The following is a 115,022-nucleotide window of genomic DNA, read 5'->3' on the forward strand; positions in this document are numbered from 1 at the left end:
CCCCCGCCGCCGCCTTCCCATCCTTCCCATACAATCCCGCGTCCCCGCCACTATGCTGGCGCAGCGCCTGGATGGCCTCGCGGGTGAAATCGAGATGCGCGCTGATGACCGCGCCGTTCAGCGTGTTGCCGTCGCGCGCGGCGCGGGCGGCGAAGATCAGCTTGCGCCAGGCGTCGGCCACCGCTGGGTCGATCTGGCGGCCGAGCAGTTGTCCTTCCGCACCGGCGCGCAGGCCGAGGGCGCCCATCTGGGCTTCGCGGGCCCGGACCTGGCGGGAGAGGGCCTGGCCCAGTTCGACCTTGCGCGTCAGCAGTCCGCTCAGGGACTGGAAGTCGCCCCGCTTGAGGGCGTCGCGTTCTTCGGCGAGGAGTTGGCCGAAGGCCTGGATGGCTTCGGTTTCGCGCTGCAGGGACTGGATCAGGCTCTGGCTCATGGTGGCTAGCTAGGGTCGGCCTGGCCGAGCTCGCGCAGGGTGGCGAGCAGGCCGTCGGCAATCTTGCCCGGGTCGATCTTGATCCGGCCCTCGGCGATGGCCTGGCGGATCTCTTCGACCTTGGCGGTATCGATATCGTCGTCCGTTTTCTGCGCCAGGCGGGCGCTGATGTCGCGCACCTGTGCGGCCAGCGGGCTGACGCTCAGGCCGGCGGACGGCGCGGCGGCGCTGGCCGGCGCGGCCTGGGGCCGGGCGGCGGCGTCGCCCGCGGGGGCGTCGGCGGGGCGGGACGAGGTGGAATGGTTGATCTTCACGGGCGTTCCTTGCTGGTTTCCTATGGCATTACGGCCGCGGCGGCGATTTCTTTAGCGATTTTGCCGGGCGGCGAGGCCGGCGGCATTTTCGCACGCCGGCTGCCATCGTTATCCAGCCTGTTGGCCACGATCTAGGCACTTGCAACGGCTATTGCAGCACCACGGTATCGCCGCTGCGCACCAGCGCGCTGACCACCTGCCCGTTGCGCAGGCGCACCTGCACGGTGTTGCCGGTGGCGGCGTCGGCCAGCACCTTGCCTTCGCTGGTGATCTGGAACGCATCGCCCTCCACCGTCACCGTGACGGTCTGTCCCTGGCGCACGGCAATGGCCTTGCGCAGCAGGTCGGTGCGCATCGGCGAGCCGGCGGCGATGCGGTTGGCGGTGACGGCGCCGGCAAGCTGCGCGGCATCGGTGATCACAGCACGCGGCAGCGCGGCCAGGTCGCCCTGGCGCACTTCGATATCGGCCTGGCCGACCGGCTCGCCCGGCCCCATCGCGCGGGCGGCGACGTAGTAGTCGGTCAGCACCGACACGCGCGCCTGCAGATAGCGCACCCACGGCCGCTCGCCGCCGCAGCGCACGCCCACCGAGACCCGGCCCCATGGCGAGGCCCCGGCGGGCAGGAAGGGATCGGGCGACACGCAATCCGGCGCGCGGCCGCCCGAGGGGGGCGCCACCTGTACGCTGACCTTGCCCGGCAGGCCGTTGGTCTGCTGCAGCAGGAAGCGTTCGACGGCGACGCGCACCGGGTCTTCGGCGAACGGGGTGGCTGCAGGATGGCTGCCCGCGTGGCCCGACGGGGCGGCCTGCATCGCGACAGGCGTGACCTGCGCCGGCGCTGCGCTGGCCGCGCCCGCGGTGCAGAGGAGGCCGGCGGCGATCAGTGCTGGCGTCATGCGGCAAGCATGGCAGCGAAGAGGATTCATTTGGAGTTCCAGGCAAGGACGGCAAGGCATGCGCTGGCATGCCGGCGCGCTGCCCCGTGACTGGCGGTGCGCCCCGCTTACTACTGTTTGACAGCTGTCATCGGGTTCCGATTGTAGGCAGCGCCTCGCGCGGGCGCGGGCCGAAATGCGCGGATTTCCCGTCCTTATTCATCCGATTGGCGTGACAAGCCCCCGCCTAAGATGGCAACCCTGAAGAAGGTCGTCCCTTCGCTATTCGCTTGTTCGCTTACGTTGGTAAGCAGGGAGATGCCAGCATGATTGACAGACTCGACGCGGCGCTACGCTTCCAGCAGGAAGCGTTGAGCCTGCGCAACCAGCGGCAGTCGGTGATTGCCTCCAATATCGCGCACGCGGACACGCCCGGCTACAAGGCGCGCGACTTCGATTTCTCGAGCACGCTGGCGCAGAGCATCGAACGCGGCCACCGCAATGAGGGGATGCACCTGTCGACCACCTCGGTGCGCCACTTGCCCGCACAGGCATCCGGCCGTGAAGCGTTCGACCTTGCCTACCGCATCCCGCTGCAATCGAGCGTCGACGGCAACACCGTGGAAATGGACACCGAGCGCGTGGCCTTCGCCGACAACGCCGTGCACTTCGAATCCGGCCTGACGGTGATGAATTCGAAGATCAAGACCATGCTGGCCGCGATCCAGCAATAAACCGCGCAGCAAGGAGAGAGAGCGCATGCCGGCAATGAACATCTTCGACGTCGCGGGCTCGGCCATGGCCGCGCAGTCGCAGCGCATGAACGTGACCGCATCGAACCTGGCCAATGCCGACAGCGTGGTCAGTCCCGACGGCCAGGCCTATCGCGCCAGGCAGGTGGTGTTCGGCATGGCGCCGACGCCGGGCCAGACCGACGTGGGCGGCGTGCAGGTGGCCGGCGTCACCGAAGACCCGTCGCCGCCGCGCATGGTGCACAACCCCACGCACCCGATGGCCAATGCGCAGGGCTACGTGGTGATGCCCAACGTCAACCCGGTGGAGGAGATGGTCAACATGATCTCGGCCTCGCGCTCCTACCAGGCCAACGTCGAAGTGCTCAATACCGCCAAGAACATGATGCTCAAGACGCTGACGATCGGTCAGTGACGGCGTCGGCAATCACAAGACAACAGGAACCGGATCGCGACATGACTACCACCTCCTCGGTCAACGGCAATACCACGAGCATCAACGACGCGCTCAAGAGCAGCAGCGCCACCGCCGCCGACCTGCAGAACAACTTCCTGAAGATGCTGGTGACGCAGCTGAACAACCAGGATCCGCTCAAGCCGCTCGACAACTCGCAGCTCACCTCGCAGCTCGCGCAGATCTCCACGGTGAGCGGCATGCAGACCATGAACACCACGCTGACCCAGCTGCTGAGCCAGGTAAGCGCCAGCCGCGCCATGGACTCCGCCGCGCTGATCGGCCGCACGGTGATGGTGCCGGGCAAGCTGGTGTCGGTGGAAGGCGGCGTGCCGGGCAAGATCGGCCTGGACCTGCCGTCCACCGCCGATGCGGTCACCGTCGACGTGCTCGACCAGAACGGCAACGTGGTGCGCACCATCGACATGAAGGGCCAGACCGCCGGCGTGCATGAAATTGCCTGGGACGGCAAGAACAACGCGGGTGTGGCCGTTGCCGATGGCGACTACACCTTCAAGGTCACCGCCACTGCCAACGGCACCTCGGTGCAGCCGGTGGCGCTGGTCTACGGCAAGGTGCAGAGTATCAGCGGCGATGCGACCGGCGTGCTGGTCGACCTGGGCGGCGGGCAGACCGCCAACGTCGACGACGTGCGGCGCATTATCTAATCGCAGGCGCCGGTTGCGCGCCAGCGCGCGGGCGGCCTCAACGACAGCTAAGTCAAAGGAAGATATCCATGGGTTTCGGTCAAGGAGTAAGCGGCATCAATGCCGCTGCAGCCAATCTGGATGTGATCGGCAACAACATTGCCAACGCCAACACGGTCGGCTTCAAGCAGTCGACCACGCAGTTCGCCGACGTGTACGCCGGCAGCAAGATCGGCCTGGGCACCACGGTCAATTCGGTGGTGCAGTCGTTCAAGCAGGGCAATATCGAAGCCACCAACCGATCCCTGGACGTGGCGATCACAAACGGCAACGGCTTCTTCCGGCTGGTCGGTACCGACGGCTCGGTCCATTTCTCGCGCAACGGGCAGTTCCTGCGCACCGATGACGGCCGCATCGTCAATGCGCAAGGCCTGCAACTGACCGGTTACCCGCCCGCCGCTGCCGGTGGCGGCGCCTTGCCGCAGCCGCTAGTGGTATCGGCCACGCAGATGCCGCCGCAGCCCACCAGCAGCATCAAGGCACAGTTCAACCTGGATTCCGGCAGTACCGTGCCGACGACCGCGTTCAGCAGCGCACCGGGCGCGCTGCCGACTTCCAGCATGTACAACTACAGCAGCAGCATGACCGTGTACGACTCGCTGGGTAATTCCCAGCAGGTCATTGCCTATTTCGGCAAGTCGGCGGCCGCGCCCACCGTCGCGGGCGGGACCGACTGGACCATGAATGCGACCGACGCGGCCGGCAATCCGCTCGGTGGCGCCCCCGTGACGCTGTCGTTCGACAGCAGCGGCAAGCTGGTCTCCACCAACCCCGCCACCATCACGCTGACGGCGCCGGCGGCCAACGGTGCCGCTGCGATGGCGATGAAGCTCGACCTGACCGGCACGACCCAGTTTGGCGTGGACAACGACGTCAAGAGCCTGGTCCAGGACGGCTTTGCCTCGGGCAGCCTGCTGGGCTTCGCGATCGAGGCCGACGGCACCATCCGCGGCAGCTATTCGAACGAGCAGACCCAGACGCTGGGCCAGGTGGTGCTGGCCAGCTTTGGCAACGCCGAGGGCCTGAAGGCCGAGGGCGGCAATACGTGGGCCGCCACCGGTGCCTCCGGCCAGCCCATCATCGGCGTGCCGGGCGGCTCGCGCGGCCAGTTGCTGTCGAACGCCGTGGAAGCCTCCAACGTCGACCTGTCCGCCGAGCTGGTCAACCTGATCATCGCGCAGCGCAACTACCAGGCCAACGCCAAGACCATCGAGACCCAGAACCAGGTCATGCAGTCGCTGGTGAACATGTAAGGCAGCGTGCGCGTTGCAGAGCAATCAAGCTGAGGCAAGTCGATGGACCGCATGATCTACACCGCCCTGTCGGGCGCCAAGCAGATACTCGACCAGCAGGCGGCGGTATCGAACAACCTGGCCAACGTGTCGACGCCGGCCTTCCGCGCGCAGGTCAACCTGTACCGCGCGGTGCCGGTGGTCGGGCCCGAGGCAGGCACGCGCGCCTTCACGCTGGCATCGACGCCGGGTGCCGACATGCGCGCCGGTCCGCTGAGCTACACCGGCCGCGCGCTCGACGTGGCGCTGCAGGGCAACGGCTGGCTGGTGGTGCAGACGCCCGACGGCGGCGAGGCCTACACCCGCGCCGGCGCGCTGCAGGTAGCGCAGGACGGGCAGGTGCAGACCATCACCGGCCTGCCGGTGATGGGCGATGGCGGACCGCTGGCGGTGCCGCCGGGCTCGCAGGTGACCATCGGCACCGACGGCACCATCACCGCGCGCGGCCCGGGCGAAACCTCGGCGGGACTGGCGCAAGTGGGCCGGCTGCGCGTGGTCAATCCGCCCAACGACGCCATTGCGCGTGGCGATGACGGGCTCTTTCGCCTGCGCGCCGGCGCGCAGCCGCTGGAGGCCGATCCGGCCGTGCGCGTGATCTCCGGCGCGCTGGAGGGCAGCAACGTCAACCCGACCGAAGCCATGGTCGAGATGATCGCCAATGCGCGCCGCTTCGAGATGCAGATGAAGATGATCCAGGGCGCGGACAGCAACGACCAACGCGCCAACCAGCTCTTGTCGACCAACTGATTCGAACGACTGACGGGCACGGCGCGCCGCAAGCAGCATCGGCCGCGCCCTGCCTGACACCAGCACCAACGCAAGGACCACCATGATCCGCTCTCTCTGGATTGCCAAGACCGGCCTCGATGCGCAGCAGACGCAGATGGACGTGATCTCGAACAACCTGGCCAACGTTTCGACCAATGGCTTCAAGCGCGGCCGCGCGGTGTTCGAGGAACTGATGTACCAGACCATCCGCCAGCCCGGCGCGCTGTCGTCGGACCAGACCACGCTGCCGTCGGGCATGCAGCTGGGCACCGGCGTGCGCCCGGTCGCGACCGAGCGCATCCACACGCAAGGCAACCCGCAGCAGACCGGCAATGCCAAGGACGTGGCCATCATCGGCCAGGGCTTCTTCCAGGTGGCCCTGCCCGACGGCACCACCGCCTACACCCGCGACGGCTCGTTCCAGGTGGACCAGAACGGCCAGCTGGTGACCTCCAGCGGCTTCGTGATCCAGCCCGCCATCACCATCCCGGCCAACACGCTGTCGATGACGATCGGCCGCGACGGCACGGTGTCGGTGACGCAGCCGGGCTCGAGCGCCAACGTGCAGGTGGGCCAGCTCCAGCTCGCCACCTTCGTGAACCCGGCCGGCCTGGAAAGCATGGGCGAGAACCTGTACGTGCAGACCGATGCGTCGGGCGCGCCCAACACCACGGTGCCGGGCCTGAACGGCGCCGGCACGGTGCAGCAGAACTATGTGGAAGCCTCCAACGTCAACGTGGTGGAAGAGCTGGTCAGCATGATCCAGACGCAGCGCGCGTACGAGATCAACAGCAAGGCCGTGCAGTCGTCTGACCAGATGCTGCAGCGCCTGGCGCAGCTCGGTTGATTGGAGTGAATATGGCCACCTTGCTTTCCCGCCTGGGCGCGCGTGCGTTGTACTGCCTGGCCGGCCTGGCAATGCTGGCCAGCAGCGGCTGCGCGCTGGTGCCGCGCGAGCCGCTGGTGCAACTGCCCACCAGCGCGCGCGCCGAGCCGCGCCCGCTGGGGCCGGCTTCCGGCTCGATCTACCAGTCCTCGTACGCCGGCAATCCGCTGTTCGAGGACCGCCGTCCGCGCAACGTGGGCGACATCCTGACGATCCTGATCACCGAGAACGTCAACGCCAGCAAGAATTCCGGCACCAACACCAGCCGCACCGGCAGCGGCGCGCTGGCGTTCGATGCGGTGCCGCGCGCGCTCGGCGGGCTGTTCGGCGCGAGCCAGAACGCCAATATGAGCGGCGCCAATACCCTCAAGGCCAGCGGCGGCGCCAGCGCGGCCAACACCTTCAACGGCACCATCACGGTGACGGTGCTGGAGGTGCTGACCAACGGCAACCTGGTGGTCTCGGGCGAGAAGCAGCTCGCCATCAACCAGGGTGCCGAGTTCATCCGCTTCTCCGGCGTGGTCAACCCGCGCACGATCACCGGCGACAACGCCGTGCTGTCCACGCAGGTGGCCGATGCGCGCATCGAATACACCGCCAAGGGCGTGATCGACGAAGCGCAGAACATGGGCTGGCTGCAGCGCTTCTTCCTCAATGTCTCACCATTCTGACCGCGCCATGTCCGCTTCGATGCTCGCCTACTTCCTGTCCCGCCTGCTGCGCCTGAGCGTGGTCAGCCTGGCCCTTGGCGTGGCGTTTGGCGCGTTTGCCACCGTCGCCAAGGCCGAGCGCCTGAAGAACCTGGCCACGTTCCAGGGCGTGCGCGAGAACCCGCTGGTGGGCTACGGCCTGGTGGTCGGCCTGGACAACACCGGCGACCAGACCATGCAGACGCCGTTCACCACGCAGAGCCTGACCAACATGCTCTCGCAGCTCGGCATCACGCTGCCGGCGGGCCGGAACATGCAGCTCAAGAACGTGGCCGCGGTGATGGTGACCGCCTCGCTGCCCGCGTTCGCGCAGCCCGGCAGCCAGCTCGACGTGGTGGTGTCGTCGATGGGCAATGCCAAGAGCCTGCGCGGCGGTACGCTGCTGATGACGCCGCTCAAGGGCGCCGACGGCCAGGTCTATGCGATCGCGCAGGGCAATATGCTGGTGGGCGGCGCGGGTGCGTCGGCCAACGGCAGCAAGGTGCAGGTCAACCAGCTCGCGGTGGGGCGCATCGCCAACGGCGCCATCGTCGAGCGCGCGGTCGCGCCGTTCCAGCCCGATGGCGGCGTGCTCAACCTTGAACTGAAGGACACCGATTTCGGCACCGCCGAGCGCGTGGTCGAAGCGATCAACCGTTCGATGGGGGGCGGCGTCGCCGCTGCGCTCGACGGTCGCGTGGTACAGGTGCGCGCGCCGGCGTCGGCGGCAGCGCGCGTGGGCTTTCTCGCCCGCATCGAGAATCTCGACGTGACCCCGGCCAGGGCCGCGGCCAAGGTGATCCTGAACGCGCGCACTGGTTCCATCGTGATGAACCAGGCGGTGACGGTGGAGGATTGTGCGGTGGCCCACGGCAACCTGTCGGTGGTGATCAATACGCAGCCGGTGATCAGCCAGCCCGCGCCGTTCAGCGGCGGGCAGACCGTGGTGGCGCCGGTGTCGCAGATCGACATGAAGCAGCAGGGAGGCTCGCTGCAGGTGGTCAAGGCGGGCGCGTCGCTGGCCGCGGTGGTCAAGGGCCTGAATGCGCTGGGCGCGACCCCGGCCGACCTGCAGACCATCCTGGAAGCGATGCGCGCGGCCGGAGCGCTGCGCGCCGAGCTGGAAGTGATCTGACATGAGTACGGCACTACCTCCGCAGGCGGAGCTGACGCAACGTTTCGCGCTCGATACGCAGGGCTTCGAGGCGCTCAAGCACAGCGCGCGCAGCGGCGCGGATGCCAGTACGCTGCGCGCCGCCGCGAAGCAGTTCGAGGCCGTGTTCACGCAGATGGTGCTCAAGAGCATGCGCGACGCCACGCCGCAGGACGGCCTGTTCGACAACGAGCAGAGCAAGCTCTACATGTCCATGATGGACCAGCAGCTCGCGCAGCAGATGTCGACGCGCGGCATCGGTCTGGCCGAGGTGATGGTGCGCCAGCTCGCGCGCGCCGCGGGTACGCCGATGCCGGCTGGCATGAACGCGATGACGCCGGCGGAGTCGGGCCGCGCGGCCAACGCCGGGATGGCGCGGCTGCTGGACAGCCGCGGCGCGGGCGCGACGCCTGCTGACAACGGCGAACTCGCTGACCTGCCCGCCATCGGCACCATCGTGCCGGGGCAGAACTGGAATCCGACTGCCGGGCTGCGCCAGTACCAGCCGCAGTCGTACGCGGACCGCGGCCAGGGTGAAGACACGCTGGGCCGGCTGCCGGACGATGCGCCGGCACATGTCAGCGCTTTCGTGGCCCGCATGGCGGGCCCGGCCGAAGCCGCATCACGCGCCAGCGGCGTGCCGGCGCGGCTGATCGTCGGCCAGGCGGCGCTGGAATCCGGATGGGGCCAGCGCGAGATCACGCATCCGGACGGCTCCACCACGTTCAACGTGTTCGGCATCAAGGCCGGATCCCACTGGAAGGGCCGCGTGGCGGAGATCACTACGACGGAATATGTCGACGGGCAGCCGCAGAAGGTGCGGGCGAAGTTCCGCGCCTACGGCTCGTATGACGAGGCTTGTGCCGACTATGCGCGGCTGCTGACGAACAATCCGCGCTATGCGGGCGTGGTCAGCGCGGCGTCGGCTGAAGAGGCCGCGCATGGCTTGCAGCGCGCGGGCTATGCCACGGATCCGGCGTATGGGCACAAGCTGGTGAAGATTATGAAGAAGGTGGCGGTTTGAAGGGCTGGGATAGCACTGGAGCTCGCCGTAGCCCGGCGGGAGAGGGGAGCAAACCGCCGCATCCTCTTACCCTTCGGCACCTAAAGTCTCCCCCAAAAAAAGCCGATATCCCCCACATCCACCACCGCCGGCCCCCGCCGCGGCTGTCCAACAAAACCAGGGTCATTGCACAATGTCTCTCTTCAGTATTGGTCTTTCCGGCCTGAACACCGCGCAGAACGCGCTGACGACGACCAGCCACAACTTCGCCAACTCGGCGACCGAAGGCTACTCGCGCCAGAACACCATCGTGGCCTCGGCCGGCGGCCAGTACACCAGCCAGGGCTTCTACGGCTACGGCTCCAACACCACCACGGTGATCCGCGTGTATGACGAGTTCTTGACCGGCCAGCTGCGCGGCGCCACCTCGGCCAGCGCATCGCTGGCGACGTACTCCGACCAGATCGCGCAGATCGACAACCTGCTCGCCGACCAGAAGGGCGGCCTGGCGCCGCTGATGCAGAAGTTCTTCGCGGCGGTGCAGGCCGTGGCCGACACGCCGGCCGATCCGGCGGCGCGCCAGGGCATGCTGTCGGCCGGCCAGGCGCTGGTGGGGCAGGTGCGCTCGGCCAGCAACTACTTCAACCAACTGCAGTCCGGCGTCAACGACCAGATCGGCACCGCGGTCACGCAGGTGAACGCCTACAGCAAGCAGATCGCCGACCTGAACGAAGAGATCACCCGCCTGAAGGCGGCTTCCGGCGGCCAGCCGCCCAACGACCTGCTCGACCAGCGCGACCAGGCCGTGGCCGAGCTGACCAGGCTGGTCGGCGCCAAGGTAGTGGTGCAGGACAGCGGCACCTACAACATCTTCGTCGGCAACGGCCAGCCGCTGGTCATGGGCAAAGAGTCCTACGACCTGAAGGCCGTGGCCTCCGCGGCCGATCCCCACCGTACCGTGGTTGCCTACACGCTGCCCACGGGCAGCGTGTACGAGAGCGAGCCGGGCGCGATCACTGGCGGCTCGCTGGGCGGCCTGCTGCAGTTCCGTACCGAGACGCTGGACGCCGCGCAGAACGCCGTCGGCCGCCTGTCGCTCGCCATCGGCCAGCGCTTCAATGCGCAGCACAAGCTGGGCATGGACCTGAACGGCGCCATCGGCACCGACATGTTCAAGCTCGGCACCGCCACCGTGCTGGCCAACGGCAACAACACCGCCATCACCACGGTGGCCACGGCGACCATCGACAACGCCTCGGCGCTGACCACCAGCGACTACTCGCTGCGCTTCGACGGCACCAACTACACGCTCACGCGCCTGTCGGACAACCAGCAGATGGTGACGCCGGTCCCCGCGGGCGGCGCGACTTATCCGCTGGCGTTCAGCGCCGACGGCCTCACGGTGCAGATCAATGCGGCGATGGGCACCAACGATTCGTTCACGATCCAGCCCACGCGCAACGCCGCGACTGGCTTCGATATGGCGATCACCGACCCGGCCAGGATCGCCGCGGCATCGCCCGCGCGTGCCGATGCCGCTGCAACCAACAAGGGCAGCGGCACCGCCAGCCTCAGCAACGTCGCGCCGGGCTTCACGCTGCCGGCCGGCCAGATCACCGCCACCTTCAACGGCACCAACTACGTCTTCACCGACGCCGGCGGCGCGCCGCTGGTGCCGGCCCCGGTGGGCGTGCCCAACGGCAGCAATACCGACTACACCCTCAACGGCCTGACCTTCAGCTTCGGCGGCGCGCCCGGGGCGGGCGACTCGTTCACGCTGGGCGGCAATGCCGGCGCGGTCAAGGACAACGGCAATATGCTGTCGCTGGCCAAGCTGCAGAGCGCCAGGACCATCGGCGGCGTGTCGAGCTTCAGCGACGCCTATGCGCAGCTCGTCAACGACGTCGGCACCCGCGCCAAGTCGGTCAAGATCGCCTCGACCTCGCAGGACAGCATCACCACCCAGATCAAGACCGCGCAGCAGTCGGTATCCGGCGTCAACATGGACGAGGAAACCGTGTCGATGCTGCGCTTCCAGCAGCTCTACCAGGCCAACGCGCGCGTCATCCAGACGGCCAGCACGCTGTTCGACACCATCATCGGCGTCGGCAGGTAAGCGCCGATACCACACGGATCAGAGAGGTAACCCACCATGCGCGTTGCAAGCTCCACCCTGTACCAGCAAGGCCTGGCGTCGATGAACTCCCAGCAGGGCTCGCTGCTGCATATCCAGCAGCAGCTCGGCACCGGCCGCAGTATCCTGACCCCGTCCGACGACCCCGTCGGCGCCACCCGCGCGCTGGGCGTGACCCAGGCGCAGGCCGTCAACGGCCAGTACACCACGTCGCGCAAGCAGGCCAATATCGCGTTGTCCGCCGAAGAAAACGCGCTGCAGTCCGTCACCACCGTCACGCAGAACATCCAGACGCTGCTGGTGCAGGCCGGCAACGGCACCATGAGCGACAGCGACCGCGCCTCGGTGGCAACGTCGCTCGAAGGCCTGTACAACCAGCTGCTTGGCCTCGCCAATTCCGACGACGGCAATGGCCAGTACCTGTTCGGCGGCACCCGCTCCGGCAGCGCGCCGTTCACGCAGAGCAACGGCGCCGGCACCTACATCGGCGACACCGGCCAGCAACTGCTGCAGGTCGACGTGGCGCGCCAGATGCCCGCCGGCAACAACGGCCGCGAAGTCTTCATGAGCGTCACCGGCGGCGCCGGCTACGTGGTCAAGGGCAACGCCGCCAATACCGGCAGCGCCAGCTTCAACACAGTGTCCACCACGGATCCGAGCCACGCGCTGTACGGCCATACGCTGCAGGTCACCTTCCAGGCCAATGGCGCCGGCCAGATGGAATACAGCATCACCGACCTGTCAGCGCCGGCACCCGCGCCGGTGGTGGCCGGCCCACTCGCCTACAGTTCGCCCGCGCATATCGAAGTAGCCGGCGTCAGCTTCAACGTCAGCGGCGAGCCGAGGAACGGCGACACGCTGACCATGCAGGCCGCCAGCGAGGCCGGCACCGACATGTTCGCCAACCTGCAGACCGTGATCGACACGCTGCGCCAGCCCAATACGACCAGCGCGACGCAGGCCAACCTGACCAACGTGCTGGCCACCGCCACGCGGCAGTTCGCCAACTCGCTCGACAACGTGCTGACGGTACGCTCGTCGGTGGGCTCGCGCATGCAGGAGCTGGATGCGCTGGACGATGTGGGGAGCAACCGCGACCTGACCTATTCGCAGACGCTGTCGGGGATCCAGGATCTGGATTATGCGAAGGCGATCACGGAGTATTACCAGCGGCAGACGGCGCTGCAGGGGGCGCAGCAGTCGTTTATGCAGATTCAGGGGATGAGTCTGTTTAAGTATTTGTAATGGCGGGTCGCCACCCTCTGCTGAGCGCATGTGCATGGACAATAAAGTCGGAAAAATCGCCTCAATAAAGTCAGAAAAAATCGTTCTCAAACAACCGGAGCCCTGTGTCTGGCGTGTCTTTCCGGACTTTATTGACAGCCTGCATTAGATGGCCGGCCGCATATGCTTTACATGGCAGCACCTTCTCTAAGAGAATACGATGAGGCAGTACACCGCTCGTCTGGCGAGGCGATAAAAGCACTTATCAGTAAGACCGGGGATTGGCAAGGTCACGGTTTTCGAACTTGTGAGTTAAAGGCACGATTCGGTGGTTACCCCAACGAAGCGGATAGGCGCGCTTATGATAATCTTAGGAGGTACGCGCACTGACTTCGAAGCAGTGAAATACGTATGACGAAATTGATGGTTGAGTTGCCGGAAGAACTTTACGCACGAGTCGCTTCTATAGCCAGATCAGAGCAGTCCACGCGCGAAAAAGTGATTCTCGATGCAATCCAAGCCTATGTTCTCAACTGGCGAGTGACGGTGGAGTCAGTAGATGCCTTCGGCCTTTGGAGGAACCAGGCATCAGGTACCCGCCGATATGTAGAGGCAATCAGATCAGAATGGGGGGATGAGGCGATCTAATCTCATGGAGCGACATGCCATCCAGAGCAGAGGAAATGGAGATCGTCGACCGGTGCATCGACGTGGCTCTGCACGGCGTTGCGACCACTCTGAACAAGCGCGACGCGAACATCTTCCGGCTTGCCGCCATGATTCTGAGGCCCCGGTTTCCCATACAGTCTGCAACGCTCCTGGCCGTATGCGACAAGTATTTCCAGTTGCATCGTGACGACCTGATCGAAAGTGCGCAAGTTGTTCGCAACGGGTGGATAACAAGCCCTTCGCGCTTCAGAGATTCGCTGGAATTCCGCTTAAGATTCCTTCTGAAATGATGAGAATCCCTTGCCATTTGCGTCTGGATCCAAACAGTTGATCCTACCCGCTCTCACGGGGATTACTTTTTTAAAAGACCGGGTGATAGCGAAAGCGGAGCCGGGCAGGGCGATTCGCGCAATTTTTCAGGGGTCTAATCTGGCCCTCTGAGGATTTCTCCGTATGAAAATAGCGATGTGGCGGCTGTTCGCTTTATCGGAACGAGAACTTGTAGTGCGCTGCTAACCAGCTGGACAGGCCTGATGCTCGCGATCCACATCGTGAATTTTAGCTTCCGTGGTATAGATTGCTTGCTGGTCGCCTGCGCCTCGCCAAGCTTCTTTCAGGACGGCGCTGTAGTGCCCGGTAGCTTGGGTACCATTGCCACCGCGGGAGTGGTAGTGCGAAGCTCGTTGCTCCTTATGCTTCTCGCACAACAAGCCAAGCTGCGAATGTCTTGTCAGCGCCCCGCACGACGGGGTCCGGGCAAACATGCTGCACGGGCCCTCGTGGCGGTACGTACACGATTACCGCGAGCGGCCGTAAAAACTATGGTGGTTGCCAGCCCGACTAGCAAATTTCCATAGCGGCCCACAAGGTACCTCAGTTCCTGCCGGCCATGACCTAAAACTGGAAAACCTTGCCGTGAATGGCTCGATGAGCCTGAAGCACTGCGCTAACCCCTTGGCAGTTCTGCCTTGCGGGCCTCGAGCTTTGCGATTTGCTCGTTAAACCCGGCTGGATTAATCATCATGTTCACGGGAAGATAGCCAGCGGTAGCCCCGAGCAGCGTGTTGAGCTTCTCGTCCCAGAGCTCGACTCTTCCATTGCAGAGGATACAAAACTGGAACCTGAGAAATTTGATGGCGCGGTCGATGGCTTCTGGTGACTCCGGCTCCCTTGCCAAGCCCATGTCCTCGAGTGGCTCAAAGCCAAGCTCTTCCTTTTCGAGATTCAATGTGAGGCTGAACTGAACCGCTTCGTCGGGGCTAGTAAGAAGGAATCTGAGGCCGTGCTCCTCAACCCCTATGGTGTCGAAGTGCATCCCTTCGTATGCATAGAACTGTGCATCTCGGCGCGCCACGATGGCCACGGAATCCGGAAGCTCGATATTCCTACCCTCGACGTCAGGCGACTTATTAAGCAGCAAACGCCAAAGTTCTGGTCCAACGGTTTCCTTGAATCCGACGACATCTAAGCCCTTAGTCTTATAGCGAGTCCGCCGTCGAAGCAGCTTGTACTGTTCTTCGATGCCCATCTCGGCGAGGTTACGGACCACCGGTATATCCAGGGAGATGCGCTCATAGTCCACTGGCTCGTCGGGATTCACAAAGTAGGCTTTCTCTGCGTGCGCGATAGCGTTCCTGCCCTCGTTGAACAAATAGTCTGCAACACCGGCACGTTGGCTTGAAGCTCATCTCGGCGCTTGATAGCATCCTCGGCATCCAGGAGGCCCAGTCTTGCTCGAATCCAGTCTCCTCGCTTTCGCCCGTCATGATGAATAGATGCAATGACCTTGAAGAAGCTCAGGAAGGAATAGAACAGTTCTTCGATGCGAGCCCTTCTCGGAACAAGGCTAGGGCGACCCATGCTTCTTCCTCGGCGGGCCGGGGAAGGTCATCGTCCGACATGAAATCGCGAACAATTCGCATACGCCGGTCGCCAAGCCCAATAGGATGGCTGCCACTGACCCAACTCGTTGCCCCCGTCGCCCCACGACATTGCTGTCGCCAACTTGAGAATACGAGCTTGTCCTTGCATCACGTTGAGGCCATAGAGACCTGCGTTGAAGGCAATCGTCGCCATCAGGTCGTCGCCGGCGGGACGCAGGATGTAATCCATGCCATCGAATGGAACGACTTGGGAGACTTTCGGCCAAGCGACGCCGCCTTCGACACCTGCAACAACCCAAAGACCTTTCTGATTGAGAAGAGCAGCCGCGTCGGCCCGTAAGTCTCGAAGATAAGGTTTCACCATAGACCTGCTAAGTTCAGGCAATGCGGACGTGATTAGCAGATTGACCGGCGTCCACTGCGCGCTGGAGCCAATCGGGCGAATCACCGTTGCCATCCCAAGTGTCGCAACTTGCGTGACGGCCATCCTACCCTAATTGATGGTTGGAACGACCTAGTAAAGGCAACGCCAGGGCAGTTGAACCGGGTCGGCGGTGTGAATTGATATTGCTACGCCACCAAAGCCCGTCGGCAGGCGGGAACCAAATCTTCTTACGCCAGAGGTAGTCACGCCTGGAATGGCCTTGGCGATCTGCCAATTAGGTGCGGCGCGCCGTCAATGCCGGGTAGCCGATTGAGTCTTTCCGCGTCGTACAAAAGGAATCGCTCGAGCCGCAGGCCGTTCCCGACCCGTATCGGCCGCCTGTCCAACACTACAATCTGACCGACACACAGCCCGCAGCGGTCATCCAAAAGATCTATACGGCCTGCGGTTTCGCGCATCTTTTTGTTATGATAACAAGTGTTACAATAAGTGTATTGAAAAGTGAACTGCGCAGCCAGACCTGACCGCTCCTCAAGCGCCGCGGCACTGGGGCGACCGTGATGGACTGCCAGGGAGGATGATCGACATGAGCACAGCTTTCAGCAATTCCGACCGGAAGCGACACATCCAGCGCGCGGATTTCGGGCGCGTTTCGGTCTTCTTCGGCGAGAAGAGCGGAAAATACCCGGACGGAAATCAGGTATTGATACGAGGCTCCGAGACTCGCGCGGCGTTCGACACGCCGCTTGTCGCCAACTACATTGGCCCCGAGTTTGACGCGACCGAGCTCGTGGTGATGGGTCATGTGCATGAGGACCATATGGCGGGGTTGCATCGCCTTCCTGACGCATCCATATATGTGCACGAACGGGATTTACCCGCGGCAAGGAGCTGGGACGGCATGATCGCCGCTTTCGGCAATGCGGAGTACGCGTCGGAGACGCTGCGCAGGTTCCAGCGCGAGTTCTTTTATGTGCCGCGGCCCGATGCGCAGGGCTACGCGGACGGCGCGCGCTGGGATCTGGGGCAGACCGGCATTCGCGCTTTCCACCTGCCCGGGCACACCGCCGGCCACACCGTTCTTCTTGTCGAACCGGAGGGCGTGGCTTTCACGGGCGACATCGACCTGACAGGATTCGGTCCGTATTATGGTGATGCGGGGTCCAGCCTGGCGGACTTCCGTCGCAGCCTGGCACGGTTGCCCGAGATTCCGGCCAAGGTTTGGGTCACGTCCCATCACCGGGGCGTTTATACCGATCGTAAACACTTCCTAAGTGATCTGGCTGCCTATGCGGCCAAGCTGGACGAGCGCGAACAGCGCCTTTTGGACTTGTTGCGCGAATCCCCCAAGACGCTGGAGCAGCTGGTCGAACATCGGTTGCTTTATCCGCCAGGCTTTGAAGGCTTGTGGGTCGTCAATGCCGAGACCCGCACGATTTCTCAGCATCTGGCAGAGCTGCTGGCCGACGGGCGGGTTGAGGTGAACGAAGACGGCGTCTACCGGGTGGGATGACATGTCCCGATGCGGATCGCTGAGGCAGCATCGCACCGGGTATGCTTCGGCAATGGCTTGACGATATCCGTCGCGTTCAGAAGTTGTGGCGGATTCCCAATGCGGCGCCGAACATGCTGTCCTTGCCGGCACCGGGCTGATAGCCGTTGTTGAAGGCAATCGATGCGGTGTCCAGGCACAGGCCGGCATGCCTTGCGTAAGCGGTGGTGAGGTACAGGTCCGTACGCTTGGAGAGGCGATAGTCGGCGATGAGCATCAACTGCCTCGGATTGCCGGCAGGCCTGAGCGCCGGCAAGGTCGAGGACCGGAACGTCTGGTAGTAGTAGTCCAGCGTCAGGCTCAGGGCCGGCGTCATCTCGTAGTAGACCCCGGCCCAGTACAGGTTGTCGCGCGTCAGTGTCTGCCCCGGCGCAGTCGACATGCTCCAGCGATATCCGGTCATCAAGATCGCGGGCCCGACAGCGTAGCTGGCTGCCGCTGCGGCCTTCTTGAAGGTCCCGGTGCCGGCGAAGCCGCCAATGCCGATGATGCTCGGGTTCACCTGGTCATAAGTCACGGTGGCGCCGAACGGACCTGCCGTATAGGAGGCGCGCGCGCCATAGCCGGTATCGCGGCGAAACTGGCCGGGCACCTCTCCCGAGCCACCAAGGCGGCCAAGATCCACAGTGCCGCTGCTCCCGCCGGTGCCAAAGCTCCAGTGGGCGCCGACGCTGACCGGGCCAAAGGTTCCTGAATACTTGAGGGTGTTGTCTTCGCGGTACACCGGCCCGATCTGGGCGATCACGGGTTCATACAGGCTCGACATGGCCGCTGGCGAGAAGTTGGCCAGTGCATCGAGCATCGAGGTGTATTGGCGACCGAAGGTAATCTTGCCGTAGCTGGCGCTCTGCAGGCCGACGAATGCCTGCCGGCCAAACAGGCGGCCGCCTTGCTGCAAGGTGCCATCGTCTCCGCCGACGCCGCTTTCCAGTACAAAGACGCTGCTCAGGCCGCCGCCGATTTCCTCCACGCCGCGCAGACCCCAACGCGAACCGGACAGGCCTTCGCCGTTCAACGCGTATCGATTGGCCGAGCCGCCTCCTGCGCTTTTGAAGTGTGTATCGATTTCAATGTTGGTGTCCACCGTCCCGTACAACGTGATGGATGCCTGGGCATGTGTCGTGCCTGCCAAAAGGCCATTTACTGCCAGTGCGATCACTAGGGGCTTGCCCCGGCAGCGTGCCACGTTGGACCGCACTCGGTGCTTCGCCTCGCGGGGTTGTTCCATGACGACAGCACCATTCTTGCTCAAGGCATTGCGCCAGAATGCATCCATCAACGATCTCCATATTTGTCAGTGTCCTGGCGGCTGCATGCAAAGGCATCGGCCGCGCACGCTTCTGAACCAGCCGCTGATTCGCGCGAATCGTGAATTAGCATAACGAGCGTGATGTTAAAGAGGAAGAGCGGGTATTCCCTGCGTAGTGTTAGGGAAGGCCCCGGGTGTTGTTGCTTGGGCGCATGCGAACGCGGGGTGCGCGACCGGGCTGTAGCGGCCGCACCACGCGCGCTTTGAAGCCGGCAGCCTGTTGCCGCAGCCTGGAATCGGGGACATAACGTTGATTCTGTAAAATCGGGCTTCTGGCAGCTAACCAGTTGGCATCCAGTTACCGAAATCCTCAGAAGACAGAACAGAACAATGGACAGCGACGACGATATCGAGCAGGTCCCAGCCCGGGGGCGTCCGGTCGGCGACCGCGAAGCGAAGCGCAAGGAGTTGCTGCGCGCCGCGTCAACGGTGATTGCACAGGAGGGATATGCCAATGCATCGCTGCGCAAGGTTGCCAAGCATGCTGGCTACACCACTGGTGCGGTGACCTATTACTTTGCGAACAAGGAAGAACTCGTCGTGGCGCTGATGGAAAGCGCCTTTGATCGTTTCGACGCGATGCTGGAGTCGGCCCGGGAAAGCGGTGATATCCTGGCGCCGTTCGAAAGCTGGATCAGGCTGACCGACCGCAGTGCGAGGTTCTGGCCGGCGACATCGGAGTTACTTGCGCAAGGACGGCACGAACCTGCTTTCGCGGAAGTCATCACCAGGCGCTATGCGCGTTATCGCCGCCTGCTCGCCATCATCGTCAAGGACGCGCAGGAACGAGGCACGGTCCGCAACGATATTCCGGCGGACATCCTCACTGACCAGCTCGTCGCCATGGGCGATGGGTGGATGATGATGTATCCCATTGAACCCAAGCGCTTCACGCCAAAGCGGATGCGGGCGCTCATTGATGCCTTGGCGGTGCTGGTTGCGCCCCCGCCGGGCGAGAAGAAGTCGGGCGAGCGTGCGGCGCGTGCATAGGAGGGGTCAGGGATGGCGGGTACGATCCAGCGCGCGGGCCACGTCAACCGCAGCTTTGGCGCCGGTTTCGATGGCACCGTCGATGCCGCCGACCCCGATGGGCGCAATGTCTGCCCCCGCAAAATGAATTCGGCCATGGGGCTGTCGTATCAACGGAGCTGCCTGAGTCAGGTTGCCGGGGCGGTGATGCATCCATCCGCCCTTGGCGAAGGGGTCGTTCGCCCAATCCTGGCAGACCGTGTCGACGACTTCGATGTCCGGGATAAAGTCCCGCAGCGCTTGCTGTACCGCCGCGCGGTCGTTGCCATCCAGCGCTGAGCTATCGCAGCAGAAGCACACCACCAGCGTGTCGCCATGGTCGCGCCGTTCGGCGTGGGCGGTATTGATGGGATGTTTTCCCGCCGGCGCGTAGATCACGAAGGGTTCGATCTCGCCCTTGACCCGTACCCAGATCTTGCTGGGCATGATCGGGTTCTTCTGCTCAATCATGGCGCGTACGGGTTGCGGCAGCGCGGGCGTGACAGATAATTCGCCCAGCATGTTCAGCGGCAACGCCACGACGGCACGCCGGGCCCTTACTTGCTGTCCATCGCGCGTGGTCACAATGACCTCGTGCCCGTGGTCTTCGACCGCGGCCACGGGCGTCGAAAGGCGCAACTCGGCCTTCGACTCGGCGCTCATGGCGTCGATCAGGCGACCGGTGCCGCCTTCGATCGGCCAGTGTCCGGCGATTTCCTTGAACGCGCTCCAGTTGCCGAAGCAGATCGCGCACCAGAACAGCATCTGGGCAAGTCCCTGCTCGTGTTCGTCGCAAACCAGGATGGACATCGCATTGACCAGCAGGTCACGGTCGTGCGCGGAGAGTTCAAGCGCGTCAAGCCGGTCGCCGACGGTTTGCTTGTCGATCGTGCCGACATCGGCGGCTGCCAGGTCATCCACCTGCGGAAAGTGCTTGCGGGCGTCGGCAAAGAAGCGTGCGACCAGCGGCGCGGTCAGCTGATTGAGTTCTTCCCACGTCCCGGCGTGCACCTCGCCGTCGGCGTGCCAGTAGGCTTTGCTCACCGGCATCGGTGTTGCCAGGCGGATGCCATAGCGCTTGAGTTCGCGCCAGACGTGTGCCTGGGTCCAGTGCACGTAGGTGCCGCCCAGATCGAGATGCAGGCCAAGGGCCTTTCCCCACCAGGTTCGGCCGCCAATCCGGTCACGCGCTTCGAGCAGTACCACCGAATGGCCCGCCATGCTGAGGTCCCGCGCAGCCGTCACGCCGGCGAAGCCAGCGCCGATCACGGCGACATCGTAGAGATTTGTCATCGGTATTTCCGTATCGAGATTCAGGTGAGGCAGGGGACTGCAAGGCCCTGCAGTCATGCAATCGCAGCGCTACCTCATGCGGCGCGCCTTGCGGTTCGAGCGTTCATCGAGCCTGCCTGCGACCTTCAGTGCGCCGTTCAGGGCGAACCAGCGCAGTGGCTCCGGCAGCGTCGACGGGGGACTGTGTTGCATCAGTATCGCAAGCAGCGGGTTCCCGATGCCGCAGATCCTCTCGGCCAGCATGTGTCCGACCATGCCCTGTGTGCCGACGCCATGTCCTGAGCATCCCGCTGCATAGTAGATGTTCCGATCCGCTCCGGTGGTGCCGATGACCGGGAGGCCATCGTCGGCATAGCTGATGTAGCCACTCCAGCAGCGCCGGATGGCGATACCCTTCAAATGCGGGAAGCGGTCGTGCAGGGCCATCCGCAGCGCGCGATACTGGGCGTGCTCGGGCACGTCAGGCGTCCGCGAGCCGAACGGGTAGCGCAGGCGTTTGGTCGTCACGACAAGCGTGTTGCGCGCCGTCAGGCGATGGCTTTCCATGACCCAGTGCATGGTCGTGATGCCTTCGCGACGCGGCCATCCAAGCGCCGCCAGCTGTACGGAAGAAAGCGGTTCGGTCTCCATGGCCGAGAGCCGCAATGGCACCACCTTGTCCGCGAGCAGGCCGAGCCGGGGCGTATAGGCGTTGGTCGCCAGGATCATGACCGGCGCACTGACGCTGCCGCGTGGTGTCTGCACCTTGATGGTCGGGCCTTCGGTGAAGGACAGCAACGGCGTGTTCTCGTGGATCGTCACGCCTGCCCTCAGGGCGGCGCGCCGCAGTCCCAGGACGTACTTGCCGGGATCGAGCGTGCCGCCGTTCGGCACATAGCTGCCGAACAGGAAGGCTGGCGGAATGCCGCGTGCGCGCATCTCGGCTTGGTCCAGATACTCCGACGAGCATCCGAGTTCGGTGCTGATCCGCATGTCGTCGCGCACCCTGGCTTCCTGCGATGGGTCGATGCCGGCACGAATCAATCCCGACTGGTTGTAGTCGCAGTCGATCCCGTGCTCCGCGAACTTGCCTTCGGCGAAGCTGACGCCGTCTTCATAGAAGCGGACGATCTGCTTCGCTTTCTCAAGGCCCGTGCGCTTGAGGAATCGGTCGTACTTGAGACCCTGCCCACCGGCCAGATAGCCTGCATTGCGGCTGCTCGCTCCGTAGCCGCAGAATTCGCGCTCGAGAACGATCACGTTCACGCGGTGCCGGGCAAGCTCCAGCGCCGCGCAAAGCCCGGCAAAGCCGGCGCCGACGATGACCACGTCCGCGTTGGTGTGGCCATCGAGTGGTGGCTGCAGGTCGGCCGGCTTTTCAATCCAGCCGCCCAGCGTTCGATATGTCTTGAAGTCTTCAGTCACGTTGCCGCTTTCCTTCGTCCGGGAATCAATGCTGCGCAGGCACGAGCCTCTCGTGCCTGCCGGGAATGCCGCGTCAGGCGACCATGGGCGTGTCCGGGGATGGCCGCGCGCCGTTAGCAGTGCCACGCCCTTCGTCGGCTACGGCCTCGAGCGAGCGGTTGGTCGTGCGCGGGCCGAACAGGGCGACTGGGATGGAGAAGAGGATGTAGCAGGCTGCCGCCGCCACCATCACGCCCGTCATGCCACCAGCGGAGAACAGCGCGGCGCCCAGGACGCCAGCCGCAGCGCCGCCGAACCGCCCGCCAGAGATCACGATCCCGCTCCCCAGGGCACGCAGCTGCGTCGGGATCGTCTCCGGGATGTAGGTGTAGTATGCGTTGACGACGAGCCCGGTGATGATGGAAGCAAGACCGCCCGCACCGATCACCACCCAGCTTGTGGACGAGATCCCGAGCACGACCAGCGGCAGTGCGCAGAGCACGGACACGACGAGAATAGTGGACTTCCGCTCATACCGGTCGAGGAACAGCATGGCGACGAACGGCGTGACGCCATAGATCACGTTCCACAGGAACAGGATGTAATACGCATGTTCCTCGGAGTATTTGAGGCTGTAGACGAGCGAGTAGACACCCCACTGCCCGAACAGGTAATAGGCAAGCGTGGCGCCGAAATAGCCGAGGGTGAGAACAGCTATGGTCCGCAGAACGGCCTTGTCGTTGATCAGGTCGCGTAGCGTCGGTGCTGCGGCGTTCTGCCGAGTGGCGGGAACTCCGGGTTCGTCGAGCGGACCCCGGCGCAGCGCACGCGCTTCCAGCTCGCTGACGATGCGTTCGGCGCGGTCGGATCGCCCCCGCGAGACGCACCAGCGCACCGATTCGGGCAGGATGACGCGTGCCAGGGGAGCAATCAACAGGCCGATGCTGCCGGCCAGGAACAGGTTGCGCCAGGCACCGGTACTGCTGTGCGGCAGATAGAACATCGCCAGTGCCGCGGCGCCGATGCCGGAGACCACGAAGCCGATCGTTACGATGGAAACGAAGCGGCCACGTGCCTTGCCGGGAAACATCTCGGCGATATAGACGAGCAATACCGATGTGGCTGCCTGCACGCCGATACCGGTGACGACCCGGGAGGCCAGGATGGTCTCGTAGGTCGGCGCGAGCGCCGTCGCCAGCGCGCCCAGCGAGTACAGCACGGTAGTCCAAACCAGGACCGAGCGTCGTCCCCATTTGTCAGACAGTCTTCCTCCCGCCAGCGCTCCGATGATCATCCCGATGAAGAAAGCGCTGCTGATCAGGCCGATCTGTTCGGTGCTCAGATTGGTGTGGGCTTTGATCGTTGGGCTGGCGTAGGCAAAGATGGCGTTGTCGTAGTACTCCAGCATCAGGTTGGCCGCGAGCAGCGCGGCCCAGATGTAGTGGGAAGCCATCACCGGCAGGCGGTCCAGCCGCGCAAGAATGCTGGATGGCTTATCCGGTCTCGCGACCGTGTTCGGACGATTCATGTTTGTGTCTCCATCAGCGTTGTCGCTGTTCTATTTTTTTGGTTTTCATGTGCCGCGGCCTTGATGTGCAAACGGGGCCGCGGCTTCTGGCCGTCAGCCGGCTCCGCAGCCGGCTACCGCAATGGCGCGGATCTCGATGAGGAACTCGGGGCGGGCCAGTTGGCTCACGCCGACGCCTGTCCACGAGGGATAGCGGTCGGGGAGGTATTCATCCTTGACCTTCACAAACGCCTGGATGTCGCCGCGCAGGTCAGTGTGGAAAGTCATGATCTCCACGATGTCGGCCATGCTTGCTCCCGCGGCTTCGAGGACCGCCTTCAGGTTCTCAAACGCCTGCCGGGCCTGTGCTTCCATGCCTTGGCGCACCGTGGCTGTCGCCAGGTCGAAGCCTACTTGGCCGGACACCCAGATCATGTCGCCGACACGGGTCGCCGACGAGAAGTGAAGCTGGTCGTAGTGCCTTGCCTGTGCAAGTCCGGGATTGATCATCTGTCGTTTCATGGGCGCTTCTCCGTGCAAGGCCATATCAGGCGATCTGGCGGAAGATAGGCGAGCGGAACGGATCGCCTTCATTGAGCTTGGCCATTTCTGCGCTGAACAGGGGCCCGTTGCGGGCATAGCGCGGGTTCGACGTCGGCAAGGCACGGAACGTGGCGTCGTCACCGAAGAATCGAAGCACCAAGGTATGGCGGGTCGGACAGTCGGCGTCGACGGCGGCTCCTCCGTGCAGCGAGCGCGGATGTAGGAATACGACGTCGCCGGGCGTCACGCCCCAGGAGAGCACGTCCCAGGCGTTCGGATCTTCGGCGAGTTCCTTGTCGATATGCGGCAGTCGCGGCAGGGTCCCATCGCCGTACAGCGGATCGGTCGGGTCATCGGCATTCGCGAAGCTGGCCCCGTCGTACTGGATGCCGAGATGGGAGCCGCGAATGATCTCCAGCGAGTTCTTCTTTGGAATGGGCTGGAACGTGATCCAGGCATTGCCCCAGTGCCTGCCGGCCCAGGGCAGGTTCGCGGTGTCCTGATGCCACGGGCCGCGGCCGCTTCTACCACCTTCCTTGGCGAACACCTCCTCGGCGAAATACCACACATGCTCCGACCCCCATAACTCCTGGAATACCTGTCCGAACGGCAGCGTTTCGACAAGGTCGTCAAGCTTGTCCTTGACGACCGGATTGGCGTTATCGATATGGGTCTGCAAGCTGGTGCCGTCCAGCGAGCGGAAGTGATACGGGCCTGGGTTGGCGATATTCCACTTGAACGCCTCATAGCACTGAGCAAGTTGCACCGGGTTGAGGCAGTTCTCTACAAGTACGGCGCCGTCATTGCGAAACGCCTCTCGTTGGGATGGGGTGGTGAGCAAGATAGGTCTCCTTCATTCGTCGGTGATGGACGCTGGCCGGCGCAATGCAAGAACAATAACTCGCAATCCTAATTAAAACAACATGTGTTGTGTTAAAGTGCGGACGTGATGATCGCGCGGGGTTGGGCGGCTCGGTGAAGGTCAGGCCGAAGGCATCCGCGCGCGTGGTTGACCGAGAGCATGAAATTCCATGTCTGGAACGCAGCGGGTCGGCTGGATCACGGCCGGCAGGTATGAGGCTGCGCGTCGCCTCGGCCTGGATGACCTGGTCCGGCGGAAGGGGATTTGCGCACCGAGCCGTCTGAGCAGCGTGGCGAGCGTGTCGACACGTTGCAGCGGCTCTTCGCGGAATGGAGGGAATGTATGCAAGCGCGGTTCGACGCGCGCGTCTTGCCAACTACCGTTGCTGCCCTGCCGGATCCTGTCGGGCGCCGATCTGCCGGGGGTCAGGCGACATCCGGGCCAGGTAGCGAGCCACCGCCGGGATGTCTTCGTTCGACAAGGTGGCGGCGATGCCGTCCATCGCGCCGCTTGCGTCATGGCGCTCGCCGCTCTTGAACGCGGCAAGCTGGTGCGCGATATAGTGCTCTGCCTGGCCCGCAAGGCGCGGTGCCAGCTCCTTGCCCGTCAATGCTTCCCCATGGCAGGCCTGGCAGCTGCGCGCCTGGACCACGGCCTTGCCGCGCGCCTCGAGCGCGGCGTTCTCCATCGCATCCGGGCTGCCGGCGGGTGCCTGCCTTGCGTAATAAGCCGCCAGTGACCGGATCTGTTCGTCCGTCAGGTTCCTGGCGAGCGGCCCCATGGTGAGGTTGTCGCGCTGCCCGTTGGCGAACGCGCGCAATTGCGCCTCGAGATACGCTGCCGGCTGTCCGGCCAGAGCAGGGTACTCCGCGTTCCGGGATTGCCCGTGCGGGCCATGGCAGGCGAAGCAGGTCTCCGCAAACTGGGGCCAGGGGCCACTGGCCTGGCTTGCCTGGGCCTGGCGGTCCAGCGCCGTGCTGAACCGATGGTAGTCCAACAGGTCGGGAACGAGGAAGGCCGCCGCTGCCGCCGCTACCGCAGCCGTCGCGAACATCATGCGCTTCATCTTCATTTATGCCCCCGGGACGGGAGAGGGCAGCGGCGCTTGGAGCGCGCCGAGTGCATGCAGGGCGGCACGGTGTCCCGAACGCACGGCGCCGTCCATGGCGCCGGCCCAGATGTCGGCCGTCTCGGTCCCCGACCAGATCAGCCGTCCCAGCGGCGGATGCAAGTGCTGGCCCAGCTTTGTCCAGAACCCCGCGGGCATCGGATTGATGCAGCTCATCGACCAGGGGTCGACCTTGCCCCAGTCAAGGTCGTGGTATTGCGTGGGCTTGAGTGCCTGGTCTCCGAATGCCCTGGCATAGATGGCGGACAGGATGGGCTCGGCGGCTTTCGGGTCGGCCGGCAGGTAGGCGGGCTTGACGAAGGCGCTGAGCACGCCGACCGAGCCGTCCGGCGGCGAGTTGTCGACCGACCAGATCAGCGGGCCGTCGAGCGGCACCACCTGGCCGTTGAAGCCCTTCTCCCGCCAGAACGGCCGTGAGTAGACATGTGCGGCCTTGCGCATGGGCGCATGGGCAGGCCAGACGCGGTGCAACTGTGCCCGACCGGCGGGCAGAGGCGGATCGAACACAATCTGCTGGCACAGCGCCGGGTTCAGCGCGGCAATCACGTGGCGCGCGCGCACCACGCCCTGGTCGGTATGCAGTTCGACGATGTCGCGGTCCCAGCTGACGATCTTGCGCACTGGGCAGGACAATCGAACCTTGTCGCCGAGGTCTTGCGCCATCCGGATGCTGAGAATCTGCGAGCCGCCGACGAAGCGCGTTTCCTGCGCGCCGTCCTTGATCTTCTCGAGCGTGTCGTAGTCACTGTTCGCGCTGTTGATCACCGACAGGTAGTGCAGCAGCCCGAGTTGTGCGGGCGGCGCGCCGAGCGACAGTGTCGCCGCCATGCTGAAGGAGAACTTCTCCTCGTTGCTCAGGCCTTGCCGCGCCAGCCAGTCGCCAAGCGTCAACTTGTCGTATTCCGCCGCCTTCGATGCCTTCCATGGCGCGCCACTGGGTACGCCGCGCGCCATCTCGCTGAGCCTGGCGGCAACCTGTCCCTGGGCGCCGATGCCCCCATGCAGGTCCTGCGTCACGCGGAGCTTGTCGGCGAGGAATACGGTCTTGCCCGCGTAATAGGTGCCGAAGGTCTCGACGCCGAGCTCGCGCGCCAGGTCGGCAATGGCGGTCTGGCCGGGGCCGATCCACTGGCCGCCCGCTTCGGAGACTACGCTGTTGCCAAGGTCGTGGTTATAGGTGCGGCCGCCGACGCGGTTGCGCGCCTCCAGCACGACGAAGGACTGGCAGCCGGCGCGCTGCAGGTCGCGCGCGGCGGTCAGCCCGGCCAGGCCGGCGCCGAGGATGGCCACGTCCAGCACGTCGCGCTGGGCGCGTGCAGCGCCCGCGCGCAGTGGCGCGGCGTTGGCGGCATGCGGTGCGGCGGCCGCCGCCAGCGATGCGGCGCCCGCCGCTGCCGCAAGGCCGAGCAGCCGCCGCCGCGTGTGGGAGTCCGGCCCGGAGGCGGGCGCTCTTTTCCGTACCGCCTCGACCTGTGCCGCGCCAGGTCGGCGCCTTGTGTGCTCGCTCATTTTTTCGGTGAAAGCCAGAAATAGGATATGAAGCCGAATATAGGACGAAAAGACAAACAAGTCAAAAGCCCGTGGTACGACGTGGCTTCGGCATCGCTATGCGCCGGATCGCACGCGCCCGGGCAGGGAATACCCTGTCTTTTTTCTTCTTTCTATCTTTGTCATAGTTACCTAACTTTGTTGTGTTGGCCTATGAGAAAGGCCGATACGGAATGACAGGAGTTCACCCATGGATCAATCCAAGCGCAAGGCTTTCGCGGAGGACGGGGCCGTCCTTATCGAAGGCTGTCTCAATGCGGAACAGCTGGCACGGTGCAGGCACGCGTACGACTGGGGCGTCGAGAACCCCGGTCCCAACGCACACAGCCTGTTCGACGGCTCGGTGCAGAAGTCGCATGTCGACAACGCGAATCCCTTTGCCAAAGGCAGGCTGGATGAGCTGGCCGCGGCGCTGCCCTTTGGCTGCTTGCTTGCCGACCTGTGGGGCTCCGAGCACGTCTGGTATTTCGCCGAGGAACTGTTCCTGAAGACCGGCGGCAAGGCAGGGCGCTCGCCCTGGCACCAGGACACTTCCTACCTGCCCTGGGCCGGCAAGCACTTTGCCAACGCCTGGATCAGTTTCGAGGCCGTTCCCAAGCGCAACGCGCTGGAGATCGTCCGCGGCTCGCATCTGGGCACGCGTCACGACGGCAGCACCTTCCAGAACCCGGACGATCCCACCGAGCCCTTGCACGGTGGTGGCGTCTGGCCGCGGCTGCCGGACATCGAGGCCGAGCGCCGCGTCAATCCCGATGCCTACGACATCGTCTCCTGGGCGACCCGGCCCGGCGACGTGCTGCTGCTGCATCCCGGCGTGCTGCATGGGGGCGGTGCCGTCGACGCCGATTTCCCGGATCGCCACACCCTGGTGATGCGCTTCTTTGGCGACGATGCGGTCTTCAGTCCGCTGCCGGAGCACAGCGATTCGGGCTTCACGCCGGCGGGCGTCCTGTTTGTCGAGGAACTGGCATCGCTGAAAGCAGGCGATCCGTTCCGTTCCCCCTGCTTCCGTCAAATCTTCTGATGACGACCCCAACCATGAACCGACAATCCATCATTCCAACCGGCGCTGAGGCGCTCTACGACGCCCTCCATTTTTCACCGGCGACCCGGGTTGGCGACACCATCTGGGTCTCCGGGCAAGTCGGCATCGACGCCACCATGACCCCGGCAGAAGGGATGGAAGCGCAGGCGCGGCTCGCCTTCGAATCCCTGAAAGCGGTACTTGCGGCCGCCGGCGCCAGCCTGGCCGACGTCGTCGAACTGACGACCTATCACACCAGCCTTCGCAGCGAACTGGCCGACTTCACCAGGGTGAAGGACGAGTACATCCCGAATCGTTATCCGTCCTGGACTGCGGTCGGCGTGACCGAGCTGGCGTTGCCGGCGCTCTGTATCGAGATCCAGGCGGTTGCGGTAGCGGGCTGCGGCGCAACCTGAGTCCCGGTTGCTGTCAACAACTGCCGTTATTTTGCACCTATGTTTGTCATAGTGTCCTATGTTCGGCACTTTGTTTAAAAAATAAGAAGCCGGGACAGTAACCGGTTGAACCTGGTGGTAGGAGACACAGATGAAATACACGACATGGTTGATCAGCGCGGCCGTTGCGCTCGGTGGCGCAGCTTACGCCGCCGCTCCCGAGCAGGACATGGCCCGGCTCGGCAAGGACCTCACCCCGGTGGGTGCCGAGCGCGCCGGCAACAAGGACGGATCCATTCCGGAATGGACCGGTGGCGACATGAAGGCCCCCGGCGGCTGGAAGCCCGGCACGCCGCGCCCCGATCCCTATGCGAACGACAAGCGCCTGCTGTCGATCGACGCGTCCAACGTCGACCGCTACAAGGACAAGCTCGCACCCGGGCAGGTCGAGATGGTCAAGACCATCCCGGGCTACCGCATGGACGTCTATACGACGCGCCGTTCCTGCGGCTTCCCAGACTTCTACTACGAACGCACGAAGAAGAATGCGGCGAGCGCCAGGCTTGCCGACAACGGCCAGAACCTGGCCGAGGCGCTCGGCGCCGGCGTGCCGTTCCCGGTCCCGCAGAGCGGCGTCGAAGCGATGTGGAACCACAAGCTGCACTGGAAGGGCGAGGGCTTCCAGATGAGCTACGCGGGCTACATCCCGCCCAAGGGCAGCGAAAGCATCGGCGAGCCGCTCGGCCAGGAGGAATGGCAGATGTCGCCGATGTGGTCGCCGTCGAACAAGGGCGTCGCCGACGCGCGCGGCATCGAGAGCCTGTACCTCAATACCTTCACCAGCCCGCCGTCGATCGCCGGCGATGCCACGCTCACGCAATACAAGTTCGCCGAGGCCAACGACGTCTGGTTGTACTTTGCCAGCCAGCGCCGCGTGCGCCGCGCGCCGACGTATCAGTACGACGCGCCGCAACTCAATACGGAGAACCTGCTGACGGTCGACCAGTACATGCAGTTCAACGGCCCGTTGGATCGCTACGACTGGAAGCTGATCGGCAAGAAGGAGATGTACGTCCCGTACAACACGTACCGCGTCAACTCGTCCACGAACAAGGTCGAGGATGTCGTCAAGCCGAAGTTCCTCAGCCGCGACCACACGCGCTACGAGCTGCATCGCATGTGGGTGGTGGAGGCCACGCTCAAGTCCGGCATGCGCCATACCTTCCCCAAGCGCGTGTTCTACCTCGATGAAGACACCTGGACCATCCTGGTGGAAGACATGTACGACGCGCAAGGCAAGGTCTGGCGCACGACCGAGATGGGGCCGTACATGGCCTGGGAAATTCCGGCGTGCGTGTGGGCGGCCAACACCAGCTATGACCACCAGACCCGGCGCGCGGTGCTTGATCGCGTGGTCGCCGGCCACAAGGAGCCGGACTGGCTGGCCGCGCGCGAAGGGCGCCTGAAGGAGAAGACCTTCGAGCCGGAGGGCCTGCGCCGCTTCACCACGCGATAAAGCCGTGCGACAAAGGAGGAGACAATCATGAAACTGCGCGAAGTCGCAGAAGTGCGAGTGGACCGGGCGTTGGTTCGCACGGTGATGCTGGGTGTGCTGGCGGCGGCGGATGCCGGATCGGCTTACGCCGCCCAGTGGACCCTGGATAACGGCTGGCAGGTGGCCTTCGATTCAACCGTCTCGTTCGGCGTGGCGGTGCGCACGTCGAAAACGAACTGCAGCTTCGTCGGCAACGACAACGGCGGTTGCGTCGGCGACGCGCCGACGCCGCTGCAGCAGAGCAACCCCGCCGTGTTCTCGTCGAGCCTTGACGTGCTGCGCCTGAACCAGGACGGCGGCAACCTGAACTACAAGCGCTGGCAGCCGGTGTCCGCCAATGCGCAGTGGACCAGTGACCTGTACATCAAGGCCTCGGACGGCTGGAGCGGGCTGCTGCGCGGTGTCGTCAACTACGACTTCGCGGTCGACCACACCCGGCGCAGCGACCTCGATCCTTCCGCGCGGAACTTCGCCACCAGCAACCCGCGGCTGCTCGATGCCTACGTGACCAAGGAATTCGACATCGGCGAGCAGCAGGCCCGTGTGCGCGTCGGCAATCAGGTGCTCAGCTGGGGCGAGAACCTCTACATCCCGGGCGGCGTGAACTCGATCAATCCGATCTACCTGCCGTCCGCGCACCAGCCGGGCACGCCGCTGAAGAACCTGTTCATCCCGTCGCCGATGGTGTCGGCCAGCTCCTCGCTGGGCCCGGACCTGGGCATCGAGGCCTTCTACCAGTGGAAGTGGAACAGCTTTGTGTTCGATGCGCCCGGGACCTTCTTCTCGGCCAGCGATTTCGTGGGCAGCGGCGGGCGCGGCCTCTATATCCCGACCTCGACGGTCAACGCGGCGCTGGGTGCCGCGGGCATGCCGCCGCTTCCGCGCGCCACGATCGGCGACAACGGCACCAGGATCGTCGGCATCAATCCTGCGACCGGGCTGCCCTACAACCGCCGCCTCAGCGCCGGCGAGCTGGCGAACCCCGCCACCAACCCGGTGGGGCCGCTGCTCGGCACCGGCACATTCGTCCCGCGCGGCCCGGACAACAAGCCGACCAACGCCGGGCAGGGCGGGCTGGCGCTGCGCTACAAGTTCCCGGATACGGGCAACGAGCTCGGCTTCTACTACCAGCACTACAGCGACAAGGTGCCGTTCGTCAGCTACCAGGTGGGCAACACGACGGCCAACCCGTTCGGCTGGCAGGCGTCGCTCGACTACGGCAAGAACCGTGACCTGTTCGGCCTGTCGTACAACTTCCAGGCAGGCGAATGGGTGATCGGCACCGAGCTGTCATATCGGCCGCGGGATGGCGTTGCGATCGACCCCACCACGGTGATCGATCCGGGCAACCCGTACTACTGCAATGCACTGGCCGATTTCACAGTCAAGCCTGTTGGCAGCAGCTGCAAGGGCTGGGTCGACACGCAGCACTACCAGCTGCACCTGACCGGCATCCACATCATGTCGCCATCGGGATCGTTCGGCTGGCTGCTGCGCGCGCTGGGCGCGACCGAGGGCACCCTCACCGCCGAAGGCGCGCTGGCGTACTACCCGAAGCTCAAGCTCAACGCCGGCATTCCGTATGCGGTCACCGCCGACTACAAGCTGCCGACCAGGCTGTCGGCGGGCATGGTGCTCGCGGCGTCCGTGACCTATCCCAACATCTTCGGCACGCGTGCGTCGCTGTCGCCGGATATCGCGGTCATGCAGGGCATCGGCGGCTATTCGGCAACGGCATTGCCGGGTTTCGTCCAGGGCGCGGGCGCCGCCGTGATCGGTGCCACCATCGACTTCAAGACCAAGCCGGGGACCAAGATGCGCCTGGATTACACCCACAACTGGGGCGGTAGCGGCAGCAACCTGCTGCGCGACCGCGACTTTGTTTCCCTCAGCATGACTACCGCCTTCTGATGCTCGCACGTCTGATCACCCGTTTAGAAGCTGCCCTGTTCGGGCATCGCCTTCCTTTCCTGCTGCTGCTGGCGGGATTCACGGCAGCCATGGGCGTGCTGGGGGCGAAGCTCGAGCTCGAGGCCGGCTTCGAGAAGCAGCTGCCGCAGGGCCATGAGTACATCAAGACCTTCGAGCAGTATCGCGACCAGCTGTTCGGGGCCAACCGGCTGACCATCGCGGTCCAGGCCCGCGACGGCGACATCTGGAACGCTCAGGCGCTGACCCAGGTGCTCAAGGTCACCGAAGCCGTCACCTACCTGCCAGGCGTGGACCGGGCGAGCGTGACGTCACTGTGGACGCCCAATGTCTTCTTCACCGAGATCACCGAGGACGGCTTCCGTGCCGAGGCGGTGACCGGCGGCGACGTCGTGCCGGAGAAGCTCTCACCGGAGGTCATCGAAAAGGTGCGCCAGCGCGCCACTGCCGGCGGCCATATCGGCACCCTGGTGGCGCGTGACCAGACCAGCGCGCTGATCACCGCCGAGCTGGGCGATGTCGACCCGGGCACGGGCAGGAAGCTCGACTACATCCAGTTCAACCGGTTGCTGGAGGAGAAGATCCGGCGCCCGTTCGAGAACGCAGAGGTCGAAATCGAGATCATCGGCTTTGCCAAGCAGATCGGCGACATCGCCGACCGCGGCGCCGACGTCACGCGCTTCTTCGGCATCGCTTTCCTGCTCACCGGCCTCGCGGTCTATTGGTATTGCCGCTCGGTGCGCCTGACGCTGCTGCCACTGGGCTGCTCGCTGGTGTCGCTGGTCTGGCAGTTCGGCACGCTGCGGCTGCTCGGCTATGGCCTCGATCCGCTGGCGATCCTGGTGCCGTTCCTGGTGTTTGCGATCGGCGTCTCCCATGGGATCCAGCAGATCAACTTCATCGTCCGCGAGGTTGCGCATGGCACCGACTCGGCCATCGCCGCGCGCCGCAGCTTCACGGGTCTGCTGATTCCGGGGTCGCTGGCACTGGTCACCGCGCTGGTGAGCTTCGTCACGCTGATCCTGATCCCGATCCCGATGATCCGCGAGCTGGCGATCACCGCGGCGATCGGCGTGGGCTACAAGATCATCACAAACCTGATGATGCTGCCGGTGGCAGCGTCCTACTTCCGCTTTACGCCAGAGTTTGCCAGGCGGGCGCTGGCGCGGCGCGAGCGCCACAACGGCTGGCTGGAGGCGGTCGCGCGGATCGCGCAGCCTCGCTACGCGCTCGCCGTCACCCTTGCCGGCACGGCGGTGTTCGGCGTGGCGTTCTGGCAAAGCCAGGGCCGGCACGTCGGCAGCCTGCAGGCCGGCGCGCCCGAGCTGCGCGCGGATTCGCGCTACAACCAGGACGTCGCGGCGATCATCGACCGCTTCGACGTGGGCCTGGACTGGCTGACCGTCGTGTTCGAGGCCAAGGGGGAGCGGGAGGGCGAGGTGTGTTCCCGTGCCGACCAGCTGCTGTTCATCGACGATTTCGCCTGGCGCATGGCCAGCGTCACGGGGGTGGTCTCGACCGATTCGCTGGCCGCGCAGCTCAAGCTCTACAACGTCGGCATGAATGAGGGCAGCCCCAAGATGGCCACCGTGACGCGTGATCCGCGCGGGCTGGGTTCGCAATTCCAGGGCGTGAACAACCGTATCGCCGGACTTTCGTCGAGCGACTGCCGGGTGCAGGGCGTCAACCTCTACCTGCCCGACCATCGCGCAACCACGATCAAGTCCGTGGTCGGGGCCGTCAGGGAGTTCCGCGACGCCAACCGGCTAGACGGTGTGGCGATCCGGCTGGCGAGCGGCAACGCGGGCGTCCAGGCGGCCACCAACGAGGTGCTGGAGGAGAGCGAGCTGCCCATGATGCTCTACGTCTACGCCGCCATCCTGGCGCTGGTGTTCCTGGTGTATCGGGACTGGCGCGCGATGGTCGCCTGCTGCCTGCCGCTGACCGTGGCCACCTGGATCGGCTACTGGTTCATGAAAGAGCTGGAGATCGGCCTGACGGTAGCGACATTGCCGGTGATGGTGCTCGCAGTCGGCATTGGCGTCGACTACGCCTTTTACATCTACAACCGCCTGCAGGTGCAACTGGCCAACGGCCTTGAATTCACCCGGGCGCTGGAAGCCGCGATGAAGGAGACGGGTCTCGCCACCGTTTTCACCGCGATCACGCTGTCGGTCGGCGTGGCCACCTGGATGTTCTCGAGCCTGAAGTTCCAGGCCGATATGGGCGCGCTGCTGACCTTCATGTTCCTCGTCAACATGGTCATGGCAATCACGCTGCTTCCGGCGTTCGCGGCGGTGCTGGAGCGGTTCTTCCCCCGGCGCGGTGCGGTGCACATGCCGGAAATCCTGAAGCACTAGCGACAAGGAGATGCTTTCGATGCCTTCTTACCGATCTCTCTCCCTGGCCGCGATCGCGCTGTCGCTTGCCTGCCCGGTCCGGGCCGCAGAATCTGCGAACCAAGCTGCGAGCCAGCCATCAATCAAGCCTTCAACCCAGCCTGCGAACCAGCCTGCGACCCAGCCCGCCGCCGCGCCGCGCTGGCCCACCATGGAGCCGGCCCGGCGCGTGGCAAACGTCCATACGGCACCGCTGCTCGCCTCCGCACGCGCCGGCGGCCGCACCGTCGCGGTAGGCGACCATGGCGTCATCCTGCTGTCCGATGACGGCATCCGTTTCCGCCAGGCGAAGTCGGTGCCGGTGCGCACGCTGTTGACTTCGGTCCAGTTCGTCGATGCGCGGCGCGGCTATGCCGCGGGCCACGATGGCGTGGTGCTCGGCACGCAGGACGGCGGCGAGACCTGGGCGCTGCTGCGCAGCGAACCCGGCGTGGAGCAGCCCATCCTTGCCCTCCATTTCGACACGCCGGAACACGGCTTCGGCGTGGGCCTGTATGGCTGGGCGATCGAGACCCGCGACGCAGGCCGGAGCTGGACCGAGCGGCGGATCGAGGCCGGCGAGAACGCTGACCGCCACCTGCTGCACCTGTTCGCCTCCGGCCGAGGCACGCTGTTCATCACGGGCGAGGCCGGCACCATCCTGCGCTCCACCGACCGGGGCAAGTCGTGGCAGGCGGCGTCCGGGGCGGACAAGGGTTCGCTCTGGTACGGGCTGGCGCTGTCCGACGGCACGCTGCTGGTTTGCGGCATGCGCGGCCACCTCTACCGCAGCAGCGACGATGGCAGGACGTGGCAGGCGGTTGCCTCGCAGACCACGCAATCGCTGACCGGCATTGCCGAACTTGCCGACGGCAATGTCGTCGTGGTCGGCATGGGAGGAATCGTGCTCGACAGCCGAGACAAGGGCAGGACCTTCGCGGCCACGCAACGTCCGGACCAGGAATCGCTCACCGCGGTGCTCGCGGACGGCGCGCGGCCGCTGCTGCTGTCGATGGCGGGGCCGCTGCCAGGGGCGGGTCCCGGCGGGCGCTAGCCGCTGGCGCGCCTCCCTACGAAAACGGAAACTCCATGCGTCGCTCAGGAGCCTGAGCGGCATGGCTTCATCACCCTGAATTCTTCAAGCAACGCCAAACAACTCTCAAGGAGACAACCATGGCAAAGCACCCCGTCGTCGTCTACGGCGCAAGCGGCTATACCGGCATGCTGATCATGGACTGGCTGATCGACCAGAACATCCCGTTCACAGCAGTCGCACGTAACGCTGGCCGTGCCAGGGAAATGATGGCGCAGCGCGTCGTTCGGCTCGAGTCCGCCGAGTATGAACTGATCGAGGCGGATCATGATGTGGACACGCTCGTGAAGGCCTTCAGCGGCGCGAAGGTGGTATGCAATACCGTAGGGCCGTTCTCCACGGTCGGGCTGGTCGGTGTCGAAGCCGCGCTGAAGGCTGGCTGCCACTACCTCGACACCACCGGCGAGCAGCCCTACATCCGCAAGGTGCGCGACCAGTTCGGGGAACTGTTCCGGCAGGCCGGGCTGCTGGTGTCGTCCTCTAATGCGTACATGTACACGTTCGCCGAGATCGCAGCCGAACTCGCGCTCGAGACGCACGGAGTCGATGCACTGGAGACGGCCACGTTGACCCGCGGTCCGCGCGGAGCCAGTGCCGGCATCAGCGTGGGCTCGACCGCGACGATCTTCGAAGGCTATCGCCACGAATCTTGCTATTTGTGGGAAAAGAAGCTGACGCCGCACGCACCGCATGCGTCGTTCAATGTCGTCGATCCCGCTTTCATGCAACCGGTGTTCTGCTTGCCCTGGGGCGGCACGTCGTTGCCCGTCTACTTCGAGCAGGATCCGCGCGTGCGCAGCTGCATCTCCAGCGTGGGCTTCTACGACAACAACGCGATGCAGATGGTTCACGCGCTCGGCCAGAAATGGGATGCCGAGTACAAGGACTTGCCGCGCGAGCAACAGGACGCGGTGCTGAAGCAGATCGTCGATTCAACTACGCCGGCGATGCCGCCGCGCGAGCGCACCACGGTGCAGCGCACGGTTGACTTTGCCATCGGCCGCGGCCAGCTCGCCTCGGTGCGGGCGACCGTGCACGGGACCACGCCGTACATCGCCACCGGTGCGATCCACGCGGCCGGCGTCATCAAGCTGCTCGACGGCGACACCGCCAGGGTCGGCTTTGCCTCTGGCTCGAAGGCGTTCGGGCACCGCTACCTGCTCGGCTTCCTGGAGCAGCGGGGCCTGGCGCGCGCGACGGTGTCGCACCTGTAACTGCCATGCCGCGCTTGCTCCGGGGCAAGCGCGGCGAGTTGGCTACACCGCAGTTTCTGAGGAATAAATGAAATGGCAGTGATCGATTTTTTTGACCGGGGGTGGCGCATCAACCCTCACGGCATCGCCTACATCCAGGACGAGCGCCGGTTTTCGTTCCAGGAGATCGGCGAATTGTCCTGCCGCATCGCCAACGGGCTGATCGAAGCAGGGTTCGGCAAGGAGACGAAGGCCGCCGTGTGGGCGGACAATGACGTCAGCGCCTGGAGTTGTGCACTGGGAACGTGGCGCGCCGGGATGGTGTACATCCCGGTCAACGGGCGCAACGTTCCCGCCGAGAACCAGTACATACTCGATGCATTCGACTGCGAGGTGCTCTTCTTCCAGGAGGTCTTCGCGCCGGTGATCGAAGGGCTGCGCGCCAGCCTGCCCAAGATCAGGCTCTGGGTATGCGTCGATGCGGACCTGCCGTGGGCGCCGTCGCTCGCGACCTGGAGCGCGGGCCAGTCCGCCAATGCACCGCGGATCGAATACCAGATGGACGACGTGGTGACGTTGTCGGCTACCGGCGGTACGACAGGCAAGCCCAAGGGCGTGATGAACACGCACCGCGCCTATCAGGTCTACTTCGCGCAGTTCATGATGGCGTTCCCCTACGGGACGGAGCGGCCGGTGAACCTCGCGGCGGCACCGATGACCCACACAGCCGGCATGCTCTCGCTACCTTGCACGGCGCGAGGCGGCACCGTCGTGGTCGTCACCAAGCCGGATCCGGCATCCGTGCTCGGCGCGATTGCAACGCACCGGGTCACGGAGTTCTTCCTGCCGCCGACGGTCATCTATCGCCTGCTCGACATCCCCGGAATCGAGAAGCAGGATTTTTCGTCGCTCAAGTGCTTTCTCTATGGTGCCGCGCCGATGGCTGTCGAGAAGCTCAAGCGCGCGATCGAGGTGTTTGGACCAGTGATGGCCGGCGGCTACGGCCAGACCGAGGCGCCGGCATCGATTTCCTACCTGACCCCGGCCGAGCACTTTGTCGGCGGACAGCTGGCTTCCGACGCGCGTCTGTCCTCTGTCGGCCGTCCCAATCCACTGATCCGTGTGGAGATCCTGAACGCACGCGGCGAAGTGTTGCCGTCCGGAGAGAGCGGCGAGATCTGCGTGCGAGGCGACCTTGTCATGAAAGGCTACTACAAGGCTCCCGAGAAGACCGCCGAGACCATCGTCGATGGCTGGCTGCATACCGGCGACATCGGGCACCTCGACGATGATGGTTACCTGCACATCACCGACCGCAAGAAGGACATGATCATCAGCGGCGGGTTCAACGTCTACCCGAGCGAAGTGGAGCAGGTGATCTGGGGGCATCCGGCGGTGCAGGACTGCGCGGTGATCGGCGTGCCGGACGACACCTGGGGCGAAGCGGTGAAGGCAGTCGTGGAGCTCAATGCGGGCCACGACGTCAGCGCCGACGAGTTGCTCGCGCTTTGCAAGCAGAAACTCGGGTCGGTCAAGGCGCCCAAGAGCATTGACTTCGTCGCCGCGCTGCCGCGCAGCCCGGTGGGCAAGGTATTGAAGAAAGACCTGCGCGAGCAGTACTGGCAGGGCCTGCAACGCAAGATCTGACCCTGACCAACCTGGACCGGGAAGCCCGGTAAAGACATAACATGAGCAACATCTACATCGCTGGTATCGCCATGACCGTGTTCGGTCGGCACTTCGAGCGCAGCATCGACGATCTCGCGGGAGAAGCGCTGCGCGGGGCGCTGCAAGACGCCGGTTGCGGCACCAGCGCCATCGGCTCGGCATTCTATGCCGGCATCACCAATGGCGCGCTGCAGGGACAGGCTTCGATCCCGGGCCAGGTCGTGTTCAGCAAGATCGGCATCGGTGGCATTCCGGTATTCAACGTGGAGAATGCCTGCGCCTCCGGCAGCACCGCCGTCCACCTCGCGGTGCAGCAGCTCAGGGCGGGCGCCTGCGACGTCGCGCTGGCGCTTGGCGCGGAGAAGATGAACGTCGCGGACAAGGCAAAGTCGTTCGCGCTGTTCGAGGCCGGGTGGGACGTGTCCCGCGTGGAAGAGAATTTTGCCACGCTGGCGCGGCTGGGTGACGGCATCGTGCCGCCGCCCGGATCGGAGTCTGACCGCCCGTACAGCCGCTTCATGAAGATCTATGCCGCGATGTGCCGGCACCACATGAAGACGTACGGCACGACACAGCGGCAGATCGCCGCGGTGTCCGCCAAGAACCACCAGCACTCGGTGCACAATCCGCACTCGCAGTTCCGGCAGGCGTTCACCGTCGACGAGGTGCTCGCCGCACCGCCGATCAGCTACCCGATCACGCTGCCGATGTGCGCGCCCATCTCGGACGGAGCCGCCGCCGCCATCCTCTGCACCGAAGAAGGCCTCAAGCGCATCGGCGCCGATCGCAGCCGCTGTATTCGGATTGCAGCTAGCGTGATTCGCAGCTTCACGCACCGCAGCGTCGACGAGCCGCACCGGGGCATCGGCCGCCTCGCCGCGCTGCAGGCATACGAGCAGGCCGGCCTCGGCCCGCAAGACATGGATGTCGCCGAGGTCCACGACGCCTCCGCGATGGGCGAAATCATCCAGGCCGAGAACCTCGGGCTGGTGCCGTTCGGCGAAGGCGGGCCGGCGGCCGAGCGCGGCGACTTCACGCTGGGCGGGCGCATCCCGATCAACACCTCCGGAGGTCTCGAATCCAAGGGGCATCCGCTGGGCGCAACGGGTATCGGGCAGCTCTATGAGCTGGTGACGCAACTGCGCGGCGAAGCGGGCGTGCGGCAAGTAGCCGGCGCGCGCCATGCGATCCAGGAGAACGGCGGCGGCTTGCAGGGAGTCGAAGAAGCTGCGCTGGCGGTTCATATCCTGAGCAAACCGTGAAGGGGACAGAGATGGCCGGCAGTACTGGGAATACGTATCGCCCGCTTGGCGGGTGGGTGGAAATGCCGGAGGCACCGCAACCTGAGCTTGAAGGCGACGTCAGCGCAGACGTGGTGATCGTCGGCGCTGGCTTTGCCGGGCTGTCCACTGCCTTGGAGCTGGCTGCGCGCGGGGCGAAGGTGGTCGTTCTCGAACGCGAGTTCGCCGGCTTCGGCGCCAGCGGACGCAACGCCGGCTACCTCGCCGGTGGGCAGGGGCTTGAGTACGACCTGTTCCTGAAGCGCGTCGGGCGCGAGCAGGCGCGCGGTATCGTCGGGTTCTACGATGCGGGCGTCGGCTACGTGGAGGGCAAGCTCCGCGATTACGGGATCGACTGCGACTACAACGCCTCGGGCATCATCCGCGCGGCCGTCCATCCGTCGCAGGAGAAAAAGCTGCGCAGGCGTATGCAGGTTGGCATCGAGCTGGGATCGCCCGCGGAATTCCTGGACCAGGCGGCAATGCGGGCGCGCGGCATCCCGCCGGCGTTCCTGTTTGGCGCCTATTCACCGGGCGGCGGAACGCTGGATCCCGGCAAGTATGTGATGGGGCTGAGGCGCGCGGCGCTGCGGGCCGGCGTCAGGATCTATGAGAACACCACGCTGCAATCCTGGGTCGATGGCCCCGTCGTCAGGGCGCTGACCGCGCGCGGCAGCGCCAGCGCGCCGTTCCTGGTGCTGGCCACCAACGCCTATACGCCGCAGCTCGGCCTGCTGCGCGACAAGGTGATGCCGCTGCGGGTCTCGGCGATCGAGACCGAACCACTGTCCGCCAGGCAGCTGGCATCGCTGGGGTGGGCGCGGCGCGAAGGCATCGTGACCTCGCACTGGACGATGGAAAGCCACCGCCTGACGGCGCGCGACACGCTGGTGCTGACCACGAAGCGGCTGCACTATGTCTATGGCCGCCAGACCCCGAGTGTGCCCGACACGTCAGCCTACCGGCAACTGGCGCAGGGATTGCATGAGCGCTTCCCGACCCTTGATGGAGTTGCGATCCGCGCATGCTGGAGCGGCTATATTAGCTTTGCCTATGATGCTCTGCCGGTGGTCGGTGAGGCCGGCGCACAGCGGAACATTCTCTATGCGGCGGGCTGTTCCGGGCATGGCGTCGGCACCCAGTCGCTGATGGGACGGCTGCTTGCCGAACGGATTGGCGGCACCGAGCCCGCGCTGCTATCGACGTTGCGGCACCAGACACCGTCGACGCTGCCCGAACCGCTGCAGTGGTGTGTGGTTAACTCCGCGCTTGGCGTTGCGAATGCGATGGACGACAGAGTGAACCGCAAGGCGCGCTCGGCAGCACGCCGCTGAAATGCGGGGTCAGGCGCTTTGAGGGGCGTCCGCTATAATGTTGTCCGCCCTGGGCGGCGTTGGCGCGATCCTTCCACGGGGCAAACCAGTCCTGACTCAAAGCGAATAACGATGACAGTGCCAAAGGAATCACGGGCGGAATCACGGGCCGAGCCACGGACCAGAAAGCGGCGCGCAACGAGCGCGGCAACTGTCGGAGCGGACCCCGACAGCCTGCGGGCGCAAGGCGTGCGCACGCGCAATGCCATTGTCCGTGTCGCACGCAAGCTGTTGCTCGAAGGCGGCAGCCTGGAATTCTCGCTGCGCGCCGTCGCGCTCGGCGCGGGCATCAGCATCAGCAACCTCCAGTACTACTTCCCCACGCGGCAGGCCGTCTTGCGGGCGGTCATGGCGCCGATCATCGATGCCTACCTCGATGACCTCAAGCTTGCCCTGGACAACAGCGTTTCGCCGCGCGAGTCGCTCAACACGCTGCTGCAGAAGGTGCTCAGCGATGCCCGGAATTCCAAGGATTCGGCGCTGTGGTGGCACTTCGTCTCGCTGACGTCGACCGATCCCGAATGTGCCCGGATGTACGACGAGTGGTATGACACGCTGACGCGCGGCATCGCCGAACTGGTGCGCGCAGTGAATCCGGAACGCAAGCGTGCCGAGAGCCTGCAGACGGCTTCGCTGCTGATCGCCATGGCGGACGGGCTCGCACTGCAGCTCGGCACGGGGCGGCGCAGACGCGAAATCCCGGCCGGCGTCGACGCGGCATTCCTGGCTGCCGTGAGGCAGCTGGTGCTGGGACAGGCTGAACTGGCCAAAGAGACCGACTAGCTGTCGGTGCTTGCGATGGGTTGAGAAGGCAGGGAATACCCTGTCTTTTTTTTCGCCCCTATGTTTGTCAATATGACCTATGTTTTGTACAGTGTTCTACTAAAGGACGGTAGCCGGGCGCGATGGCCGGTCACAGTTCCACACGAGGAGGCGAGATTCAAATGATCCGTTTGCACAAGTCCGTATCGTTGCCGCAGGTCGGCATCACAGGCTTCGAGACGCCGCTGAGCGAAGAGGAGAACGCGATCCAGCAGACCGTGCATCGGTTTGCGCGTGACGTGCTGCGCCCGGTCAGCCGTGAGCTCGACCGCATGACGCCTGAGGAGGTGATCGCACCGGGATCTCCATACTGGGCGGCCATGATGGAGAGCGCGAAGCTCGGGCTGGATCCGCAGCTGATCGCGCAGTTTCCGCCTGAGGTGGCGGTTCGCATCGAGTCGATCATCGGGGAAGAGCTCGGCTGGGGCGATTCCGGCCTGGCGGTTTCGGTCGGGGCCGCGACGATGCCGTCGATGATGGCGCAGGCGGTCGGCGACCAGGAACTCATCGAGATGTGCGCGGGGAAGATCGGCTGCTGGATGAACACGCAGCCTGACAGAGGCTCCGATGCCGCGATCCTGTACCGCGCGGAGCTGAGCGCCGGCGGCAGGCAGCCGGTCGGCAACGTCACCGCGAAGGTCGGCGCCGACGAGATCGTCATCAACGGGCAAAGCTCGGCGTGGGTGTCGAACGGGTCCGTCGCGCAGGTCGCGCTGGCCTATATGGCGGCGGACTATGGCGATGGCTTCCATGGCTCGGGCGAGCATGGCGCGTTCACCAACGGCATCGGCCTGATCCTGCCGCTTGACCTGCCGGGCGTCTCGCGCGGCAAGCCGCTGGACAAGATCGGCCAGCGCACGCTGCCGCAGGGCGAGATCTATTTCGACAACGTCAGGGTGCCGCGGCGCTTCGCCATCGCGCAGCAGGACGACTATCTCGGCAACCTAGCCTCGACCTGGTCGTATGCCGGCACCCACATGTGCCAAGTCTTCGTCGGCGCGGCGCGCGCGGCCTTCGAGCTTGCACTGGGTTATTGCCACGAGCGCAAGCAGGGCGGGGCGCTGCTGATGGAGCACCAGATGACGCAGCTGCGCGTGGGCGAGATGCTGCGCAGGCTGGAAATGGCCCGCGCCATTGCCCGCCGCAGCCTCGCCTTTTCGCGCATGTCGCCGCAGAGCCATCCGTATGCCACGGCGCAGGCCAAGGTCAGCGTGACCGAGGAGGCGATGAAGATCGTGCACGAGGCGTTCCAGCTGTTTGGCGGCAATGGCACCACACGCGAGTTCCCGATCGAGAAGCTGTTCCGCGATGTCCGCTCGGCGCTGATCGAAGACGGTGAGAACTACGTCCTCACGTCGCGCCTTGGCGTGCTGGCCGGGCGGCTCTACCAGGAAGGGTGGGCGCGCGAGTGAGCGTCGCCAGTATCCGGGAGCAGTCATGAGTTCCACTACCTGCGCGGCTGCCACCCCATGGAGGCGAGAGCCGACTTCGGGCGAACTGCTGCATTTCATCCGCGCAGCGGTGGCGCGCTTGCGCGTGGACGCGGCGGATGGCCCTGCGATTGAACGGCGACTTGCCGTGCTACTGCGGCACGCGCTCGCGACGGGCTCGTCGTTCGATATCGCGTTGGTCCTCGGCAGCGCGGCCGAGCTGATGCTGTTTCCGGAGCCGGAAATCCTGGATCAATGCACGGCCGCCGTGCAGCAGGGCAATCAGCAAACGCTACGCGGTCTGGTCTGGGCCGTGCGGCACAGGAGCATGCGAGGTGGGCGCGGCGTGCGCCGGTTCGCGGTCGATCTGCAATGAGCAACACGAAACAACAGAGCATCATGGGAAAGATCCTGTCCCCCGATAAATCCATCAACAGGCAGCGAAGGCAACTGCTGAAGATCGCCGGCGCATCGACCGCCGTGGGCACCATGGGCCTGGGGCCTGGGCTGGCCAGGGCCGGCAAGCCGGACGAAGGCGTGCTGGACATCGCCATCATCGGCGCGGGCCTGGCGGGCCTGACCGCGGCACGCGACCTGCGCCAGGCAGGCTGCGAGTCCTTCGTCGTGCTGGAAGCGCGCAACCGCGTGGGCGGACGCACGCTCAACTACGACGTCGGTTCGGGACAGGTCTCGGAAGTCGGCGGTCAGTGGATCGGCCCCGGCCAGACCGCCGTGGCGGATCTGGCACGCGAACTCGATGTCGGCACGTTCCCGAGCTACTACGAGGGCAAGACGGTCATCCTCGGTGGCGACGGCCGGCTGGCGATCGACCTGAAGGGCACGTTCGGCAGCGACGAGGCGATCGGCGCGCGGCTCAGCCAGCTGTCGCGCGACGTGCCGTCCGGTGCGCCGTGGAAGTCTCAGAAGGCGGCCGAGCTGGACAAGCTGTCAGTCGGCGACTGGCTGGCGCGGCAGAACATCAAGCCCGAGGAACGGACGGGGTGGAATGCGAGCGTCGCGCTGTCCGGCGGCGTGATGCCGGCCAAGATGGGGCTGCTGCATTTCCTGTCGATGATCAATTCGGCCGCGTGCGACTACATGCAGCTCGACAGCATCAAGCACAGCGCACAGGAAACGCGTTTCATCGGCGGCTCGCAGGTGCTCAGCAACAGGATGGCGCAGGCGCTTGGCAAGAAGCTGCGGCTGTCGTGCCCGGTGCGCCGGATCTCGGACTGGGACCGCGAGGTGGTCACGCTGCACACCGACCAGGGCGAAGTGCGCGCGCGCCACGTCATCATGGCCATCCATCCGGCCCTGTGCGATCGCGTGCGGTTCGATCCGCCGCTGCCGGCCAGGCGTGCCGCGCTGCAACGCGCTTGGCCAGCCCATTCCCCCGCGCGCAAGACGGCCATGGTCTATCGCCGCCCGTTCTGGCGCGACAAGGGCCTGAACGGACATATCTTCCAGGTCGACGGGCCTATCCTGTGGGCCTTCGACAACTCGCCCCCCGGTGGCGAGATCGGCGTCATCAACGCCTTTATCTCGAACGCGCTGGTCCCGTCGGATCACCAGGCAGCACAGCGGTTCATGGCGGAGATCTACGCGCAGGCCTTCGGCCGCGAGGCGTTGTCCCCGGTGTCGTACCACGACCACGACTGGGGCCGCGCCGACCCCTGGACTATCACCTGTGTCTCCGCGATTCCGCCGGGCTTCTGGAGCACCCATGGCGACGCACTGCGTCAGCCCTGCGGCAATCTGATCTGGTCCGGGACCGAGACGGCCGAGATCTGGGCCGGCTACATGGACGGCGCCGTGCGCTCGGGCCACCAGGCCGCGCTGCAGGTGCTCAACGGCCTGCGTCGCGCTTAGGAGGCAACCGATGAAGAAACGTTATCTGCTGGGCGCCCCGGCGCTCGCGCTCGCGGGGCTGCTCGCCTGGTTCGGCCCCGAACTCCTCGGCCTCTATCGCCTCGACCGCTATGTCTCCGCATCGGCCGCCAGCCATGATGCCAACGGCGGCGCATGGCCGCGCGTGACCGACGCCTGCATCGGCTGCCACGGCATCAACGGCAACTCGCTGCACCAGGGCTATCCCAGTCTGGCCGGCCAGCCGGCGCCGTACGTGGCGGCCCAGTTGCGCAAGTTTGCCAGCGGCGAGCGGGCGAATCCGACCATGAGCCCGCTGGCCATGACCATGAGCGAGACAGAGATCAATCATCTGGCAGAGCACTTCGCCAGGCAGCCGGCCCAGGACAACCGGTCGTTCGAGCCGGATGCCGGGTTGCTGGAGAAGGGGCAGCAACTGGTGACGTCCGGCGGTTGCGTGGCGTGCCACGGAAGCCGGCTGATGGGACACGATGCGTTTCCGCGCCTTGCCGGGCAGGGCTATGACTATCTGTTGGCGCAGTTCGACGCGTATGCCGCCGGTGGGCGCAGCGAGCCGACCGGCGTGATGAAAGCCATTGCCGCGGCCGCATCGCCAGAGGACCGCAAGGCGATGGCGGCCTATCTCGCCAGCCTTGCCCCGCGATAAGAATGATGAATCCAACCCTGCTGTTCGAGCCTTGGGAGTCGTGATGGACCGAAACCTTTATTTACTTTGTCTCGCCATGTTCGTTCTCGTGGTGACTTCATTGATCCACGGCCTGAAGTTCCTCAGGAAAGGCAACTATCTGCTCGGTTTTGAATGGCTGATCGTGACCTTCTCAGCCTCGAATTTCCTGCTATTCGCCTTGGGCGGCGTACAGTTCTCCTATCAGATCTCGTACTTTTGCGACGCGTTTTCCAGGGGCTTTGGCATCCCGGTGATTGCCGTGGCAGGACTGATGGCGGTTACGCATCGCTACAAGCCTTCCATCCTGATGGATATCGTGTTCTTCGCGGGTGCGATCGCGGCGACGGTCGTACTGGTGGCGGTCGATGCCGTGGCACAGCCCAGGCCGTACTTCTACGTGGTGGCGTGGTCGGTCTTTTCGGTCTACCTGGCTTGGTTCGCTTGGAAGTTGCTCAGTGCCGGGGAGGGCCGGCACGCATTCGGCGTGTCGGTGGTCCTCGTGACCACGCAGGCCATCGCCTGTGTTTATGACTTCTACAAGATCCCGGGCGACGACGAGCAGCACCTCATTTTTTTCACGCTTGCTTGCCTGACGTGGTCGCTCATGTGCGTGGAGATGTACTACGCCTACTGTGCACTGGAGCGCGCGAAGAAAAACCAGGTATCGCTGGCGCCCATGCCGGCGCTTCGATGAGCCGGACGGACGTATGAGCAACGATTTTTCAGCGTTCTCCGGCACGCGTCCCGTGACGAATGCCAACGGCTTTGACCCCACCGCGCTTGAGGCCTGGATGGCCGGGCATGTCGAAGACTTTACCGGCCCGCTAACCGTCGAGCAGTTCAACGGGGGACAGTCCAATCCCACGTTCAAGCTGGTCACGCCACGCCATGCCTACGTCATGCGTGCCAAGCCGGGTTCACAAGCCAAGCTGCTGCCGTCGGCGCACGCCATCGAGCGGGAATTCCGGGTGATGGCGGCGCTTGCGGGTACCGACGTGCCAGTGGCGAGGATGTACGCCATGTGTGAGGACGAGACGGTGATCGGCCGGGCCTTCTACATCATGGAGTACGTCGAAGGGCGCGTGCTGTGGGATCCGGCGCTGCCGGGCATCGGCCACGCCGAGCGGGCCGCCATCTACGGCGAGATGAACCGCGTCATCGCGGCGCTGCACAGCGTTGACTACCAGGCCGTTGGCCTCGGCGAATTTGGCAAGCCGGGTAGCTATTTCTCGCGCCAGATCGAACGGTGGAGCAAGCAATACCGGCTTTCCGAGACCGAATCCATTCCAGCGATGGATGCGCTCATTGAATGCCTGCCGGAGCGCATACCGCACGAAACGCAGGAGCAGGTCTGCATCGTGCATGGCGACTACCGGCTCGACAACCTCATCTTCCATCCCACCGAGCCCCGTGTACTCGCGGTGCTCGACTGGGAACTGTCGACGCTTGGCCATCCGATGGCGGACTTCAGCTACCACTGCCTGAGCTGGCACGTGGCCCCTGGTCCGCTGCGCGGCATGGCAGGCGCCAACCCCGCCAGCCTTGGCATCCCGGACGAAGCGGCGTATCGCCGCGCCTACGAGCAACGCACGGGGCGCAGGATCGCCGGCGACTGGAATTTCTACCTCGCCTTCAGCATGTTCCGGATCGCAGGGATCCTGCAGGGAATCCTGAAGCGGGCCGCGGACGGCACGGCCTCATCGGCGCGGGCGCTCGAGGCAGGCAAGCTCGCCCGCCCGATGGCCGCGATGGCTTGGAAGTACCTGCAGCGCTGAAGCGGTTCCGTTTTTTCCAAACACACCTGGATCAACCCGTTCATGAGCAATGCAATTTCGACCCCGCCGGGTCCCCCCTGCTTTCCTGAGGCCCTCGATTTCAACGGCAAGACCGTGCTGGTGGTGGGGGGGTCAAGCGGCATCGGCAACGGCATCGCGCAGGCATTCCGGCAGCTCGGTGCCGAGGTACATGCCTGGGGCACCCGCGCGAGGGCGTCCGACTACAGCATCGACGAAGGCTCCGACCTTGCCGGCCTGCACTATGCGCAGGTGAACGTTTCCGACCGGGTGGCCGTCGACGCCGTGCAACCGACCTTTGATCGCCTGGATGCGCTGGTGCTTGCGCAAGGCATCATCCTCTACAAGCGCGCCGAATTCGAAATGGCGACCTTCGACGAGGTGCTGCGTGTCAACCTGTCGAGCTTGATGGCCTGCGCGGTCAAGTTCCGGCCGATGCTCCGCGACAGCGGCGGCGCCTTGATCACGCTGAGCTCGATCGCGGGCTTCCGTTCCGTGCGCGGTAACCCTGCCTATGCCGCATCCAAGTCTGGCGTGGTGGGGCTGACCCGCACGTTGGGAGAAGCCTGGGCGCCGGATGGCATCCGCGTCAACGGCATCGCCCCGGGGCTGGTGGATACCAAGCTCACGAAAGTCACAACCAGTTCGCCGGCGCGGCTCGACGCAACCCTCTCCCGCTTGCCCCTTGGGCGAATGGGCCTGCCGCACGAGGTCGCCGGCGCGGCACTATTCCTGGCGTCGCCGCTGGCGTCCTACATGGTGGGGCAGACCCTGGTTGTCGACGGCGGCCTGACGCTGGCCTGACCGAGTTTTGGTCATGAACTACTGGATTTATTGATATGCAAATCGGCATCCCGCAGGAGACGCGGGCCGGCGAGACTCGCGTCGCCGCCACCCCGGAGACCGTCAAGAAATACGTCGCCCAGGGGCACAAGGTGGTGGTGCAGGCCGGTGCCGGCCTGAACGCCAGCCAGCCCGACGGTGCGTACGAGGCGGTCGGCGCCACCATCGGCAGCGCCGCCGACGCGCTCGGCGCGCAACTGGTGCTGAAGGTGCGCGCGCCCGATGCCGCCGAGCTGGCGCAGATGAAGCCCGGCGCGGTGCTGGTGGGCATGCTCAATCCCTTCGATGCCGACAACAACGCGCGCATGTCGGCCGCCAACATCACCGCCTTCGCGCTCGAAGCCGCGCCGCGCACCACGCGCGCGCAGAGCATGGATGTGCTGTCGTCACAGGCCAATATCGCCGGCTACAAGGCCGTACTGGTGGCCGCGCACCACTACCAGCGCTTCATGCCGATGCTGATGACCGCCGCCGGCACCGTCAAGGCCGCGCGCGTGCTGATCCTCGGTGCAGGCGTGGCCGGCCTGCAGGCCATCGCCACCGCCAAGCGCCTGGGCGCGGTGATCGAAGCCTCGGACGTGCGCCCCGCGGTCAAGGAGCAGATCGAATCGCTCGGCGCCAAGTTCCTCGACGTGCCGTTCCTGACCGACGAAGAGCGCGAGATCGCGCAGGGCGTGGGCGGCTATGCGCGCCCGATGCCGCCGGACTGGATGAAGCGCCAGGCCGAGCTGGTGCACCAGCGCGCGCTGCAGGCCGACATCGTCATCACCACCGCGCTGATCCCGGGCCGCAAGGCGCCGGTGCTGCTGCAGGAAGCGACCGTGGCGCAGATGAAGCCCGGCTCGGTGGTGGTCGACCTGGCCGCCGCGCAAGGCGGCAACTGCCCGCTGACGGTGGCCGACCAGGTGGTCAACCACAACGGCGTGATCCTGATCGGCCATACCAACCTGGCCAGCATGGTCGCGGCCGACGCCTCGGCGCTCTATGCCCGCAACGTGCTGGACTTCCTCAAGCTGGTGATCGACAAGGACGGCCAGTTCACGCTCAACCTCGAAGACGACATCGTCGCCGCCTGCCTGATGTGCAGGGACGGCCAGGTGGTGCGCGAGGCGGCGTAGTGTCCGGCAACGGGCGAGCGCTTCTCTGTCTCGACTGTTGAGGGTGTTGCTCCCCTCTCCCGCTCGCGGAAGAGGGGCCGGGGGTGAGGGCAGGCGGTGGCAATATCGAAGGCCGGCACTTCGTCGACACACCCGCCCTCACCCCAACCCTCTCCCGCAAGCGGGAGAGGGAGCACGCAATCGGTCATTCAGAGCCGCTGGCCTTGCGCACCGCAGTACACCAAAAAAGAACACAGTAAAACGCAGCATCCCGGTTTCAAAGCAACGGAGGAGAAGTCGATGGAGATGGTGAACCACACGGTGATCAACCTGATCATCTTCGTGCTGGCGATCTACGTGGGCTACCACGTGGTCTGGACGGTCACGCCGGCCCTGCATACACCGCTGATGGCGGTGACCAACGCGATTTCGGCCATCATCATCGTCGGCGCCATGCTCGCCGCGGGCCTGACCGAAGGCGGCGTCGGGCGCGTGATGGGCACGCTGGCGGTGGCGCTGGCCGCGGTCAATGTGTTCGGCGGCTTCCTGGTCACGCAGCGCATGCTGGAGATGTTCAAGAAGAAGGAGCCCAAGGCCAAGGCGCCTGAAGCCAAGCCGGCCCTGGCCAAGGAGGGCGCGTGATGACCGGCCTCGTCAGCATGAACCTCGTCACCCTGCTCTACCTGGTGGCCTCGGTCTGCTTTATCCAGGCGCTCAAGGGGCTGTCGCACCCGGCCTCGGCGCGCAAGGGCAACGCCTTCGGCATGATCGGCATGGCGATTGCGGTGGTCACCACGCTGGTGCTGATCGTCAAGCTGAAGAACGAATTCCTTGCCGCGGGCACGGCCCAGTCGTCGGTGGGCACCGGCATCGCGCTGATCTTCGCCGCGCTGGTGATCGGCGGCGGCATCGGCGCCTACGTCGCGCGCAAGGTGCAGATGACCAAGATGCCGGAACTGGTCGCGGCGATGCACTCGCTGATCGGCCTGGCGGCGGTGTTCATCGCGGTGGCGGCGGTGGCCGAGCCGGCCGCGTTCGGCATCAGCCCGGCCGGTTCGCACCTGATCCCGCTGGGCAACCGCATCGAGCTCTTTATCGGCTGCTTTGTCGGCGCGATCACGTTCTCGGGCTCGGTGATCGCCTTTGGCAAGCTGGCCGGGCGCTACAAGTTCCGCCTGTTCCAGGGCGCGCCGGTGGTGTTCGCCGGCCAGCACATGCTGAACCTGGCGCTGGCGGTGGCCATGGTCGGCTTCGGCATCGCCTTCTTCATGACGCAGGAATGGCTGCCGTTCCTGGTGATGCTGGCGATCGCCTTCGTGCTGGGCGTGCTGATCATCATCCCGATCGGCGGCGCCGACATGCCGGTGGTGGTGTCGATGCTGAACTCGTACTCGGGCTGGGCGGCGGCCGGCATCGGCTTCTCGCTGAACAACCCGATGCTGATCATCGCCGGCTCGCTGGTGGGTTCGTCCGGTGCGATCCTGTCGTACATCATGTGCAAGGCGATGAACCGCTCGTTCTTCAACGTGATCCTGGGCGGCTTCGGCGGCGACGCCGCGGCGGCCACGGCGGGCGGCGCGCAGGCGCAGCGCAACGTCAAGTCGGGCTCGGCGGACGACGCCGCCTTCCTGATGGGCAATGCCGAGACCGTGATCATCGTGCCGGGCTACGGCCTGGCGGTGGCGCGCGCCCAGCACGCGCTGAAGGAACTGACCGAGAAGCTGTCCGAGAAGGGCGTGACCGTGAAGTACGCGATCCACCCGGTGGCGGGCCGCATGCCGGGCCATATGAACGTGCTGCTGGCCGAGGCCGAGGTGCCGTACGACCAGGTCTTCGAGATGGAAGACATCAACAGCGAGTTCGGCCAGGCCGACGTGGTGCTGGTGCTGGGCGCCAACGACGTGGTCAACCCGGCGGCCAAGACCGATCCCAAGTCGCCGATCGCCGGCATGCCGATCCTGGAGGCGTACAAGGCCAAGACCATCATCGTCAACAAGCGTTCGATGGCCGCCGGCTACGCCGGGCTGGACAACGAGCTGTTCTACATGGACAAGACCATGATGGTGTTCGGCGACGCCAAGAAGGTGGTCGAGGACATGTTGAAGGCCGTGGAGTAAGGGCAAAGCAGTCATAAAAGCGACTACTTTCGCCAACATAACGATGTTGGCAAAGGGCGTTCGAGTGGCGGCGTGTTGCCATGGATGAGGTGACGGAGCGTACATCATGAACCGCAGAAGGCGCTGTGAGCCGCGCTCAGATGGCGGGGTGCTCGATCAGGAGTTGGCTGCGCGCCTAAACGAACTGATCAGTGAGCGTGATACGGACCCGATGCAGTCGCTTTGGCCGGCGTTCCGCAGGATTGCAGGCTGGTTTATGGGTGCTGCAGTCTTTGCGGCAGTCCTGCTGATCCGGTTCTTGTATGAATAAAACCAGCATGATCTCCACTTCAGCCAAGGAGCATACCGCTCCGGTAACGGGCCGGCTTCCGTCTCTTGAAAGTGAAAGGAGTTTCACGACTTACGGCAGCCTGACCTTTATGCAGGTTTCACTGGCCGCTGCGCTCTGGACCGTCCTGTTTGGTGGCATGGTTCCGAGTGCCGGCAATACGCTCATCGCCATCAGCGGCTATGCGTGCGGGGCATTGCTCGGCATGGCGCCGGTGATACTGGGCTCGGCATTACCGTCATTCCGATACGGTGTCGATGTTATTGAAATCAGCAAGGCAGTTCTTGGGGTGCGCGGGTCGGTGCTGGCCTTGGCTGGATTCCTTGTGATGTCCCTGGGGTGGTCTGCAGTGGCATTGGCGATGATATGCCGGGGAGTCGGCCTGATGCCAGTTCACGCGGGATACTTCGCTGTCTTTATGAGTGAGCAAAGCGTCGTCCTGACTGGTTGCGCCATCTTGCTGCTGATGTTTGTGCTGCTCCGTCGAGGATTGGAGTCGGTACAGCGAGTCAATTCCATTGCGGGGCCGATTCTCATGCTGTTCATGACAGCCAGCCTGTCATTGTTGCTGTGGAAGTTTGGGTTGCGGCACCTATTGCTGACGAACGTCCCGGCTGAGCAGGCTTTGACAAGCGACCCACGTCAATCCTTCATCTACGCGCTCGAGTTTGGTGCCACGTTCTCACTGTCCTGGTATCCCTATATGGGAGGCATTTATCGTCTGATCAAGTATCAGCGGCACACGGTCGGGCCGGCGATGATCGGTGGGGTGTTGGTAGGCAGTTGCCTTACCGTCACGGTAGCGGCTTTGGCTTCGGTGCAGTTCGGCTCCGCCGATCCCGCGGTCTGGTTCACCCGGTTGGCCGGCCCGGTCACCGGAAACATCGTTGTATGCATGGTCTTGCTGCTGAGTATTACCGCCATCAGCATGGCGATCTACCTTGCCGCCGTTGCGGTTCAACAGATTGCTTGGCTGGCTCGGATACCCTGGACCTGGCTGCTGTTGCTGATGCTTCTGCCGTTGTCCCTTGCTGTCCTGAACACTGCATGGGTCTTGGCGCATGTGATGACCATTGCAACATTTGGGGGCCTGATTTTCGTCGGCTTGAGCGGTGTAACTGTGGTCGACTTCTGGGTGCTGCGCCGTCAGTCCATTGCACTTGAGCACCTTTTCGTTGCGGACAGGTCCGGCCACTACTGGTTTTGGGGAGGCGTCAACTGGGTGGCACTGACAGTCATCGTCGTCAGTGCTGCCGGGTATCTTTATCTATACGATCCCATCACGCTGCGGACCAGCGGAATATTCCGCTACTTCGGAGCGGTGCTTCCCGTCGTGGCAGCAAGTGGCGCCCTCTACTACGTGTTGGCGAAGCTCATCGTGATTCCCTCGGGGCGGGGCGGCTATCGCGCATGTCAGCACGGTTCAAAGGCTGCCGAGGTCGTACAGGTAGGTCTCTAGTCAGTGAAGCAGCCATAAGAGAGCAGTAGCACAGGTGCACATGGACCGAAACGGAGGAACACAGATGACCGATGCCGAGATGCAGACCGACGTTACCATTTTGGGGCTTGGCGCGATGGGGAGCGCGTATGCGCGAGCCTTCCTCAAGGCAGGAAAGCGGGTAACCGTTTGGAATCGTACGTCAGGCAAGGCAGAAAGCCTCGTGTATGAAGGTGCGCGTTTGGCAGCGGACGTGAAGACGGCATTGCTCGCTAGCCCGATATCTATCCTCGCGGTCGTCGATCATGATTCGATTCGCCATTTGTTGACCGATGCGATCCTGGCAGCGTCCGCCAACCGTACTCTCATTGACCTGACGACGGGTACCGAAGCCGAGTTCAAGGCCCTTGCGGCCCGCACCGGGCATGCCGGAATACCGTATCTTGCCGGAGCCGTCCTGGCATACCCTCGATCGGTCGGTAGCCCAGATACGGCAGTCTTTTATTCAGGCGACGCTGCGGTGTTTGAAGAGCATAAACATCTCCTGCGACATATCGGCGGCGCTCAGCATTACGTCGGCGCGGACCTTGCATTGGGTGTCAAGGTGGCGTTGTCGCTCGCACTCATGGGCTTTGCTGCAGTCGGTGGATTCTTCGAGGCAGTCGCCTGGGCAGAAAAAGCCGGCGTATCCGTGGAGACAATGTCCGAGTATGTCCGCACGTCAGCACTGCCATTTATGAATGAGTGCATTGCTTACCTGGGCGAGCGCATTTCGTCCGACTCCGACGATGGCAACCAGGCGACGGTTGACGTGTATGTCGACGGCTTTGCGGCCGCGCTGGCTGACCTTGAAGGCGCTGGCGTCGGTTCACGAGCCGTTGGCGCCATCGTTGACTACGTAAAAATCGCGCAAAGGATCGGCCTTGGCGCAAAGGGCCTTTCCGCGGTGTATGGGGTGGTGCGAGATAACAGGTCATAGGGCCGTTCACCGCGCGCGAGGTGGCCTTTTTGCTGGAGAAGGTGCCTTCCGGTGCTGGCCCCTGTGACGGCAGGCATCTGAATCTGGAGAGCAGGACTCCGGGCAGAAGGGGGCGCAATGAGAAAGATCGAGGAAGGCAGCGGGAACTGGCAAACTCTCCATTCGCGACGTTGGGAGGGTCGCACGCGGTTGATGGCGAGCGTGGCGGCCATCCTCATGCTGTGCATGGCGGCCGCCATGGCCATGACTCCGCCCAGCGCCTACGAAGATCCCGAGGCGCCTCGCCTGCGGGCAAGCCTGCGCCTGCCCGAACTGCGCGATCAACTTGAAAGACTGACGGACGCCCATGCCACCTTTATCCGGCAGGCGTCCGTGCAGCGCGGCGACACCATCGTCTCGCTGCTCAAGCGGCTCGGCGTAGAGGATCCTGACGCGCAGCAGTTCATCCACGACAACGCTGCCGCGCGCAACCTCTTCGAGCTGGCGCCGGGCCGCATCGTCCAGGCGGAGGCGGATCAGGACAACCTGCTGGTCTCCCTACGTGCCACGCTTGGCGGCGGCGTGTCCGTCTCCAGCGAACTAGTGATCGAGAGGGGAGGTGGCATTGATCAGCCAGTGTTCAAGGCTCACGTGTACACGGTCAGCAATGAACTGCGCTATGAGATGCGTTCCGGCACCATCGCAGCGGGCGGCTTCTTCAAGACCATGGATGCTTCGAATACGCCAGTCGAAGTCGTCCCGCGAGCAACTTAAAGGAAGCACGACTTCAGTTTGGGAGAAAGCGCTGGGTAAGCAACGCGGTGAAGACTACTTCCGAGTTTGGTCGATGCTCGAGGGAACCTCGTAGGGCAGCCCCCCCGGTAAAGCTTGGTGATGCTGGAACGTACCGACTAGGCCATTCATTTCTCAGGTTTTATTGTCGCAACGCAGGCTTCGGCATTTTCAAGACCTGTGGTATCGAGCATCATGCGGCGGTGCACTAGGCCATTGATTTAGAATGGCAATATGAAAATCTTCGTTTTTATAGTACGGATTTTTCAGCCTTTATCGTTTCGGCACAAGCGCATGAATTCTGTCACCACCCTCGCACCCACGCCCGTCCGCGAGGTGCGCATCGGTTCTCAGCATGCAGCCCGAAGCTGGCGCGACGGGTCATGTTCTATCAGCGCCCCGCCGTCGAACAGTGGCTGCTACTGGAAGCTGATCCGGCAGTCGTTACGTTTTGCGAATGGCCGGCCTATGCGCAGATCGATGGTAGCCGCCGACTCGCCGATTTCTGGGTTCGCTACGGTGATCGCGAGGAATTGGTCCTTCTTGATCGAGATGCGCGGCATACTCCGCCCTTCATGGCGCGGAAGGATAGCGCGACGGTGAGGCGGCTCAATGCCGCCGTAGCCGTCCAATGTGGCATCCTCTTCTGCTTGATGTCGTATCCGCCGGAAACTGTGCGGTGATGCGCTATGGTCGCCCTTTCGGATCAGGTCTGAGAGAGACACCCAGGTGCGCCAGCCACGCGATTGTGTCTACGTGGCATCGCCGGCTTCCGTTGCCGCGTCATTGCGGTATTCAAGCAGGTCTCCCGGCTGGCAATCCAGCACCTTGCAGATGCGTTCGAGCGTATCGAAGCGGATGCCCTTCACCTTCCCCGATTTCAGCAGCGAAAGGTTGGGCTCGGAGATTCCGATGCGCTGTGCCAGCTCGCGGGACTTCATCTTGCGCTCCGCTAGAAGCACGTCAAGTCTGACCAATACCGTCATTGTTCCTCAGACAAATCCTTTGTTTTCTTCGGCTATCCGAACGGCTTCCAGCATCGCCCACGCGATTGCGAGCAGCAGACCACCGAGCAGGCTGACGAAGTAGTCACTCAGCGTGATTGTGATTATCCAATAGGGCTTGCCGGGCACGCCCACCAGCGCTAGGCCCGTTAACAGCCGGATCAGCGGGATCGCCGGCCCCATTGCCGTCAATGCCAGCGCCATGCGACGCAGTCGAATGGCCGTGTCGATTGTCAGCACTTCACCGCGTCCGAAAGCCACGAACATCCGCCGCGCCTGGTGCAGCACGAAGATTAACAGGGTCAGCCCAATACCGGTGGCAAGAAAGCCGGCTGCTCGGTGCATCGGCAACACCTGCACGGGATATGCCGTTGATGCGTGCGTGATCCCGCGCACCACGCGCTCCAGCTTCGCTGCAGACGACCCGAACCATATCCATGCGGCGCAGACCAGGGCCACTGCGCCGCCGAATGTCGTCAACCGCTGCATCGTGCGCGACAGCGTGCGAATGCGGTGCAGCGCAGCGCCTTCAGGGATTGAGGAGGCAGACGAAACGAACATGCAGATACTCCGTTCGAAAAAAGAGTTGCGAAAGTCACGCATTGTATTGTACAACAGCAATGTTTTATCGTTTTACATTAAATTCTTTATACAAAAGGTAAATGCATGCGGACTTTGGCACACGCACGGACATCCCTCGGTGCAGTCTCTCTCACTCTCGCGCTGCTCGGTGCGACGGCCCCCGAGGCATGGGCACAGCAGCAGGCTTCGCCGGCCGACGAATTCTGGTACATCGGCGGAGATCTTGGCTACACCCGCCAAAAATTCAGCACCGACCGTCCGGGATGGACGGGCGTATCGTCCAACAACTTGGCGGCAGGGCTCCGCGGCGGATACCAATTCTCGCGCTATGTGTCGGTCGAGAGCACGGTTTCCAGCCTCGGTGCGGTGGAAGCGGAATCAGGCAGTAGCAAGGACAAGTTCAGCATCGGCGCGTGGACGGCCAGCGTGGTCGGCCATCTGCCCGTGACCGAGCGATTCTCCCTGCTAGGCATCGCGAGCGTGGGCTGGGTGGAGGGTGATCGCTCGGGTGACGTGGAATCGAGAAACCGGTCGGCCGGGCTGCTCACCCTGGGGGTCGGCGCCGCCTATGCGTTCTCACCGAACTGGCGCTTGCGCGGCCAGTACACGAACTTCGGCAGGCTGAGCTGGAAAGGCAGCAACGATGCCGCTGTAAAGAGCCAGACGTTCACACTCGGTGTCGACTACATGTTCCGATAGCAGGCGGTCCGCCCCGCATCATCCGATTCGTACAATGAGCTGTTGTGCCAGCTTCGATACTATCCCTCCCACTCACCGGCGGCCTCTAACCAAGAGGTAGCCTCAGAACTTGGACGAAGTGGTGACACTATTAATGCCTTCTACGATTGCCTCGCGGCGTCGCTACAGTTATCCATGAACTACAAACTCATCGCGTTTGATTTCGACGGTACGTTGGCCGATTCGATGGAGTGCTTTCTGCAAGCTGTTGACGTCGCATCCCGCAAACATGGGTTTCGCCCGCTCGAGGGCGATCTGCTCGAGCAAGCGCGCAGCAGCTCCGCGCAAAACATTATGCGGCTGCTTGGCGTGCCGCTGTGGAAGGTGCCTGGCATTACCATCGATGTAAGGCGGCTGATGCACGAGCGCATCGCGCAGGTTTCGCTATTCCCGAACGTGGCCGAGACGCTGAATACGCTGGCGCGGCGTGGTATCAGCCTCGCCGTTGCCACGTCGAACGGCGAAGACGTCGTGCGCACGATCCTCGGTCCCGCCGTCTGCGAACGGATTGGCCATTTTAGCTGCGGCATTTCGATGTTCGGCAAGACGCGCAAGCTTCGGGCGTTAGTCTCGTCCGCTGGTGTGCGTCCGGACGAGGCTTCGTATGTCGGCGACGAGATCCGCGACGCGGAAGCCGCTAGCGCCGCCGGCATGGCGTTTCGCGGCGTAGCCTGGGGATACACGGCTGCGGCGGCGTTTCAGTTGCACTGCGCAACACCACTGCTTGCACGCCCGCAGGACCTGCTTGATTTGTCCCGCACCTGAACCACCAGGCCGCGTGTACGCCGTGATGGCACGGTAGCACTGCGCAACGGGGGCATCGCCCGATGCTGCTGTGGCACGCCGGCACAGTCGGTGATCAACGCGGTGCTGTACGCTGTGTCGCTGATGCGCTTCCGCAAGATCATCAGCGTGAGTCGCAATCTCAGCGCGTGCGGGCCGGCGCTGTTGCTCCAGGAAGGGGGGCGCCTGTCCCCCACTACCATAGGTAATTGGTTCAACCACGGTAGACTTGATGCAGGAAGCAATTTACTTGTTCGAGTGGCTTGCGCCATAGCAGGCAGTGCATCATGAATTCATACGACGTAGTGGTTGATCGGCGCCGGTGTCATCGGCAGTTCGGTAGCGTTTCATCTGGCCAGATTCGGCGCGAAGAACGTCCTCGTGCTTGACCGGGGCAATATCGGCGCGGGGACGACTTCGCAATCGTCCGGCATCCTGCGTACCATTATTCGGTCAAGGAGAATGTCGAACTGGCCCGCCATTCCTGGACCGTGTTCAATGACGTCCGCGCTTATATTAGCCAGCCCTGCGTCGCGCTGTACCAAACTCTCGGAGCAACCTCTCAATGGAAGATATGCATGCGCCGTATTGCACGGTATCGCAATGGCGTTGGCGCCCTCCGATTCGAGGCGCTTGCAGGTGGCGTAGAGCGCAACGGTCGGGTCGGCTTCATGGCGAAGCGGGTTGGACCTGGTTCACATCGACAATGGCGATGCCACGCCGTTGCAAGGCGCGGCGTAACCAGCGACAGCTCAGTCATGCCCGGAACGATGCGGGCGCGTCTCTGATCGATTTTTAGCAGAACCGGAAGCTGATATGGGTGCCGGTTCCGGCATGTTAAAACGGAATTTCCGGCTGGCATCGGCGATACAGCGCTAAGCCGACCCGGGCGTCCTACTCCTCGCCTTGCATGCAGACGTCTTCGGGCTTGATCCGCATGGCTGCTGCGATGTCGTGCGAAACCTGCCGTTCGAAGACGCGCCTGAGCATGTCGTACAGGTCCGACGGCAGATGACCCAGTTCAATCTCGCGGAACGACAGGTAAAAGGACCGGCTTAATCCGCCGTATGGACGCCCGTGCCGGGAGAAGGCCGACAGCGGCACGACCCTGATCTCAGGAACATAGTGGCGCGACTGCCATACACACAGCGGGGTAGTAATGGCAAAACCGACCGCAGCCCATTTCGGAGTTCTCATACAATCGGGCGTTTGCACATTGCGCGGTCAGGATGCCCCCGACCGCGCCGCACTCGACGCTGTACGCAATGAGAACTACTGTAGACATTGTCATCTATCCCGGATTCAAGGCCATAGAAGCTGTCGGCGCCATCAATGTCTTTGACTATGCGAATACCCGCCTGCGACAGCTCGGCTGCGAACCGAAATATGAACTGCGCCTGGTCGGGCCAGGTGTCGGGACCATCCAGTCGGACACGCTGATTTCGCTCAATGCGACGAAGGCGCTGGGCAGCTTGCCGCCCGCCGATGTCGTGGTGATTGTGGGGGCCCGGGACATCGTCAATGTGCTGGCGGCCTGTGGCGATATCGTCGACTGGTGCCGGACGTGTGCCGACAAGATGAACATCATTGTCGGGCTTTGCTCGGGCAGTTTTTTCCTGGCTGAAGCCGGTCTGCTGAGCGGCCGTCGTGCCGCCACGCACTGGAGCGTGGCGGAACTGATGCGGCAGCGCTATCCCGGGATCCAGGTGGATGCGGACGCGATCTTCGTTCGGGATTCGTATGTCTGGACGTCCGCTGGCGTGACCGCGGTGTTCGACCTGGTTCTCGCGATGGTGGAGGAGGACCTGGGCCGGGATATTGCGCTGTCGGTGGCGAGAGATCTCGTCGTCTACCTGAAGCGGCCGGGAGGACAGTCGCAATTCAGTGAACATCTGCTTAGCCAGATGACGGCCCATCCAAGGGTGCGCGATATCCAGGACTATATTCACCGGTCCCCGAAAGCGGACCTCTCGGTAAAGGCGCTGGCGGCGCGCGCTGCGATGAGCGCGCGCAATTTTTCCAGGGTGTTCCTGAAGGAAACCGGGCACACGCCTTCGGAGTATGTGGAGCAGACCCGGCTGGATGCCGCCCGGCGGCTCCTTGAAGACGGTGAGCAACCGCTGAAACGGATCGCCCTGGAGACCGGTTTCGGGTCTGAGGGGAGGCTGAGGCAGGCGTTTCAGCGGCGCTTGAATGTCACGCCCGGCGCCTATCGTGAGCGCTTTGCGAGCACTGGCGTGCTGAAGGTCGCCGGCGACAGTTAAGCCTCCTCAGTACAGCACGACCGAACGGATCGACTCGCCGCGCTTCATCAGGTCAAAGCCCTCGTTGATGCGGTCGAGCGGCAGCGTATGCGTGATCAGGTCGTCGATATTGAGCTTGCCTTCCATGTACCAGTCGACGATCTTCGGCACGTCGGTGCGGCCACGTGCGCCGCCGAAGGCCGAGCCCTTCCATTCGCGGCCGGTCACCAGCTGGAACGGGCGCGTCGAGATCTCCGCGCCGGCCTCGGCCACGCCGATGATGATCGACTTGCCCCAGCCCTTGTGGCAGCACTCCAGCGCCTGGCGCATGACCTGCGTGTTGCCGATGCATTCGAACGAGTAGTCGGCACCGCCGTCGGTCAGCTGGATGATGTGGTCGACCACATTGTCGACATCCTTCGGGTTGACGAAATGCGTCATGCCGAACTTGCGCGCCATCGCCTCGCGCGCCGGGTTCAGGTCCACGCCGATGATCTTGTCGGCGCCCACCATCTTGGCGGCCTGGATCACATTCAGTCCGATGCCGCCGAGGCCGAACACCACCACGTTGGCGCCGGCTTCCACCTTGGCGGTGAACAGCACCGCGCCCACGCCGGTGGTGACGCCGCAGCCGATATAGCAGACCTTGTCGAACGGCGCGTCGGGGCGGATCTTCGCCAGCGCGATCTCCGGCACCACGATGTGGTTGGCGAAGGTCGACGTGCCCATGTAGTGAAAGATGGGCTTGCCGTCGAGCGAGAAGCGCGCGGTGCCGTCCGGCATCAGCCCCTTGCCCTGCGTGGCGCGGATCGCCTGGCACAGGTTGGTCTTGCGCGACAGGCAGAACTTGCACTGGCGGCATTCGGGCGTGTACAGCGGGATCACGTGGTCGCCGGGCTTCAGCGAGGTCACGCCCGGGCCGACGTCGGTGACGATGCCCGCGCCTTCATGGCCCAGGATCGCCGGGAAAATGCCTTCCGGATCGGCGCCGGACAGCGTGTAGTAGTCGGTATGGCAAATACCGGTGGCTTTCACTTCCACCAGCACTTCACCGGCGCGCGGGCCGTCCAGGTCCACGTCTTCGATCGTTAGCGGCTTTCCGGCACCCCAAGCCACAGCAGCGCGTGTCTTCATCGGTTTTCTGTCGATAGTCGTTTGGCGCCTGACTATATGGCAAGGGGCAACCATGATGGCGCCGCTGGCGTGGCTTTGTCCGAAATCAGACGCAAGTTGGCCGACCACCGCCATCGGCATCCCGGCCTGCCGCTGCAATGCGCAGTATCGGCCTCACTGATCGCCCAGCATGTCAGGCACCGTTTTCCGTGGGTCAATATGGTGATGCTCTCGGAGCTGGCGGCCTTTGGCCCGAGCCCGGCCAAGGCGGTGGAAATGCCCGGCGCCGAGGAAATCCGGCTGTGCGAGATGGCGGCCAGGCATGCCTGTGGCTGATCCCGGGCTCGCTGTTCGAGTGCCGCGACGGCGCGATCTATAACACCGCGCCCGTGATCGACCCCGCCGGCAATGTGGTGGCGCGGTTCCGCAAGCTGTTTCCCTTCCGCCCGTACGAACAGGACATCGCCGCGGGCAAAGGCCGGCGCCTCGCTTGGAAAGCCGGATACGGCGCGGGTGTGACAGGCGCGCCGGGCTGGCCTATGCTGTCATTGCGGCCAATGATCATTGAAGGAGTATCGATGCTCTCAAAGAAATCACCCCGGCATGGCCTGCGTCGCCACGCCGCGAAGTGGGTCCTGGTGGCGCTGGGCGCAGTGTTCTGCGCCGCGCCGGCGTTCGCGCAGCAGGCGGGAGAACTTTCCGGTGCGCTGAAGCAGGCCAAGGAAAGCGGAACGCTGTCGGCCGGCTACCGGGAATCGTCGCTGCCGTTCTCCTACCTGGGGCGGTCTGGCAACCCCATCGGATATTCCATCGATATCTGCCGTGCCATTGTCGAAGCCGCCGCCGCGGAGGTGGGCCGCGAGGTGACTATCCGCTGGGTGCCGGTGACCTCGGAGAACCGCTTCGATGCCATCACGTCGGGAAAGATCGACCTGGAATGCGGCTCGACCACGCGCAATGCCCAGCGCATGCAACGGGTGGCGTTCTCTCCGGTGATCTTTGTAGCGGGGACCAGGCTGATGGTGCCAAAAAGCTCACCGATCCGGACATTGCGCGACCTGAAGGGGAAGCACGTGGTGGCGACCGGCGGCACCACCAATGTGGAGGCGCTGGAACGGCTGTCGGAGCGCTTCGACCTGCAACTGAAGATCATCCGGGCGCGCGATCATGGCGATGCGTTCCGGGTCCTGCAGCATGGTGGCGCGGATGCCTACGCGGGGGACGACGTGTTGCTGCACGGCTTGCTTAGCGGCAGTCCGGATCGGGGCAAGTTCAGGGTGACCGCGGATTTTCTCTCCTACGATCCGTACGGGATCATGTATCGCAAGGGCGATCCGCAGTTTGCCGCGGTGGTGGAGAGGACATTGCGCGAGCTGGCGGCGTCGCGTGAGCTGGAACGCCTGTACCAGCAGTGGTTCATGAATAAGCTGCCCACTGGCGAGCGGCTCGGCTTGCCGATGAGCGCGCAGTTGGAGGAGTTGATTCGGGCTATGCCGGAAAGGGCGGAGTAGCCTGGGGTTTGAACCATCGGCAAATGAGCCGATATCGCCCGAACCACCACTGACCGGTCCCCTCTCCCGCTTGCGGGAGAGGGGAGAGATCACCACGGATGGTGGCCTGCATTCACCGCATCCCGGCGCCAGCCCTTACCGATGGCTGGCAATAAACCCCCGCAACTGCGGATAGATCTCCTCGCGCCAGCGGCGCCCGGAAAAGATGCCATAGTGGCCACACCCGGCCGCCGTGATGTGCTGCTTGCGTGCGCCGGGAATGCCCGCACACAGGTCGTGCGCCGCCGCGGTCTGGCCCGCGCCGGTGATGTCGTCCAGCTCGCCTTCGATCGTCAGCAGCGCGGTTCCCCTGATGTCCTGCGGGCGCACCGGCTTGCCTTCGATCTCCCATGTACCCTTCGCCAGCCGGAACTCCTGGAACACATCACGGATCGTGTCCAGGTAATACTCGGCCGCCATGTCGAGCACGGCGTTGTACTCATCATAGAAGCGCTCGTGTGCCGCCGCGTCGTCCAGCTCTCCGTCGACAAGATTGCGGTAATACTTGTAGTGCGCCGACAGATGCCGGTCGGGGTTGGTTGCCACGAAGCCGGCGTGCTGCAGGAACCCCGGATAAACCTTGCGGCCGTGCCCGGGATAGTTGGCCGGCACGGTATGGATCACGTTGTGCTCGAACCATTCGAATGACTTGTCGGTTGCCAGCGCGTTCACGGCGGTGGGGCTGCGGCGCGCGTCGATCGGTCCGCCCATCATGGTCATCGACCGCGGCGTGGTCTCGCCGGCCGATGCCTGCAATGCGATTGCGGCCAGCACGGGTACGGCAGGCTGGCAGACGGAAATGACATGCAGGTTGTCGGCGCCGATGTGGCGGATGAACTCCTGGATGTAATGCACATAGTCCGTGAGGTGGAAGGTTCCGTCTTCGGCCGGCACCATGCGGGCATCGATCCAGTCTGTCACATAGACCTTGTGGTGCTGCAGCAGGGTCCGCACGGTGTCGCGCAGCAGCGTGGCATGGTGGCCGGACAGCGGCGCGCAGACCAGCACCACCGGGTCGTCCTTCAGTTGCCGGATGGTTGCGGGATCGTCGGCGTAGCGCTTGAAGCGCAGCAATCTGCAGAAGGGCTTCTCGACAACGACCTGCTCCACGACAGGAATGTCCCGCCCGTGGCACGGCACCGAGCCGATGTCGAAAGGCGGTTTCTTGTAGTCCTTGCCAAGGCGGTACAGCAGCTCGTAGCCGGCCGCCAATCTGTTGGCACCGGGCGTCAGCGAGAGCGGACTGAGCGGATTGGTCAAGGTCCGCGACGTTGCCTGAGCCAGTGCGGTGAGGGGCAGCAGCATCGCGCTCTTGAGTTCGTAGAGTTGGTAAAGCATGAGGAATTCCCTGTGGAATAGTCTGAACAGCGGACCTGCGCCGGGCCCGCGGGGTAAGTGCGAACGTGTGTAGGCATCGGATCGACGAGCCCGCGATCACTCGCATTCGCAGTCTGGATCGGCGACATCAGCCGGTGGCTCATGCACGGCGATCACTCTTCCGACTGCTCCTTGTCATAGCCGATATGGAGCCGGCGGAGCTTGGAGTACAAGGTCTGCTTGGGGATGGAAAGCGCCTTCGCGGTAGCGGCGACGTCGAAGTTGTGGCGCTTCATCTCTTCCATGACCACGACACGCTCGAACTGTTCGAGCTGTTCGGGCAGGCTGTGGCACGGTTCGCCGTGGCTGTGGTGCAGGTCGAAGTCGTCGGACAGCAGCCCGAGCACGAAGCGGTCCGCCACGTTGCGCAGTTCGCGCACGTTGCCCGGCCATGAATGGGACAGCAGCAGGTCGAACTGGGCGCTCTCGAGCACGGGCGCGGGACGGCCGAAGCGCGTCGCCGCCTGCAGGATCAGATGCTCGAACAGCAACGGGATATCTTCGCGGCGCTCGCGCAACGGCGGCAGGTCGATGAAGGCGACACCGATGCGGTAGTACAAGTCGGCGCGGAACTTCTTTTGCTCCGTGAGCAGCTTCAGGTCTTCCTTGCTGGCGGCGATCACGCGGCAATCCACCTGGATGGCTTCGTTCGAGCCCACGCGCTCGATGGAGCGCTCCTGCAGCGCGCGCAGGAACTTGACCTGCACCGCCAATGGCATGCTTTCGATTTCGTCGAGGAACAGCGTCCCGCCATGGGCGTGCTCGAACTTGCCGCAGCGGCGACGCGTGGCGCCGGTAAACGATCCCACCTCGTGCCCGAACAGTTCGCTCTCGGCCAGCGCCTCGGGCAGCCCGCCGCAGTTCAACGGCACGAAATTCCCGGCGCGTCGCGCGCTGTGGTCATGCAGGCAGCGCGCCACGAGGTCCTTGCCGGTCCCGGTCTCGCCGTAGATCACCACGTCGGCCGGCGCATCGGCGAGGGCGCGGACCGCGCGGCGCACACGCTCCATCTGGGCAGAACGGCCGATCAGGCACGCCTGGATACCGCGCCAGCCCTCCAGTTGCTCGCGCAGGCCTCGCACCTCCAGGCTCAGCTTGCGCCGGTCGGCCGCGCGCCTGACCACGGACACCAGATGATCGGATGAGCACGGTTTCTCGATAAAGTCGTAGGCCCCCTCGCGCATGGCCCGCACCGCCATGGAGATGTCGCCATGGCCGGTCATCAGGATGACGGGCAGGTCGGCGTCAATGCCCTGGAGCTCGCTCAGCCAGGCCGCGCCGGTCATGCCCGGCAGCCTGACGTCGCAGACCACCACGGCGGGCACGCCGAGGGTGACGCTGGCGCGCGCCTGCTCTACCGAAGCGAATCCGTCGACGACGAACCCGGCCAGTTCGAGCGCCTGCGAACTGCCAATCAGCACATCCTCTTCGTCCTCGACGAAAATCACGCGGATGGGATGGGTGTCGTTCATCAATGATGTTCCTCTTGGGTCGGCGGCGCGAGGGGTAGTTCGACGATGAATTCGGCACCCGCGGGCTTCAGGTTGCGGGCATACAGGCGGCCGCCGAACTCTTGCACGATATGCGCCGAGATCATCAGGCCGAGTCCCAGGCCCTTGCCGGCGGGCTTGGTCGTCACGAACGGCTCGAACAGCCGAGGCAGCACGTCGGGATGGATGCCGGGGCCCGAGTCGCGGATGGTGAGCACGCATAGCCCTTCGTGCCGGCTCATGCCGATATCCAGTTGCCGCACGGGGGCAGCCGACAAGGCGTCGGCGGCATTGCCCAGCAGGTTGACCAGCACCTGTTCCAGCCGCGGCGCGTCGGCCAGCACGCAGATGTCGTCGGGCGTCGCGGTGATGTCGACGGTGACATCGAGCTCGCGCAAGCGGGCGGTCACCACAAACAGCGCGTCCTGGATCACCTGGCGCACCGCTACCGGCCGCAGCGGCGCCTGGGTCTTGTGGGCGAATGCCTTGAGCTGCTGGGTGAGGCGGGCCACGCGGCCGATCAGGTTGGAGATGCGGTGAAGGTTGCCGGCGGCAGCGTCGAGCCGGCCTTTCTCCAGCAGCACCGCGGCGTTGTCGGACAGCGTGCGCATCGCCGCCAGGGGCTGGTTCAGTTCATGCACGATCCCGGCGGACATCTGTCCGAGCGCAGCCAGCTTGCCGGCGTGAACAAGGTCGTTCTGCAGCGCGCGCAGTTCGGCGGTCCGTTCCAGCACCTTGGCCTCCAGGCCATTGTGCGCTTCACGCAGCGCGCGTTGCGCCGCCATTTGTTGCCGGGCGGCACGCCGGCGCTGCGCAAAGACCAGGATCAACAGCAGCAGCACCATGCAGGCCAGCAGCCCGCCGATGGCGGCATTGCGGGCCAGCGTGCGCGCGGGCAGTTCGTCGTCCAGCAGCACGATACGCCAGAGGCCGTGGTTGACCGTGCGCTCGGACGCCAGGTAATCCACCTTGTCCAGGCGAACACGGGTGGTGTGTTCGTCCAGGCGGGACGACACCTGCCAGTCCAGCGGCCTCAGGTCCGACTTGCCGTAGGTTCGCGCGTGTCCGGCCTCGGCCAGCATGGCCGGCGTCAATGGCGCCAGCGGACGCAGTCGCCACTGCGGCAGCGAGGCCAGGATCACGACATCGCGCGCGTCCACGACCAGCACCTTGCCCGGAATCTGGACCCAGTTCCGCTCCACCGCCTCAAGGTTGACCTTGACGGTGGCAATGCCCGGCTGCTTGCCGTTTTGCCGCAACGCATACGCCAGGTAGTAGCCGGGGCGGCCGGAAGTAAATCCCACGCCGTAGAAGCGTCCCTGCCCGTGTTCCAGCGCATCCCGCATATACGGCCGGAACGAAAGGTCGACGCCCACCGGCGTACCCGGCTGGTTCCAGTCCGCGGCGGCAAGGGTCATGCCGGAGCGCAGCGTGACATACAGGTTGTCGGCGCCGGCCGTCGCGGTGATGCCGTGCAGGTAGCGGCTGACGTGCTGCTTCAGCGACGCGTCATCGGGCCGGGCCAGCAGTTCGAAGACATCCGAGGTGGATTCGAGCAAGGAGGGCAGGTAGTCGAACCGGGACAGCTCGCCATCCAGCCGCGCAGCGATGACGTCGAGGCGATGCTGCGCCGCGACACGCAACTGGTCGAGACCGGCGCGCAACGCCATGGCATAGGCGATCCACGCCGACAGCGCGATCGCCGCCAGTGCCATACCGCACCAGATCCCCATGCGCATACGGCCCAGATTCATGTCGCATGCCCTTTCTCCGCAGTCCTGGAACTCGTCGGATAGTTCGTCCCCGTGCCCGGGGTAGATGAAGGACGCTTGCTCGCCCCGATGCAAGTCGGGAGGTTGCAGTGTACTCCCGGAATCCGGCCAGTAAGCACCCGGGCAATACCTGAGTCCGGCATCCTGCGTGGCGTGGCGGCGCAGCATCTGGCGTGATCCCTAGGCGTAGCGGAGTTCGCGCGTCTTGCCGCGGAACACCCGATACGAGAACACCGTGTAGCCGGCAATGGCGGGCACCGAGATGCAAACGCCGGCGAGGATCACCTTCAGCGCCTCCGGGCTGCTGGCGGCCTGCCATATCGTCAGGCGATGGATCACCACGAAGGGGAAGATGCTGTAGGCCAGGCCGAGGAAGCTGAGCACAAAGACGGCGATCAGCAACGCGAAGGGCAGCCAGGCGACCGGCCCGCGCACCAGCCGGGTGTTAAGCAGCAGACGCACCGCCATCAGCGCGATGCCGGTCACCAGCGGGATGGCGAGCAGCGCGATGATCTGCGGCAGCACGAACCAGCGCTCCCGCACCACCACGCTGATCCATGGCGTCGCCACCGAGATCAGGGTGAGTCCGCAGACCATCGGCGCCCATGCGATCTTGGCCCATTGCACGGCGCGCTGCTGCAGCTCGCCTTCGGTTTTCATGATGAGCCAGCTGGCGCCAAGCAGCACATAGGCCATCGGCAGTGCGAGAGCGATCGCCGCCGCGAACAGGGGATAGTTCCAGCCACTGCCGAAGCCGCTGATGTAGCGGCCCAGCATCCAGCCCTGCGATACCGAAGCCAGGGCAGAGCCCGCGAAAAACAGCCGGTCCCAGGTCGGCTTGTGCGCGCTCCTTACCTTGACCCGGAAGTCGAAGGCCACGCCGCGCAGGATCAGGCCGACCAGCATCAATGTGACTGGCAGGTAGAGCTCCGTCAGGATCATGCCGTGCGCCTTGGGGAAAGCCACCAGCAGGATGCCGATGCCCAGCACCAGCCAGGTTTCGTTGGCGTCCCAGAACGGGCCGATCGAAGCCACCATCACATCTTTCTCGGCGGGCGTGGCCCGGTGCATCAGCATGCCGACGCCAAGGTCATAGCCGTCGCTGATCACATAGACCAGCATGGCCAGGCCCATCAGCGCCATGAAGATGACGGGCAGGGCATCGTCGAAACGCATCCAGCTCATGATGGGCTCCCGGTTGGCAGGATCCGCGGCGGCATCGCGCCCGGCGGCGTGGAGGGCTGCCCGGCGGGGTCGCTGGCGGGCGCTTCTTCCAGCGCTTCTTCCGGCTTCTCCGCCAGGTACTTCAGCACGCTGACATAGGCCACGATCAGCGCGAGGTAGACGCCGACGAACAGCGACAACGTCAGGGCGATATGCGGCGCCGGGACGTTCGAGGCCACGTCGGCAGTCCGTACCAGGCCCTGGACGATAAAAGGCTGGCGACCGATTTCCGTGACATACCACCCGGCGACCGTGGCAACCCAGCCTGAGAAGGTCATGCCGGCAAGGCCCCATAGCAGCGCGCGCGGCAGGCGCTCGGGCTGCCAGCCGCTACGGCGGTACAGCCACCAGCCGAGCCAGCTCGCGGCCAGCATCAGCATGCCCACGCCAACCATCACGCGGAAGGCGAGGAACAGCGGCAGGACCGGCGGATGCGCGTCGCGGAACGCGTTCAGTCCCTGGATCTCGCCATCGCTGCGATGCGTCAGGATCAGGCTGGCCAGCCTCGGGATTTCGATGGCTGCGTGATTCGTCCGCAGCTTCTCGTCGGGAATGGCGAAGAGCAGCAAGGGCACGCCCCGCGCCGTGTCCCACACGCCCTCCATCGCGGCGATCTTCTGGGGCTGGTGCCGGAGCGTGTTCAGGCCGTGCATGTCGCCGGCGGCGATCTGCAGCGGAATGGCGGCTGCGGCGAGCGTCAGCCCGACGCGCAATACCCTGGGCGCGGACAACTGCGCCGTGCCCTTGAGCGACTGCCAGGCACTCAGTCCCGCGAGCAGGAAGGCGCAGGTCAGGGCGGACGCGAGCAGCATATGGACCAGGCGATAGGGGAAGGACGGATTGAAGATGACTTCGAACCAGCTCCCGACGTGGAACTCCCCATTGACGATCTCGTAGCCCTGCGGGGTCTGCATCCAGGAGTTCAGGGCCAGGATCCAGAAGGCGCTGAGGGTGGTGCCGAAAGCGACGAAGACGGTCGACATCAGGTGGACGCGCTCGCTCACCTTGCCGTGCCCGAACAGCATCACGCCGAGGAAGCCGGCTTCGAGGAAGAACGCCGTCAGCACCTCATACGCGAGCAGGGGGCCGGCGACATTGCCCACCGTTTCCATGAACCCGGGCCAGTTGGTGCCAAACTGGAAACTCATGGTGATGCCGCTGACCACGCCAAGCGCGAACGTCAGGGCAAACACCTTGGTCCAGAAGCGGTAGGCGTTCAGCCACGCCTGGCGCACCACCGGCTTGTCGCTGGCAAGGTAGCGCCAGCGGAAAAACAGCAGCAGCCAGCCCATGCCGATGCTGATGGTCGGGAACAGGATGTGGAAGGTGATGTTGGCCGCGAACTGCATGCGCGCCAGCAGGATCGGATCCATGTGTCAGCGTCTCCTCGGCCGCTGGCTCACTGCATGTGCTGGCCGCCGTTGATGGCGATATTGGCGCCGGTCACGAAGGCCGCCTCGTCCGAGGCCAGGTAGATGATCAGGCCTGCCACTTCCTCCGGCTTGCCCAGGCGGCCCACCGGGATCTGCGGCAGGATCTTCGTGTTCAGGATCTCGTCGGGAATGGCGGTGACCATCTTGGTGCCGATATAGCCCGGGGAGATGGTGTTGACGGTGACCCCCTTCCTGGCCACCTCCAGCGCCAGCGCCTTGGTGAAACCATGCACCCCGGCCTTCGCCGCCGAGTAGTTGGTCTGGCCGAAGGCGCCCTTCGAGCCGTTGACCGACGACACGTTGACGATGCGGCCCCAGCCGCGCTCCACCATCCCGTCGGCAACCTGCTTGCTCATGTTGAACAGGCTGTCCAGGTTGGTGCGCAGCACCGCGTCCCAATTGACCTTGTCCATCTTCTTGAAGGTCATGTCGCGCGTGATGCCGGCATTGTTGATGAGAATGTCGATGGGGCCGGCCTGTTCCGCGACCGCGGCCACGGCTTGCGCGCACGAGTCGATATCGGCCACGTCGCAGGGCACGGCCAGGATGTCGTGCCCGCGCGCCTTCATTTGCTGCACCCACTCGCCGTGGTTCTTGTTGCCCGGCGAATAGGTCACCGCCACCCGGTAGCCGGCCTCGGCCATCTTGGTGGAAATGGTTTCTCCCAGGCCGCCCATGCCGCCGGTGATCAAGACTACGCGTTGCTTGCTCATTGTTCTGTTCTCCTGTGGAATCGATGAATAAAGGCCGTACGGATCCGGATCAGCGCTCGATCGCCAGCGCCACGCCCATGCCGCCGCCGATGCAGAGCGAGGCCAGCCCGCGCTTTGCGTCGCGGCGGATCATTTCGTGGATCAGGGTGACCAGGATGCGGCAGCCGGACGCGCCGATCGGGTGGCCGATGGCGATGGCGCCGCCGTTGACGTTGATCTTGCGGGTGTCCCAGTCCATCTCCTGGTTGACCGCGCAGGCCTGTGCCGCGAATGCCTCGTTGATCTCCATCAGGTCCAGGTCGTTGACGCTCCAGCCTGCCTTCTGCAGGCAACGCCGGGAGGCCGGCACCGGGCCCATGCCCATGATGCTGGGGTCGAGCCCGGCCGACGCATAGGAGGCAATGCGGGCCAGCGGCGTCATTCCCAGCTCGCGCGCCCTGGCGGCCGACATCAGCAGGACCGCCGCCGCGCCGTCGTTCAGCCCCGAGGCGTTGCCGGCCGTGACGGTCCCCGCCTTGTCGAAGGCCGGCCTCAGCCCGCCCAGCGCTTCGGCCGTGGTGCCGTGCTTGATGAACTCGTCGCTGTCGAAGACCACCGTGCCCTTCTTCGAGACAATCGACACCGGGACGATCTCGTCCCTGAACTTGCCGGCCTTCTGCGCGGCCTCGGCCTTCTGCTGCGAGGCCGCCGCGAACTCGTCCTGCCGGGCGCGCGAGATGTTGTACGCCTTGGCCACGTTCTCGGCGGTGGTGCCCATGTGGTACTGGTTGTACACGTCCCACAGGCCATCGACGATCATGGTGTCGGTCAGTTTCCAGTCGCCCATGCGCTGGCCATCGCGCGAACCCACCAGCACGTGCGGCGCGGCGCTCATGTTCTCCTGGCCGCCGGCGATGACGATGTCCGCGTCGCCGCATTTGATGGCCTGCGCCCCCAGGTGGACCGCCTTCAGGCCGGAGCCGCACACCTTGCCGATGGTCATGGCGGGCACGCCGACCGGCAGCCCGGCCTTGATGCCGGCCTGCCGGGCGGGGTTCTGCCCGCTGCTCGCGGTCAGTACCTGGCCAAGCACTACCTCGTCGACCAGCTCGGCTTGCAGGCCGCTGCGCGCGAGCAGCGCCTTGATGACGGTGGCGCCCAGCTCGGGCGCCGCGACCTTGGCGAGCGATCCGCCAAACTTGCCGACCGCGGTTCTGGCCGCGGCGACGATAACGACGTCTTCCATACGATTCTCCTGCGTGAAAAAAATAGAGGGGCTGACGGTGCAGCCACTAGCTGGCTTTGCCAAGGTCGATGAGGGGCGTTGCGTTCAATGCAGCTTGACGTGCGGTTCCGTACGCCGGACGATCGAGCGCGCCAGCGTGTCCAGCGCGACTTTCGTGAAGCCATGCAACGCCAGTTCATGCATCTTGTAGAGCGAGAGGTACATCAGCCGCGCGAACATGCCCTCGATCATCAGGTTGCCGCCGATCAGTCCGCCCATCATGTTGCCCACGGTGCTGAACTCGCCCAGCGACACCAGCGAGCCGAAGTCGCGGTACTGGTAGTCGGCGAGCGGCTTTCCCGCCATGCGCCGGCGCACCTGCTTCACCATGTGCGACGCCTGCTGGTGCGCCGCCTGCGCGCGCGGCGGCACCAGCCCGCCCTTGCCCTGGCTGGCCCCGGGCCAGCTGCATGCCGCGCAGTCGCCGATCGCGAAGATGTCCGGGTCGCGGCTGGTCTGCAGGGTCGGCTGCACCACCAGCTGGTTGACGCGGTTGGTTTCCAGGCCGGCGATATCCCTGAGGAAGTCGGGCGCCTTGACGCCGGCAGCCCACACCACCAGTTCCGCCGGCAGTACACGGCCATCGCCCAGGCGCACGCCGTCGGGCAATACCTGCGCCACCTTTGCATCGGTCAGCACGTCCACGCCGAGCTTGCGCAGCAGCGCTTCCGTCGCCTTCGACAGCCGCTCCGGTAACGCCGGCAGCACGCGTGGCGCGGCCTCGATCAGCGTGACCCGGATGTCCTTGTCGGCGTCGACGCGGTCCAGGCCAAAGGCCACCACCTCGCGGGTGGTGCGATGCAGCTCCGCGGCCAGCTCCACGCCCGTGGCGCCGGCGCCGATGATGGCGACATGCAGCTGCTGGGGCAGCAGGGGCGTGCCTTGCGCATGCGCGCGGATGCAGGCATTGACCATGCGCGAGTGAAAGCGCAGCGCGTCGGCCGGGCATTCCAGCCGCATGGCGTGCTCGTACACCCCCGGCGTGCCAAAGTCATTGCTCTGGCTGCCGACGGCGATGACCAGCGTGTCGTAGGCAAAGCTGCGCTGCGGCGTGATCTGCTGGCCTTCGTGGTCGACATAGGGTGCCACCAGCACCTCGCGGCGTTCGCGATCCAGGCCCACCATTTCCCCCACGCGGTAGCGGAAGTGGTGCCAGTGCGATTGCGCCAGGTAACCCACCTCATGCGCGCTCATGTCCATGCTGCCGGCGGCGATCTCGTGCAGCTTGGGTTTCCACACATGGGTGCGGTTCTTCTCGATCAGGGTGATTTCGGCCTGCCGGCGCCGGCCGAGCGTGTCGCCCAGCCGCGTGGCCAGCTCAAGCCCGCCCGCGCCGCCGCCGACGATGACGACGCGGTGCGGTGCCTTCACGTAGGCGTCGGCACGATAGGTGGACGGTTTCATTGGGCGCTTCCGCTCACCGGGGCGACGTTGGTGCCGGCAACCGGCATGTGGGCCGCGACCCGGTCGAGCACCACCTCCGGCTCGTCGGCCTCTGCGTCCGACTCGTTATCCAGCCTGCGGCGCATTTGCTCGACATCGAGGTCGCCGGTCCATTTCGCCACCACCACCGTGGCCACGCCGTTGCCGATCAGGTTGGTCAGCGCGCGCGCCTCGGACATGAAGCGGTCGATGCCGAGGATCAGGGCCAGGCCCGCCACCGGAACATGCCCCACTGCCGAGAGCGTGGCCGCCAGCACGATAAAGCCGCTCCCGGTGACGCCGGCGGCGCCCTTGGAGGTCAGCAACAGCACCGCGAGCAGGGTGAGCTGCTGCGTCAGGCTCATGTCGGTATTGGTTGCCTGGGCGATGAACACCGCCGCCATGGTCAGATAGATGGAGGTGCCATCCAGGTTGAAGGAGTAGCCGGTCGGGACCACCAGTCCGACCACAGACTTGCGGGCACCCAGGTTCTCCAGCTTGGCCATCATCCGCGGCAGCACGGATTCGGAGGAAGACGTGCCGAGCACGATCAGCAGTTCCTCCTTGATGTACTTGATGAACTTCCAGACCGAGAAGCCATGCATGCGCGCGATGCCGCCGAGCACGACGAAGATGAACAGCAGGCAGGTGGCGTAGAAGGTCGCCATCAGCTGGCCCAGCTGCAGCAGCGAGCCCACGCCGTACTTGCCGATGGTGAAGGCCATGGCGCCGAAGGCGCCGATCGGGGCGACCTTCATGATGTAGCCGACGATGGTGAAGAGCACGTGCGAGAACTTCTCGATGAAGTCGAACACCAGCGTGCCGCGGCCGCCGAACCTGTGCAGGGCGAAACCGAACATCACCGCGAACAGCAGCACCTGGAGGATCTCGCCCTTGGCGAAGGCATCCACCACCGTGTTCGGGATCACGTGCAGCAGGAAGTCGACCGTGCCCTGCATCTTGCCGGGCTCGGTGTAGGCGGCGATGGACTTCGTGTCGAGGGTGGATACGTCGACATTCATGCCGGCGCCGGGCTTGACGATGTTGATGATCACCAGGCCGACCACCAGCGCAATGCTGCTCACGATCTCGAAGTACAGCAGCGCCAGCCCGCCGGTCTTGCCGACCTTCTTCATGTCCTCCATGCCGGCAATGCCGACGACGACGGTGCAGAAGATGATCGGCGCGATGATCATCTTGATCAGCTTGATGAAGCCATCGCCCAGCGGCTTCATCGCCGCGCCGGCCTGCGGATAGAAATGGCCGAGGAGGATGCCGATGACGATCGCGGTAATGACCTGGAAGTAGAGGGTCCTGTAGAACGGCTTCGAGTGAATGTCTTTGTCCATCATTGTCTCCTTTATTGGTTCGCGATTGCCGTCGGCACCGGCTTGATCAATCGAGTGCCCATCCCTGCGCGAGCTGCGCGCTGGCATCGACCGTCGCCACCGCCGTCATGTTGACGATGCGGCGGACGGTGGAGGACGACGTCAGGATATGCACGGGGCGCGCGGCGCCAAGCAGGATGCCGCCCACCGTGATGCCGCCGCCCGCGGCGATGCGCAACAGGTTGTAGGAGATGTTGGCGGCGTCCACGTTGGGCATCACCAGCACATTCGCCTCCTTCTCCAGGCAGGATTCGGGGAACTCGTGATCCAGGATCTGCTTGGACAGCGCAGCGTCGCCCCGCATCTCGCCCTCCACCGCCAGCGACGGCTCGCGCGCTTTCACCAGTGCCAGCGCCTCGCGCATCTTGGTCGCGGCGGGATCGCCGGAGCCGCCAAAGTTGGAGTGCGAGAGCAGCGCCACGCTGGGCGTGATGCCAAAGCGCCGGACCGCTTCGGCCGCCAGCAGGGTGATGTCGGCGATCTGCTGTGCCGTCGGGTCGAGGTTCACGTGCGTGTCGCAAATAAACAGCTGGCGTCCGGGCAGCATCAGCATCTGCATGGCGGCCAGCGTCGGGCTGCCCGGCTTCATGCCGATGGTGTCGCGCACATGAGCGAGGTGATCCTGGAAACGGCCCACGGCGCCGCACAGCATGGCATCGGCGCTGCCTTGCCGCACCAGCATCGCGCCCAGCAGCGTGCCGCGGCTGCGCAGCTCCGTCTGCGCCAGCGCGCGCGACACGCCGTTACGCTTGCTCAGCTGGTAGTACGCCTCGGCGGCATCGCCATAGACGGCGGGGTCCAGCGGGTCGACGCATTCGCAATCCACGCCGGGCTGCAGGCGCAGGCCGAATTGCGCGATGCGCGCCACGATCACGTCCGGACGGCCCACCAGCAACGGGCGCGCGATGCCCTCGTCGATGACCACCTGTGCCGCGCGCAGCACGCGCTCATCCTCGCCTTCGGCATAGAGCACGCGCTTCGGGGCGCGCTTGGCGGCGGCGAACACCGGCTGCATGGCGCTGCGCGACTGGTAGACAAACTGGCCAAGCCGCTGCCGGTAAGCGTCCATGTCCGCGATCGGGCGCGTAGCCACGCCGCTGTCCATTGCCGCTTTGGCGACGGCCGGCGCCACCGCCTCGATCAGCCGCGGGTCGAACGGCTTGGGAATCAGGTACTCGGCGCCGAAGCGCAGGCCCACCGCGCCGTAAGCCTGGGCCACCACCTCGGGAATTTCCGCATGCGCCAGCTCGGCGATGGCGCGCACGGCGGCCAGCTTCATTTCCTCGTTGATGGTGGTGGCGCCGACGTCCAATGCCCCGCGGAAGATGAACGGGAAGCAGAGCACGTTGTTGACCTGGTTCGGATAGTCCGAACGGCCGGTGCCGAGGATGGCATCGGGGCGCACCGCCAGCGCGTCCTCCGGCGCGATCTCGGGCGTGGGGTTGGCCATGGCGAGGATGATGGGGTCGCGCGCCATGGCCTTGACCATCTCGGGTTTGAGCACGCCGCCCGCCGACAGGCCCAGGAAGATGTCGGCACCGCCGATGATGTCGGCCAGCGTGCGCGCCGGGGTGTCCTGCGCGTAGCGCGCCTTGTTCGGGTCCATCTGCTCCTTGCGGCCGCGATAGACTACGCCGTTGCTGTCGGACACGAACACATTGCCCATCGGCAGGCCCAGGCTGACGATCAGGTCCAGGCAGGCGAGGGCGGCGGCGCCCGCGCCGGAGGCCACCAGCTTGACCTCGCGGATATCCTTGCCGACGTGCCTGAGCGCGTTGAGGATGGCAGCGGCGGCGACGATGGCGGTGCCGTGCTGGTCATCATGGAAGACCGGGATCTTCATGCGCTCGCGCAGCTTCTGCTCGATATAGAAGCACTCGGGCGCCTTGATGTCTTCCAGGTTGATGCCGCCGAAGGTCGGTTCCATGCGGGCGATGGTGTCGATCAGCGCGTCGGGGTCGTTCTCCGCCAGCTCGATATCGAACACGTCGATGCCCGCGAACTTCTTGAACAGGCAGCCCTTGCCCTCCATCACCGGCTTGCCGGCGAGCGGCCCGATGTTGCCCAGGCCCAGCACGGCGGTGCCGTTGGTGATCACGGCAACCAGGTTGGCGCGCGAGGTCAGGTTCATCGCCTCGGCCGGGTCGCGCACGATCTCCATGCAGGCGTCGGCCACGCCGGGCGAATAGGCCAGCGCCAGGTCGCGCTGGGTGGCCATGGCCTTGGTGGGGGTGACCGAGATCTTGCCCGGCGTGGGATAGCGGTGGTAGTCGAGCGCGGCTTCGCGAAGGTTGTCGGTCATGGTTGTCTCGGTGGCTCTGACGGGGCGCCGGACCGGCGCCAGACGTTCTTGTGTTGTCGGGATGCGGGTGTGCGGCGCAATGGCTGCGCCGCGCGCCTGTCGCCTATTTCTTCTTCATGGGCGGCAGATCGGTGCAGTGGCCCTCGAAGACTTCGGCGGCCATGCCGATCGATTCGCCCAGGGTCGGGTGCGGGTGGATGGTCTTGCCGATGTCGGCGGGCTCGCAGCCCATTTCCACGGCCAGGCAGATCTCGCCGATCAGGTCGCCGGCATGCGTGCCGACGATGCCGCCGCCGATCACGCGATGCGTGGCTTCGTCGACCAGCAGCTTGGTGAAACCCTCGTCGCGGCCATTGGCGATGGCCCGGCCGGATGCGGCCCACGGGAACACGGCCTTGCTGTACTGGATGCCCTCGGCCTTGCACTGTTCCTCGGTCTTGCCGGCCCAGGCCACCTCGGGGTCGGTGTAGGCGACCGACGGGATCTGGCGCGCATCGAAGAACGCGGGCTCGCCGTGGGCGGCTTCGGCGGCCACATGCGCTTCGTGTACCGCCTTGTGCGCCAGCATCGGCTGGCCGACGATGTCGCCGATCGCGTGGATATGCGCGACGTTGGTCCGCATCTGCCTGTCGACCTCGATAAAGCCGCGCTCGGTGACGGCCACGCCGGCCTTCTCCGCACCGATGGACTTGCCGTTGGGAGTGCGGCCCACCGCCACCAGCACCACGTCGTAGACCTGCGGCGGCGGCGCTTCCTTGCCCTCGAAGCTGACCTCGATGCCGTCCGCCGTTGCCCTGGCGCCAACCGTCCTGGTCTTCAGCATGACCTGGTTGAAGCGGTGCGCGTTCTTCTTCTCCCAGACCTTGACCAGGTCACGGTCGGCACCCTGCATCAGGCCGTCGAGCATTTCCACCACGTCGATGCGCGTACCCAGCGTGGAGTAGACGGTGGCCATCTCCAGGCCGATGATGCCGCCGCCCACCACCAGCATGCGTTTGGGAATCGACTTCAACTGCAACGCGCCGGTGGAGTCGACCACACGGTCATCGTCGGGCATGAAGGGCAGCTTGATGGCCTGGCTGCCGGCGGCGATGATCGCCTTGGCGAACCTGACCACGCGCTTGCGGCCATCGGCCGCCAGCACTTCGAGGTGGTGCGGGTCGAGGAAACTGCCGACGCCGGTCAGGACCTCGACCTTGCGGGCCTTGGCCATGCCCGCGAGGCCGCCGGTGAGCTTCCTGATGACGCCGTCCTTGAAGGCGCGCAGCTTGTCGAGATCCACCTCGGGCGCGCCGTACCTGATGCCGTGGTCGGGCAGTTGCGCCACCTCGTCCATCACGGCGGCCGTGTGCAGCAGTGCCTTGGAGGGAATGCAGCCGACGTTCAGGCACACCCCGCCAAGGGTGTCGTAGCGTTCGACCAGCACGGTCTTCATGCCCAGGTCCGCGCTGCGGAACGCGGCGGAATAGCCGCCGGGGCCGGCGCCGAGCACCAGCATCTCGCACTCCAGGTCAGCGCCTCCGCCATAGCTTGCAGCATTGGGTACCGGCGCGGCTGGCGCAGGCTTCTGCGCCACCGCGGCGGGCGCTGGTGCCGGCGCCGCCACGGCTGCGGCCTCGACCACCAGGATCACCGAGCCCTCGCTGACCTTGTCGTTGACCTTGACCAGGATTTCCTTCACCACGCCGGCATGCGTGGAGGGGATCTCCATCGAGGCCTTGTCGGATTCGACGGCGATCAGGCTGGTATCCACGGCGATGGTCTCGCCGGGCCTGACCATCACTTCGATTACCGTGACGTCCTTGAAATCGCCGATATCCGGCACCTTGACTTCGACACGTTGGGTCATTGCTGCACGCCCCTCAGAACAGCACGCGCCGCAGATCGGCGAGCAGGTTGGCAAAATAGACGTTGAAGCGGGCCGCGGCGGCGCCGTCGATGACGCGGTGGTCCCACGACAACGACAGCGGCAGTGTCAGGCGCGCAGCCCAGGTCTTGCCGTCGCTGGAGTGCTGCTTCCAGAAGCTCTTGCAGACCCCCATGATGGCCACCTCGGGCGCATTGATGATGGGCGTGAAGTGGACGCCGCCGATGCCGCCAAGCGAGCTGATGGTGAAGGTGCCGCCCGACATCTGGTCGGGCTTGAGCTTGCCCTCGCGCGCCAGCCTGGCCAGTTCGCCCATCTCCCGCGCGATCTCGGGGATGGTCTTCCGGTCGACGTCGCGGATCACCGGCACCATCAGGCCGTTGGGCGTGTCCGCCGCGAAACCGATGTGGTAGTACTGCTTGAGCACCAGGCTGTCGCCGTCCAGGCTGGCGTTGAACTCGGGGAATGCCTTCAGCGTGGCCACTGCCGCTTTCATCATGAAGGGCAGCATGCTGATCTTGACGCCGCTCTTTTCCAGTTCCTTGTTCATCTGCACGCGGAACTGCTCCAGGTCCGTGATATCGGCCTCGTCATGCGTGGTGACGTGTGGTATCACCACCCAGTTGCGATGCAGGTTGGCGCCGGAGATCTTCTTGATGCGGCTCAGTTCCTTGCGCTCGACCGGGCCGAATTTGGCGAAATCGACCTTGGGCCATGGCAGCAGGTCCAGGCCGGTGCCGCCGCCGGCGGGCGCCGGGGCGGGCTTGGTCGCGGGCACGGGCGCAGTCTGGCCGCCGGTGCTGGCGAAGGCCTCGACATCGGCGCGCAGGATGCGGCCATGCGCGCCGCTGCCGCGCACCTTGCCCAGGTCGACGCCGGACTCGCGGGCGAGCTTGCGCACCGCCGGTCCGGCGTAAGCCAGCCGGAAGGCGGCTTCGTCGATGCCGGACGGGGCGGTAACCGCGGGTGCCGCCGGTGCCGGCGCGGCAAGCAGCGCCGGTGCGGCGGGGGCCGTGGCCGTGGCGGGGGCGTCGTCGGTGGCCAGCGCCATGATGATGCTGCCTTCGCTGACGGTGTCTCCCAGCTTGACGCGGATCTCCCTGACCACGCCGCCCAGGGGCGCGGGCACGTCCATGGTGGCCTTGTCGGACTCCAGCGAGACCAGCGGGTCTTCCGCCTTCACGGTGTCGCCCACCTTGACGAAGATCTCGATCACCGGCACATCCTTGAAGTCGCCGATGTCGGGGATGCGTATTTCGGCCAGCCCGGCGGGCGCATTCACTGGCGTCGGCGGCGCACTTACGCTGGGCTTGGCGGTGTCCGCCGGCACCACGGCGCCCATGCCCTCGAACTGCATCAGCAGACTGCCCTCGCTGACGGCATCGCCCAGCTTGACGTGGATGTGCCTGACCACGCCGCCGTGCGGTGCCGGCACTTCCATGGTGGCCTTGTCGGATTCCAGCGAGACCAGAGGGTCCTCGGGGTTGACCAGGTCTCCCACTTTGACGAACAGCTCGATCACCGGTACGTCCTTGAAGTCGCCGATGTCGGGCACCTTGATATCAATGGCTTGGTTCATAGTCCTCAGTCCTTGGCGTCTCAGACGGTCCACGGCGCTGCGCGCTCGGTGTCCACCCCATACCGGGCGATGGCCTCGGCCACTACCGCCGGCTTGATCGCGCCGTCGTCGCTCAGGGCCTTGAGCGCGGCGACGGCCACGTGGTAGCGATCGACCTCGAAGAAGTTGCGCAGCCTGGCGCGGTAGTCGCTGCGGCCAAAGCCATCCGTGCCCAGCACGACATAGCGCCTTCCCGCCGCCTGCACGTACTCGCGTACCTGGTCGGCGTAGTTGCGCATGTAGTCGGTGGCGGCGATCACCGGGCCGTCGTGGCCTTCCAGACTGGACTCGACCCAGCTCTTGCGGCGCGCCTCGGTGGGGTGCAGCAGGTTCCAGCGTTCGGTGGCCATGCCGTCGCGGCGCAGTTCGTTGTAGCTGGTGGCGCTCCAGATGTCGGCCGTGACGTTGTAATCGGCCTTCAGAAGTTCGGCCGCCGCGATCACCTCGCGCAGGATGGTGCCGCTGCCCATGAGCTGCACGCGTAATCCGCCCTTGCCGGCCTTGCCGCCGTCCCTGAGCTTGTAGAGGCCCTTGAGGATGCCCGCCTCGACGTCGGGTCCCGCTTCCGCCAGGCCCGGGTGCGGGTAGTTCTCGTTCATCAGGGTGATGTAGTAATAGACATCCTCCTGGTCCTGGTACATCCGGCGCATGCCGTCGCGCACGATGGTCACCACTTCATAGGCGAAGGTGGGATCGTAGGAAACGCAGTTGGGGATGGTGCCGGCGATGATGTGGCTATGGCCATCCTCGTGCTGCAGGCCTTCGCCGTTGAGCGTGGTGCGTCCCGCGGTGCCGCCCAGCAGGAAGCCGCGCGCGCGGATGTCGCCCGCCAGCCAGGCCAGGTCGCCGACGCGCTGGAGCCCGAACATCGAGTAGTAGATGTAGAACGGAATCATCGGCACGTTGCTCGTGCTGTACGACGTCGCGGCGACAATCCAGCTCGACATCGCGCCGCCCTCGTTGATCCCCTCCTGCAGCACCTGGCCGTCCTTGGACTCGCGGTAGTACATCAGCTGGTCGGCATCCTGCGGCTTGTAGAGCTGGCCGACGGACGAGTAGATGCCGAGCTGGCGGAACATGCCCTCCATGCCGAACGTGCGCGACTCGTCGGGCACGATGGGTACGACATGCTTGCCGATGGCCTTGTCGCGCACCAGGGTGCCCAGCATCTGCACGAAGGCCATGGTGGTGGAGATCTCGCGCTCGCCGGTGCTGTCCAGCAGGCGCTGGAAGGTGGACAGCGGCGGGATCTCCAGCGCATGAGACTTGCTGCGGCGTGCCGGCAGGTAGCCGCCCAGCGCCGCGCGCCGGGCGCGCAGGTACTGCATCTCGGGGCTGTCTTCGGGCAGCTTGATAAAGGGGATGTCGGCCAGTTGCTCGTCGCTGACCGGAATCTGGAAGCGGTCGCGGAAGCCGCGCAACGCATCCAGGGTCATCTTCTTGGCCTGGTGGGCAATCATCTGGCCTTCGCCCGATTCGCCCATGCCATAGCCCTTGACCGTCTTGGCCAGGATCAGCGTGGGCGCGCCGGTGTGCCTGACGGCGGCGGCGTAGGCCGCGAACACCTTCTCCGGATCATGGCCGCCACGCGTCAGGCCCCAGATCTCATCGTCGCTCATGTCCGCGACCAGCGCCTTGAGTGCTTCGTACTTGCCGAAGAAGTGTTCGCGCACATAGGCGCCGCTCTTGCTCTTGAAGTCCTGGTACTCGCCGTCGACGCATTCCTCCATGCGCCGCAGCAGCAGGCCGCTCTTGTCCCTGGCCAGCAGCTTGTCCCAGCCGCCGCCCCAGACCACCTTGATCACATTCCAGCCGGCGCCGCGGAAAACGGATTCCAGCTCCTGGATGATCTTGCCGTTGCCGCGCACGGGGCCGTCCAGGCGCTGCAGGTTGCAGTTGATGACGAAGATCAGGTTGTCCAGCCGCTCGCGGCCCGCCAGCGAGATCGCGCCCAGCGATTCGGGTTCGTCCATCTCGCCGTCGCCCATGAAGGCCCAGACCTTGCGCGGCGCGGTGTCCGCCAGGCCGCGGCCTTGCAGGTACTTGAGGAAGCGCGCCTGGTAGATCGACATCAGCGGCCCCAGGCCCATCGACACGGTGGGGAACTGCCAGAAATCCGGCATCAGCCACGGGTGCGGGTACGACGACAGGCCGGTACCGCCGGTCTCTTGCCGGTAACCCAGCAACTGCTGTTCCGTGAGCCGCCCCTCGACAAAGGCGCGCGCGTAGATGCCCGGCGCGCTGTGGCCCTGGATGTACAGCAGGTCGCCGCCATGGGTGTCCGTAGGCGCGTGCCAGAAGTGGCCGAAGCCGATGTCGTAGAGCGTGGCCGCCGACTGGAAGCTGGCGATATGGCCGCCCAGCTCCGACGATTCCTTGTTGGCGCGCAGGATGATCGCCATGGCGTTCCAGCGGATGATCGAGCGCAGGCGATGCTCGATGGCGCGGTCTCCGCTCGATTTCGCTTCGTCCTCGGGGGCGATGGTGTTGCGGTAGCCCGTGGTCAGCGAGCGCGGCACATAGAGACCGTCGCGCCGCGCTTCATCGACCAGCGCGTTGACCAGTTGGTTGGCGCGTTCTGTGCCGCGGTGCTGCGTTACCGCTTGCAAGGACTCCAGCCACTCGGCGGTCTCGACGGGATCGAGATCGCCCGCTTCGCGTGCGCTCATGTTGTCTCCACTTGTTTTGTTTTGAATGGCATCGGGTGATGCTGGGGCAGAGGGGTTTAGCAATGGCCGTGCCATTGCCTGGAAGGCTGTGCGCGAATCGCAAGCCATTGATTGCAAAGAAATTGACTTGTAGGCGCCGGGCGGCCAGTTGGTGATTCCATATTGCGGCGCCCGGATCGTTATGAGATTTCATGCGGGAGCGTCAGGGAATACCCCAGCCCGCGTGGCGCGGCCCGTCCGGACCGGCGCACGCGGGCGCGGCGGCTAGCCGCCGCGAGGTTGCCGCGCAGGGGCTTCCACGATATCGTCCGCCTCAGGCAGTGGCGCCGGGCTCAGCTCGCCCTCCCATTTGGCGACGACCGCCGTAGCGATGCTGTTGCCGATGACATTGGTGGCGGTGCGGCCCATGTCGAGGAACTGGTCGATGCCCAGGATCAGCAGCAGGCCGGCTTCGGGCAGGCCGAACATCGGCAGCGTGGCCGCCACCACGACGATGGAAGCCCGCGGTACACCGGCAATGCCCTTGCTGGTGATCATCAGCACCAGCAGCATGGTGATCTGCTGTGTCAGGCTCAGCTCGATGTTGTAGGCCTGCGCGATAAACAGCGCGGCGAAGGCCTGGTACATCATCGAGCCATCGAGATTGAAGGAGTAGCCAAGCGGCAGCACGAAGCCGGTCACCTTGTTGGGGACGCCGAACTTCTCCATCTGCTCCATGGTCTTGGGATAGGCCGCTTCGCTGCTCGCGGTCGAGAAGGCAAGGATGGTCGGCTCGCGGATCAGCCTGAGCAGCGTGAACACGCGCCCGCCCAGGAACAGGTAGCCCGCCCCGGTCAGCACCAGCCACAACACCAGCAACCCCAGGTAGAAGCCGCCGATGAACTTGCCGTAGGTGAACAGCACGCCGATACCCTGCACGGTGATCGCGGCGGCAACGGCGGCAAACACGCCGAGCGGGGCAAAGCGCATCACAAAGTCGGTGACGCGCAGCATGATCGTCACCAGCTCTTCGATCGACGCCACCAGGTGATGGCCGACCTTGCCCTGGAACGACGCGATGGCGAAGCCGAAGAACAGCGAGAAGACCAGGATCTGGAGGATCTCGTTCTGCGCCATCGCTTCAAACACGCTCTTGGGGAAGACGTGCGTGATGAAGTCCTTCAGGTTCAGCGAGGAGGTCTTGAGGTTGGTGGCCGCGCCCACTTCCGGCAGCGGCAGGTTGAGGGCGCGTCCCGGCTGCAGCAGGTCGACGAAGACCATGCCCAGCAGCAGCGAGATGAACGACGCCGTGATAAACCAGCCCAGTGCCTTGATGCCGATACGTCCCACGGCACCGGCGTCCTTCATGCCGGCGATGCCTGCCACCAGCGTGCCGAATACCAGCGGTGCGATGATCATCTTGATCATGCGCAGGAAGATATCGGTCACGATCGAGAAATAACCGGCAATCTCCTTCGCCTTCGCCGGGTCGGGCGCGAGGGTGTTGCACAGGTAGCCGGTAACGATACCCAGGACCATGGCGAGCATGATCGCGCTGGTCAGCTTGTTTGACTTCATGATGCGTTGTCTCCAGCGATTGCGGACAGATGCCTGGTCTGGCCGTCGATATGGCAGGAGGCGCGCTCCGCACGGCTGCAAGCGCCGTGCGGAGCGCGCCGTCTGCCGGCTCAGCGGGCGTGTACGGCCTGGCTCAGCGGTGCAGGTTGCGTCAGGACTTCGGGGCGGAGGATCTGGTCGAGCTCTTCCCTGGACAGCAGTCCCTTGTGCAGCACGATGTCGTAGACGCTGCCGCCGGAGGCGTGCGCCTCCTGCGCGACCGCGGTTGCGTTGGCGTAGCCGATGTAGGGGTTCAGGGCGGTCACGATGCCGATGGAGTTCTCGACCGTGACCCGCAGGCGCTCTTCATTGGCGGTGATGCCGCTGACGCAGCGCTGCGCCAGCGTCAGGCAGCCGTTGCGCAGATGGCTCACGCTCTTGAACAGGCTGTGCGCGATGATCGGCTCGAAGGCGTTGAGCTGCAGCTGGCCGGCTTCCGCCGCGAAGCTGACCGTGATGTCGTTGCCAATCACCTCGAACGCGATCTGGTTGACCACTTCCGGGATGACGGGATTCACCTTGCCGGGCATGATGCTCGATCCTGCCTGCATCGGCGGCAGGTTGATCTCGCCCAGGCCGGCACGGGGGCCGCTGGAGAGCAGGCGCAGGTCGTTGCAGGTCTTCGACAGCTTGACCGCCACGCGCTTGAGCACGCCTGACAATTGCACGAAGGCGCCGCAGTCCTGGGTGGCCTCGATCAGGTTGGGGGCCGTCACCAGCGGAATGCCGGTGATTTCCCGGAGCCGTTTCAGGATCAGCGGCGCGTAGTCCGGATGCGCGGTAATACCGGTGCCGATCGCGGTTGCACCCATGTTGATTTCACAAATCAGCAGCGCGGCCTCGCGCAGCCGCTCCTCGTCTTCGCCCAGCATCACGGCATACGTGCTGAACTCCTGGCCCAGCGTCATGGGCACGGCATCCTGCAACTGGGTGCGGCCCATTTTCAGGACATGCCTGAATTCTTCGGCATTCTGCTCGAAGGCGCGGCGCAGCACGCCCATCGCATCCACCAGTCCCAGGATGCCGAACCACGTTGCGATCTTCAGTGCGGACGGGTAGACGTCGTTGGTGCTCTGCCCGATATTGACCTGCTCGTTGGGATGCAGGTACTGGTACTGGCCTTTCTCGTGCCCGAGCAGTTCCAGCGCGCGATTGGCGATGACCTCGTTGGCGTTCATGTTGGTCGAGGTCCCGGCGCCGCCCTGGATCACATCGACCACGAACTGGTCGTGCAGCTTGCCGCCAACGAGCTCGGCGCACGCCATGACGATGGCGTCGCAGCGCTCGTCATCGAGCAGGCCCAGCTCATGGTTGGCCAGCGCGGCGGCCTGCTTGATGTAGGCCAGTGCCTTGATCAGCTCCGGGTAGATGGAGATCGGCGTGCCGGTAATCGGGAAGTTCTCCACCGCGCGCAGGGTATGCACACCGTAGTAGGCATCGGCCGGGACGTCGCGATCGCCCAGGAGGTCATGTTCGGTTCTGAAGGGTCCGGCGGCCATCGGTGTGCTCCTCGCTAAAAGGCGTCATGAGAGGAGGCCAAGCTTAGGCATCGCGACGGCGGCTTACGAACGTCATGCGAATTTGTCATCAAGCGCGGCGAGATGCGCATGCCGGCAGGGGACCAGTCTCCGGCGCGAACGGCTCGCTACGCCGGCCGGCCAGGACCGGGAAAGGGATCTTGCGATTTCGGAATAAGGCGCCGCGTTTTTTGCATCGGCCTATCGGGGTTCCACCGATTTGCGCGGACAGGTGTTGCCGTATGATGAGCCATAGACCGCGCGTCCCAACCCGATGTCGAGTAGTTCCATCATGGAAATCAAGTGGCTTGAAGACTTCCTGTGCTTGGCTGAAACGCGCAGCTTCTCGCGTGCCGCGGGCGACCGCCATATCACCCAGTCGGCGCTCAGCCGTCGCATCATGGCGCTCGAAGAATGGCTGGGCATCAGCCTGGTAGACCGGAGCGTGCATCCTGCAACGCTGACCACCGCTGGCTGGCTGTTCCGGCGCCTGGCCGCCGACCTGTTGCGTGACGCCTATGCGGCACGCGCATTGCTCAGCAGCCGCCAGCCGCTGGGCGATAAAGACAAGGTCATTCGCTTTTCAGTCGCGCACACCCTGGTATTCACTTTCTTCCCGACCTGGCTCAAATCCCTGCATGACCGCTTCGGTGTGCTGAGCGCCTGCGTGCATGCCGTGAACGTGCCGGAGGGCGTCCAGCAACTGGTGGACGATGACTGCGACATCCTGCTGGGTTACCACCATCAGCATCTGCCGATCCTGCTGGACCCGAACGGCTTTCCGTTCCTGATGCTGGGCGTCGAGCGGATCCTGCCGTTCTCCGCGCCGGACAAGCATGGCGAGCCGATCTTCCGCCTGCCGGGCAACAGCGGCAAGCCGTTGCCCTTCATGGCGTACTCATCGGGTGCGTTCCTGGGCAATGTGGTCGAAATGATCCTGCTCAACGCACCCGAGCCCTATGCATTGCAGCGTTGCTTCGAGACCCATATGTCCGAGGCGCTGAAGGCGATGGTCGTGGCGGGACATGGCGTCGGCTGGCTGCCCGAGAGCTGCGTCGCCGACGAACTGCGTGCAGGCACGCTGGTGGTGGCAGGACCCGCCGCCTGGGCGACGAGCCTGGACATCCGCCTGTACCGCTCGGCATCGACGCCCAAGCCGCTGGTCGATGAACTCTGGGCCTTTCTCAGCCGCGTAGCGGACCCGAAGCTGATTGCAGCCGGCAAGCCCGCGGAACCCGGGGGGTGGGGAGCGCAGTCCTAGCCGGACTGCCGGAAACCCGGCAGTATCCGGTCCTGCTTTACTGGCGCGTGCCAGTTGCATCGCGGCTGGTGTCCGCGCTTATCTCCTGGCGATCCAACACCCGATGAGCACCATGCCATGGCCCACCTTCAGCGCGCCAACTTCCTGTACCAGCCGGCTTGCGACCTCGTCATAGACAGACGCATGGATATAGACGCGGTTGGCGCATACGCAGGTCTGGCCGCTGTTGCGGAACTTCGATGCCAGTATGCCGTCGACCGCGCGGTCCAGGTCCGCATCTTCAAACACGATCAAGGGCGCGTTGCCGCCGAGTTCGCCGTTGTCCCGCTATTTCCTGGGCAAGGCGGTACAGCGCGGGCTGCTGCTCGGTTATGCAGGGTGCCCGAGGAAGAGATCGGGCCGGCGTTCGAGGTGTTGCTTGGCTGCCTGCGGTAGCGCTCCACACATCCCGCGCATGTGCCGGACCGATGGCCAGCGCCTCCCGCTCAGGAATTCCGAATTCCCCGCTTCCGGATAAAGTCGCCCCAGACGCGCGAGTCAGTCAGCGCGCGCTGTTTGATCGTATCGGCCGACCCGGCAATCGGGTCCAGGTAAAGCGATGCCAGCTTGACCTTGACTTGCGGGTCCGCCAGGAAAGCCTGCACCGCGCTGTTGAGCTTCGCCACGACTTTGGGGTCCATCCCCGCCGGGCCGACCAACGCATACCATCCCGGCATCACCGGCGTATCGACGCCCGCCTCCTTGATGGTCGGCACGTTCGGCAGCTCTTTCGCGCGCTTCTGGCCGACAATCGCCAGCGGCACCACGTTCCCGCCGGTGATCTGCGGCAACGCGGCGCCGAGGACGCTTACCATGGCGTCGACTTCGCCGCCGATCACGCCAGTCAGTGCCGGCCCCGAGCCCTTGTAGGCGACGTGGGTCATCTTGATGCCGAGCTTGTCCCCGATCATCTCCATTGCCAGGTGAGTGGAATTGCCGACCCCGGCACTGCCGTACGTCAGCCCGCCGGTTTTCTGCTTCGCCTTCTCGATGAAGCTCTGCACGGAAGTAATGCCGCTCGCCTTGCTGACGACCAGCACAAAGGGCGTGTCGACCACCGGCGCGACAAACGTGAAATCTTTCTGCGCGTTATAAGGCAGCGATGCGTAGAGGTGCTGATTGAAGCTGATCTGCGACACGCCCGCGAGCATCAGGCTGTAGCCATCGGACGGTTGCTTGGCGACGAAGCTCGCGCCGATGATGCCGTTGGCACCTGGGCGGTTGTCTACCACGATCGATTGATGCAGTTCCTGGCCCAGCTTCTGGCCAAGCAGGCGCGCCACGACGTCGGCGCCGGAGCCGGCCGACTGCGGCACGACCAGGCGGATGGGACGGTCCGGATAGCCTTCCTGGGCGCTCCCCGGCACGGCGTGCATGAGGGCGGCGGATACCAGGGCCAGGGAGAAAAGACGTCGGTACATCGCAAGAATCTCCAGATAAGGGCGCAACGATGATGACGATCGTATGTAGATGCGCGCAAGCAAGCCAATACGGAATCACAATGCGGGCATAGGTTTGACCTATGCCGTATCGACCCTGATTGGCGCGGGGGCGACTTTGGTGCCATGGCGCACCGATGGGGTACCGCCATAGGATCCACCTATGCGGGGATCGGCATTTCGTCTTTCCTCTGCGCGCAGCCCCGTCCTTACCATCGGCATTGTTACCAACCTGCTGATGCAAGAGTCATGTCCGATCACGATAGCCGCGGCAATGCGTGGCTGCAGTCCCCCTCGGCCTACCTGGCCACCCGGCCCTCCTTGTTTGCCGTGCCGGCCCGGCCGCAGTCGTGCTACCTGCCGATGCGCGACGGCTGCCGGCTGGCCGCGGATATCTACTTGCCGCAGCCGCTGCCAGGTACCGCACCGCCCGCGCACTATCCAACTGTCACCATCTTCACGCCGTACTACCGGCGTTTCCGGCTGTCTTCAGGCGGGGCGGAGCCCAGCCCCAATGCAGCCAAGTATCGCGATGCGTTCGTGCCCAAGGGCTACGCCGTCGTGGTGGTGGACGTGCGCGGCACCGGCGCCAGTTTCGGCACGCGCGATGCGCTGCGTTCGCCTACGGAGCGCGACGACTACTACGAGGTGGCCGACTGGATCGCAGCCCAGCCCTGGTCGAACGGGCGTATCGGGTCCACCGGCATTTCGTATCTCGGCGCCGCGGCTTGCTTTCTCGCCAGCACGGGCCACCCCGCGGTCAGGGCTATCGCGCCGCTGTTCTCGGTATCCGATATCTACAGCGAGCAGCTCTACCCGGGCGGCATGCTGTCGAAGATCTGGGTCCAGGCGTATGACGAGCTGATGCTGGCGCTCGACCAGGACCAGCGCCATCTGCTGGCGAACTTCCCTTACTTCAACGACCCGCGCTTCGACGGGCCCGAGCGCGTGGACGAGGATGTCGACGGCGCGCTGGTTCGCGCGGCCATTGACGAGCATCGCAACAACTTCACGCTGGCCGACCTGGCCCCCGAGTTCGCATTCCGCGATGACGCGACGCTGCACGATCCCGCGCTGGATACCGGCAGCTGCAGCCCGTACTGCTACCTTGACGGCATCCGCCCGGATGTGGCGGTCTATTCGATCTCGGGCTGGTATGACGGCGGCGGCTATGCCAACGGCGCAATCACGCGCTTCCTGTCGTTGCCGTCGCATGACAGCCGGCTGCTGCTGGGGCCGTGGGACCATGGCGCGCGAACCAACGTGTCGCCGTGGCGCGACCACGCCGCATCCGACTTCCCGCTGCTGGGCGAAGTGCTGCGGTTCTTCGACCAGCATCTGCTGGATATCGACACCGGCCTGCAGCGCGAGGCGCGCGTGCACTATCACAGCATCCACGATAACCAGTGGCATGCCGCCCAAGCGTGGCCGCCCTCGGACAATCGCCAGACGCTGTGGCTGGCAGCCGGCGCATCGATGGTGCCGCAGCGGCCTGAAGGCGCGCCGGCGCTGTCCACGCAGGTCAGCTTCGACTGGACCACGGGACGCAACAGCCGCTATGAGCGCCTGGGGGCGGCCAATATCGAAGACTACTACGTAGACTGGTCCGCGCACGAAGCCGCGCTGCCGCACTTCGATACCGCACCGCTGGCCGCGCCGATGACGATCGCCGGGCATGTGGTGGCGCAACTGACCGTCGCCGCCTCGCAGCCCGACGCGGCGGTCTTCGTCTACCTGTCGGAGGTGGAGGCGTCAGGCGCGGTACGCTACATCACCGAGGGCATGTTGCGGGCGTCGCATCGACGAACAGAGCCAGGCCCGGCCGAATACAGGACCACCTGGCCGTATCGCGCCCATCGCCGCGCGGAAGCTGAGCGGCTGACGACCGGCGTGCCGGTGTCGCTGACGTTTGCGTTGTTGCCGGTGGCGTGGACATTGTCGGCGGGCAGCCGCTTGCGTGCGTCGATCGCGGGTGCCGATCGGGGCCATTTCCCGCAGGTGCCGCACGGCCGTCCCCCTGTGCTGAGGGTATCGATCGGCGGTGCTGACGGGTCCTTCCTGGAAGTGCCGGTCCTGCCGGATGACGAGGCGCGCTAAGTCACCTGAGCCACCTGAGCCACCTGAGCCACAGGGGTGTCCTGCCGGCATGGAAATGCTACAGTCGCACATCCCTGATTGCAGTGCCCAGCGCACCGCGCCTCCCCAGCCATGGATCTGCGGCAGCTACGTTACTTCGCGCGCATCGTTGAACTCGAGAGCATTACGGCCGCGGCCGAGGCGTTGCACATCGCCCAGCCGTCGCTGAGTCAGCACGTAGCCAACCTCGAAGCGGATCTCGACGCCAAGCTGCTGGTACGAGGTCCGTTCGGCACGCGTCCCACCGAGACGGGACATATCCTCTATCGCCACGCCAAGATGGTGCTGCGCCAGATGGACGAGGCCAGGGCCGCCGTGCGCCACGGCCGCGATGTGCCGTCGGGACACGTTACGGTAGGGCTGCCCACCAGTACGTCGCGCGTGCTGGCGGTGCCATTGCTGCAGCGTATCGCCGCCAGCCTGCCGGAAGTCACGGTCGAAATTGTCGAGGGCAGCAGCGCGGACCTGGCTGACGCCGTGGCCTTGCAGAAGCTCGATCTTGCAATCGCCATGGATGCGCAGCAACGGCCGAATATGCACCTGGTGCCCTTGCTCGACGAGCAGCTGATGGCCGTGGGTCCACCGCAAGGCCAGGCCCGCGACACACTGACGCTGGCCGAGATTGCCGCGATGCCTTTGCTGCTGCCGAGCTTTCCCAACTCAGTCCGAGTACTGGTCGATCGCGCCTTCGTTGCCGCCGGCGTCAGCGGGCGCCTGGTGGCGGAAACCAGCGCGGTGTCCGTGCTGCTGGCCGCCGTCCGGGCCGGCATGGGATGGACCATCCTGCCGTGGTGTGCGCTAGCCGATGAAGAGCCGGGCGAGTTCGCATGCCTGCCGATCGCCGATGCCGCGCTGGTGCGCCGGGTCAGCCTGTGCGTGTCGGGTTCAGCGCGGCTGAGCCTGGCTTGCCGCGCCGTCGAAGAGGCGATGCTCGACCTGATCGTCCAGGCTGTAAACGCGGGGGACTGGAAGGCCGTTACGATGGTCTTCGATCCGAGGGGCTCCGCGCAGGCGTGAAAACGCTTACGCCGCCCGGGTCGCGGCCGGCGGAAACACGCGCCAGCAGCCATCATCGTGCCGAAAGAAGAACAGCGCGCGCAGGCTGTCCGGTTGCGTGGTTTCGACATAGACATAGCGTCGCCGGCCCAACCGGGTACGGCTGAATTCAACGACGTGAACCGGGGTCGAGGGGCCAGGCGCGAGCCATTTTTCGACCTGGAAGCGCAGCGAGCGCTCATTTGTACTTTTCATGTCCCTCTCCATCCCCCTACTTTCCCCACGTGCCAACAGCCACGACCGTGAGGTCCAGCCACCGCCCACATCGTCTCGAAGACATCGCTGGGCAGCTATGTGGTGCATGACGCACCGTGCAGCGCAGCGCAATCTTGAGAAAGCGCTTTAACTTTAGGACACAACAACACGGCGCTGCATAGTTTTGCGAAATAGCAACAGCTCAGCGGTGGGTTTGGCGTTCTGTATGCGCCGCTAGTCCACCTGTGCCGAATGCACCGCATGAACAGCAGCTGCTCTGCAGGATGGCGCCGGTTGCAAGGCTAGAACGGCTGAAGGATGCCGGGGGTTGACCTCCAACCGCTTACGGCAAGATCGCGGCAAGGGTGGCCGATTTCGCTTGTCCGGTAGCAGGCGCCGTGATCAGCGCTTTCCACTCCGCATGGTCCGCATCGCCGCCGGTGCGCCGTGCAGGAACATGTCGACCTTCTGGCGGATCACCGCGTCCATGTCGGTTGGTACCTTCAGTCCATAGACCCACTTGCGCACGCCAAGATAAAAGATCGCGGCGTGCAGGCTCCAGATCATCTCGATCTCGGCGTCGGTCTCCGCGGCATTACGGGGTGCGGCGATGCCGAAGGCATCGCGCACTTCGGCCAGTACGGGCAGGAACACCTTGTTGCGCAGCTTGCTGAGGTACCGGTTATTGATGCCTTCGTGGGTCAGGCCGGCAAAAATAAAGAGACGGATCCATTCCTCGCGCAGGATGACCGAGGAATAGTCCAGGTAGAACGCATAGAGCCGCTCGGTCAGCGGCGTAGAGCGGTCGGCAATCTGCCGCTCCCAGTCGGGCCGCCACTGGAAGACTTCGTTGTAGACCCGCTCGATCAATGCTTCCTTGCTGGGGAAATAGCGATACAGCAGCGGTTGCGTAACGCCGATCTGCCTGGCCAGCTCGCGGGTGCTGCCGCCGAAGCCGTTGCGGGTGAAGTGCTCGATCGCCTTTTCGACGATCTGCTGCTCGCGCTCCTCGGGCAGCAGCCGCCTGGTGACTTTGGTGGCGGAGTCTTCCTGGTCCGCAGCGCTGCTTGCATCCATGACTTTTTCTCTGGCACTCGCGATGAGGACGATGCCCGGATTCTACCAATCACCCGATAAATTAAAAAGGCGGCCGGCGCAGGTGTGCTTGCGCGGCCGCCGGCTTTCGGGGATGGAAGGAGCTTTACCCGGCAGCTCTCCCCGCAGCGCTACCCGGCGCTCTTTTTCGCGATGCCAAGTTCGCAAGCCACGCGCTGGTTCTCGTATGAGGCACGCTCCCATGCGCCGCGTGCCGAGCGGTCAGTGACCGAGAAGACGTAGATACCTGCGAACGCCACCAGCATCGAGAACAGCGCCGGATATTCGTACGGGAAGATGGCGCTGGCGTGGCCCAGCACCTGCACCCAGACCGTTGGACTCAGGAGCGTCAGCACCACCGCGGTGGTCAGGCCCATCGTTCCGCCGATCACCGCGCCGCGCGTGGTCAGGCGTCGCCAGTAGATCGACAGCAGCAGCACCGGGAAATTGGAGCTCGCGGCAATCGAGAAGGTCAGGCTGACAATGAAGGCGATGGTCTGCTTCTCGAACAAGATGCCGAGCAGGATCGAGAGCACGCCGAGCACCAGTGTCGTGGCCCGCGACACGCGCATCTCGTCCTTGTCATTGGCCGTCCCCTTGCGGATGACGGTGGCATAGAGATCGTGCGAGATGGCCGACGAACCGGCGAGCGTCAGCCCGGCCACCACGGCAAGGATCGTCGAGAACGCCACCGCGCAGATAAAGCCGAGAAACAGGTTGCCGCCCACCGCATGGGACAGGTGCACCGCCACCATGTTCACGCCGCCGATCACCGCGCCGGCGTAGTTGTGATACAGCGGATCGTTGGCCACCAGTGCGATCGTGCCGAACCCGATGATGATGATCAGCGCGTATCCGGTGCCGACTATACCGGTCGCATACAGCACGCTCTTGCGGGCGGCCTTGACGTTGCTGACCGTGAAGAAGCGCATCAGGATGTGGGGCAGGCCAGCGGTACCGAAGATCAAGGCGAGCCCCAGCGAGACGGCCGAGACCGGATCCGAAACCAGGCCGCCCGGCCGCATGATCGCGTCCTGCCTGGCGTGCGCGGCGATGGCATGGTCGAACAGCAGGTTCAGGTCGAAACCGAAGCGGCTCATGACCATGAAGGCCATGAACGCGCATCCGGCCAGCAGCATCACCGCCTTGATGATCTGGATCCACGTGGTGGCAAGCATGCCGCCAAAGAACACGTAGACCACCATCAGCACGCCGACCAGCACGACCGCCGAGGTATAGCTGAACCCGAACAGCAGTTCGACCAGCTTGCCCGCGCCCACCATCTGCGACACCAGGTAAAGCAGCACGATGACGATCGAGCTCGACGCCGAGAAGGCGCGGATCGGCCGCTGCCTGAGGCGGTACGACAGGACATCGGCCAGCGTGTACCGGCCCAGGTTGCGCAGTGGCTCGGCGATCAGGAACAGGATGATCGGCCAGCTGGCGAGAAAGCCGATCGAATAGATCAGGCCGTCGTAGCCGCTGGTGAAGACCAGCGCTGAAATGCCGAGCAGCGAAGCGGCAGACATATAGTCGCCGGCGATCGCCCAGCCGTTCTGCATCGCCGTGATCTTGCCGCCCGCCGCATAGTGGTCGGCCACGCTGTGGTTGCGCCGTGCGGCCCAGCGCGTCACCGCCAGCGTGGCGATCACGAAGACCAGGAACATGCCGATCGCGATCAGGTTCAGGCCCTGGCCGACCGGTGGCGTGGCGGCCATGGCCGGGGCGGCGGGCGCCAGCGCGGCCGCCATCATGACGATGTGTTTCATGCCTGCTCTCCCGCACGGATCGCGGTGATCATGCTGTCGAAGGTGACGTTGCTGCGATACACGTAGACGGCAACGAGTGCGAACGTCACCGCGAACATGCCGAAGCCCACCGGAATGCCGAGGGTCATCGGCCGCCCCGGCGTGACCGGCACGGCAAGCCAGGCAGGCCGGAATGCGAGCGTCAGGATGAAGCCAAAGTAGATGGCCAGCATGGCGGCCGTCAGCGTCCAGGAGAAGCGGCGGCGCATCCGGTGCAGGCGTTCGAAGGCCGGCTGGCCCAGCATGGGGTGCGGCACCACCAGGGCCTCGATGGCCGCGGCTTCGCGCGGCGTGGGCTGTGCCGGAAAGGGGGCTGTATAGGACATGACATTGTCTCCGTATCGTTGTGGTCGGCGTGGCCGTCAGAACTGGCGCGATACCGCGGTTTCGCGCATCACGGCCTCGGGGGTGCGGTAGCGCTCGGCCATCTCGCGGTCCTTGTCGCTGCGGAGCTGGGCTTGCATGTAGGCGCCCAGGTGCCGCGCATGCTCGACAATGGCGTTGCCGACTTCGACGCGCGCGGTGCTGTATGCCTCCAGTGCCGCCTCGACGTCCTGGTGCGCGGCCAGTGCACGGACCATCGCCATGGCATCGCCGGCGGCTTTGGTCACGCCCATCCCGCAATGGGGGCGCGCGACGAACGCGGCATCGCCGAGCAGCGCAATGCGCCCGAATGCCATGCGCGGCACCGTCAGGTCGAAGATCGGTTGGAACATCGGCTGCGCTGTCCTGGCGACGACCTCGGCAAACTGAGGCGCCAGCAGCGTGCTGGCGGCGTCCTCCATATCGGCCAGTACGTCGCGCCGGATGAGGCCCGGCGGGATGCCGTTGAGCCAGCGCTTGCCGTCTGCATCGGTCAGAAGGTCGGGCAGTTCGTCATGCTCGCGCGTGGCGCGGTACCACACAAAGTTGTAGCGGCGCTCGCCGGCGGCGGTGCTGTTGTGTTCCCCCGCCACCGGATAGCCGAGGATCTGCTCTCGTGGCGGCAGGCAGAAGGCAAACTTGTTGAAGATGTCGGCGTGCGTCTCGCGCGACAGTCGCGCTTCGTCGACCAGTCCGCGCCAGGCGATATATCCCGCGTATTGCAGGCCGACCGCGGGCAACAGCTGCTCGCGCACGCCAGAGCGGAAGCCGTCCGCGGCGATGACAAGGTCGGCGCGGTGCACGGAACCATCGTGGAGCGTGACGGTGGCATGGCCGGCATGCGAATCGACCGACGTCACCAGCGCACCCACCCGATAGCTGCCGGAACAGGCCTTGCGCAGTACGTCGTACATCTTGCCCCATGCGGTCAGCGTCTGCGGCATGGTGCGTTCCGACAGCGGCGATCCTTCTCGCGAGAGCGTGACGCGGGCATTGACGCGCACGCCAATGCTGTCGTCGACCACAATGCCGGCCGCCTCCAGTGCGTCGAACAGTTCCGGGTGGGTCACGATGCCGGCGCCGCGGCCGGCCAGGGCTTCGGGCGTGCGCTCGAAGATCTCGACATCCCAGCCGCTGCGCAGCAGCAGGTTGGCGGCAAACAGGCCGCCCAGCGATCCGCCCACGACGATCGCCTTGCGCTTGTTGTTGAATACGGTGTTCATGCCCTCGCTCCGGTCGTTGCCTGCGTACCGGCTGGCAGCGCCAGTCCTGCTACTTCCGCCGCCGGATAGTTGAGTTCGATCGTGACGCCGGACGGATCCTCGATAAAGACCTGATGCAGCCCGAGGCCCGGCACGGTGCGGTCGCGCCATGCGATGCCCTCGGCACGCAGCGTGGCCCACATCTGCTCGACGCCCGTTGCCAGGAACGCGATGTGGTCGAGCGTGCCGGTGCCGGTTTCCGGCAGGGCCTTCTCGCCAAGGTAGGAGGCCAGGCCGGCAGGATTGTCCCGATCCACGCCGATGATGTGGACGGTGCCGTAGTCGCTTTCGTCATCGCCCAGATAGAGCCATGCGCCGGGAAAGTCGAATGGTGGCCGGAAGCCGCGCCGGAAACCCAGTACGCGCTCGTAGAACGCGCACGACCGTTCAAGGTCAGTCGTCCGGATGGAATAGTGTGCAAGTCTGGAAAGTGCCATTGCCCGCTCCATAAATTATCGATCGATCAGTGATCGGTTGATAAATAATAGGGCGGCAGGGCCGGCTCGCCAAGGACCGTGGGAGGTGGTATTTACCCTGATGCTGGAGATGCAGCGGGAAGGTGGCGCTGCCTCGTACCGAGGCAGCGCCGTGTGTGCTGGGCCAGGCGCAATGGATAAGGCGAGATACCCTTCAGCGACGTTTCACCGTCGAGGCTTCTCGCCTTATGCCGTATTCCTCACGCCAGCCAGGCGGCAGGCTGGCGCACGGATTTTCCATACCGCTCGCGCGCGGACCTGACCGTTTCGATCGGCAGCTTGCCGTCGTCCACCAGCGCCCGCAAAGCGGCCACCACGACCGAGAACCGGTCCACCTCGAAGAACTCGCGCAGTGCCTGCCGGGTGTCGCTACGGCCGAACCCGTCCGTGCCGAGCGTCACATAGCGGCCAGGCACATGGGCGCGAAGCAGCTCCGGCACCGCCCTGACGTAGTCGGTGGCGGCAATCACCGGGCCCTTCGACGTTGCCAGCGCGGTCTCGACATACGATGCGGCATGCTGGTCGCTGAGTCGGTTGGTCCGTTCCACCGCAATGGCCTCGCGCTGCAGTTCGGTAAAGCTGGTAACGCTCCACACTTGCGCCACCACGCCCCAGTCTTCCGCAAGGATGCGCGCGGCAGCGATGACCTCGGGCAGGATCGCGCCTGATCCCATCAGGCTGACCTGGCTGGCTTGCGCGGTTTCAGGGGTCAGCGAGTACATGCCCTTCAGGATGCCATCGCGCAGCGCTTCCACTGACTTGCCGTGGCAGCCTTCTCCCGCCGGCATCGACGGTTGCGCATAGTTCTCGTTGCCGACGGTGATGTAGTAGAAGACATCGCGCTGCTGTTCGCCCATCTCGCGCATGCCATGCTCCATGATCACCGCGACCTCGTAGGCAAAGGCGGGATCCCAGGCGCGGCAGTTCGGGATGGTCGATGCGGCAAGGTGGCTGGTGCCGTCCTGGTGCTGCAGGCCTTCGCCGCCCAGCGTGGTCTTGCCCGACGTGGCACCGATCAGGAAGCCGCGGGCGCGCTGGTCCGCGGCGGCCCAGATCAGGTCGCCGATGCGCTGGAAGCCGAACATTGAGTAGTAGATGTAGAACGGCAGCATCGGCAGGTCATGCACGCTGTAGGCGGTGGCCGCGGCGATCCACGACGAGATCGCCCCGGCTTCGGAGATGCCTTCTTCCAGGATCTGGCCGCCGGTGGATTCGCGGTAATAGAGCATCGAGCCGAGGTCCTCCGGCTCATAGCGCTGGCCGAGCGGCGAATAGATGCCCACCTGCCGGAACAGGTTGGCCATGCCGAAGGTCCGCGCTTCATCCGCCACCACGGGCACGATGCGGGGCCCGAGCGCCGCGTCTTTCAGCAGGCTGCCAAGCATGCGCACGATCGCCATGGTGGTCGACATCTCCTTGCCGTTCGCGTCGAAGGCAAAGCGGGCCCATTGGTCGGCTGCCGGTATCGTCAGCGCCGTCGTCGCGGTCTTGCGCCGCCGCGGCAGGTAGCCGCCCAGCGCGGCGCGGCGATCATGCAGATAGCGCATCTCCGGGCTGTCTGCGGCCGGCTTGTAGAACCGCAGTTCCGCAACGTCTTCGTCGGACAGCGGAAGCTGGAAGCGGTCGCGGAATGCCTTCAGGTCATCCAGTTCCAGCTTCTTTTGCTGGTGCGTGGTCATGCGGCCCTGGCCGGCCGCGCCCATGCCGAAGCCTTTCATCGTCTTGGCCAGGATCACGGTGGGCTGGCCGCGGTGGCCGGTGGCGTTCGCATAGGCGGCATGCAGCTTGCGCAGATCGTGGCCGCCGCGGCGCAGCCGGTCGATATCGGCATCGCTCAGGTGCGCGGCCAGCGCGGCAAGCTCCGGGTTCTGCCGGAAGAAATGTTCGCGGTTATAGGCCCCGTCATTCGCCGAGAAGGTCTGGAACTGGCCGTCGACAGTCTGGGCAAAGGCGCGCAGCAGCGCACCGGAACGATCGCGCGCGAAGAGTTCATCCCAGTCCGATCCCCACAGCACCTTGATGACATTCCACCCCGCGCCGGCGAACAGCGCTTCGAGTTCGTCGATGATGCGGCCGTTGCCGCGCACCGGCCCGTCGAGGCGCTGCAGGTTGCAGTTGATCACGAACACGAGGTTGTCGAGCTGCTCGCGTGCTGCCAGCGACAGCGCACCGATCGACTCCGGCTCGTCCATCTCGCCGTCGCCGAAGAACCCCCACACCTTGCGCGCCGATGCCGGCAGCAGCCCGCGGTTCTGCAGGTAGCGCATGAAACGCGCCTGGTAGATCGCGTTGATGGGCCCGATGCCCATCGAGCCGGTCGGGAACTGCCAGAAGTCCGGCATCAGCCAGGGATGGGGATAGGAACACAGGCCGGGTCCGGCGATTTCGCGGCGGTAGTGCTCGAGATGGGCTTCGTCGAGAAATCCTTCCAGGTAGGCGCGCGCGTACACGCCAGGGGCGGAGTGGGGCTGGAAGTAGACGAGGTCGCCGCCTTCGCCAGCATCGCCCGCACGGAAGAAATGATTGAAGCCGACCTCGAACAAATCCGCCGCGGAGGCATAGCTGGCGATATGGCCGCCCAGCTCTCCGTACGCGCGGTTGGCGCGGACCACCATGGCCAGCGCGTTCCAGCGCAGCGCGGCACCAAGGCGCGCTTCGATGTCGAGATCGCCCGGGTAGGGCGGTTGCGCGTCCACCGGGATGGTATTCGCATAGGGAGTCGAACTGGCGCGCGCGGCGCCCAGCCCTCTGGTCGAAGCCAGGGCGGCCAGGCGCTGCAGCAGGAATTGCGCGCGCGCATCGCCTGCGTGCGCGATGACGCCTTCCAGCGCGTCGAGCCACTCGCGCGTTTCCTGTGGGTCACTGTCCTCGTTGGCGGCGGGCAGCGCGAGCATCGACTGCATACCGTTTGACACATCCGTCATGGCACGACTCCGGTCCGAATTGCGGGGAAATGGGGTTCTCTTGCCAACGAGAGTACGCCGGGAGTCGCGGAAAGTGTGTCTGATTTCCCTTGTCATGGCGGGATGCGGCAGTATAAATTCTCCGCAAAAGCGGTAATCAAGGGAATAGTTACACTATGCTCGAAAACGCACAAAGACTGGATCGCATTGATATCGCGATCCTCAACCAGCTCCAGCAAAACGCCCGCATCACCAACGCCGAGCTCGCGCGCGCGGTGAACCTGTCGCCGACGCCTTGCTTCAACCGGGTGAAAGCGCTGGAGAAGCTGGGACTGATCAAGCAGCAGGTCACGCTGCTCAATCCCGAGCCGCTGGGGCTGCGCATCAATGTGTTTATCCAGGTGAGCCTGGAGAAGCAGGTGGAAGGTGCCCTGCGCCGCTTCGAGGAAGCCATCGACAAGCGTCCGGAAGTGATGGAGTGCTATCTGATGACGGGCGACGCGGACTATCTGCTGCGCGTGGTGGTGTCCAGCATGCAGAGCCTGGAGCGGTTTATTCTCGAGCAGCTCACGACGATTCCCGGGGTTTCCAACATTCGGTCGAGCTTTGCGTTGAAGCAGGTGCGGTATCGCACGGCGCTGCCGCTGCCGGCTGGGGGGCTGACGTTGAGTGTGGAGGGTGACGAGGAGGGGGAGTGGCGGTAGCCGCGTGAAGGGGTGCAAACCGCCGACATGCGTGAGCGCCGGAGCTTGCCATCGCCACTCGCAATCGCTCCCCTCTCCCGCAGGCGGGAGAGGGGAGCAAACAAGCGCGCATCGCGCGCTCGCGGCATGTAGGACCGGGGCCCAGCGCCGCCACAGTACCGCCACCCCCCCTCAATCAATACTCGCCCCCGACTCCCGCACCAGCTTCGCCCACTTGTCCGTATCGCGCCGGATCAGCACCGAGAACTGCTCCGGCGTCGAAGTCAGCGGCGCGGCCCCGGCCTGCGCCAGCTTGTCCCGCATCGCCTTGTCCTGCGCGATACGCGTGATTTCCTGCGACAACCGGCTGGATACCTCAGGCGGCAATCCGCGCGGACCGACCACGCCGAACCAGACATCCGCCTCGTAGCCCGCAATGCCCGCCTCGGCCATGGTCGGCACGTCAGGCAGTGCCGGCGAGCGCGTGGCGCTGGTCACGGCCAGTGCGCGCAGCCGGCCGGCCTTCACGTGCGGCAGCGAGCCCGGCAGGTTGTCGAACATCAGTTGCACCTGGTTGGCAAGCAGGTCGGCCATCGCCGGGCCGCTGCCCTTGTACGGCACGTGCACGATCTCGACGCCCGCCATGGACTTGAACAGCTCGCCCGACAGGTGGTTGGTGGTGCCGTTGCCCGCCGAGCCCATATTGAGCTTGCCGGGATTGGCCTTGGCATAGCTGACCAGCTCGCGCACGTTCTTCGCCGGCACGTTGGGATTGACCACCAGGATGTTGGGCACGCCGGCGAACAATGCCACCGGCGAGAAATCCTTCTGCGGATCGAACGGCAGCTTCTTGTAGAGGGTGGCGTTGATCGATTGCGTCCCCACCGTGCCGAACATCAGCGTGTAGCCGTCGGCCGGCGCCTTGGCCACAACGTCGGAGCCGATGGTGCCGCCCGCGCCCGGCCGGTTGTCCACCACCACCTGCTGGCCGAGGGTTTCGGACAAGCGGGTGGCCAGTACGCGGCCGAGCAGGTCGGTGGTGCCGCCGGGCGGGAAGGGCACCACCATGCGGATGGGTTTGTCGGGGTAGGGGCCGGCCATGGCGAGGCTCGTCGCCAGCGTCAGACATGTGGCAGCCAGGGCATGTGCAATGGTTTTCATGGGGGCAGGGTCTCCGTGGGACAAGGATAAGGGCAATGCCGGCTGCGATGTGCGGCGCGGCTCAGCTTTTGGATGCGAGGTGGTTGACCGAGCGCTTCAGTGCCGCGCGCGCGGCGTCGAGGCGGGACCGGGTGGCGTCGAGGTGTTCGCGCGCGTGGTGCGTGGCGGCGCGCTGGGTGGCGACGTTGTCGCGGACCAGTACCGGCGCGGGTCCTCCGGCGGCCATGCGCGCGGCGACGCCTTGTTCGGGATCGAGGCAGCGGGCGACCGCGGCGGCATCCAGCCCGGCCGCGCGGCCGGCGACGCGCACCGCGGCGGCATCGACCATGTCGGCGCTGATCTCGTCGGCGGGCAAATGCTGGTCGAGCGCGTCGCGCACCACGGCACCGACGATGTGATGCGCCTGGCGGAACGACATGCCGGCCTCGCGCACCAGCGCATCGGCCAGGTCGGTCGCGGTGGAGAAATCGCGGCGCGCGCGCGCCAGCATGCCGGCGCGTTGCGGCGTGGCGCTGGCGATCACCAGCCGCAGCAGCGACAGGCAGCGCAGGCATTCGTCGCCGGCCTCCCAGAAGCCGCGCATGCTCTCGCGGTTGCCGTCGCCCGAGTGCGTGAAATGGCTGCCCTTGAGCGCCGCCAGCGCGCCGCTCAGCAGGCCGATCATGTGGCCGCCCTTGCCCTTCAGGTATTCCAGCACGACCGGGTTCTTCTTCTGCGGCATGATGCTGGAGGTGCCCGCGACGCTGTCCGGGAAGTCGATCAGGCCGAACTCGGGCGTGGCCCACACGTACAGGTCCTGCGCCACGCGGCCCCAGCCCACCGCGCCGATGGTGATTGCCGCCAGCATCTCCCAGGCGAAGTCGCGCGAGGCCACGGCGTCGAGCGAATTCGGCGCATGGGTGGAAAAGCCCAGCCAGCGTGCCGTCGCGGCGCGATCGATTGCGAACGCGGTCCCGGCCAGCGCGCCGGCGCCGAGCGGGCAGGCATCCAGACGCGCCAGCGCCTGCTCCATGCGCGCGATATCGCGGCCGAGCGACTCGGCAAAGCCGGCGAGGTAGTAGCCATAAGTGACCGGCTGAGCGGCCTGCAGGTGCGTATAGCCGGGCATCACCACCGCGGCATGTGCGTCGGCCTGCTCCAGCGCCACCGTGCGCACCGCCAGCATCGCTGCCAGGATATCCAGCGCCAGGTCGCGCGCACGCAGCCGGTCATGCGTGGCCAGGATGTCGTTGCGGCTGCGCGCGACATGCAGCCTGCCGCCAGCGTCGGCACCGGCCATCTGCATCAGGTGCGCTTCGTAGTTGAAGTAGGCGTCCTCACGCGCCGGATCCAGTTGCACGGCAGCGGGACCTTCGGCTTCGATGCGCAGCAATGACTGCGCCAGCACCGCGGCCACGTCCGCCGGGATCAGCCCGGTGCCGTGCAGCATCAGCAGGTGGGCCTGGTTGATGTCGGTCAGGTAGCGAAAGCCGCTGCCGAATTCGCGCATCAGGCGCGGCAGGTAGATGTGCTCGCATACCTCGGCGGCGGTGGGCTGGGTCAGGCGTCGGCTGACTTTGGATTCCATGCTGTGTGTTCTCCGAAACGATGGAGCAAGTATGGAAATCCACTGGATATATCGTCAAATCAGCATATTGGCTGTGGCTATACGGATTTGATATGCTGCGTGCAAGCCGCTGACCCCCACCCTCGCCAGCCATGAACTACAAGCAGATCGAAGCGTTCCGTGCCGTCATGCTGACGCGCTCGATGACCGAAGCCGCCGCGCAGCTCCATACCTCGCAGCCCAATATCAGCCGCGTGATCGGGCAACTGGAACGCGAGGCGGGCTTCCGGCTGTTCGAGCGCGTCGGCAACCGGCTCGCGCCGACGGACGAAGCCGAGGCCTTGTTTCTCGATGTGGAGCGCTCCTTCGTCGGCCTCGACAGCCTGCGCGCGTCGGCCCGCTCGATCCGCGAATCCGGCGTGGGCACGCTGCGCATCGGCACCGTGCCGTCGATCGCGATGAGCGTGATGCCGCAGGCGATCCTGGCCTTCCGCGACCGCTATCCGGACGTGCCGATCGCCGTGCATACGAATGATTCGCCCACGGTGGCCAAATGGACCGCGGCGCGCTTCTGCGATATCGGGCTGGTGTCGTACATGGCCGAGACCACCGGCATCCGCAGCAAGCTGCTGCGCCGCGAGGACGGCGTGTGCATCGTGCCGGCGACGCACCGGCTGGCGCGCAAGCGCCGCATCCACGCCAGCGACCTCGATGGCGAGCGCTTTATCTCGCTGACGCATGGCGACGGCACCCGCACCACGGTCGACGCCGCGTTCGTGCCGGATGACCGGCGCGTGCTGACGCTGGAGACGCCTTACGCGGCCACCATCTGCACGATGGTGGGCATGGGGTTGGGGGTCAGCGTGGTCAACCCCCTGGTGGTGCGCAGCCTGAAGCCGGCGGGTGTCAAGGCGATTCCGTTCGAGCCGGTGATTGCCTTCGAGAGCCACATCCTGTTCAATCCGCAGCGGCCGGTGCCGGCGCTGGCGCAGTGGTTTCTGGAATGCCTGCGCAAGGTCACCGGATAAGCCGCAGCCAGCCGGCGATAGCTGGCCTGTGGTAAGGCACAGCTTATGGCAGGCGTGCCGGCTCCGCGAAGGCCTGCAGGAACGCAAGTTCGGGCTGTGCCGCGGCATAACCCTCAACAACCGTCTTCAGCGCTGGCTCAGGCAACCAGGGATAAGGCAGCGCCGACTGCAAGGCCGTCAGCACCGCCGCGCCCGGATCCGGCACCGAGTCCATGCGCTCGATATGAATATGCAGGCTGGCGATACGGTAGGAACCGACTTGCCCCGCGGCAAAGCCCCAGCGGTAGAAGCCTTTGCCCGCGCGCAGGGTCTGGGCCGCCGTTTCGCGCATCACCACCAGCCACGGGATAGTCATGGTGTCCCCGGTGAGCGCGGCGGCGGCATCGCCGATGTAGTAAGTCCGGCAGCGGTCGAACGTCTGCGCAAAGTCGCTTACCAGCGTTCGGGCGATAGCGGACGCGCCTTCCGTCCTGGCCGGAAAGCTGATGGCATCGGTGTCGATCGAGAATGTCAGCGACGCATCCTGCGCAAACGCTTCGGGGATCAGCGCCGGCCGGTTGTTGTCCTTGGCGTCGACATAGCGGCCGAGCAGCGCCTTAGCGGCGGTGAGTGAAATCGGGTTCATCGGACTGTAACTCCTGAGTTGAGGGGAATGGCGCGCAAGCACCCAGCGCGATCCAGGGAGTTTGATAGAATTTGGCACAAAGCTTGCATTGCAAGCTAAATGCGCTAACCGCCATGGCAACGACTCCTGCAAGCAAGACGCTGACGATCACCCATCCGGCCTGCCTGGTCGACGGCTCGGACCGCGAGTTCCGGCACCTGGTCAATGGCCTGCTGCCGTTTGCCGCGCGGCTGCTGTCCGTGCGCGACGGCTTTGGCAACCTGATTGGCCTGACCGGGGTGCAGTACTCGCTGATCCGCTCCATTGCGCACCTGTCGCAGCAGGGGGAGGTAACGGTGAACCAGCTCGCCGACCACCTGCACCTGAGCGGCCCGTTCATCACCATCGAGACCGGCAAGCTGAAGAAGCTTGGCCTGATCGACAAGAAGGCCCATCCCGACGACAAGCGCAAGATGCGGCTGACTATCACGGCTGCCGGCTCGAAGCTGCTCAACGAACTGCTGCCTGTCCAGCAGCAGATCAACGACGTGCTGTTCGATGGCGTTACCCGCACCGAATTCAAGGTGCTGTGCTCGGTGGTCGACCGACTGGTGGCCAATGGCGACCGCGCCGCGCTTGACCTGGAGCACCTGCAGGCGCGCCGCCAGAAGGGGTAGTGTCCTGTCCCGCAAATAAACTCGATATGAAATCGCCCAGTTGCCCGCCATGCGTCGTTGCTCGTCGTTGCCATCGCTACGGCTATGGCGCTTCCTCGCGCCTAGCCTGACGAGCAACCGGACGATTTCATTTATCAAGCTGTTTACGGGACAGGGCACTAGCCGCGCGCGGCACCGGCTGCCGTCAGTGCGCGGCCCACTGCACGGTGCCGACATCGATGCCTTCCTGGTGCATTTCCCATAGCGGGCTCAGTTCGCGCAGGCGCGACACCGTGGCGCAGACCTGCCGGATGACTTCATCGACTTCCGCTTCGGTGGTATAGCGGCCCAGCGTAAAGCGGATCGAGCTGTGCGCGAGTTCGTCGCTGCGGCCCAGCGCTCGCAGCACGAACGACGGCTCCAGCGACGCCGAGGTGCAGGCCGATCCCGAAGACACCGCCACGTCCTTGATGCCCATGATCAGGGACTCGCCTTCGACAAAGTTGAAGCTGATGTTCAGGTTGTGTGGGATGCGGTGCGCGAGGCTGCCGTTGACGTAAACCTCGTCGAGCCCGGACAGCTCCGCCAGCAGCCGGTCGCGCAATGCGCCCACGCGGCGCGCTTCCGCCGCAAGCTCCAGCTTCGCCAGCCGGAAGGCTTCGCCCATGCCCACGATCTGGTGCGTCGGCAGCGTCCCCGAGCGCATGCCGCGCTCATGCCCGCCGCCGTGGATCTGCGCCTCCAGCCGGATGCGCGGCTTGCGCCGTACATAAAGCGCCCCGATGCCTTTGGGGCCGTAAACCTTGTGCGCGGTCACGGTCAGCAGGTCGATCTTCAGCGCCTGCAGGTCGATGGGGATCTTGCCGGCAGCCTGCACCGCGTCGCAGTGGAACACGATGCCCGCGGCGCGGCAGATCTCGCCGATCTGCGCGACCGGCTGGACCACGCCGATTTCGTTGTTGACCATCATGACCGACACCAGGATGGTGTCCGGGCGCAAGGCGCTGCGCAGCGTATCCAGGTCGACCAGGCCGTCTTCGCCCACATCCAGGTACGTCACCGCAAAGCCCTGCCGTTCCAGCTCGCGGCAGGTATCGAGTACCGCCTTGTGCTCGGTCCTGACCGTCACGATGTGATTGCCCTTGCCCCGATAGAAATGCGCCGCGCCCTTGATGGCCAGGTTGTTGCCTTCGGTCGCGCCTGAAGTCCAGACGATCTCGCGCGGGTCGGCATTGAGCAGTGCCGCGACCTGCGCGCGCGCGGTTTCCACCGCCTCTTCCGCCTGCCAGCCGTAGTAGTGGCTGCGCGATGCCGGATTGCCGAACTGCTGGTGCAGGAACGGGACCATCTTCTCGACGACGCGGGGATCGACCGGCGTCGTCGCACTGTAGTCCATGTAGATGGGAAGGGTCGTGGGCTCGTCTGGCATGGCGCGCATTCCTGGATGCGGGGGTTGGGACGACCGGGTGCAGGCGAACCCGCCGGTCAAGGAAAGTGGGGCCGAGTCTAGCACCGGCAAACACCCGGGCGGGCGGGCGCCATGCTGGCGGTAGGGTTGCTTGAGGTGTTTCCACGTGATCCGCCCGCTTGTTCCATATCCCTTCATGCCGCCCGCAAAGCCTTGCCAGATACGGGTTTGCGGGTTCCGTAAGGCGCCACGGCCGCCCGTCATTTTTCTCCGCTTCAGGGTTTTCACTAACTTGAATAGCGTTGTAGCCTAGCATTCAATGAAACCTAAGTTACAAAGCTAATGAACAAAGTAAATAGCTTGATGGAACCAACATGTGTAGGAGTCGTGATGGCTGAGTCATCTGCAGGTCGTGGCGTCGAATCGGACGCCGGTGCGCAGCGCCGCTTCAGGAATGCGCTGGCGATGTTTGCCACGGGTGTCGCCGTGATCACGGCGCCGCGCGAGGAGGGGGTGCCGGTCGGCATCACGGTGGCGTCGTTCAACTCGGTGTCGCTGGATCCACCGCTGGTGCTGTTCTCGGTCGACCGGCGTTGCCTGAGCCTGGCCGACCTGCGCACGGCGCGCCGCTATGCGGTCAACGTGCTGGCCGAAGCCCAGCAGGATATCTCGAACCGGTTCGCGAAGGCGAACACCGGCAAATGGGAAGGCATCGACTTCGGACGCCACGGCGGCGATCGCCACGTGTTGCTGCCGGACGCGCTCGCTACCTTCGAATGCGAACCCTATGCGCAGCACGACGGCGGCGACCACGTCATCTTCATCGGGCGGGTGGTCCGCCATCAGGCCCGGCAAGACGGCCGGCCCCTGATCTTCTTTGGCGGCAGGTACCGGGCACTGGAAGACAGCCCGGCCGCAGCATGAATCCACAAAAACAGTCAGGACAGGAGAACGACATGATCAAGACCGGCGACCAGCACATCGCGATGCTGCGCGATGGGCGCGAAGTGTATCTGGACGGCAAGCGGGTCACGGACGTCACGGTGCACCCGGCGTTCCGCAACTCGATTCGCAGCTACGCCAATCTCTACGATTACCAGGCGCGACCCGAGAACATCGCCAGCATGACCTTCCAGCCCGAAGGCACCGACCGGCGCGTCAGCCGCATCTGGGAGCTTCCCGCCACCTACAACGAACTGGTCGAGCGCCGCCAGATGCTCGAAGCGTGGACCGCGCTGCACTACGGCTTCATGGGCCGCTCGCCCGACCATGTCGCATCGTGCATCTCGGGGATGTACATGGGCATCGACGTGTTCGAGCAGGCCGACCCCGCCCGCGCCGGTGCCTTGCGCGACTACTACCGCTATGCGCGGGACAACGACCTGTTCCTGACCTACGTGATCGTGAACCCTCAGGCCAACCAGGCCAGGGCGGCGCACGAGCAGCAGGACAAGTACCTGGCCGTGGGCATCGTCGACCAGGACGCGCAGGGCATCACGGTGCGCGGCGCCAAGATGCTCGCCACCAGCGGCATCATGGCCAACGAAGTGTTCTGCAGCTGCATCCAGCCGCTGCGCGAGGGCGACGAGATGTATGCGCTGTCGTTCGCGGTGCCGATGAACACCAAAGGCCTGAAGGTGATGTCGCGCAAGTCGTACGAGGCCAGCGCCACTTCGGTCTTCGACAACCCGCTGGCGAGCCGCTTCGACGAGAACGACGCCGTGCTCTATTTCGACGACGTCAAGGTGCCGTGGGACCGCATCTTTGTCGCCGGTGACGTCGCGATGTGCGCAAAGCAGTTCCATGCCACGCCCGCCCACGTTTACCAGAACTACCAGTGCCAGGTCCGGCTGATGGTGAAGCTGCGCTTCCTGGTGGGGCTTGCGCACCGGATCACCGAGATCAACGGCACCAACGGGTTTCCGCAGGTCAGGGAGCTGCTGGGCCAGCTCGCCGCGGAGGCGGGCATGGTCGAGGCCTGGGTCTACGGCATGGAGGCCAAGGGCCGCGTCAACCAGAACGGCTATTTCGTACCTGACCGCAGCATGCTGTACGGCTCGCAGGTGGTCACGCAGCAGCTCTACGCCAAGGTGCTGAACACGCTGCGCGAGCTGGCCGGCGGCGGCATGATCATGCTGCCGTCGAGCATCGCGGACTTCGCCAATCCGGGGCTCGCCGAGATCATCACCAAGACGCAGAAGTCGCCGGTGTGCAGCCCGGCGGAACGCGTCAAGTTCTTCAAGCTGGCCTGGGACGCGGTGGGCTCAGAGTTCGCCTCCCGCCACAACCAGTACGAGATGTTCTACGCCGGCGCCACCTTCGTCACCAAGGGCCACGCTTACCGGACCTACGACTGGAAGAACGCTGCCGGCCTGGTCGACAACATGCTCGGCAGCTATTCGCTGGAGGACGAACTGGCGCGGCTGCCGCAGGCGGCCTGACGGGGCCGCATTGCTTCCCCTTTGCACTGACCACGTAGAATCACCATGGCAATCAACAAGCTTCACGACGAGTTCCATACCGTTGACCTGGCATCCGGCTGGGAAGTCCCGCACGGCTATCCGGCCGGTATCCAGCAGAAGATCCTGTCCGGCTCGCTGGACGAGGGCCGCCGCAGCGGCAGCCGCACCCGCCTGCTGCGCTTCGATCCGGGGGTCTTCACCACAGCCCCGTTCGTCCACGACTACTGGGAAGAGGTCTATCTGCTCAGCGGCGACCTGACCGTGGGCAACGACGCCAACGGGGAGGGCGGCGAAGCGTTCGCGCGCAACACCTACGCCTGCCGTCCGCCCGGCGCATTCCACGGCCCGTTCAAGTCGAACGCCGGCTGCATGCTGCTGGAAATCCACTACTACGACCCGGCCTGATCATGGCAGCCACCGTTTCCACCATCGCCACTGCCAAGCGCCAGCTTGCCGACGGCAGCGCCAATGCGCTGTCGCTGCTGGCCTCGTGCGTCGAGCGTATCTGCAATCCGGGCGGCGAAGGCGCGCGCGCCTTTCCGCATGGCGTCAGCATGGCGGCGCGCAGGCAGGCCCAGGCGAGCGACATGCTGCGCGAACAGGGCGTGGCCGGCCCGCTTGCCGGGATTCCCGTTTCCGTGAAGGACCTGTTCGACGTGCAGGGCGACGTGACCCGCGCGGGTGCCCTTGTCTTGCCGGAGCGGACCGCCACCGCCGATGCGCCTGCGATCGCGCGGCTGCGTGCGGCGGGAGCGGTGCTGGTCGGGCGCACCAATATGACCGAGTTCGCTTACTCGGGTGTGGGCATCAACCCGCATTACGGCACGCCGCGCAACCCGTTCGACCGCCAGGCCGGCCGCATTCCCGGCGGATCGTCGTCCGGCGCCGCGGTGTCGGTGACCGACGGCATGGCGCTGGCCGCGATCGGCTCGGACACCGGCGGCTCGTGCCGCATCCCGGCGGCGCTGTGCGGCATCGTCGGCTTCAAGCCCACGGCAAGCCGCGTGCCGCTGCAGGGCGCCGTGCCGCTGTCGCCCAGCTATGACTCGGTGGGATGCCTGGCCAACACGGTCGCGTGCTGTGCGGCGGTCGATGCGGTGATGGCTGGCGAAGAAGCGGTCACGGCCGCTGCGCCTCTGGCCGGCTTGCGCCTGGCCGTGCCGGCGGGGCTGGTGATGGAGGGCATCTCCGACGAGGTGGCGCAGGTTTACAGCCGCGCGCTGCGCCGGCTGTCGGCGGCCGGCGCGCTGCTGCAGGACGTGGACTTCGATAGCTGGAAGCAGTTGGCCGAACTCGGCGCCAACGGTGGCCTGGTTGCCGCCGAGGCCAGCGCCTGGCACGGCAGCCTGATGGCGGCGCACGCCGCGCGCTACGACCCGCGCGTGCTGTCGCGGATCCGGCTGGCCGACGGGCAGCGCGCCGCCGATTACCTGCGCATGCGCCAGCACCGAAGCGAACTGTGCCGGCAGGCTCACGCCGAACTCGCCGGCTTCGATGCGGTGGTGCTGCCGACCGTGCCGATTGTCGCGCCCCGCATCGCGGAGCTCGACGATGACGATGCCTTCTTCACCGCCAACCGGCTGCTGCTGCGCAATCCGGCCATCGCCAACATGCTCGACCTGTGCGCGCTGTCGGTCCCCTGCCATCGCCACGGCGAGGCGCCGGTCGGGCTGATGCTGTTTGGCCGCCACCTGGCCGACCGCCGGCTGCTGGCGATTGGCATGGGGGTCGAGGCCGCGCTGCGGCACGAGCGCGGCTAGCAGTGAGTGTCGGAAACAGGCGGCAGCGCCGCCGACCGTAGTACCCATAAATACAGAGGAGACAACATGCCTGATATCCGTATCGGCGCCGCCGTGCTGGCCTGCGCCACTCTCTTTGCGACGTCCGCCTCCGCCGCGGACACTCCCGCCATCAGCGACGGCGTGGTCAAGGTCGGCGTGCTGACCGACATGTCATCCATCTTTTCCGATATCGGCGGCAAGGGATCGGTGGTGGCCGCGCAGATGGCCGTCGACGACTTCGGCGGCAAGGTACTGGGCGCGCCGGTCCAGGTAGTGAGCGCCGACCACCAGAACAAGACCGACGTGGCCGCCACGCTGGCGCGCGGCTGGTTCGACAACCAGAAGGTCGACATCATCCAGGACGCACTGCCGTCCTCGGTGGCGCTGGCGGTCTCCAACCTGGGCAAGCTCAAGCGCAAGATCGTCATCGCCAGCGGCGCCGGCACCACGCGGCTGAGCAACGAGGATTGCTCGCCTTACACCATCCAGTACTCGTACGACACCTACGCCTTCGCCGCCAACACCGTCAAGGCGCTGGCACGGCGCGGCGACAGCAGCTGGTATTTCCTGACGGTCGACTATGCGCTGGGCGCATCGCTGGAAAAGGATGGTACACAGGCGCTGTCGAGCGTGGGCGGCACGCTCAAGGGCAAGGCAAAACACCCGATCAATTCGGCGGACCTGTCGTCCTACCTGCTGCAAGGGCAGGCTTCCGGCGCCCGGGTGATCGGTCTGGCCAACGCCGGCGCCGACACGGTCAACGCGATCAAGACGGCCGCGGATTTCGGCATCAACAGCGGGGGCAAGCAGAAGCTCGCCGGTCTGCATATGTTCATCAGCGATATCCACAGCCTTGGCCTGAAAGCCGCGCAGGGCATGACGCTGACCACCGCGTTCTACTGGGACCGCGACGACGCCACGCGGGCCTGGTCGCAACGCTTCTTCGACAAGACCGGCCGCATGCCGACGCTGGTCCATGCCGGCGTGTATTCGTCGACGATGCACTACCTGAAGGCGGTCCAGGCCGCGCGCACCGATGAAAGCGATGCCGTGCTGGGCAAGATGCGCGCGACCCCGGTCAACGACTTCTTCGCGAGCAACGGCACCATCCGCGCCGACGGCCTGATGGTGCACGACATGTACCTGGTCGAAGTGAAGCGCCCGCAGGACTCCAAGAGGCCGTGGGACTACTACACGATCAAGAGCGTGATTCCCGCCAACGAAGCGTTCCGGCCGCTGAGCGCCAGCACCTGCCCGCTGGTCACGAAATAAGCCCGCCACCCCACCCGGAGACACCGAACATGAAGACCCTTACCTTTGATATCGAAAGCCGCCAGGGCAAATCGCAGCGCGCCGTCACCATCCGCCATCTCGTCGTGGCCGGATGGACTGGCCGGGACGTGCAAGCCATGGAGGCCCACATCCGCGAGCTGGAAGAACTGGGCGTGAAGCGCCCGCCCTATACCCCGGTGTTCTATCGCGTTGCCGCGGAGCGGCTCAGTTGCAAGCCGGAAATCCAGGTCAGCGGCGAAGCCAGCAGCGGCGAGGCGGAATTCCTGCTGGTGAACGATGGCGGCGAGATCCTGGTGGGCATCGCCTCGGACCACACCGACCGCGAGGCGGAGACCTACGGCATCACCGTATCGAAGCAAATGTGCGAGAAGCCCTGCGCGCCGGCGCTGTGGCGGCTGGCCGAGGTGGAAGGCCACTGGGACCGGCTGGTGCTGCGCTCCTACGCCACCATCGGCGGCGAGCGCGTGCTGTACCAGCAGGGTCCGGTGACGGCCATGCGCTCGCCGGCCGACTTGCTGCAGCGTTTTGCCAGCCACGGTGGCGATTTTGGCCAGGGCACGGCGATGCTGTGCGGCACCTTGCCGGCGATCGGCGGCATCCGGCCTGCCGAGCGCTTCGAGATCGAGCTGGAAGACCCGGTACTGGGCCGCACGCTGCGCCACGCGTATGCGGTCGCGACGCTGCCCGTCGCGGGCTGAGCGGGCGTGTGTAACGGAGTCCCGGCCATGTCCCAAGACGACCTGATATTGCAGACCCGGAACCTCGGGAAATCCTTTCGCGGCTTCACCGCGGTGAGCGACGTCAACCTGCAGGTGCGCCGCGGGTCGATCCATGCATTGATCGGCCCCAACGGCGCGGGCAAGACCACTTGCTTCAACCTGCTCA

Annotated in this window: 103 protein-coding genes and 2 pseudogenes; 60 read left to right on the forward strand and 45 right to left on the reverse strand. The window is 65.0% G+C overall.

The genetic code is table 11. The annotated features are described in order from the left end of the window. On the reverse strand, positions 1-433 hold a 433-nt coding region (locus AB1I47_RS08050; protein WP_354683250.1), incomplete at its 3' end, for a flagellar protein FlgN. Positions 434-438: 5 nt separating this feature from the next. Next, entirely contained in the window at positions 439-747 is a 309-nt protein-coding gene (flgM, locus tag AB1I47_RS08055; protein WP_354683251.1) for a flagellar biosynthesis anti-sigma factor FlgM, read from the reverse strand. Between flgM and AB1I47_RS08060 the strand changes: the two genes are divergently transcribed. Then, complete coding sequence (locus tag AB1I47_RS08060; protein WP_354683252.1) at positions 733-882, forward strand: hypothetical protein; 150 nt, start codon at positions 733-735, stop codon at positions 880-882. The genes flgM and AB1I47_RS08060 overlap by 15 nt on opposite strands. 13 nt (positions 883-895) lie before the next feature. Here the strand turns inward: AB1I47_RS08060 and flgA are convergent, their stop codons facing one another. Then, a complete protein-coding gene (gene flgA / locus AB1I47_RS08065; RefSeq protein ID WP_354683253.1) occupies positions 896-1,645 on the reverse strand; it encodes a flagellar basal body P-ring formation chaperone FlgA in 750 nt (249 codons plus the stop codon). A 305-nt stretch (positions 1,646-1,950) separates the two neighbouring features. Between flgA and flgB the strand changes: the two genes are divergently transcribed. The 12 genes from flgB (at position 1,951) to AB1I47_RS08125 (ending at position 13,645) form a co-directional block, all read left to right on the forward strand. Next, on the forward strand, positions 1,951-2,358 hold the full coding sequence (gene flgB / locus AB1I47_RS08070) for a flagellar basal body rod protein FlgB (RefSeq protein WP_354683254.1): 408 nt from the start codon (positions 1,951-1,953) through the stop codon (positions 2,356-2,358). A 25-nt stretch (positions 2,359-2,383) separates the two neighbouring features. Beyond that, positions 2,384-2,791 (forward strand): flagellar basal body rod protein FlgC, encoded by a 408-nt coding sequence (flgC, locus tag AB1I47_RS08075; RefSeq protein WP_354683255.1) that lies wholly within the window; start codon positions 2,384-2,386, stop codon positions 2,789-2,791. A 41-nt stretch (positions 2,792-2,832) separates the two neighbouring features. Then, positions 2,833-3,498, forward strand: a complete 666-nt coding sequence (locus AB1I47_RS08080) for a flagellar hook assembly protein FlgD (protein WP_354683256.1) — start codon at positions 2,833-2,835, stop codon at positions 3,496-3,498. 68 nt (positions 3,499-3,566) lie between these two features. After that, positions 3,567-4,790, forward strand: a complete 1,224-nt coding sequence (flgE, locus tag AB1I47_RS08085; RefSeq protein WP_354683257.1) for a flagellar hook protein FlgE — start codon at positions 3,567-3,569, stop codon at positions 4,788-4,790. Between the two features lie 42 nt (positions 4,791-4,832). Beyond that, on the forward strand, positions 4,833-5,576 hold the full coding sequence (locus tag AB1I47_RS08090; protein ID WP_354683258.1) for a flagellar basal body rod protein FlgF: 744 nt from the start codon (positions 4,833-4,835) through the stop codon (positions 5,574-5,576). A gap of 82 nt (positions 5,577-5,658) precedes the next feature. After that, positions 5,659-6,444 (forward strand): flagellar basal-body rod protein FlgG, encoded by a 786-nt coding sequence (gene flgG, locus AB1I47_RS08095; RefSeq protein WP_354683259.1) that lies wholly within the window; start codon positions 5,659-5,661, stop codon positions 6,442-6,444. An 11-nt stretch (positions 6,445-6,455) separates the two neighbouring features. Continuing rightward, complete coding sequence (gene flgH, locus AB1I47_RS08100) at positions 6,456-7,154, forward strand: flagellar basal body L-ring protein FlgH (RefSeq protein ID WP_354683260.1); 699 nt, start codon at positions 6,456-6,458, stop codon at positions 7,152-7,154. A 7-nt stretch (positions 7,155-7,161) separates the two neighbouring features. Next, positions 7,162-8,307 (forward strand): flagellar basal body P-ring protein FlgI, encoded by a 1,146-nt coding sequence (locus AB1I47_RS08105; RefSeq protein ID WP_407935809.1) that lies wholly within the window; start codon positions 7,162-7,164, stop codon positions 8,305-8,307. 1 nt (position 8,308) lies between these two features. Continuing rightward, positions 8,309-9,349: a flagellar assembly peptidoglycan hydrolase FlgJ gene (gene flgJ, locus AB1I47_RS08110; RefSeq protein WP_354683262.1), complete on the forward strand. Its 1,041-nt coding sequence runs from the start codon at positions 8,309-8,311 to the stop codon at positions 9,347-9,349. A 172-nt stretch (positions 9,350-9,521) separates the two neighbouring features. Further along, complete coding sequence (gene flgK / locus AB1I47_RS08115) at positions 9,522-11,444, forward strand: flagellar hook-associated protein FlgK (protein ID WP_354683263.1); 1,923 nt, start codon at positions 9,522-9,524, stop codon at positions 11,442-11,444. Positions 11,445-11,480: 36 nt separating this feature from the next. Continuing rightward, positions 11,481-12,707, forward strand: a complete 1,227-nt coding sequence (gene flgL, locus AB1I47_RS08120) for a flagellar hook-associated protein FlgL (protein ID WP_354683264.1) — start codon at positions 11,481-11,483, stop codon at positions 12,705-12,707. Positions 12,708-13,369: 662 nt separating this feature from the next. After that, positions 13,370-13,645 (forward strand): hypothetical protein, encoded by a 276-nt coding sequence (locus AB1I47_RS08125; RefSeq protein ID WP_354683265.1) that lies wholly within the window; start codon positions 13,370-13,372, stop codon positions 13,643-13,645. Positions 13,646-14,301: 656 nt separating this feature from the next. Here AB1I47_RS08125 and AB1I47_RS08130 read toward each other — a convergent pair. Together AB1I47_RS08130 and AB1I47_RS08135 are read right to left on the reverse strand one after the other, a co-directional pair. Then, positions 14,302-15,006: a hypothetical protein gene (locus AB1I47_RS08130; protein WP_354683266.1), complete on the reverse strand. Its 705-nt coding sequence runs from the start codon at positions 15,004-15,006 to the stop codon at positions 14,302-14,304. Between the two features lie 236 nt (positions 15,007-15,242). Further along, positions 15,243-15,695, reverse strand: coding sequence for a hypothetical protein (locus AB1I47_RS08135; RefSeq protein WP_354683267.1), 453 nt, complete (start codon positions 15,693-15,695; stop codon positions 15,243-15,245). 514 nt (positions 15,696-16,209) lie between these two features. Here AB1I47_RS08135 and AB1I47_RS08140 point away from each other — a divergent pair. After that, positions 16,210-17,136: an MBL fold metallo-hydrolase gene (locus AB1I47_RS08140; protein ID WP_354683268.1), complete on the forward strand. Its 927-nt coding sequence runs from the start codon at positions 16,210-16,212 to the stop codon at positions 17,134-17,136. A gap of 76 nt (positions 17,137-17,212) precedes the next feature. Here the strand turns inward: AB1I47_RS08140 and AB1I47_RS08145 are convergent, their stop codons facing one another. Next, the gene (locus AB1I47_RS08145; protein ID WP_354683269.1) at positions 17,213-18,451 is read right to left on the reverse strand and encodes a porin; all 1,239 of its coding nucleotides are present in this window, start codon (positions 18,449-18,451) and stop codon (positions 17,213-17,215) included. 363 nt (positions 18,452-18,814) lie between these two features. On the opposite strand from AB1I47_RS08145, the gene AB1I47_RS08150 reads away from it, so the two are divergent. Continuing rightward, the gene (locus AB1I47_RS08150) at positions 18,815-19,474 is read left to right on the forward strand and encodes a TetR/AcrR family transcriptional regulator (protein ID WP_354683270.1); all 660 of its coding nucleotides are present in this window, start codon (positions 18,815-18,817) and stop codon (positions 19,472-19,474) included. Positions 19,475-19,480: 6 nt separating this feature from the next. On the opposite strand, the gene AB1I47_RS08155 is transcribed toward AB1I47_RS08150, so the two are convergent. From AB1I47_RS08155 to AB1I47_RS08185, 7 genes are all read right to left on the reverse strand, one after another. Then, positions 19,481-20,785: a flavin monoamine oxidase family protein gene (locus AB1I47_RS08155; protein ID WP_354683271.1), complete on the reverse strand. Its 1,305-nt coding sequence runs from the start codon at positions 20,783-20,785 to the stop codon at positions 19,481-19,483. A 69-nt stretch (positions 20,786-20,854) separates the two neighbouring features. Next, positions 20,855-22,189, reverse strand: coding sequence for an NAD(P)/FAD-dependent oxidoreductase (locus AB1I47_RS08160; protein ID WP_354683272.1), 1,335 nt, complete (start codon positions 22,187-22,189; stop codon positions 20,855-20,857). A 73-nt stretch (positions 22,190-22,262) separates the two neighbouring features. Continuing rightward, a complete protein-coding gene (locus tag AB1I47_RS08165; protein WP_354683273.1) occupies positions 22,263-23,696 on the reverse strand; it encodes an MFS transporter in 1,434 nt (477 codons plus the stop codon). 93 nt (positions 23,697-23,789) lie between these two features. Continuing rightward, on the reverse strand, positions 23,790-24,197 hold the full coding sequence (locus AB1I47_RS08170; protein ID WP_354683274.1) for a RidA family protein: 408 nt from the start codon (positions 24,195-24,197) through the stop codon (positions 23,790-23,792). Positions 24,198-24,222: 25 nt separating this feature from the next. After that, positions 24,223-25,059, reverse strand: a complete 837-nt coding sequence (locus AB1I47_RS08175; protein ID WP_354683275.1) for a phytanoyl-CoA dioxygenase family protein — start codon at positions 25,057-25,059, stop codon at positions 24,223-24,225. Positions 25,060-25,456: 397 nt separating this feature from the next. Then, positions 25,457-26,152: a c-type cytochrome gene (locus AB1I47_RS08180; protein WP_354683276.1), complete on the reverse strand. Its 696-nt coding sequence runs from the start codon at positions 26,150-26,152 to the stop codon at positions 25,457-25,459. Further along, complete coding sequence (locus AB1I47_RS08185; protein ID WP_354683277.1) at positions 26,153-27,718, reverse strand: flavin monoamine oxidase family protein; 1,566 nt, start codon at positions 27,716-27,718, stop codon at positions 26,153-26,155. Positions 27,719-27,947: 229 nt separating this feature from the next. On the opposite strand from AB1I47_RS08185, the gene AB1I47_RS08190 reads away from it, so the two are divergent. The 26 genes from AB1I47_RS08190 (at position 27,948) to AB1I47_RS33820 (ending at position 56,500) form a co-directional block, all read left to right on the forward strand. Then, positions 27,948-28,781: a phytanoyl-CoA dioxygenase family protein gene (locus AB1I47_RS08190; protein ID WP_354683278.1), complete on the forward strand. Its 834-nt coding sequence runs from the start codon at positions 27,948-27,950 to the stop codon at positions 28,779-28,781. Between the two features lie 14 nt (positions 28,782-28,795). Continuing rightward, on the forward strand, positions 28,796-29,197 hold the full coding sequence (locus tag AB1I47_RS08195; RefSeq protein WP_354683279.1) for a RidA family protein: 402 nt from the start codon (positions 28,796-28,798) through the stop codon (positions 29,195-29,197). A gap of 130 nt (positions 29,198-29,327) precedes the next feature. Further along, on the forward strand, positions 29,328-30,692 hold the full coding sequence (locus AB1I47_RS08200) for a DUF1329 domain-containing protein (protein ID WP_354683280.1): 1,365 nt from the start codon (positions 29,328-29,330) through the stop codon (positions 30,690-30,692). 27 nt (positions 30,693-30,719) lie between these two features. Then, on the forward strand, positions 30,720-32,642 hold the full coding sequence (locus AB1I47_RS08205; protein WP_354683281.1) for a DUF1302 domain-containing protein: 1,923 nt from the start codon (positions 30,720-30,722) through the stop codon (positions 32,640-32,642). After that, positions 32,642-35,020: an efflux RND transporter permease subunit gene (locus tag AB1I47_RS08210; RefSeq protein ID WP_354683282.1), complete on the forward strand. Its 2,379-nt coding sequence runs from the start codon at positions 32,642-32,644 to the stop codon at positions 35,018-35,020. The genes AB1I47_RS08205 and AB1I47_RS08210 overlap by 1 nt, the downstream gene beginning before the upstream one ends. 208 nt (positions 35,021-35,228) lie before the next feature. Further along, a complete protein-coding gene (locus AB1I47_RS08215; RefSeq protein ID WP_354683283.1) occupies positions 35,229-36,092 on the forward strand; it encodes a WD40/YVTN/BNR-like repeat-containing protein in 864 nt (287 codons plus the stop codon). Between the two features lie 119 nt (positions 36,093-36,211). Then, the gene (locus tag AB1I47_RS08220; protein WP_354683284.1) at positions 36,212-37,345 is read left to right on the forward strand and encodes a saccharopine dehydrogenase family protein; all 1,134 of its coding nucleotides are present in this window, start codon (positions 36,212-36,214) and stop codon (positions 37,343-37,345) included. A gap of 72 nt (positions 37,346-37,417) precedes the next feature. Continuing rightward, positions 37,418-38,971: an AMP-binding protein gene (locus AB1I47_RS08225; RefSeq protein ID WP_354683285.1), complete on the forward strand. Its 1,554-nt coding sequence runs from the start codon at positions 37,418-37,420 to the stop codon at positions 38,969-38,971. Positions 38,972-39,012: 41 nt separating this feature from the next. Beyond that, positions 39,013-40,254, forward strand: a complete 1,242-nt coding sequence (locus tag AB1I47_RS08230) for a thiolase family protein (RefSeq protein WP_354683286.1) — start codon at positions 39,013-39,015, stop codon at positions 40,252-40,254. 11 nt (positions 40,255-40,265) lie between these two features. Further along, positions 40,266-41,606 (forward strand): NAD(P)/FAD-dependent oxidoreductase, encoded by a 1,341-nt coding sequence (locus tag AB1I47_RS08235; RefSeq protein ID WP_354683287.1) that lies wholly within the window; start codon positions 40,266-40,268, stop codon positions 41,604-41,606. Between the two features lie 111 nt (positions 41,607-41,717). Next, positions 41,718-42,428, forward strand: coding sequence for a TetR/AcrR family transcriptional regulator (locus AB1I47_RS08240; RefSeq protein WP_407935810.1), 711 nt, complete (start codon positions 41,718-41,720; stop codon positions 42,426-42,428). 161 nt (positions 42,429-42,589) lie between these two features. Further along, positions 42,590-43,879, forward strand: a complete 1,290-nt coding sequence (locus tag AB1I47_RS08245) for an acyl-CoA dehydrogenase family protein (protein WP_354683289.1) — start codon at positions 42,590-42,592, stop codon at positions 43,877-43,879. 25 nt (positions 43,880-43,904) lie between these two features. Beyond that, the gene (locus tag AB1I47_RS08250) at positions 43,905-44,273 is read left to right on the forward strand and encodes a hypothetical protein (RefSeq protein WP_354683290.1); all 369 of its coding nucleotides are present in this window, start codon (positions 43,905-43,907) and stop codon (positions 44,271-44,273) included. A 23-nt stretch (positions 44,274-44,296) separates the two neighbouring features. Further along, entirely contained in the window at positions 44,297-45,766 is a 1,470-nt protein-coding gene (locus tag AB1I47_RS08255) for a flavin monoamine oxidase family protein (RefSeq protein WP_354683348.1), read from the forward strand. 10 nt (positions 45,767-45,776) lie between these two features. After that, complete coding sequence (locus AB1I47_RS08260) at positions 45,777-46,430, forward strand: c-type cytochrome (RefSeq protein WP_354683291.1); 654 nt, start codon at positions 45,777-45,779, stop codon at positions 46,428-46,430. Between the two features lie 43 nt (positions 46,431-46,473). After that, positions 46,474-47,145, forward strand: a complete 672-nt coding sequence (locus tag AB1I47_RS08265) for a hypothetical protein (RefSeq protein ID WP_354683292.1) — start codon at positions 46,474-46,476, stop codon at positions 47,143-47,145. A gap of 13 nt (positions 47,146-47,158) precedes the next feature. Next, on the forward strand, positions 47,159-48,226 hold the full coding sequence (locus AB1I47_RS08270; protein ID WP_354683293.1) for a phosphotransferase: 1,068 nt from the start codon (positions 47,159-47,161) through the stop codon (positions 48,224-48,226). Positions 48,227-48,268: 42 nt separating this feature from the next. Further along, on the forward strand, positions 48,269-49,048 hold the full coding sequence (locus tag AB1I47_RS08275; protein WP_354683294.1) for an SDR family NAD(P)-dependent oxidoreductase: 780 nt from the start codon (positions 48,269-48,271) through the stop codon (positions 49,046-49,048). A gap of 35 nt (positions 49,049-49,083) precedes the next feature. Next, the gene (locus AB1I47_RS08280) at positions 49,084-50,205 is read left to right on the forward strand and encodes a Re/Si-specific NAD(P)(+) transhydrogenase subunit alpha (protein ID WP_354683295.1); all 1,122 of its coding nucleotides are present in this window, start codon (positions 49,084-49,086) and stop codon (positions 50,203-50,205) included. A gap of 279 nt (positions 50,206-50,484) precedes the next feature. Further along, positions 50,485-50,826: an NAD(P) transhydrogenase subunit alpha part 2 gene (locus AB1I47_RS08285; RefSeq protein ID WP_035817213.1), complete on the forward strand. Its 342-nt coding sequence runs from the start codon at positions 50,485-50,487 to the stop codon at positions 50,824-50,826. After that, the gene (locus AB1I47_RS08290) at positions 50,826-52,301 is read left to right on the forward strand and encodes an NAD(P)(+) transhydrogenase (Re/Si-specific) subunit beta (RefSeq protein ID WP_354683296.1); all 1,476 of its coding nucleotides are present in this window, start codon (positions 50,826-50,828) and stop codon (positions 52,299-52,301) included. The genes AB1I47_RS08285 and AB1I47_RS08290 overlap by 1 nt, the downstream gene beginning before the upstream one ends. Positions 52,302-52,407: 106 nt before the next feature. Continuing rightward, a complete protein-coding gene (locus tag AB1I47_RS08295) occupies positions 52,408-52,611 on the forward strand; it encodes a hypothetical protein (protein WP_354683297.1) in 204 nt (67 codons plus the stop codon). After that, positions 52,604-54,088 (forward strand): cytosine permease, encoded by a 1,485-nt coding sequence (locus AB1I47_RS08300; protein ID WP_354683298.1) that lies wholly within the window; start codon positions 52,604-52,606, stop codon positions 54,086-54,088. The genes AB1I47_RS08295 and AB1I47_RS08300 overlap by 8 nt, the downstream gene beginning before the upstream one ends. 64 nt (positions 54,089-54,152) lie before the next feature. After that, a complete protein-coding gene (locus AB1I47_RS08305; RefSeq protein WP_354683299.1) occupies positions 54,153-55,046 on the forward strand; it encodes an NAD(P)-dependent oxidoreductase in 894 nt (297 codons plus the stop codon). A 117-nt stretch (positions 55,047-55,163) separates the two neighbouring features. After that, positions 55,164-55,799 carry a hypothetical protein gene (locus AB1I47_RS08310; protein WP_354683300.1) on the forward strand — a complete coding sequence of 212 codons (636 nt, stop codon included), beginning with the start codon at positions 55,164-55,166 and terminating at the stop codon, positions 55,797-55,799. 401 nt (positions 55,800-56,200) lie between these two features. Then, on the forward strand, positions 56,201-56,500 hold the full coding sequence (locus tag AB1I47_RS33820) for a hypothetical protein (RefSeq protein WP_407935811.1): 300 nt from the start codon (positions 56,201-56,203) through the stop codon (positions 56,498-56,500). Between the two features lie 69 nt (positions 56,501-56,569). Here the strand turns inward: AB1I47_RS33820 and AB1I47_RS08320 are convergent, their stop codons facing one another. Further along, the gene (locus tag AB1I47_RS08320; protein WP_354683301.1) at positions 56,570-56,803 is read right to left on the reverse strand and encodes a helix-turn-helix domain-containing protein; all 234 of its coding nucleotides are present in this window, start codon (positions 56,801-56,803) and stop codon (positions 56,570-56,572) included. Between the two features lie 6 nt (positions 56,804-56,809). Beyond that, the gene (locus AB1I47_RS08325; protein WP_354683302.1) at positions 56,810-57,382 is read right to left on the reverse strand and encodes a DUF2975 domain-containing protein; all 573 of its coding nucleotides are present in this window, start codon (positions 57,380-57,382) and stop codon (positions 56,810-56,812) included. Between the two features lie 105 nt (positions 57,383-57,487). Here AB1I47_RS08325 and AB1I47_RS08330 point away from each other — a divergent pair, with 105 nt between their 5' ends. From AB1I47_RS08330 to AB1I47_RS08340, 3 genes and pseudogenes are all read left to right on the forward strand, one after another. Next, complete coding sequence (locus AB1I47_RS08330) at positions 57,488-58,102, forward strand: porin family protein (protein ID WP_354683303.1); 615 nt, start codon at positions 57,488-57,490, stop codon at positions 58,100-58,102. 174 nt (positions 58,103-58,276) lie between these two features. Then, on the forward strand, positions 58,277-58,906 hold the full coding sequence (locus AB1I47_RS08335; protein WP_354683304.1) for an HAD hydrolase-like protein: 630 nt from the start codon (positions 58,277-58,279) through the stop codon (positions 58,904-58,906). A gap of 305 nt (positions 58,907-59,211) precedes the next feature. Continuing rightward, a pseudogene (locus AB1I47_RS08340) lies at positions 59,212-59,442 on the forward strand (FAD-dependent oxidoreductase); the annotation flags it as partial. 376 nt (positions 59,443-59,818) lie between these two features. Here the strand turns inward: AB1I47_RS08340 and AB1I47_RS08345 are convergent. After that, the gene (locus tag AB1I47_RS08345; protein ID WP_354683305.1) at positions 59,819-60,121 is read right to left on the reverse strand and encodes a hypothetical protein; all 303 of its coding nucleotides are present in this window, start codon (positions 60,119-60,121) and stop codon (positions 59,819-59,821) included. Positions 60,122-60,189: 68 nt separating this feature from the next. Here AB1I47_RS08345 and AB1I47_RS08350 point away from each other — a divergent pair, with 68 nt between their 5' ends. Continuing rightward, positions 60,190-61,188, forward strand: coding sequence for a GlxA family transcriptional regulator (locus AB1I47_RS08350; protein ID WP_354683306.1), 999 nt, complete (start codon positions 60,190-60,192; stop codon positions 61,186-61,188). A gap of 6 nt (positions 61,189-61,194) precedes the next feature. Here the strand turns inward: AB1I47_RS08350 and AB1I47_RS08355 are convergent, their stop codons facing one another. Continuing rightward, positions 61,195-62,301, reverse strand: a complete 1,107-nt coding sequence (locus tag AB1I47_RS08355) for an S-(hydroxymethyl)glutathione dehydrogenase/class III alcohol dehydrogenase (protein WP_354683307.1) — start codon at positions 62,299-62,301, stop codon at positions 61,195-61,197. A 96-nt stretch (positions 62,302-62,397) separates the two neighbouring features. Here AB1I47_RS08355 and AB1I47_RS08360 point away from each other — a divergent pair, with 96 nt between their 5' ends. Both AB1I47_RS08360 and AB1I47_RS08365 read left to right on the forward strand, forming a co-directional pair. Then, entirely contained in the window at positions 62,398-62,616 is a 219-nt protein-coding gene (locus tag AB1I47_RS08360; protein ID WP_354683308.1) for a hypothetical protein, read from the forward strand. After that, positions 62,583-63,791, forward strand: coding sequence for an amino acid ABC transporter substrate-binding protein (locus tag AB1I47_RS08365; RefSeq protein WP_354683309.1), 1,209 nt, complete (start codon positions 62,583-62,585; stop codon positions 63,789-63,791). Before AB1I47_RS08360 ends, AB1I47_RS08365 begins: the two co-directional genes overlap by 34 nt. A 135-nt stretch (positions 63,792-63,926) precedes the next feature. Here AB1I47_RS08365 and AB1I47_RS08370 read toward each other — a convergent pair whose 3' ends face one another. From AB1I47_RS08370 to aspA, 15 genes are all read right to left on the reverse strand, one after another. Next, a complete protein-coding gene (locus AB1I47_RS08370) occupies positions 63,927-65,168 on the reverse strand; it encodes a polyhydroxyalkanoate depolymerase (RefSeq protein WP_354683310.1) in 1,242 nt (413 codons plus the stop codon). A gap of 152 nt (positions 65,169-65,320) precedes the next feature. Next, entirely contained in the window at positions 65,321-66,679 is a 1,359-nt protein-coding gene (locus tag AB1I47_RS08375; protein ID WP_354683311.1) for a sigma-54-dependent transcriptional regulator, read from the reverse strand. Next, positions 66,679-68,451 (reverse strand): sensor histidine kinase, encoded by a 1,773-nt coding sequence (locus AB1I47_RS08380; protein WP_354683312.1) that lies wholly within the window; start codon positions 68,449-68,451, stop codon positions 66,679-66,681. Before AB1I47_RS08380 ends, AB1I47_RS08375 begins: the two co-directional genes overlap by 1 nt. Positions 68,452-68,649: 198 nt before the next feature. After that, positions 68,650-69,645, reverse strand: a complete 996-nt coding sequence (locus tag AB1I47_RS08385; protein ID WP_354683349.1) for a cytochrome d ubiquinol oxidase subunit II — start codon at positions 69,643-69,645, stop codon at positions 68,650-68,652. 5 nt (positions 69,646-69,650) lie between these two features. After that, a complete protein-coding gene (locus AB1I47_RS08390) occupies positions 69,651-71,066 on the reverse strand; it encodes a cytochrome ubiquinol oxidase subunit I (protein ID WP_354683313.1) in 1,416 nt (471 codons plus the stop codon). Positions 71,067-71,092: 26 nt separating this feature from the next. After that, positions 71,093-71,839, reverse strand: a complete 747-nt coding sequence (gene phbB, locus AB1I47_RS08395) for an acetoacetyl-CoA reductase (RefSeq protein ID WP_354683314.1) — start codon at positions 71,837-71,839, stop codon at positions 71,093-71,095. Between the two features lie 49 nt (positions 71,840-71,888). Beyond that, on the reverse strand, positions 71,889-73,064 hold the full coding sequence (locus AB1I47_RS08400) for an acetyl-CoA C-acetyltransferase (protein ID WP_354683315.1): 1,176 nt from the start codon (positions 73,062-73,064) through the stop codon (positions 71,889-71,891). An 84-nt stretch (positions 73,065-73,148) separates the two neighbouring features. Continuing rightward, positions 73,149-74,507, reverse strand: coding sequence for an NAD(P)/FAD-dependent oxidoreductase (locus AB1I47_RS08405; RefSeq protein ID WP_354683316.1), 1,359 nt, complete (start codon positions 74,505-74,507; stop codon positions 73,149-73,151). Continuing rightward, positions 74,504-75,874, reverse strand: coding sequence for a dicarboxylate/amino acid:cation symporter (locus AB1I47_RS08410; RefSeq protein ID WP_354683317.1), 1,371 nt, complete (start codon positions 75,872-75,874; stop codon positions 74,504-74,506). The genes AB1I47_RS08405 and AB1I47_RS08410 overlap by 4 nt, the downstream gene beginning before the upstream one ends. A gap of 46 nt (positions 75,875-75,920) precedes the next feature. Further along, a complete protein-coding gene (locus AB1I47_RS08415; protein ID WP_354683318.1) occupies positions 75,921-78,215 on the reverse strand; it encodes an NADP-dependent malic enzyme in 2,295 nt (764 codons plus the stop codon). A 103-nt stretch (positions 78,216-78,318) separates the two neighbouring features. Further along, complete coding sequence (gene lpdA, locus AB1I47_RS08420) at positions 78,319-80,064, reverse strand: dihydrolipoyl dehydrogenase (protein ID WP_354683319.1); 1,746 nt, start codon at positions 80,062-80,064, stop codon at positions 78,319-78,321. 13 nt (positions 80,065-80,077) lie between these two features. Then, complete coding sequence (locus AB1I47_RS08425; protein WP_354683320.1) at positions 80,078-81,661, reverse strand: dihydrolipoyllysine-residue acetyltransferase; 1,584 nt, start codon at positions 81,659-81,661, stop codon at positions 80,078-80,080. Between the two features lie 20 nt (positions 81,662-81,681). Continuing rightward, positions 81,682-84,369 carry a pyruvate dehydrogenase (acetyl-transferring), homodimeric type gene (gene aceE / locus AB1I47_RS08430; protein ID WP_354683321.1) on the reverse strand — a complete coding sequence of 896 codons (2,688 nt, stop codon included), beginning with the start codon at positions 84,367-84,369 and terminating at the stop codon, positions 81,682-81,684. 264 nt (positions 84,370-84,633) lie between these two features. Continuing rightward, positions 84,634-85,926, reverse strand: a complete 1,293-nt coding sequence (locus AB1I47_RS08435; protein WP_354683322.1) for a dicarboxylate/amino acid:cation symporter — start codon at positions 85,924-85,926, stop codon at positions 84,634-84,636. A gap of 110 nt (positions 85,927-86,036) precedes the next feature. Further along, positions 86,037-87,464: an aspartate ammonia-lyase gene (gene aspA / locus AB1I47_RS08440; RefSeq protein WP_354683323.1), complete on the reverse strand. Its 1,428-nt coding sequence runs from the start codon at positions 87,462-87,464 to the stop codon at positions 86,037-86,039. A 310-nt stretch (positions 87,465-87,774) separates the two neighbouring features. Between aspA and AB1I47_RS08445 the strand changes: the two genes are divergently transcribed. Beyond that, positions 87,775-88,743 carry a LysR substrate-binding domain-containing protein gene (locus tag AB1I47_RS08445; protein WP_354683324.1) on the forward strand — a complete coding sequence of 323 codons (969 nt, stop codon included), beginning with the start codon at positions 87,775-87,777 and terminating at the stop codon, positions 88,741-88,743. 114 nt (positions 88,744-88,857) lie between these two features. Here AB1I47_RS08445 and AB1I47_RS08450 read toward each other — a convergent pair. Both AB1I47_RS08450 and AB1I47_RS08455 read right to left on the reverse strand, forming a co-directional pair. Beyond that, positions 88,858-89,058 (reverse strand): annotated as a pseudogene (locus AB1I47_RS08450) (aldehyde dehydrogenase family protein); the annotation flags it as partial. A 170-nt stretch (positions 89,059-89,228) separates the two neighbouring features. Beyond that, positions 89,229-90,203 (reverse strand): Bug family tripartite tricarboxylate transporter substrate binding protein, encoded by a 975-nt coding sequence (locus AB1I47_RS08455; protein WP_354683325.1) that lies wholly within the window; start codon positions 90,201-90,203, stop codon positions 89,229-89,231. 267 nt (positions 90,204-90,470) lie between these two features. Here AB1I47_RS08455 and AB1I47_RS08460 point away from each other — a divergent pair, with 267 nt between their 5' ends. Both AB1I47_RS08460 and AB1I47_RS08465 read left to right on the forward strand, forming a co-directional pair. After that, positions 90,471-92,318, forward strand: coding sequence for a CocE/NonD family hydrolase (locus AB1I47_RS08460; protein WP_354683326.1), 1,848 nt, complete (start codon positions 90,471-90,473; stop codon positions 92,316-92,318). Between the two features lie 111 nt (positions 92,319-92,429). Continuing rightward, positions 92,430-93,374: a LysR substrate-binding domain-containing protein gene (locus AB1I47_RS08465; RefSeq protein ID WP_354683327.1), complete on the forward strand. Its 945-nt coding sequence runs from the start codon at positions 92,430-92,432 to the stop codon at positions 93,372-93,374. 6 nt (positions 93,375-93,380) lie between these two features. Here AB1I47_RS08465 and AB1I47_RS08470 read toward each other — a convergent pair whose 3' ends face one another. From AB1I47_RS08470 to mdeB, 7 genes are all read right to left on the reverse strand, one after another. After that, positions 93,381-93,608, reverse strand: a complete 228-nt coding sequence (locus AB1I47_RS08470; RefSeq protein WP_354683328.1) for a hypothetical protein — start codon at positions 93,606-93,608, stop codon at positions 93,381-93,383. Positions 93,609-94,010: 402 nt separating this feature from the next. After that, entirely contained in the window at positions 94,011-94,685 is a 675-nt protein-coding gene (locus AB1I47_RS08475) for a TetR/AcrR family transcriptional regulator (RefSeq protein WP_354683329.1), read from the reverse strand. 149 nt (positions 94,686-94,834) lie between these two features. Beyond that, positions 94,835-96,472 (reverse strand): cation/acetate symporter ActP, encoded by a 1,638-nt coding sequence (actP, locus tag AB1I47_RS08480; RefSeq protein WP_354683330.1) that lies wholly within the window; start codon positions 96,470-96,472, stop codon positions 94,835-94,837. Then, positions 96,469-96,837 (reverse strand): DUF485 domain-containing protein, encoded by a 369-nt coding sequence (locus AB1I47_RS08485; protein WP_354683331.1) that lies wholly within the window; start codon positions 96,835-96,837, stop codon positions 96,469-96,471. Before AB1I47_RS08485 ends, actP begins: the two co-directional genes overlap by 4 nt. A 36-nt stretch (positions 96,838-96,873) precedes the next feature. Then, positions 96,874-98,097 (reverse strand): FAD binding domain-containing protein, encoded by a 1,224-nt coding sequence (locus AB1I47_RS08490; RefSeq protein ID WP_354683332.1) that lies wholly within the window; start codon positions 98,095-98,097, stop codon positions 96,874-96,876. Beyond that, positions 98,094-98,573 carry a VOC family protein gene (locus tag AB1I47_RS08495; protein ID WP_354683333.1) on the reverse strand — a complete coding sequence of 160 codons (480 nt, stop codon included), beginning with the start codon at positions 98,571-98,573 and terminating at the stop codon, positions 98,094-98,096. Before AB1I47_RS08495 ends, AB1I47_RS08490 begins: the two co-directional genes overlap by 4 nt. Positions 98,574-98,812: 239 nt before the next feature. Further along, the gene (gene mdeB / locus AB1I47_RS08500) at positions 98,813-101,536 is read right to left on the reverse strand and encodes an alpha-ketoglutarate dehydrogenase (protein ID WP_354683334.1); all 2,724 of its coding nucleotides are present in this window, start codon (positions 101,534-101,536) and stop codon (positions 98,813-98,815) included. 155 nt (positions 101,537-101,691) lie between these two features. Here mdeB and AB1I47_RS08505 point away from each other — a divergent pair, with 155 nt between their 5' ends. Next, positions 101,692-102,219 (forward strand): Lrp/AsnC family transcriptional regulator, encoded by a 528-nt coding sequence (locus tag AB1I47_RS08505; RefSeq protein ID WP_354683335.1) that lies wholly within the window; start codon positions 101,692-101,694, stop codon positions 102,217-102,219. Positions 102,220-102,390: 171 nt separating this feature from the next. On the opposite strand, the gene AB1I47_RS08510 is transcribed toward AB1I47_RS08505, so the two are convergent. After that, positions 102,391-103,359 (reverse strand): Bug family tripartite tricarboxylate transporter substrate binding protein, encoded by a 969-nt coding sequence (locus tag AB1I47_RS08510; RefSeq protein WP_354683336.1) that lies wholly within the window; start codon positions 103,357-103,359, stop codon positions 102,391-102,393. Between the two features lie 61 nt (positions 103,360-103,420). Continuing rightward, the gene (gene argH, locus AB1I47_RS08515) at positions 103,421-104,926 is read right to left on the reverse strand and encodes an argininosuccinate lyase (RefSeq protein WP_354683337.1); all 1,506 of its coding nucleotides are present in this window, start codon (positions 104,924-104,926) and stop codon (positions 103,421-103,423) included. A 131-nt stretch (positions 104,927-105,057) separates the two neighbouring features. Between argH and AB1I47_RS08520 the strand changes: the two genes are divergently transcribed. Beyond that, on the forward strand, positions 105,058-105,933 hold the full coding sequence (locus tag AB1I47_RS08520) for a LysR family transcriptional regulator (RefSeq protein ID WP_354683338.1): 876 nt from the start codon (positions 105,058-105,060) through the stop codon (positions 105,931-105,933). Positions 105,934-105,976: 43 nt separating this feature from the next. On the opposite strand, the gene AB1I47_RS08525 is transcribed toward AB1I47_RS08520, so the two are convergent. Then, on the reverse strand, positions 105,977-106,558 hold the full coding sequence (locus AB1I47_RS08525; protein WP_354683339.1) for a hypothetical protein: 582 nt from the start codon (positions 106,556-106,558) through the stop codon (positions 105,977-105,979). A 113-nt stretch (positions 106,559-106,671) separates the two neighbouring features. Here AB1I47_RS08525 and AB1I47_RS08530 point away from each other — a divergent pair, with 113 nt between their 5' ends. Beyond that, the gene (locus tag AB1I47_RS08530) at positions 106,672-107,214 is read left to right on the forward strand and encodes a MarR family winged helix-turn-helix transcriptional regulator (RefSeq protein ID WP_354683340.1); all 543 of its coding nucleotides are present in this window, start codon (positions 106,672-106,674) and stop codon (positions 107,212-107,214) included. Positions 107,215-107,398: 184 nt separating this feature from the next. Here the strand turns inward: AB1I47_RS08530 and AB1I47_RS08535 are convergent, their stop codons facing one another. Further along, complete coding sequence (locus tag AB1I47_RS08535; RefSeq protein ID WP_354683341.1) at positions 107,399-108,622, reverse strand: IscS subfamily cysteine desulfurase; 1,224 nt, start codon at positions 108,620-108,622, stop codon at positions 107,399-107,401. A 369-nt stretch (positions 108,623-108,991) separates the two neighbouring features. Here AB1I47_RS08535 and AB1I47_RS08540 point away from each other — a divergent pair, with 369 nt between their 5' ends. From AB1I47_RS08540 to AB1I47_RS08570, 7 genes are all read left to right on the forward strand, one after another. Continuing rightward, complete coding sequence (locus tag AB1I47_RS08540) at positions 108,992-109,525, forward strand: flavin reductase family protein (RefSeq protein ID WP_354683342.1); 534 nt, start codon at positions 108,992-108,994, stop codon at positions 109,523-109,525. Positions 109,526-109,557: 32 nt separating this feature from the next. After that, complete coding sequence (locus AB1I47_RS08545) at positions 109,558-111,042, forward strand: 4-hydroxyphenylacetate 3-hydroxylase family protein (protein WP_354683343.1); 1,485 nt, start codon at positions 109,558-109,560, stop codon at positions 111,040-111,042. A 45-nt stretch (positions 111,043-111,087) separates the two neighbouring features. Next, on the forward strand, positions 111,088-111,468 hold the full coding sequence (locus AB1I47_RS08550) for a cupin domain-containing protein (protein WP_354683344.1): 381 nt from the start codon (positions 111,088-111,090) through the stop codon (positions 111,466-111,468). Positions 111,469-111,470: 2 nt separating this feature from the next. After that, the gene (locus AB1I47_RS08555) at positions 111,471-112,823 is read left to right on the forward strand and encodes an amidase (protein ID WP_354683345.1); all 1,353 of its coding nucleotides are present in this window, start codon (positions 111,471-111,473) and stop codon (positions 112,821-112,823) included. Positions 112,824-112,889: 66 nt separating this feature from the next. After that, the gene (locus AB1I47_RS08560; RefSeq protein WP_354683346.1) at positions 112,890-114,116 is read left to right on the forward strand and encodes an ABC transporter substrate-binding protein; all 1,227 of its coding nucleotides are present in this window, start codon (positions 112,890-112,892) and stop codon (positions 114,114-114,116) included. A 29-nt stretch (positions 114,117-114,145) separates the two neighbouring features. Beyond that, a complete protein-coding gene (locus AB1I47_RS08565; protein ID WP_354683347.1) occupies positions 114,146-114,835 on the forward strand; it encodes a DUF2848 domain-containing protein in 690 nt (229 codons plus the stop codon). A gap of 27 nt (positions 114,836-114,862) precedes the next feature. Beyond that, on the forward strand, positions 114,863-115,022 hold a 160-nt coding region (locus AB1I47_RS08570), incomplete at its 3' end, for an ATP-binding cassette domain-containing protein (RefSeq protein ID WP_354683350.1).

It is taken from the genome of Cupriavidus necator, from assembly GCF_040578825.1.
Classification (GTDB): domain Bacteria; phylum Pseudomonadota; class Gammaproteobacteria; order Burkholderiales; family Burkholderiaceae; genus Cupriavidus; species Cupriavidus necator_E.

Bases quoted from the DNA above. Each gene is read 5' to 3' on its own strand.
- AB1I47_RS08185 (WP_354683277.1), bottom strand. From the start codon at position 27,718: ATGAGCGAGCACACAAGGCGCCGACCTGGCGCGGCACAGGTCGAGGCG.
- AB1I47_RS08245 (WP_354683289.1), top strand. From the start codon at position 42,590: ATGATCCGTTTGCACAAGTCCGTATCGTTGCCGCAGGTCGGCATCACA.
- AB1I47_RS08225 (WP_354683285.1), top strand. From the start codon at position 37,418: ATGGCAGTGATCGATTTTTTTGACCGGGGGTGGCGCATCAACCCTCAC.
- AB1I47_RS08310 (WP_354683300.1), top strand. From the start codon at position 55,164: ATGAGAAAGATCGAGGAAGGCAGCGGGAACTGGCAAACTCTCCATTCG.
- AB1I47_RS08410 (WP_354683317.1), bottom strand. From the start codon at position 75,874: ATGGACAAAGACATTCACTCGAAGCCGTTCTACAGGACCCTCTACTTC.
- AB1I47_RS08295 (WP_354683297.1), top strand. From the start codon at position 52,408: ATGAACCGCAGAAGGCGCTGTGAGCCGCGCTCAGATGGCGGGGTGCTC.
- AB1I47_RS08220 (WP_354683284.1), top strand. From the start codon at position 36,212: ATGGCAAAGCACCCCGTCGTCGTCTACGGCGCAAGCGGCTATACCGGC.
- flgA (WP_354683253.1), bottom strand. From the start codon at position 1,645: ATGACGCCAGCACTGATCGCCGCCGGCCTCCTCTGCACCGCGGGCGCG.
- AB1I47_RS08325 (WP_354683302.1), bottom strand. From the start codon at position 57,382: ATGTTCGTTTCGTCTGCCTCCTCAATCCCTGAAGGCGCTGCGCTGCAC.
- AB1I47_RS08235 (WP_354683287.1), top strand. From the start codon at position 40,266: ATGGCCGGCAGTACTGGGAATACGTATCGCCCGCTTGGCGGGTGGGTG.
- AB1I47_RS08105 (WP_407935809.1), top strand. From the start codon at position 7,162: ATGTCCGCTTCGATGCTCGCCTACTTCCTGTCCCGCCTGCTGCGCCTG.
- AB1I47_RS08375 (WP_354683311.1), bottom strand. From the start codon at position 66,679: ATGAACGACACCCATCCCATCCGCGTGATTTTCGTCGAGGACGAAGAG.
- AB1I47_RS08510 (WP_354683336.1), bottom strand. From the start codon at position 103,359: ATGAAAACCATTGCACATGCCCTGGCTGCCACATGTCTGACGCTGGCG.
- flgE (WP_354683257.1), top strand. From the start codon at position 3,567: ATGGGTTTCGGTCAAGGAGTAAGCGGCATCAATGCCGCTGCAGCCAAT.
- flgL (WP_354683264.1), top strand. From the start codon at position 11,481: ATGCGCGTTGCAAGCTCCACCCTGTACCAGCAAGGCCTGGCGTCGATG.
- flgJ (WP_354683262.1), top strand. From the start codon at position 8,309: ATGAGTACGGCACTACCTCCGCAGGCGGAGCTGACGCAACGTTTCGCG.
- AB1I47_RS08535 (WP_354683341.1), bottom strand. From the start codon at position 108,622: ATGCCAGACGAGCCCACGACCCTTCCCATCTACATGGACTACAGTGCG.
- AB1I47_RS08060 (WP_354683252.1), top strand. From the start codon at position 733: ATGGTTGATCTTCACGGGCGTTCCTTGCTGGTTTCCTATGGCATTACG.
- AB1I47_RS08305 (WP_354683299.1), top strand. From the start codon at position 54,153: ATGACCGATGCCGAGATGCAGACCGACGTTACCATTTTGGGGCTTGGC.
- AB1I47_RS08455 (WP_354683325.1), bottom strand. From the start codon at position 90,203: ATGTACCGACGTCTTTTCTCCCTGGCCCTGGTATCCGCCGCCCTCATG.
- AB1I47_RS08330 (WP_354683303.1), top strand. From the start codon at position 57,488: ATGCGGACTTTGGCACACGCACGGACATCCCTCGGTGCAGTCTCTCTC.
- AB1I47_RS08265 (WP_354683292.1), top strand. From the start codon at position 46,474: ATGGACCGAAACCTTTATTTACTTTGTCTCGCCATGTTCGTTCTCGTG.
- AB1I47_RS08345 (WP_354683305.1), bottom strand. From the start codon at position 60,121: ATGAGAACTCCGAAATGGGCTGCGGTCGGTTTTGCCATTACTACCCCG.
- AB1I47_RS08565 (WP_354683347.1), top strand. From the start codon at position 114,146: ATGAAGACCCTTACCTTTGATATCGAAAGCCGCCAGGGCAAATCGCAG.
- AB1I47_RS08200 (WP_354683280.1), top strand. From the start codon at position 29,328: ATGAAATACACGACATGGTTGATCAGCGCGGCCGTTGCGCTCGGTGGC.
- AB1I47_RS08350 (WP_354683306.1), top strand. From the start codon at position 60,190: ATGAGAACTACTGTAGACATTGTCATCTATCCCGGATTCAAGGCCATA.
- AB1I47_RS08370 (WP_354683310.1), bottom strand. From the start codon at position 65,168: ATGCTTTACCAACTCTACGAACTCAAGAGCGCGATGCTGCTGCCCCTC.
- AB1I47_RS08250 (WP_354683290.1), top strand. From the start codon at position 43,905: ATGAGTTCCACTACCTGCGCGGCTGCCACCCCATGGAGGCGAGAGCCG.
- AB1I47_RS08170 (WP_354683274.1), bottom strand. From the start codon at position 24,197: ATGAAACGACAGATGATCAATCCCGGACTTGCACAGGCAAGGCACTAC.
- flgC (WP_354683255.1), top strand. From the start codon at position 2,384: ATGCCGGCAATGAACATCTTCGACGTCGCGGGCTCGGCCATGGCCGCG.
- AB1I47_RS08525 (WP_354683339.1), bottom strand. From the start codon at position 106,558: ATGAACCCGATTTCACTCACCGCCGCTAAGGCGCTGCTCGGCCGCTAT.
- AB1I47_RS08385 (WP_354683349.1), bottom strand. From the start codon at position 69,645: ATGCGTTTCGACGATGCCCTGCCCGTCATCTTCATGGCGCTGATGGGC.
- AB1I47_RS08475 (WP_354683329.1), bottom strand. From the start codon at position 94,685: ATGGATGCAAGCAGCGCTGCGGACCAGGAAGACTCCGCCACCAAAGTC.
- AB1I47_RS08550 (WP_354683344.1), top strand. From the start codon at position 111,088: ATGGCAATCAACAAGCTTCACGACGAGTTCCATACCGTTGACCTGGCA.
- AB1I47_RS08240 (WP_407935810.1), top strand. From the start codon at position 41,718: ATGACAGTGCCAAAGGAATCACGGGCGGAATCACGGGCCGAGCCACGG.
- AB1I47_RS08195 (WP_354683279.1), top strand. From the start codon at position 28,796: ATGAACCGACAATCCATCATTCCAACCGGCGCTGAGGCGCTCTACGAC.
- AB1I47_RS08390 (WP_354683313.1), bottom strand. From the start codon at position 71,066: ATGGATCCGATCCTGCTGGCGCGCATGCAGTTCGCGGCCAACATCACC.
- AB1I47_RS08465 (WP_354683327.1), top strand. From the start codon at position 92,430: ATGGATCTGCGGCAGCTACGTTACTTCGCGCGCATCGTTGAACTCGAG.
- AB1I47_RS08125 (WP_354683265.1), top strand. From the start codon at position 13,370: ATGGAGATCGTCGACCGGTGCATCGACGTGGCTCTGCACGGCGTTGCG.
- AB1I47_RS08320 (WP_354683301.1), bottom strand. From the start codon at position 56,803: ATGACGGTATTGGTCAGACTTGACGTGCTTCTAGCGGAGCGCAAGATG.
- AB1I47_RS08145 (WP_354683269.1), bottom strand. From the start codon at position 18,451: ATGGATGCATTCTGGCGCAATGCCTTGAGCAAGAATGGTGCTGTCGTC.
- argH (WP_354683337.1), bottom strand. From the start codon at position 104,926: ATGGAATCCAAAGTCAGCCGACGCCTGACCCAGCCCACCGCCGCCGAG.
- AB1I47_RS08555 (WP_354683345.1), top strand. From the start codon at position 111,471: ATGGCAGCCACCGTTTCCACCATCGCCACTGCCAAGCGCCAGCTTGCC.
- flgK (WP_354683263.1), top strand. From the start codon at position 9,522: ATGTCTCTCTTCAGTATTGGTCTTTCCGGCCTGAACACCGCGCAGAAC.
- AB1I47_RS08505 (WP_354683335.1), top strand. From the start codon at position 101,692: ATGCTCGAAAACGCACAAAGACTGGATCGCATTGATATCGCGATCCTC.
- AB1I47_RS08205 (WP_354683281.1), top strand. From the start codon at position 30,720: ATGAAACTGCGCGAAGTCGCAGAAGTGCGAGTGGACCGGGCGTTGGTT.
- AB1I47_RS08495 (WP_354683333.1), bottom strand. From the start codon at position 98,573: ATGGCACTTTCCAGACTTGCACACTATTCCATCCGGACGACTGACCTT.
- phbB (WP_354683314.1), bottom strand. From the start codon at position 71,839: ATGAGCAAGCAACGCGTAGTCTTGATCACCGGCGGCATGGGCGGCCTG.
- AB1I47_RS08300 (WP_354683298.1), top strand. From the start codon at position 52,604: ATGAATAAAACCAGCATGATCTCCACTTCAGCCAAGGAGCATACCGCT.
- AB1I47_RS08445 (WP_354683324.1), top strand. From the start codon at position 87,775: ATGGAAATCAAGTGGCTTGAAGACTTCCTGTGCTTGGCTGAAACGCGC.
- AB1I47_RS08490 (WP_354683332.1), bottom strand. From the start codon at position 98,097: ATGAACACCGTATTCAACAACAAGCGCAAGGCGATCGTCGTGGGCGGA.
- AB1I47_RS08150 (WP_354683270.1), top strand. From the start codon at position 18,815: ATGGACAGCGACGACGATATCGAGCAGGTCCCAGCCCGGGGGCGTCCG.
- AB1I47_RS08485 (WP_354683331.1), bottom strand. From the start codon at position 96,837: ATGTCCTATACAGCCCCCTTTCCGGCACAGCCCACGCCGCGCGAAGCC.
- AB1I47_RS08335 (WP_354683304.1), top strand. From the start codon at position 58,277: ATGAACTACAAACTCATCGCGTTTGATTTCGACGGTACGTTGGCCGAT.
- AB1I47_RS08080 (WP_354683256.1), top strand. From the start codon at position 2,833: ATGACTACCACCTCCTCGGTCAACGGCAATACCACGAGCATCAACGAC.
- AB1I47_RS08190 (WP_354683278.1), top strand. From the start codon at position 27,948: ATGGATCAATCCAAGCGCAAGGCTTTCGCGGAGGACGGGGCCGTCCTT.
- AB1I47_RS08400 (WP_354683315.1), bottom strand. From the start codon at position 73,064: ATGGAAGACGTCGTTATCGTCGCCGCGGCCAGAACCGCGGTCGGCAAG.
- AB1I47_RS08435 (WP_354683322.1), bottom strand. From the start codon at position 85,926: ATGAAGTCAAACAAGCTGACCAGCGCGATCATGCTCGCCATGGTCCTG.
- AB1I47_RS08520 (WP_354683338.1), top strand. From the start codon at position 105,058: ATGAACTACAAGCAGATCGAAGCGTTCCGTGCCGTCATGCTGACGCGC.
- mdeB (WP_354683334.1), bottom strand. From the start codon at position 101,536: ATGACGGATGTGTCAAACGGTATGCAGTCGATGCTCGCGCTGCCCGCC.
- AB1I47_RS08355 (WP_354683307.1), bottom strand. From the start codon at position 62,301: ATGAAGACACGCGCTGCTGTGGCTTGGGGTGCCGGAAAGCCGCTAACG.
- AB1I47_RS08255 (WP_354683348.1), top strand. From the start codon at position 44,297: ATGGGAAAGATCCTGTCCCCCGATAAATCCATCAACAGGCAGCGAAGG.
- AB1I47_RS08165 (WP_354683273.1), bottom strand. From the start codon at position 23,696: ATGAATCGTCCGAACACGGTCGCGAGACCGGATAAGCCATCCAGCATT.
- aspA (WP_354683323.1), bottom strand. From the start codon at position 87,464: ATGGCCGCCGGACCCTTCAGAACCGAACATGACCTCCTGGGCGATCGC.
- AB1I47_RS08530 (WP_354683340.1), top strand. From the start codon at position 106,672: ATGGCAACGACTCCTGCAAGCAAGACGCTGACGATCACCCATCCGGCC.
- AB1I47_RS08135 (WP_354683267.1), bottom strand. From the start codon at position 15,695: ATGGCAACGGTGATTCGCCCGATTGGCTCCAGCGCGCAGTGGACGCCG.
- AB1I47_RS08545 (WP_354683343.1), top strand. From the start codon at position 109,558: ATGATCAAGACCGGCGACCAGCACATCGCGATGCTGCGCGATGGGCGC.
- AB1I47_RS08380 (WP_354683312.1), bottom strand. From the start codon at position 68,451: ATGAATCTGGGCCGTATGCGCATGGGGATCTGGTGCGGTATGGCACTG.
- AB1I47_RS33820 (WP_407935811.1), top strand. From the start codon at position 56,201: ATGTTCTATCAGCGCCCCGCCGTCGAACAGTGGCTGCTACTGGAAGCT.
- AB1I47_RS08155 (WP_354683271.1), bottom strand. From the start codon at position 20,785: ATGACAAATCTCTACGATGTCGCCGTGATCGGCGCTGGCTTCGCCGGC.
- AB1I47_RS08285 (WP_035817213.1), top strand. From the start codon at position 50,485: ATGGAGATGGTGAACCACACGGTGATCAACCTGATCATCTTCGTGCTG.
- actP (WP_354683330.1), bottom strand. From the start codon at position 96,472: ATGAAACACATCGTCATGATGGCGGCCGCGCTGGCGCCCGCCGCCCCG.
- AB1I47_RS08275 (WP_354683294.1), top strand. From the start codon at position 48,269: ATGAGCAATGCAATTTCGACCCCGCCGGGTCCCCCCTGCTTTCCTGAG.
- aceE (WP_354683321.1), bottom strand. From the start codon at position 84,369: ATGAGCGCACGCGAAGCGGGCGATCTCGATCCCGTCGAGACCGCCGAG.
- AB1I47_RS08140 (WP_354683268.1), top strand. From the start codon at position 16,210: ATGAGCACAGCTTTCAGCAATTCCGACCGGAAGCGACACATCCAGCGC.
- AB1I47_RS08470 (WP_354683328.1), bottom strand. From the start codon at position 93,608: ATGAAAAGTACAAATGAGCGCTCGCTGCGCTTCCAGGTCGAAAAATGG.
- AB1I47_RS08210 (WP_354683282.1), top strand. From the start codon at position 32,642: ATGCTCGCACGTCTGATCACCCGTTTAGAAGCTGCCCTGTTCGGGCAT.
- AB1I47_RS08270 (WP_354683293.1), top strand. From the start codon at position 47,159: ATGAGCAACGATTTTTCAGCGTTCTCCGGCACGCGTCCCGTGACGAAT.
- AB1I47_RS08230 (WP_354683286.1), top strand. From the start codon at position 39,013: ATGAGCAACATCTACATCGCTGGTATCGCCATGACCGTGTTCGGTCGG.
- AB1I47_RS08180 (WP_354683276.1), bottom strand. From the start codon at position 26,152: ATGAAGATGAAGCGCATGATGTTCGCGACGGCTGCGGTAGCGGCGGCA.
- AB1I47_RS08280 (WP_354683295.1), top strand. From the start codon at position 49,084: ATGCAAATCGGCATCCCGCAGGAGACGCGGGCCGGCGAGACTCGCGTC.
- AB1I47_RS08540 (WP_354683342.1), top strand. From the start codon at position 108,992: ATGGCTGAGTCATCTGCAGGTCGTGGCGTCGAATCGGACGCCGGTGCG.
- AB1I47_RS08460 (WP_354683326.1), top strand. From the start codon at position 90,471: ATGTCCGATCACGATAGCCGCGGCAATGCGTGGCTGCAGTCCCCCTCG.
- AB1I47_RS08260 (WP_354683291.1), top strand. From the start codon at position 45,777: ATGAAGAAACGTTATCTGCTGGGCGCCCCGGCGCTCGCGCTCGCGGGG.
- flgB (WP_354683254.1), top strand. From the start codon at position 1,951: ATGATTGACAGACTCGACGCGGCGCTACGCTTCCAGCAGGAAGCGTTG.
- flgH (WP_354683260.1), top strand. From the start codon at position 6,456: ATGGCCACCTTGCTTTCCCGCCTGGGCGCGCGTGCGTTGTACTGCCTG.
- AB1I47_RS08405 (WP_354683316.1), bottom strand. From the start codon at position 74,507: ATGAAACCGTCCACCTATCGTGCCGACGCCTACGTGAAGGCACCGCAC.
- AB1I47_RS08090 (WP_354683258.1), top strand. From the start codon at position 4,833: ATGGACCGCATGATCTACACCGCCCTGTCGGGCGCCAAGCAGATACTC.
- AB1I47_RS08415 (WP_354683318.1), bottom strand. From the start codon at position 78,215: ATGACCGACAACCTTCGCGAAGCCGCGCTCGACTACCACCGCTATCCC.
- AB1I47_RS08425 (WP_354683320.1), bottom strand. From the start codon at position 81,661: ATGAACCAAGCCATTGATATCAAGGTGCCCGACATCGGCGACTTCAAG.
- flgG (WP_354683259.1), top strand. From the start codon at position 5,659: ATGATCCGCTCTCTCTGGATTGCCAAGACCGGCCTCGATGCGCAGCAG.
- AB1I47_RS08290 (WP_354683296.1), top strand. From the start codon at position 50,826: ATGACCGGCCTCGTCAGCATGAACCTCGTCACCCTGCTCTACCTGGTG.
- AB1I47_RS08560 (WP_354683346.1), top strand. From the start codon at position 112,890: ATGCCTGATATCCGTATCGGCGCCGCCGTGCTGGCCTGCGCCACTCTC.
- lpdA (WP_354683319.1), bottom strand. From the start codon at position 80,064: ATGACCCAACGTGTCGAAGTCAAGGTGCCGGATATCGGCGATTTCAAG.